The following is a 98,067-nucleotide window of genomic DNA, read 5'->3' as shown; positions in this document are numbered from 1 at the left end:
CGAGTTCTTTTAATCGTTTAACGTCAGAGGCTTCCATGCCACCGTATTTGGCTTTCCACTTGTAAAACGTCGAGCTCGCTATGCCATGCTGACGACATAGTTCTTTTACGGGTACACCAGCATCGGCTTCTTTTAAGATCGCTACGATCTGGCTTTCTGTCATTCGTTTGCTCATGCTAAAACTCCTTATTGTTAGTTTATAAGAAATTCTACGTCTGAGCTGTTTTATTTTAGGGGAGAGTTACACAATCACCGTAAATAAGGCGATAAGCCAACGGTAGCGGTGATTTTTAAAAAGTAGACTTGTGATAAGAAATACCCCAATGCCAACGTAAATATGCAAGGCATCGCGTTCTAGCCCAGTAAAGCTGACGATTTGGGTTTTGACATCTTGAAATATGGAATCATACATGGGGAGTCGCTATCGTTATTGTGATCGGTAAAGATGATGCAGAATAGCGACTTTTAAGGAAGTTGTAAATTTACGTTTTTATGTGAACTTATCACGGGATTGTTTGTCTTAGGTAGGTGTGATAGCCACTTTGTTTATCTTGAAAGTAGTTAGCTTGTATAAGTATATTTGAATTTACATTAACTGCTTTTTTCAAGAACTTCATTTTTAAGTATTTGAGCTCGCTTAACTCTAGCTTGCCTGCTATTTGTACCCGTATACATATAAGTATAATATTCTGCAAAGACATTTTTTTCAGTTGGTAAGTTTTTATTTTGCAAAACATTTTGTTCAAATTTAAGCAAGTTATGTTTTATTTTTAATAGGTCTAAGTTCGAATATTTGTATAACTCAATCAATAGTGTGAAAAAATTAGATTTTCTATACCATATTGAGTCATCTTTTAAACCTAAAGCTTTAATATTTTTTAAAGTTGTAATTATTTTCTCGGTAATTTCTTTTCTCTCAGGAAAGCTATCATTGTATTTAGCAACCATTTTTTCAATTTCACCATCCCTTGCGAAATATCCTTCATTAGTTATTGTTGACATAGCTGATAATATAAAATGTAAATCAGACATTCTTGAAATTTCTGAATCACTGAAAATCGGAATATGTTCTTGTTCAATTGAATCTAGAATTTCTTTAGCAGTAGATATAAACTCCCCATCATAAATTGCATTTTGTATTTCTACTTGTTCAAGATTGAATTTTGTTTGATTAATTCTTCGAAATATTTCTCTTATTAAGTTCGAATCTACATCTAATAAATCTCTAATAACTACATTGTAATTTAGAAAGTCTTTCTTTGCTTCTTCTTCTAAAGCTTTAAATTTAGGCACAAGCTTACCAAATATTTTTGAATCATCTGCTTCCTCAATATACTGAATAATTGTGCTAAGTCTTTGTTGACCGTCTACTACTACTTCCTGAGTCTCTAGCTTTTCAATATCAACCCCTGATTGGGCAATATAAATTTCAGGAAAAGGCATTCCTTTTAAGATTGTATCAATAAAAGCCTCTTTATGTTTATTAGACCAAACTAACTTTCTTTGGAAGTCAGGCTGCAATATAAGAGTTTTATTTTTTACTCTATTGTAAAGTTCACTAATTTTCTTATTACTTGGGTTAGAAGAAAGCTGTTTTGCCATGTCAAAATCCTCTTAGAATATTATAAGTATTTTCAATTCCCTGACTATAATACTTATATAAATAACTGTAATCTTTGAAAAGACCAGCTGCTACCTTATAGTTGCCTACTTCGGATTTTTCATTAGAAATTGATTCAAAAAAGTCAAACCATTCTGTTCTTAATAAATCTATTTGAAAAGAAGTAGGTAACTTATCTGGTCTCATCCAACCTTTTATTAAATAACGCATAAATTCATAGTAAGTAGATTTTTCTAAGTTACTTACTATCCGATGATTTTTATCCATTTTGTATTGGTAATCACAAATTTGGGAATAAAATTTTTCAAAAAGTTTATTGTTAACCATAACAACATCAATATCTGAATCATAATCGAATAGCTTTTCTTTGTGATAGCTAAAGCCAAGTTTTGCAGATCCCACTATGAATACTTCGTGGAAACTAATATCAAATTTAGTTGCAATCCTATTTCTAAACTCAAAATATTCTTCCTCTCTGTTTGAAAAAACGTGAGGAGTACCATGAAATAAATATTTACTCACGAAGTTTATTCTTTTATCTTGAGTATCTAGCCCCTTTATCATGTCAAGGCATTCATCACGATTCATTTTTCAGTCCATTAAAAGTTTTTACACAGCTGTTATAATTGAATTCACTTTTTGAAACCCTTTTGGCAAGAGTGCCCCGCGTCGACCGCGTGTGCCCATAAAATTGGCAATATCCATCGGTTTGAGCGTCAAGGTGCGTTTACCACTGTCCAATGCCAAACTATCCCCTTCGGCAAATGTGGTGATGGCGACCACGCTGTCACCGTCTTTTAAATCAATCAGCTTGTTGCCTTTGCCTTTTTTCATCATCGGTAACTCAGTTAATGGGTATACCAGCAAATGCCCTGCCGAGCTGACCACGCCAACTAGCGTATCTTGCTCACCAATTTGGTGGGTTATTAAACTAAAAGCGTCATCAAAATTAATCACATTTTTGCCCGCTTTTTGGTTGGTATCAAGATCAGCAAAGGTGTTAATAAAGCCATAGCCTTGCGAGCTTGCCATGATGAGTTTACTGTCATCTTGTCCCATCAGTACATTGACAAAACTTGCCCCACCCGTAGGTTTTAGCAGACTTGTGAGCGGCTCGCCTTGCCCCCGCGCAGAGGGTAAGGTATGGGCATCGAGGCGATAGCTGCGACCGGTGTTATCCATGAGATAGACTTTTTCATTGGATTTGCCTTGGGCATGGGCAAGATAGGCATCGCCCGAACGGTAATTCATATTGGCGGCATCGACATCGTGCCCTTTGGCGGAGCGAATCCAGCCTGATTTTGACACGATGACCGTTACAGGCTCGCTTGGGGCTAGGTCAGTTTCTTTAAGCGCGGTGGCTTCCGTGCGTTCTACAATCGGCGATTGGCGTTTGTCGCCATGCTCTTTCATATCGGCAGTGAGCTCTTCAATCATTAAGCCCGTCAATTTGTCTGGGTTGTTCAAGTATGCTTCGATTTGGGCTTTTTCTGTCTCTAAGTCACTTTGTTCACGTTTAAGCTCAATTTCTTCAAGGCGTGCCAGTTGACGCAGACGAATATCCAAAATCGCGTTGGCTTGGATTTCGGTCAAATCATAGCGCGTCATCAATTCTGCTTTTGGGTCGTCTTCCTCACGGATGATACGGATGACTTCATCAATATGAAGATAGGCAATCAGCAAACCTGCCAAGATATGCAGGCGCTGCTCGATTTTATCCAAGCGGTATTGCAAACGGCGCGTGACGGTATCTCGGCGCACAGACAGCCATTCGGTGAGAATGGTAAGCAGTGATTTGACTTGGGGTTTGCCATTGGTGCCAATCATGTTGAGATTAACGCGGTAATTACTCTCAAGGTCAGTACTGGCAAACAAATGGCTCATCATCGGCTCGATATCAACACGGTTAGAGCGCAGCTCAAGCACGATACGGCAAGCGTTTTGGTGGTCGGATTCGTCATGGATATCGGTCACCCAAGGCAGTTTTTTGGCATTTATTAAATTGGCAATTTGCTCAATGATTTTATTGCCGGAGATTTGATAGGGTAGCGCATCGATGATGACTAAGTTTTTTTCTTTGTCATCGACATGATAAGTAGCGCGCATTTTGTAGCTACCACGACCCGTTTTATATAGCTGTAGCAAATCCTCAGGCGAGGTGATGATTTCTGCTTTGGTTGGCAAATCGGGTGCAGGGATATACTTTGCCAGCTCTTTTTCCGTCATTGTGGGTTTTTTAAGCAGTGCGATACAGCCTTTGACCACTTCAGACAAGTTATGTGGCGGAATATCGGTTGCCATACCGACCGCAATGCCCGTTGTGCCGTTGAGCAAGATGTTCGGTAGGCGGGCAGGCAAGGTGACGGGTTCTTGCAAGGTGCCATCAAAGTTGTCTTGCCAATCGACAGTGCCTTGACCGAGCTCGTTTAGCAAGGTATTGGCATAAGCCGATAGCTTGGCTTCGGTATAGCGCATCGCAGCGAAGGATTTTGGGTCATCAGGCGAGCCGAAATTGCCTTGACCGCTAATGAGTGGATAACGGTAGCTAAACGGTTGGCTCATCAGCACCATGGCTTCATAACAGGCTGAGTCGCCATGCGGGTGGTATTTACCAATGACATCACCGATAGTGCGCGCTGATTTTTTGGGTTTGGCGGTATTTTTGAGCCCAAGCTCGCTCATCGCATATACGATACGGCGCTGCACAGGCTTGAGCCCATCCGCAACGTGTGGCAATGCCCGGTCCATGATGACGTACATCGCGTAGTTCAGATACGCGTTTTCGGTAAATTCAGCGACTGAGCGAGTGGGGTTGTTCAAATCGTTTGGTTTGGTAATTTTTGCTACAAGGGTATCGGACATAATGGTTACTTAATCAATGACAAAAAATAAAAGAAAGTGCAAAAGAAAGAAAGTTCAAAACAGAGATAAGAAGTATGAGGAAATATCATAAAGCTTGAGAGTAGAAAAACAAGTATTAATCCATGACATGGCAAATTTGCCCAGTTTCACGCGTCAAACTGTGTCGCAAAAACGCCTTTTAAAGATAACTGGACACTGTAGCCGCTTTAACGCTCAAATAACGGATAACTATTTCGACGCGAAATCATTTTTATCATCCCATAAGTACAGAGAATAGGCTTGAGAATTGAATAAATATTTAGTATGTTAATAACACATTTGGCCGCGATTTTTAATATAATTTTTAGTAGTGGGATGGACCTTTTTATAAAAATTCTTTTAATTATCAATATGCTATCCGCTGATAGACCGCATACCTAAGGAAAACATTTCTCATGAATGAATCAACCACCTCAGCTCAAACCCCTGACAACAATACCCAATACAATGCGCCCATCGATACTCCCATCGATACTATGGAAGCGCAGCCACATGCGCCAAAGCTTACCGATCATCATGAGAAACCTTGGTTAAAGACTTACCAGCATTACGGCATGAACTATAACATGCAAATGCCCGGTGACGAAGTTAACCTAATGAATGTTTTTGAAAAGAATTTCGAACAATTCAATGGTAGTGATGCCTTTGTGTGTATGGGTAGTAGCATGACCTATCGTCAGCTAGATACTTATAGCCGCCAAATCGCGGCGTATTTGCAGGGTTTGGGTCTAAAAAAAGGCGATACCGTTGCGGTGATGATGCCAAATATCTTGCAATACCCAGTGTGTATGATTGGTATCATCCGCGCAGGTTTTATCTTGGTCAATGTCAACCCACTATACACCGCTCATGAATTAGCCCATCAGTTAGAAGACTCGCAAGCCAAAGCGTTATTTATCGTTGAAAACTTTGCCAAAACCTATCAAGATATCGGCAAAAAAATGGTTGATCACGTTATCGTCTGTTCAATCGGTGATTTGATGGGTACCTTCAAAGGTATGCTCGTCAATACCGTGGTCAAATATGTCAAAAAAGCCATTCCAGCTTGGCAAATTGACGGGCATGTGACCTTTAAGAGTGTTATTAAGCAAGCGTCTGCCAGTCGCTATCAGCGCCCAGAGGGTATCAAGGGCAGTGATATTGCGGTACTACAGTACACTGGCGGCACCACAGGGGTTGCTAAAGGTGCGATGCTTACCCACAGTAACTTGGTATCCAATATGCTACAGTGCCAAGAGTTCGCCAGACAAGTGTTCCCCAATCAAATGGTGGGTGAGTACGTCGTCATTGCCTTACCGCTCTATCATATTTTCTCATTTACCGCCTGTGCGCTACTATGTATGAACATGGGCTTTACCGGTGTATTGATTCCAAACCCCCGCGACCTGGACAGTTTTGTCAAAGAATTAGCAAAATATAAGCCAGTGTTCTTCCCTGCGGTGAACACATTATTTAATGGCTTGGCGCACCACGCCGGTTTTCGCGCATTAGACCACAGCAAATTGCGTTTGTCGCTAGGCGGTGGTATGTCGGTATTGCCTTCAACCGCTGAAGAGTGGAAACGTATTACAGGTACCAATATCCTAGAAGGTTATGGCTTGTCCGAAACATCACCCGTTGCCACCCTAAACCCCTTGGCACAAGAGCAATTTAGCGCCAAAATTGGTATCCCGATGCCCAACACCGACATCAAACTGCTCGATGACAACGGCAATGAAGTCGCAGCAGGTGAGCGTGGTGAGATTGCAGTTAAAGGTCCACAAGTGATGAAAGGTTACTGGCAGCGTCCTGAAGCCACTACAGAAGTAATGACAGCAGACGGTTATTTCAAAACCGGTGACATCGCTGTCATTGATGAGAAAGGCTATTTCAAAATCGTTGACCGTAAAAAAGACATGATTTTGGTATCAGGATTTAATGTCTATCCAAACGAAGTTGAAGAAGTGCTAGCGGCGCATCCAAAAGTGTTGGAAGTCGGAGTGATTGGGGTACCGAGCGAAAAAAGCGGTGAAGTACCAAAAGCGTTTGTGGTACGTAAAGACCCAAGCCTCACCGAGGAAGAGTTGCTGCAATATGCGCGAAGCGAGTTAACGGGTTATAAACGTCCCCGTAAAGTTGAGTTTGTGGATGAATTGCCAAAATCAAACGTTGGCAAAATCCTGCGTAAAGAACTGCGTAAACTTGAAGAAAAAAAGTAAGCTAATGCTTTTTGCCAAAACCCAGCTTTTCTGTATCAGATTAGTTGGGTTTTTTATTGCATCGCGCCCAACTAACCTTATAAAATTGGGGATACCAATGGGCTGTTACGAGCAATACTGAGTTTATGGATGACGCTATTTCACCAATCAATGACTGCCCGATGCATGAGATGTATGAATGGGAAGAAAATCAGCAACCGTGGCTGATTAGCTACGAGCGCTATAACATTCGTAGTACCATCGATATGCCAGATGAACAAACGTCGCTGATTAACATGTTAGAAGCGGGGTTTGCCAAACATGCGCGGCAAGTGGCGTATTATTGCGATGATCAGCAGATTACTTACGAGCAGCTAGATAAACTGAGTCTAAAAGTTGCCATTTATTTACAGCAGTTAGGGCTCAAGGTCGGTGACGCCATTGGCGTGATGTTGCCCAATATTTTGCAATATCCCGTGATTACCCTTGGCGTCATTCGTGCTGGCATGGTGTTGGTGAGTATGAACCCTTCCTACACCAGTCGCGAGCTTGAGCACCAAATGGATGATGCCGACATCAAGGCGTTGTTTATATTAGATAAATTTATTTATACCTATAAAGACATTGCCGATAACCTTAACCGCGATTTACATCATTTAATCATCTGTCGTTTGGGCGATTTAAAAAGTAAGCTTAAAGGCGCATTAATCAATTTGGTCTCAGCGACCACCGATTTGCCGCCAAAAGGTAATTGGATTTATTTTAGTCAGTTATTAGCGGGCACTAGCAAGGCTTATGAGCGCCCAAATCTCACGTTATCGAATATCGTATTAATTCAATATACCGGTGGTACCACAGGCACGGCAAAAGGCGCGATGCTCAGTCATGGCAATGTGATTGCCAATTTGCTGCAAATCGATGCGTTGATTCGCAGCGCGTATGATGAAGAAGGGCAGGAAGATATTATTTTGGCGTCATTACCGCTGTATCATGTATTTTCATTCACCATTTGCTGTGTTTTTATTTTGTATCGTGGGTTTGCATCAAGGCTCGTGCCCAATCCACGTGATATCAATGAACTGGTCAATACGCTAAGGCGTACACCGCCGCATTTTATTTTGGGGGTCAATACGCTATTTAGCGCCTTGATACAGCATCCTGAATTTCGAAGGCTAGATTTTTCCCAACTCAAAGCCACCATTGGCGGGGGCATGGCAATCTTACCTAGCGTTGCCAAAAAATGGCATACCATCACAGGGTTGCCGATTATCGAAGGGTATGGGCTTTCAGAAACCGCACCTGTGATTACCTTTAATCCGTTAACTATCGCAGAATTTACCAACAAAGTCGGGCTGCCAACCCCTGCCACTGACATCATCTTATTGGACAACAACGACCAACCTGTGCGCATTGGCGAACGCGGAGAAATCGCTGTCAAAGGTCCGCAAGTGATGGTGGGGTATCGCAATCTACCTGTCGAGACTGCTAATGCGTTTACCGCAACAGGCTATTTGCGCACAGGCGATATTGGCATCATTGATGAGCGCGGTTTTATTAAAATCGTTGACCGTAAAAAAGACATGATTGTGGTGTCAGGGTTTAATGTCTACCCAAATGAGATTGAGTCGGTGATGCTCGAGCATGCCGATGTGCTCGAGTGTGTGGCGATTGGCGTACCAAGCGCGACGCGCGGGGAAGAGCCTAAAATATTCGTGGTCAGAAAACACAACCGCGTCACTGCTGAGCAGCTACTGGCGTTTGGTAAACAGCACTTAAGTGGCTATAAACGCCCACGCTATGTCGAGTTTGTCGATAGTCTGCCCAAGTCCAATGTTGGTAAGATTTTACGTAAAGAGCTACGTAAGCGCGAAGGGCTTGAATAGCAACCTGCCATGTTGCTGACGGAATTATCTTGCTAAAACTGGGTTGGCAAGGTAGCATAAAACCACTGTAATTTTTGCCCATTGCTTAAAAACTATCTACCAAACCGTCAAGGCGGTCTTTTAGGGAATCTTATGCGTATCGATAATCGTGAAAACAACCAACTTCGCCCAATTAGTTTTGTGCGTAACTTTACCAAACATGCCGAAGGTGCCGTGCTGGTTAGCTATGGTGACACCAAAGTGCTATGTACCGCCAGTATCGAAACCCAAGTACCGCGCTGGCTCAAAGGCACAGGTAAAGGCTGGATTACTGCTGAATACGGTATGTTGCCACGTGCGACCCACGAGCGTACCCAACGCGAAGCCGCGAAGGGTAAACAATCAGGTCGTACCCAAGAGATTCAGCGGTTGATTGGTCGTAGCCTACGGGCGATGGTAGATCTTGAAAAGCTTGGGGAAAATACCATCCATATCGACTGTGACGTGCTGCAAGCCGATGGTGGTACCCGTACTGCCAGTATCACCGGTGCGGCTGTGGCATTGGTCGATGCGTTAGAAAAATTGCAAGCCGCCAAAAAACTCAAAGCCGATCCTTTGGTAGGCTTGGTAGCAGCGGTCTCTGTGGGTATCAAAAATGGTGAAGTGCTGTTGGATTTGAACTATAGCGAAGACTCAAGCTGTGACACAGATCTTAACGTCGTGATGACCCAAAAAGGCGAGTTTATCGAGATTCAAGGCACTGCCGAAGAAAAACCTTTTACCCGTGCGCAAGTGGATGAAATGCTAGCGATTGCTGAAGAAGGTATCAAACAGCTGATTGCCGAACAACAAGCAGTGCTAGGTTGGTAAAATAGCCTAACAAAACAAGCTGGGCTAGTAAGGGCGTAGGCGCTACGCCCTTGAAATCGTTATAGAGATGATTATGTTAAAAGTCACCGAGACAGGCGTTACCATTGGTTTGCAAAGTCAAGCGGCGACACCCACCATATTGACCCAAATACTTTGGGTGAGTATCGCTATTGCCGGGGTAGGGCTATTGATGGTATTTAAAATGCTATCAGTTGCCATCGGCTCGCTTATGATTTTACTAGCCATCATCGCAGGTATTGTGTGGCAATCATTCAACCGAAAAAAAGAGGTGGCGACTTTAGCAGGGGGTGAGCTGCGACTGACCCAACAGGGTTTTAGCCATCACCAAGGTGCTAAAGTCACAAGCTATCAATTATTGCCTAGCGATAGCATTGAGCCGACCACTGATGGGATGACCATCTACAATGCTGACGGTCTAACCTTGTATCACATCACAGGTTTTCATGACCCTAAACATATCAAAATCGCCCAAGCCGTCCTACAAGGCAAGCCAATCAAAACCCAAGGCAAAGCAATCAAATTACAAAGCACTTAATCAAAAAACCACACCCTATCTCAAACAGTGGTTAGGCTTAGTTACCAAATCATAATAATTTTTTTGCCAATACTTGTTAAAATCCTTAGAGATGATTAATCCACACTCTGATAATAACATTAATTATTTAATTCATATAAACCAAAAACACGGAAGGAAAGGACGATGTCGACTGCATTAAAATTTGCCACCCCATTAATCGTTGCGATGGCGCTGGTAGGCTGTAATAAAAAAACAGAAACCACAACCACAACGACTGCTTCAGCGCCTGCTACCACAGTTACCGCTAGCGCGAATGGTGCAACTGCAACCGCTACGGTAAGTACCACGACAACCTCGACCACGGCAGTTGACCCTAACATGACGCCAGAAGACCACAAAAAAGCGCGTGAAAGAATCATGAAAGATTGGAAAAAAACCAACCAAACGATTGGTGCGATGGTCAAAGACCCAAGCAAATTTGATGCCGCGCAAGTCAAAGCCGCCGCCGAGAAACTTAACCAAAATCCTTGGGTGCATTATCCAGAGACAGCCAAAGGCGGTGAAGCAAAAGATGAAATTTGGCGCGATGCTGCAGGGTTCCAACAACAAATTGATAAATTTAAAACCGCTGCCAGTGCCCTCAATGCCGCCGCTGCGACTGCAACCAGTGTTGATGGCATCAAAACCCAATTTGGTGATTTGGGCGCTAGCTGTAAATCCTGTCATGAAAAATATAAAGAAGATTAAGTTTTTATACCCAAAAAAAGGCAGTGTTCAATAACTGCCTTTTTTATTGGCCTAATTAACTTTGATAAAAATTAACTTTGATAAAATTGTGAAAGATATCAAACGAGGTCAATGGTAGCGGGCGCAGTTTAGTTAACTGGCTTAGCAAGAATTTGGCATCGGTTGACAGTTTTTGCCCCGTTTGCCAAAACTTCACCGCTTGGGCTTGTACATCAGCTTCAAAAGTGCTTTGACTGGTGTCAAAATCGGCAAACAAATTATCTTTAGACACACTAAAGGGTTTGTTGCAAGCCAGCGTCAATAAACATTCAATCGCTTGCGGCAGGATTTCTACTTGTTCAAACTGTTGTTGCTGCTGCTCATTACGTCCATCGGGCGCATACCAGTAGCCAAAGTCATTGAGCAATCGGCGTTTTTGACCTGCCATACACCAATGGCTAATTTCATGCAAGGAACTGGCAAAAAATCCATGCGCAAACACAATTTTGGCAGGCTCAGTATCGGTCGCGGCAAAATATTCAGGCTCATGCTCGCCTTTGACCAAAATCGTATCACGATGGCAAAACCACCGTTTGAACCAACCCATTAGCCATTGCACTTGTAATGCTTCCACCGATACCCATTGATAGTCAGTCAAAGGGCGATTTTTTGTCTTTGATATACTGGCGAGTACGGGCAAAAAATTAACCCTTAATGCTAAATGCGCACTTTGTTGGTCAATCACAGTTGTGTCAATATCATTGGCTAACACAGGCGCCACCGCGAATTGACTGACAAAAGGCAGCGTCATAAAGGGAAAAATAGCAAGGGTTCGTGGTGATATTTGTGCGGATATTGGCGATAGGTGTGGGGACATAGCAAAAGTAGGGTCGATAAAAATTGCTATTATACAATTTAACCGCCCGCATCGACTAGGAAATCACGCCAACAACATGCTACCATGCAATGGACGTCAGTATGCTTTATACTGTAACGCAACATAAATAACAGGAGCGGTGAAATGACGCTACATTCTTTATCAAACGTGCCATCACAATCATCGCAAGATGTACCAACAACTGCCCCATCCAAAACCGCCAATAACACCACCAGTGAGATTGGCGCCAGTGCCAGCTTGGTTAAGTTTATTGACTTGGCACGTTGGGAGCATAACAACGATAACCATTATCACTGGGAAGGCGAGGTGAGTCTCAAGGATTTGCCACGTATCTATGCCTTGGGTGATGAACATCATGACAACGATCAACCACTGGATGTGATATTAGACATTCAGAAAAAAGGGGACGTGGTATTTTGGCAATTACACACTACGGGCGTGCTTTGGCAAACCTGCCAGCGCTGCCTAGACCCCGTCGCAGTGAGTCTGGATGTCGATAGTGAGCTTGCACTGCTTGAAGATGAAAATCACGTCGCATTGCTTGATGAAGGCACAGAAATTATTCTGATTGATGAGCTAACGGATGACAATAAACTGTGGCTATTACCAATGATTGAAGATGAATTATTGGTTGATTTGCCATTAGCGCCCAAGCATGATGACTGCGAAATGGCAGTGACTGAGGTAGGCGAGTTGCCAGAGGCAGTGGCGGAAAAAGAAAATCCGTTTGCGGTACTGGCAAGCCTAAAAAGTTAATAACAACCACGCCATTATATACGCCGTCACACATGTAGTAACAAAAACTTGCCACTAAATGTCGGTTAAGGCTTTGCTAAATAGGTTTTTTTACGTATAATATGGCGTTTATAAATTTATCTGATTGTCTGTTCCAATAGTTTGCCTTATATCCGTGCCAAATATCGATATCAAGTTGTTTGCATGATGATGTAATGAGGTTAAGGGAACGATGTTTTAATAGCGAGAAGCACAGGAGCTAACCTCATGGCTGTTCAACAAAACCGTAAAAGCCGTTCACGCCGTGATATGCGTCGTTCACACGACCGCATCACAATCAATGCTGTTGCTGTAGATGCAACTACCGGTGAAAAACACATCCGTCACCATGCGACCAAAGACGGTTTTTACCGTGGTCGTCAATTATTCAAAGTAGCAGCCGTTGCTGAATAATTAGCGCAAAATGCAGGGCTTTGACATAGCTTAGTATGCATTGGCTAAGCACCAAAAAGGCTGATGATAATTCATCAGCCTTTTTTTATTTGTTTTTGATGTAAAAATACCCCAAAGAAAAAGCTAGAATTTTTTTTTCAATATGCCATAATAATCAGAGTACAATTGTACACATAAATTTATTGGCTTACTTTTGCCTGCTGGCTCGATAGTAAGTTATATTATTGCCAGCCAAGCTTGATAAGCCTATAACGTCAATCCACGCTAATGACCCATTTTGATTTTGCTGATAACTTTTGGTAAAGTAATCGACCAAAAAATTGCCCAAGCAAATTTTTTTGACCATGTTTTTTAGCGGTCTAGTAGACGCAATACAACATAAGCGGTACAACATAAGCAGTACAAGATAATAAGTTAGGACATTATGGATAACCCAATGCAAAGCCAAACCAGCGCAAATCAACCAGCCACTTCATCCCAAGACAATGCTGCCTCTATGAAATATGCTGTGATTTTCCCAGGACAAGGCTCGCAGAGTGTGGGCATGCTAAACGATTGGGCAGCCCAGTATCCTACTGTCAAAGCAACGTTTGATGAAGCCTCAAAAGCGCTTGGGTTTGACTTGTGGGCGATATGCCAAGGGGCGTCAGGTGCCGCGTCTTTAGATGATACTGCGTATACCCAACCTGCACTATTGACCGCTAGTATGGCAATTTGGCGGGTGCTGCGCGATGAGCTTGATTTACAGCCGGCATATGTTGCCGGGCATTCACTGGGTGAATACAGTGCGCTGTGTGCCGCTGGGGTGTTGAGTTTGGCAGATGCGGTAAAGCTGGTGCATCATCGTGGCCAGTATATGAGCGCCGCCATGCAATCACAAACAGGCAAAATGGCGGCGATTTTAGGTCTGCCTGATGAAGATGTACAACAAATATGTGATGCTGTGGTAGCGGCGCATGCGCAGGCAGTGGTCAGCCCAGCCAATTTTAACGCGCCAGGGCAAGTGGTGATTGCAGGCAATGTGGCAGGCGTGGATTTAGCGTCAGAGAAAATTGCTTCACTCGGTAAAAAAAGCATGCCGCTAAAAGTCAGTGTACCGTCACATTGTCAGCTGATGACGCCTGCCACCGATAAGCTTGCCGCAGAATTAGAAACCGTTACATTTAACCCGCCCAGTATTCCCGTGATACAAAATCGCCATGCGCGGGTAGAAACCGATGTGACCGCAATCAAACAAGCGTTGATTGAGCAGCTCAATATGCCCGTGCTATGGTCGACTATTGAGAATAATTTAGCAGACGCGCAAATCAGCTTACAAATCGAATGTGGTAGCGGTAGTGTGCTGACAGGACTAGCCAAACGCCAAGCGCAGAAAATTACCACACTAGCAACCGATACAGTGGCCAAACTAGATAATATAAAACAACAATTATCAGCCCAATAAAAAAACCAAGGAAGTATATGACTCAACGTATTGCATTAGTGACAGGCGCTAGCCGTGGAATTGGTCAAGCAATCGCCAAACGTCTAGCAAATGAAGGCTATCTTGTCATCGGCACTGCTACCAGTGAAAAAGGCGCAGCGGCAGTCAATGATTACCTACAAGAATTGGGGGGCGCAGGTCGTGTGCTCAATGTGCAAGATGCCGAGCAAATCAACCAGTTATTTGATAGCATTGAAAAAGAATTTGGCAATGTACAGGTACTAGTCAACAATGCCGGTATTACCCAAGATGGTCTGCTCATGCGAATGGATGACAATGCCTGGGAGCGCGTACTCGACGTGAATTTGACCTCGGTGTTTCGCACTAGTAAACGCGCCATAAAAGGCATGATGAAAGCGCGGCAAGGTCGCATTATTAATATCACCTCAGTAGTCGCTGCGATGGGCAATGCCGGACAAACCAACTATACGGCAAGCAAAGCAGGCATTGAAGGGTTTACCCGTTCACTGGCTCGGGAGATTGGGTCACGCCAAATCACGGTCAACTGCGTGGCACCAGGCTTTATCGACACTGATATGACCAGCGAGCTTGATGAAGCATTGATTCAATCCATGCTTAATACCGTTCCGCTAGCCAGATTGGGCAAACCTGAAGACATCGCCGCTGCGGTAAATTTCTTGGCAAGTGAAGAAGCAGGTTATATTACCGGCACTGTGCTTGACGTCAATGGCGGCATGTACATGTAAATGGTTTAGCCTGCCAAACACCAACCTAGCGAGCCTTAGAATGCAGTTTTTGAACTTAAAATACAGTTTTTGAAATAGTAACAGGTTGCATTATTTTATTTTGAAATAGGCAATGAGCATGATAATATGCTCTAATATGTAGTTTACTCGATATATCATATACCCCAATGCAAGGAGAGAAGCATGAGTAACGAAATCGAACAAAAAGTAAAAGCCGCAGTGGCTGAGCAATTAGGCGTGAATGCAGAAGACATCAAAAATGAATCTTCATTTATGGATGACCTCGGCGCAGATTCACTTGACCTTGTTGAATTGGTGATGTCTTTTGAAAACGAATTTGGTATTACCATTCCTGATGAAGACAGCGCACAATTAACCACGGTGCAAAGTGCTATCAGCTATGTACAATCAAAATTGGATAACTAGTTACTAGTTACTTAATTTAGCAGCTTACTTATCACTTAGTTTAGCGGCATTTTACCCCAGTTTTAGCAATAAAATTGGGGTTTTTATTTGCTTAAAATCAGCTCCAACACAAACTTCGTGCCGATAAACGCCAAGCCAAGCAAAATCACACCATATAGCGTCATATTAGCAGCTCGTTGACCTCGCCAGCCAAAGCGCCAGTGTCCAACCAATAACGCCCCAAATACCAACCAAGACAACAGACTAAACACAGTCTTGTGTACCAAATGCTGCGCCAGTAAATTGGTGGTATCGATAAAGCCCAACAACAGCGAAATCGACAATAGCAGAAAACCCACAGTAATCATATCAAACAGCAAGGCTTCCATGCTTTGGAGTGAAGGTAGTTTATCGACCCAGACACGGTGAAAGGTTTGACGTTTTAGTTCGCTGATTTGTAGCCGCAGCATAATCGCGGCAATCGCTGCCATAAATAGTACCGAATAAGCAGCCAAAGACATGATGATATGGGCTTGTAAGATAGGACTGATGGTTGATAGCGGGTGATAGGGTGCATCGCCAAAAAAACCAATCATCATGCCCAAAAATGCCAACGGCGTTGCCAAAATCCCAAGCGGCAAAATTTGGCGATAAAGACAAAATCCCCAATAAAATAACAGCATAAACAATGTCGTCAACGACACGACATTAAAAATATTAAAGTTTAGCCCCCCTTGGGTAATGATATCAGGATATAACACCACCGCATGACCCAATAACCCAATCAGCAATTGCCCAAGCACCATGCCTTTACGGATGGGCTTTTGTTGCGTAACTGCCCACATCAAATAGATGGTAGTTAAGCCATAACAGACTAACGCAAGTACGAAGATTACAAACACCCTAGCCTCATTAAAAATCATCAAATACGTGCAAAATGCGATGGTTATACTAGCATGAGCCATGCACAAATCGCGATTTTATCGGTATTATATTAGCAGTTTTAGCTAATTTAGCATAAAATAGTAAGATTATAAAATTGATAGCAATAGATTAGAGAAATTATATGTTTGAAACCTTAACCGAACGCCTGTCGACGAGTTTACGTAGTATCTCTGGTACAGGGCAGCTAACTGAAGACAATATCAAAGACACCTTGCGTGAAGTGCGTATGGCCCTATTAGAAGCTGATGTCGCCTTGCCAGTGACGCGCGATTTTGTGTCACGGGTAAAAGATAAAGCGCTAGGTCAAGAAGTCCTTAAAGAACTCGCTCCAGGTCAAGCCTTTGTCAAAATCGTCTATGACGAGCTGACCGAGATGATGGGCAGTGCTAACCAATCACTTGAAATGACAGGCAAACCACCTGTTGTCTATCTACTAGCGGGTTTGCAAGGGGCGGGCAAAACCACCACAGCCGGTAAACTTGCCAAATATCTGCAAGAGCGCCATAAGAAAAAAGTCATGCTAGTCTCTGCCGATGTCTATCGCCCCGCAGCAATCAAGCAGCTTGAGCAAGTCGCTGAGCAAGTCAAAGCCAATTTTGTGCCATCGAGAGCTGACCAAAACCCGATTGATATCGCCAAACGCGCCATCGAACAAGCCAAAGTACAGTTTCAAGATATTTTGATTATCGATACCGCAGGTCGTCTACACATCGACGAAGCCATGATGGACGAAATCAAAGCCTTAACCGCAGCGGTCACTCCGTCAGAAACCTTATTTGTCGTTGACTCAATGACCGGTCAAGATGCGGCAAATACTGCAAAAGCCTTTAATGATGCGCTACCTTTGACTGGCGTGATTTTGACCAAGACTGACGGCGATGCGCGCGGTGGTGCGGCGTTGTCGGTACGTGCCATCACTGGCAAACCGATCAAATTCTTGGGTCGTGGTGAAAAACTTGATGCGCTTGAGCCCTTCCACCCTGAGCGTGTGGCACAGCGTATCTTGGGCATGGGTGACGTGCTGTCACTGGTCGAAGAAGTCGAGCAAAAAATTGACCGCGAAAAAGCGGAAAAAATGGCGAAAAAAATCCAAAAAGGCGGTGAGTTTGACCTTGAGGATTTGCTAACCCAATTCCAACAAATGAAGAATTTGGGCGGCATGGCGGGCTTCTTGGATAAAATGCCAGGCATGAGCGGTGCGGATATCCAAAAAGCGGTATCAGATGCCAAGCCAGAAGAAAAGGTCAAAGAAATGGAAGCGCTCATTCATTCCATGACCCCATTTGAACGTAAAAACCCTGATAAAATCAACCCGAGCCGTAAACGCCGTATCGCGGCAGGCGCAGGTAAAGACGTACAGCATGTCAATCAGCTGTTAAAGCAGCACAAGCAAATGGCAAAAATGATGAAAATGCTATCCGACCCATCGGGCATCAGTAAAATGATGAAAGCGGTGCAAGGGTTGACCAAAGGCATGGGCGGTGGCGGTGGTCCATTATTTGGACAAAACAACCAAGCAGGCGCAAATACTACGACAGTCAGCGGTCAAGCCAATCCAGTTGCGCCAAAATTTAAAACCCGTTTTTAAAATTTTAATCGCAGAATTGTACTTTCAAAGCCCGTATGCATTACGGGCTTTTTATTCATCTAAGGAATAATGAAAGTATTAAATATTCCAAGACAGTATAAATAAAAATCCTTACTATATTTTCAATCATTAAGCCATTACATATTTAGCTTGGCACCTTGAAAACTTATGAGGAAAACATGACAAACGCGACCCAAAATCACCCATTCACCACCCGTACGCAATTTAAAGGCAAAGTCTTGGCATTAGCCGGTATTTCAGTGATGGCAGTGGCAAGCTTAACTGCCTGCCAAAAAGCTCCGCCCAAAAACGAGAGTGCAGCCAGCGCTTCAGCCGCTAACGGCAATGGTGTATCTTTGCTAAACGTATCTTACGACGTATCCCGCGAGTTGTATAAAGAATACAACCCGATTTTTACGGGGCAGCAAAAACAAGCCGTCACTATCCAGCAGTCGCATGGCGGCTCAAGTAAACAAGCCTTAAGCGTGGCCAATGGGCTTAAAGCGGATGTGGTGACCATGAACCAAACCTCAGATGTTGACTTGCTGGTGAAAAAAGGCTTGGTGGATAAAAACTGGCAACAAGCGTTTCCCAATAACGCGGTACCTTATACCAGCACCATGGTACTATTGGTCCGTAACAACAACCCCAAACAAATCAAAGACTGGGATGACTTGGCAAAACCCGGTGTCAGTATCGTGATTGCCAATCCAAAAACCAGTGGTACAGCGCGATATGGTTTCTTGGGTGCGTATGGATATGGATTGCACCATTTCAATAATGACGAAGCCAAAACCAAAACGCTGGTGAAGCAAATTTTGAGCAATGTGGCAGTGTATGACAGTGGAGCAAGGGCAGCGACAACAAGCTTTTTACAACGAGAAATCGGTGATGTGCTAATTACCACAGAGAATGAAGCACAAATCACCAAAAAAGAATTTGCCGATAAAAACTTACAGATTATTTATCCCAGTTATTCGGTCAAGATTAATAACCCTGTTGCTGTGGTGAATGCCGTTACCGAGCAAAAAGGTACCACTGAATTGGCAAAAGCCTATTTAAAAGGTTTGTGGGATACGCCTGCCCAAGAGATTATGGCCAAGAATTATTTGCGCCCTGTGGATGCGGCGACTTTGGCAAAATACCAAAGCCAGTTTCCTGCAATTGCCACGTTTGAGCCAAATGAAGTTTTTGGTAGCTGGGATGAGATTATGAGCAAGTTTTTTAAAGATGGCGCAATTTTTGACCAATTGGCGGTAAAAAAATAGCCGTTGCCCTAGCGATTGGCTAGGGTAGTTAAGTCATACTTTAAGGCATCAAAACACACATCGGCAGCAAAGCCCCGATATTGCAAAAATCGCAGTTGACGGGCTTTTTCCTTAGGCTCTGTCGGGATGGCATCACCGTATTTTCGTACCCGTGCTGCCACCGCTTGGGCAAGCCAATCCACTTCATAGGCATCATCTAGCTGCTCATTTGGCTTGTCTGATTCGATATCATTGAGTGATAGATCCTCAAAAAAATCATTGTGCGTCTCAATCCATGTATTAATCGCACTGACCGAACGGACGGTGGTTAAGCCGTGTTTTTTTAACGTTTGCAAAATCCGCTGGGTACCATGCTGCTTGCCGATACCTTCTTTGATTAATGCAGATGTCATACGCTCATCGCTTTGATAGCCTTCTGCTTCAAATTCGCTCAAAAGCGCTTCGATAGCCGCCGCATCACATCCTTTAGCCAGTAGTTTGTCCCGCAGCTCTTTTTTAGACTGCTCACGCCGCCCAAGATAATAAAACGCCAGCCAGCGCATATAGCTCTCAGCTTTAAGCTTGTCATGGTAAGCTTGGCGTTGTTCATCAGTCATTAACTGATTTTCGATAGTTTCTAACAAGGATTTAGGATCTGGCATAGCGGTTTTAACCGTGACTAAAAAAAGCTAACAGGCTTGGGAACAAGTTGAACAGTATAAAAACAAAAACCCCAGTAAAAACTAGGGTTTTGGTTAGCTAGGTAGTTATTGCATACCTTCGACAAACTCAGGGGGTTCAACGTCATGCGCTTCTTCTGGCACAGGTTCGACATTACCAAGCTTAGCAGCGCGCACTTTGGCTTCAATCTCTTGGGCGATTTGTGGGTTTTCTTCCAAGAATCTAATGGCGTTGGCTTTACCTTGACCAATTTTACTGTCATTGTAGCTGTACCAAGCGCCCGATTTTTTGACCGCATCAATATCGACACCCAAGTCAACCACTTCACCTAAATGATTGGTACCTGTCCCATACATGATGTCAAATTCTGCTTGGCGAAACGGCGGCGCCAGTTTATTTTTGATGACTTTAACGCGGGTCTCAGAGCCGACGATGTTTTCACCGTCTTTAACCGCACCAATACGACGAATATCCAAGCGCACCGACGCATAAAATTTAAGGGCGTTACCACCGGTTGTGGTTTCTGGCGAGCCAAACATGACACCGATTTTCATACGAATTTGGTTAATGAATACCACCATACAGTTAGAGCGTTTGGCGTTACCGGTGATTTTACGTAACGCTTGGCTCATCAAACGCGCTTGCAGACCCATGTGGCTGTCGCCCATCTCGCCTTCAATCTCTGCGCGCGGGGTAAGGGCGGCGACCGAGTCAACAACAATCATATCCACCGCACCTGAGCGCACTAGCATATCAGTGATTTCAAGCGCTTGTTCACCGTTGTCAGGCTGCGTGACAAGTAAAGCATCGACATCAACGCCCAATTTTTTAGCATAAATAGGGTCTAGCGCATGCTCAGCATCGATAAAAGCACAGGTACCGCCTTGTTTTTGACATTGGGCGATTGCTTGCAAGGTTAAAGTGGTTTTACCCGAACTTTCAGGACCATAAATTTCGACGATACGACCCTTTGGCAAGCCGCCAATGCCCAGTGCAATATCCAAACCCAATGAGCCTGTGGAGACTACATCCACGTTGATTTTTGCTGACTCATCACCCAGGCGCATGATAGTATTTTTACCGAATTGTTTTTCAATTTGTGATAAAGCGGCAGTTAAAGCTTTGGCTTTATTGTCGTCCATAAGGACTCCTTGTCATAAAAAAGGTTGATAAAAACGGGAACAATTTAAAAGTAGGGATAAGTTAAAAAAGAAGTGAGTTGATAAGGCTATAATAACAAAATATATGAAAAATTATAGGGGTAAATCACTGATATACGACATATATTGTCGCTTATGATTGTTAATAATTAATTAAAAATAACATGAGAAAATCTCTATATAAATGGGTGTTTTTTGGGTGTTTTCAAGGCATATGTTGCAACAAAAATCCCCACTGACAAAGTGAGGATATGCAATACGAGTCGCCAATATTGAGGCTTAGTACGCCGCATCTTCTGATGAATCATCGGGTGGGGTTTGGGTGTTGCTAGCTGTGGCAGAGCTAGGCATGGCAGTGCTCGGATTGGAGTCGGCTGTCGCTGCCAAATAGCTTTGCGGATGATGGTGAGTGATTTTTGCTTCTTCATGCGCCAGTGAGCGTGCCGCTTGACGTAGCTCAAATTTTTGCACTTTACCCGTCGAGGTTTTTGGAATTTGCGCAAAAATAATATGTTTGGGCACTTGAAAACCTGCCAAATATTTACGGCAATGGGCAATGATGTCTTCCCGATCTAGCGTCGAGCCTTCGCGGATTTCGATAAAGGCTACCGGTACTTCACCCCATTTGTCATGTGGCGCAGCAACCACCCCACAGCTTTCTACTTCTGGCATACGATACAGTACGTTTTCTACTTCAATACTTGAGATATTCTCACCGCCCGAGATGATGATGTCTTTGAGCCGATCCATAATTTTGATATAACCATCCGAGTATTTGACGCCCAAGTCACCGGTCTTAAACCAGCCACCGTTAAAGGCTTCTGCGGTGGCCTTACGGTTTTTTAGATAGCCTTTCATCACCATATTGCCGCGGATAGCAAGCTCACCAATTTCGCTACCATCAGCTGCAACTGGGTTGGTGGTGCCTTGTTTGAATACATCAAACCCCGCTAGCAGATGTGAGTTCATGCCTTGGCGGGATTTTTTTTGCGCGCGTTCACTGACAGTCAAATCATCCCATTCTGGGCGCTCGACACACAGGGTGACAGGGCCATACACTTCTGTCAAACCGTATACATGTGTGATTTTAAAGCCCATTTCTTCCATTTTGACAAGCAAAGACTCAGGCGGTGGTGCGCCTGCAACATTACAACGTACTTCATGTTGGATGGCTTTTTTCAGCGCTTCATTACCATTGGCAATCATGTTATGCACGATAGGTGCGGCGCTATAATGGGTAACTTTTTCATCGCCAATCAACCGTAAAATCAAATCAGCATCAATTTTGCGTAAGCACACATTGGTACCCGCACGCTCGCCAATGCTCCAAGGAAAGCTCCAGCCATTACAGTGAAACAAGGGGAGCGTCCATAAATACACAGGATGCTTTGGCATATCCCAATCTAAAATATTAGAGACGGCATTTAAGGTGGCACCACGATGGTGATACACCACACCTTTTGGGATACCTGTGGTACCTGATGTGTAATTGAGCGCGATGGCATCCCATTCATCAGTTGGTTTTTCCCAGTTGTCTAAGTCGGTTCCTGAGGCGATGAATTCTTCATACGTCATGTTGCCAAACTGTTCAGTGGGCGTGACCGCAGGGTCGGTGGCATGAATGATAATTAAGTTAGGAAATGACTCTTGTACCAGCGCAACATGCTGTTCAAACTCAGTATCGACAATCAATACTTTCGCTTCACTGTGCTGTAGGCAAAAGACCAAAGCATTGATGTCCAAACGGGTATTTAAGGTACATAGCACACCACCAGACATCGGTACGCCAAACGCGACTTCAACCATAGCTGGGGTATTGGGCAGTAGCACTGCAACAGTATCGTCTTTATCGATACCTAGTTTTTTTAGGGCATCCGACATTTTGCGGCAGCGATTATAGGTTTCGCCCCAACTTTGACGTAGGTCATTGTGCTCATAATCTTTATACACAATCGCCGTTTGATCGGGATAGATGCTAGCAGTACGCTCAATAAAATCAATGGGAGTAAGCGGGGTATAGTTGGCAGGATTTTTTTCCAGCCCTGTATGGAAGTTTGGCATAACGACATCCCTGTAGTTAACAAATAAACGCCTTTATCATAACAAGGATTTTGACGAAATCCTATATCTCAATCTGCTTTTTCACAAATATAAAAAATGACAAAACAGATAAGCCTTCACTGTGTTTTACAAGCGAGTACAACACAGTCAGGGTTTAGTCTTCGACAAATACGCAGCCAAGGGTGAACACACCGATATTTGCTATAGAGACACTGGCGGCAGGAAGAACTTCGGTTTTAGCATAACCGCGTAACGATAAATAGTTAAGTAGTGACTTGGTATGAGGGTTTAAATTGCCGCTAAGCACATACATTTTACCTTTTTTGCCATTGGCGGCGGTGATGATAGCATCGGCGAGTCGCTCAATACATTTTTCAAAACTACGCACCTTTTCAAAGGCGACTATTTGACCTGAGTATTCGACTTTTACAATCGGTTTAATACCGAATAAATTGGCAAAAAAGCCGACTGGGGCTGAAATACGCTTGGTACGAATCATGCCTTTAAGGTTATCAACTGCCAAATAGATATGGATTTTATCGCGCAGGCGGTTGATTTCGGTGATGATTTGAGGGATTTCTGTGCCTTGTTTGAGTAAGCGTGAGGCTTCTTGTACAAGAATCGCTTCGCCATGTGAAATCGTGCGTGAATCATAGATATAAATTTTCATGCGATGACTAAACATGGAGCTGATATTGAGCAAGTTTTTGTAGGTCTGGCTTAAAGAAGAGGACAAACAGATGAATAAAACTTCTTGCACGTCTTCTTTGATGAGCTGATAAAAGAATTCAATGAGCTGATTTTCAGTGGGGGCAGAGGTACTGATGTCGATATTGGGGGTATCGAGTAGAATACGCGATAAACTGTCTAAGCTTAGGTTTTGTCCATCTAGATAATTGGCACCGCCCATATGGATATTCATTGGCAACATTTTGACATTTTCTGGAATGCCAAGGTCGTCAAGACAAGACGTAGACGTGCTCACAATCATTTTCTTCACAGTAATTTCCCTCCTGTTGTACTTTTATCCTAGCGTGATATTAACATTGTCGCAAAAATAAGCATGATTTTTTTGTAGACTCATCGGGACAAAATTTGCCTTATCCTTTCAAAGATGACTATTTATAATAGGTTGACCTATTTTTGGTTTGATGTATGCTTAAGGTATGTTGATACAGCTACATTGCTTGACCAAATTGACGAATTCCCACATTGAAGAATTGATTATGAAAACGAGCTCTTTGACAAAGTGACAAGATTAGTTCCTTAATGTGACCAAATAGTGAAAGGAAATTACTGCCAAGGATTATTTATGTCAAATAACAGCCAGATATCTACTCATAACACCCATTATCCGCATATTTTTGAACCACTGGATTTAGGATTTACCACGTTAAAAAATCGTATTGTGATGGGCTCGATGCACACAGGGCTTGAAGATCGGTTTTTTAACTATCCAAAGCTAGCCGCTTATTTTGCCGAGCGCGCTAAAGGGGGAGTTGCCATGATGATCACGGGCGGTATCTCGCCCAATCATGAAGGTTGGTTGGTGCCGGCAGGTGGGACGCTCAATCACAAAGGCGATGTGATAAACCATCGTAAAGTCACCAAAGCTGTGCACCAATATGACTGCAAAATCATCTTGCAAATTCTGCACAGCGGTCGCTATGGTTATCATCCATTGGCGGTATCAGCCAGTCCCATCAAGTCGCCTATTTCACCCTTCAAACCCCGTCAAATGAGTGAAAAAAATATTTTGGCGACTATCAAAGACTATGCCAAAACTGCCAAACTTGCAAAAATGGCGGGCTATGATGGTGTCGAAATCATGGGTTCAGAAGGCTATTTACTCAATCAGTTCTTAAGCAATCACGTCAATCAGCGTACCGACCAATGGGGTGGTAGTCTAGAAAACCGTATGCGTTTTGCGCTCGAAGTCATCAAAGCGATACGTGCGGCGGTGGGGGAAGCGTTTATTATCACCTTCCGTTTGTCGATGATTGACTTGGTGCCCGATGGCAACACCATGCATGAAGTCATTACCATCGCCAAAGCCATCGAAAAAGCTGGCGTGACTATAATAAATACGGGCATTGGCTGGCATGAGGCGCGTATCCCGACCATCGTCACGTCAGTGCCACGCGCAGCGTTTGCTGATGTGATTGCTGAAGTCAAACGCCACGTGAGTATTCCTGTGATTGCTGCCAACCGTGTCAATATGCCAGAGACTGCCGAGCAGCTGCTGGCAGAGAACCAAGCTGACTTGGTGCAAATGGCGCGTCCGTTCTTGGCAGACCCAGACTGGGTGGCAAAAGCCAGTTTAGGACAAACTGACTTAATTAATACCTGTATTGGCTGTAACCAAGCATGTCTAGATCATACATTTGACAATAAACGCTCAACCTGTCTGGTCAATCCCCAAGCCTGTTATGAAACAGAACTGGTCTATAAACCTGCCAAAAAAGCCAAAAAAATTGCCGTAGTGGGCGCAGGCATGGCAGGCTTATCAGCAGCGACGGTCGCCGCCAAACGCGGTCATCAGGTCACCTTGTTTGAAGCACAGGATAAAATCGGCGGACAGTTTAACTATGCCAAAGTGATTCCAGGTAAAGAAGAGTTCTTTGAAACCATCCGCTATTTTACCAATTTGGTGGACAGTTTAGATATTGAGCTCAAACTCAATCATAAAGTAAGCAAAGAGGAACTAGAGTCAGGTCAGTTTGATGATGTGATTATTGCCACAGGCGTTGTGCCACGGGCGCTTGACTTTGAAGGGGTAGAGTTGCCGCAAGTGATGAGCTATGCCGAATTGCTATCGGGTCAAAAAGTTGCAGGTAAGCGAGTCGCGGTGATCGGCGCAGGCGGAATTGGCTTTGATGTCAGCGAATATTTAACATCCACCCATGTTAAACCGTTTGAAAAAGATGCCCAAGGCAAGGTGATTTATCAACCCCATCCGCAAAGCGTAGCCTCATGGAAACGTGAGTGGGGGGTAGACACCAACCCACACTATGACAGCGAAGGTGGACTGGTGAAACCAGAGCCCATTACCCCGACCCGTGAAGTGTATTTGATGCAGCGTAAAAAAGGTCGCTTGGGGGCAGGTCTCAATAAAACCTCTGGCTGGGTGCACCGTGCTCATATCAACAAGCATGGCGTCAAACAGGTGAGCGGCATTGGCTATGAGAAAATTACCAATGAAGGCATTTGGATTACTAACCCAGACGGTCATAGCCAATTATTGCGCGTTGATAGTATCGTTATCTGCGCGGGGCAAGAATCGGTCAATGACTTAATGCCTGCGGTGGGTGATGACTTGACAGCGCAATATCACTTAATTGGCGGGGCAAAATTGGCAGGCGAATTGGACGCCAAACGTGCCATTCGCGAAGGTGCGGAAGTCGCTGCCATGTTGTAGCAGCTTTTACTATGTCATAAAAAAGGCGATGAATGAATTTCACCGCCTTTTTTTATGTCGACCGCGTATTATTGAATGGCATCAGATGCCAAGAAAAAATTGCGCGACTGCTGAGAGTCAATCAGCTTGTCTACAGCACCTTGCAAATCGTGCGTAGTGTGCGGCTGCTCAATCATCTCGCGAATGGTGTCATACAGCCGTGAAAACAACGAGAAATTACTCTGTAGCAAATAACTCATAATTAGCTCGCTCACCCCCGTCACCTCTAAATCAAGCGACGTCTTAAAGCGCAGCTCGCCATCCATCACATCCATTTCCAAATTGCCAATCATCAAATCATAATTCAGATAAGCGAGCATGGCGAGCATCTCTGGGCGATTGGCTTCAGCAATCGCAGTAGGATAAACACTGTACACCGCAATCAATTGCTGCTCACTAAAAAAACGAATCATACAACCCCAATGCCGCTCTTTATCTGACACTTGCATCGTATAATGATGAATACTTTGCTCATCTTGCTCGCTGGCCGGGTGATACATAAATTGATAACCCATACTGGCTAAGATATGCTCTATATCATCGGGAGTAATCGGTTGTAGCTCTAATTCGTCATCTGACTCGGGCGACTCACTAGCTAAAAGTGGTTCATCTTGTAAATGGCTATGTTCATCAAACGCCGCATTGATTAGATTTTTGGCAAAAGGCTGATAGTCAGTAGCATCGCTATGCTCGCTTGTCTCAGCATAATAGCCAGAGTCAGTTTTTTTATCGGCTACAGGGAGTGACGCTGGTTTTTCAGCAGTAAACAACAGTTTTAGGCGTTGCCATAAACGCTTCGGATTTTTGGACATTGATTTCACTTACCCAACAAAAAATAGCTAAAAATAGAAAGAAAAACGAAAAGCAGAACAGTTAAAAAACAAAAAAGTTAACAAACGGGTTGGCAAAACTTTGACGCTATCACCAAGCTTTATATGGATACTTTATATTGATAATAGCAAAGACCTGTCGCAAGTTAGTATATAATAAGCTTTCTACACAACTTTAGCCAATTATCTATACAATGGGTATAAGGCTGTGATTTATCAATTTAATCTGTTATCTATTTAATGACTTGCAAATTTTAACCAATGCTATGCCAAATCCAATGCCCACTACTATGCCTATCTCGGCGACCAGTTCGCTGCTAAACTGTCAAAATGTCACCATACAACGTGGCGAATTTCCGCTGTGTGAAGCGGTGAATTTGGTGCTAAACCGTGGCGATATTTGTCATTTGGTGGGTAAAAATGGCACCGGCAAAACCACATTTTTGATGCAGCTTGCAGGGTTGATTCCTGTTTTGACCGGTGATATCAGCTGGCAGGGCAAGGCAGGACTACCTGTGCAGCCATTTTATGTGGCGCACCAATTGGGTATTCATTTGCAACTCACCGTTGAGCAAAATTTGCGATTTTTGTTAGCCTTGTATGGCATCAAACCAAGCGCAGATGCCCTTGAGCAAGCACTCGATTGGGTTGGGTTAGCAGGTTATGAGAAAATCAACTGCTATCAACTCTCGGCAGGGCAGACGCGCCGCGTGGGTCTGGCACGCTTGCTGTTTGCGCTGGAGTATGTAGCACAATTTCCTTGCTGGCTACTTGATGAGCCGCTGACCGCGCTTGATGTCAATATGATTGCCAAAATTGAACACTTGATGCAGGCATTCGTTCAGCGCGGCGGGGCAGTGCTCATGACCAGCCACCAAACTGTCGCCGTCGCCAACAAGCAATTAGATTTAACTTTGTATATGGTTTAGGGGCAACTGCAATGATTGATTTTTCTGCCCTGTGGCAACGTGAATGGCAAATAAAGCAGCAAAATAAAGTGCAGTGGTTATATCCGTTAGTGTTGTTTTTAATTATCATCACCTTATTTCCACTGGCGATGGGCACCGAGCCAAAATTACTGCAGCAACTGGGCGTGCCTGCGGTATGGATTGCAGCGTTATTGTCGCTGATTATGGGTATGGAAAACTTATTTCGCCCAGCCCTCGATAACGGTACACTGGCGCAATTGGTTGTCGCTCGTGCCTCGATTCCCACTTGGGTACTAGTACGGCTCATCGTGCATTGGCTAACCAGTGCGGGTATGGTGTGTCTGCTCGCATTTTTAGCGATGCCGCTTTTTGGCTTGACCAGCCAAGCAGCCATTGCCCTGAGTGCTTCTATTTTGGTGGGCAGTCCGATTTTGTTGTGCTTATCAGCGATTGCCAGTAGCTTGACATTATCGCTAAAAAACGGCGCGGTGTTGGTGCCATTGATTTCGTTACCGATGCAGCTCCCTGTGCTGATTTTTGCTACGGGGGCAGTGGGGCAATTTGCCATGGGGCTGAACGGTTATCCGATTTTAGCACTATTACTGGCGGGCAGTATTTTGGCAGTCATCGTCACGCCTTTTGTGATTGCATTTTCATTAAAACTGGCTTGGTTAAGCTGATGATTTTTAGATGAAAAAATCCCCAAATACCAGTAAAATAAGCGAACAAATATCTTATTGTTGATGGCTTACATTCATTTTAGAAAAAAAAGCAAGGCGCATTCCATGGCAGAAATTACCCCAAACGTTGGCAAAAATGGCTTTTTTTCTCGCCTTTGGCAAGGATTTCTTAAAACTGTTGGAACCAAAGAGTTTTATCGTATTTTTGCCCCTTGCGTGAGATATTTAGCTGTCATTGCTGCGCTGCTATTAGCGGTGGGTGCCGTTTGGGGATTAGCGTTTGCGCCACCCGACTATTTGCAAGGCAATAGCTACCGTATTATCTTTATCCATGTCCCCACTGCCAGTCTGGCCATGTCAATTTATTTGGGTATGGCAATTTTGGGGGTGATTTTTTTGGTCTGGAAAATTAAAACCGCCAATTTGGTTGCCCAAGCGATTGCGCCGATTGGCTTTATTCTTTGTGTGTTAAGTCTACTTACAGGCTCTATCTGGGCAAAACCTACCTGGGGCACATACTGGGTATGGGATGCGCGTCTGACTTCCATGTTGATTTTGGCGTTTTTGTACGCAGGCGTGATGGCACTATTTGCCGCATTTGAGCATACCGCCAGTCGTGGTAAAGCGGCGGCGATTTTATCGATTGTCGGTGCGGTTAATTTGCCGATTATCAAATATTCTGTCAACTGGTGGAACACCCTACACCAAGGCTCGACATTTACCGTAACTGAGCGTCCAAAAATGCCGCCTGATATGTATATGCCGTTGTTGCTGATGATGTTAGGCAGTTATTTTTTGGTGGCTGCGCTTACCATCTATCGTACCAACACTTTGATTTTGCAACGCGAAAGTAGCAAGCAGTGGGTGATTGATGAATGCAAACGGCTATATCGTTAAAGTATTATTGCTAAGCTTATCCTAGCTAAAGTTGTCGCCATTTAACTGGCGATAGCTTTAATTCTATGGCTTTAATCGATTATCTAAACCTAAATCCAAATCTGAGGTCACCAATGAGCCCGTATTTTCATAATGTTGCCGAGTTTATCGCCATGGGTGGGCATGGTAGCTATGTGTGGTCAACTTGGCTACTGACTTTACTAGGCATTGTCGCGCTTGTCTTTTTTAGTCGTAGTCAGCGTAAAGCGACCTACCGAGATATCACTACCCAGCAGGCGCGCCAACAACAGCGTCATCAGCGTACAGCTAAGGGCAGGGGATAATAGTATCTATCGGCCTAATCGGTGTTATAATAGACAAGTAGCCCCGTAGGGTGTGGTTCATCAAAAGTGAGATGAAAAAAAGCGATGAATAAAGTACGACAAAAAAAATTAATGTGGGTGATGGCAACCTTATTTGGCGCAATCATTGCTGTCGTCCTTGTAATTTATGCGGTAGGACAACAAACCGACTATTATTTTGACCCCACAGCCATTAGTCAAGGCAAGGCACCTGAAGATACCCGTATCCGAGCAGGGGGCATGGTCGTGCGTGGTAGTGTCGAGCGAGATAGCACAGACCCGCTCAATGTCAAATTTAAAATCACCGATTTTAAATCCACCGTACCGGTATCTTATAAAGGCATCTTGCCAGATTTATTCGCCGAAGGTTCGGGCGTGGTAGCCACAGGTTCGCTTGAAGGCAATACCTTTGTAGCAAGCGAGGTACTAGCAAAGCATGATGAGAATTATATGCCGCCAGAAGTAGCAAAATCATTAAAAACCCAGCATCAAGCCAATGGCACGGATGTCAACCAAGCGCAGTTTATGCCGGCTACCCCTGTTAAGCAATAAAGTGAATTAACTAAAAAGTCACTTAGCTAAAAAATTAATTAGTTAAAAAATCAGCTGGCTAACAAAGCAAGGTAGCTGAAAAAGTGGGCAATTGACCCACTCTTTTAGTGTCTAGATGATGTTAAAAAATAATGTGAAAAATTTTGTGCCATACAAAATCTTTAACCATAAAAAAAGGAAACCGCTCGGGTTTCCTTTTTGTTCAGTTTAAAAAACTGATTATTTTGCAGCAGATGCAGAAGCGTCAGCAACGGTTGCAGCAGCAGAAGCGGCAGCGTCAGCAACTTGGTTGGCAGCGTCAGCAACAGCAGAAGCTGGTGCAGCAGCAGATGATGCAGTGTCTACAACAACAGTAGAAGCGTTAACAGTTGCAGCAGATGCAGTTACTGCAGGTGCAGAAGCTTCAACAGTGGTAGTAGTAGTTGTTGATGAAGCAACAGTAGTTGAAGCAGTGGTAGAGGCAGCAGCTGGTGCAGCTTCTTCTTTTTTGCTACATGCAGTCATAGCTAAAGATGCAGCAACTAAACTTGATACAGCGATTAATTTAACGTTCATTACGTGTTCTCCTAAAGAAAATAACCCCGTATTCACTCGACGATACTCTAAATAAAGAGTTTATTTAGAATTAAAGACACACGGGACATGAAACTGGCAATATTGTAGCGGAAACTTAGTCAAGATAGAATAACTTTCGCATAAAAAAATATAATAAATCTGATAAAAGGTTGTAACAAAATAACACCGCAATCACAAATACAACTTTTTAGATTTATTGATATCGCACGAAAAAGATATCTTTTTTAGCTTTTCGCGGAAAATGACGTATTATACGCATAAAAATATGGCAAAGATATCTTTATTTTTGTAAATTTACAAAATTTTTTTGTTTTAGCGGTCTATTGGATATAGTTAAAAAATAATTTTTTATGGTGATAATTGCTTAATCTTAATGAGATTTCTAAAGCTTTGATGGGTAGATAAGTTACATTAGTTGCATATTATTAGGGTTTATTTTCAAAAATCTGTATAAAACTACGATTTCACACAGTAATTTTTAGACAAAATGCTACAATGCCAAAATAACCATACGATATATAAAAGCAAGACGAGATTTGAGGAGGTAGTGGTATGAAGTGGGAAGATCGTGGCGGTAGTTCAAATGTATTGGTCAGCGGCGGTAAAGCTGTGGGCGGCGGTATTGGTAGTATTATCATTGGGTTGATTTTGTGGCTAGTGTTTGGTATGAATCCCATGACTGCCATGCAAACAGGTTCTGCAATCACCGGTGGAAATAGTAGCGGGCAACAAACCCTTGACCAGCAAACGGCCGACCGCGACCAAAAATTCGCCTCAGTGGTGTTAAAAGACACGGAAGAAGTGTGGAGTCAAATTTTTAGTGAAAACAATATGCAATACCAACAGCCTAAATTAGTATTATTTAATGGTATGGTACGTTCGGGTTGTGGTAACGCTTCTTCAGCGACAGGGCCTTTTTATTGTCCTGCTGACCAACGCATCTATCTTGATACCAGTTTTTTCCAAGAAATGCGCCAAAAATTGGGTATCACAGGTGACCAAAATGGCTCAGGTGATGCACAAAACCAAGGTAAAGCAGGTGACTTTGCACAAGCTTATGTGATTGCTCACGAGGTGGGTCACCATGTACAAAATCAGTTAGGTATTAGCCAAAAAGTAGATGAAGCCAGTCGCCGTGCCACTGAAGCACAAGCCAACAACTTATCAGTGCGACAAGAACTACAAGCGGACTGTTTTGCGGGTGTTTGGGCAAACCGTAACCAACAACGTGTTCAATTCTTAGAGCAAGGCGATATTGAAGAAGCGATTAATGCGGCGCAGCAAATCGGTGATGACCGTTTGGCCCAAGCCAGTGGTCGTGCCGCTGTCCCTGATAGCTTTACTCATGGTACCAGTCAACAACGTATGACGTGGTTTTCACGCGGTTTAAAATCGGGTGATATCAACCAATGCGATACTTTTAGTGGTGCAATTTAAGTAGCGGTGCGATTTAAGCCCAAAGGACGCCAATAAAAAAGACACCAACAAAAAGCTCAACACCAGGTTGAGCTTTTTTATTTTTATAAGTCAGCTAATTAAAACGATTAGGAGTTAACACAATTAAGATTTATCTTTACGCGTCATTTGCTCAAAGAATTCATCATTGGTTTTTGAGTCTTTAAGTTTTTCTAGCAAAAACTCAGTGGCTTGTAGTTCATCCATGGGGTGTAGCAGTTTGCGCAGAATCCATACTTTGCGTAGCATCGCCTCATCCATCAAACGCTCTTCGCGGCGAGTGCCCGATTTTTTGATATTGATGGCAGGGAATACCCGTTTTTCGGCAATGTCTCGCTCAAGGGTAATTTCTTGGTTACCTGTCCCCTTAAACTCCTCATAAATTACCTTATCCATGGTACTGCCTGTGTCAATCAAAGCGGTTGAAATAATGGTCAAGCTACCGCCTTCTTCGACATTACGCGCGGCACCAAAAAAGCGTTTTGGGCGTTCTAAGGCATTGGCATCCACCCCACCAGTCAATACCTTACCCGATGAAGGCAATACAGTATTGTAAGCGCGGGCAAGGCGTGTGATGGAGTCAAGTAAAATCACCACGTCTTGTTTGTGCTCAACCAAGCGTTTGGCTTTTTCAATCACCATTTCGGCGACTTGCACGTGGCGGGTTGGCGGCTCATCAAACGTCGATGCGACCACTTCACCACGCACCGTACGCTGCATTTCGGTCACTTCTTCAGGACGCTCGTCAATGAGCAGCACGATGAGATAACATTCTGGGTTATTTTTGGTGATGGATTGCGCGATAGATTGTAGCAGTACAGTTTTACCTGCTTTTGGTGGAGCGACGATAATCGAGCGTTGTCCTTTACCAATCGGGGCAATCAAGTCAATGATACGGCCGGTTAGGTCTTCTGTGGTACCGTTACCAAGTTCTAAGCGAAGCTGCTGGGTAGGAAAAAGAGGGGTTAAATTTTCAAAAATCAGTTTGTGGCGAGAGCGGTCTGGGGTGTCGAAGTTGATTTCGTTGACTTTTAATAGGGCAAAATAACGTTCAGAATCCTTGGGTGGGCGAATCGTCCCAGCGATAGAGTCACCCGTCTTGAGATTGAAACGGCGAATTTGGCTCGGACTCACATAGATATCATCGGGGCCTGCTAGATAAGAGCCTTCCGACGATCGTAAAAAACCAAAGCCATCGGGCAAAATCTCAAGCACGCCATCCCCATAGATAGCTTCACCGTTTCGGGCATGGGTTTTTAAAATAGCAAAAATGATATCTTGTTTGCGACTACGGGCCATGTTTTCTAGACCCATTTGCTCGCTAATCAACAACAATTCAGCAATCGATTTTTTTTTGAGTTCAGTCAAATTCATAGGTAAATCATCAATAACTAATTTTGAACCACCTCAAAACGTGAGTCGAGCAAAGGCGCTGCATCGTTTTAAGACAGTAGGGTGTGAAGAGAATATAAAGAGAAAAAAATAGAAACGTTTGAAATGATTAACTGAGCGTTGCAAACAGACAATACCAACTACTAAACCAAATAATAGTAAATGCCTGCTAACGTAACGTTAAGCATATCGATAAGATAGTTATTTTGTGAGACACACTATACGACTTGACATATTCATTTGTCAATGTATGGGCATAAAAAACCGCGATTTTTTTACTCACAAGTATCAAAATCGCGGCGAATCTCACTGGTAATTATCAAAAAAATATACCGTTACCAATATAAAAATTCAATTTAACCTACGCTAGTGATTCTTACCCTAGCGATTATAAGTGTTTGTTGATAAGGGCAGTCAATTGGGCTTTTGGTTGCATGCCCATAGTGGCATCCACTTTTTCACCGTTTTTGAACATAAATAAGGTAGGGATACTACGGATACCATATTGTGCGGCTAGGTTTGGATTTTGGTCAACGTCGATTTTAACGATTCGCGCTTTACCCTCAAATTCTGAGGAAAGCTCGTCTAATACAGGGGCGATGGCTTTACATGGACCACACCAAGTTGCCCAAAAATCAACCAATACTGGGGTATCTGATTGTAATACTGCTTTTTCAAAAGTACCTTCATCGGCATGAATAACTGAAGACATAGTAACTCCTACGTGTTGATGTTGTTAACTGTTAGGTTTTGGATTACGGTTAAGTAATGACCCAAACGCTTGTTTTTGCCCAGTGCTTGTTTTTGCCTAATAAAAAAATCTTAATATTGGATACAATCAAACAGTGATAGAAACAATGATAGGATAATGAAATCTATTAAACAGACACCCAACGGCAAATTAATTTATAGTGATTATTATGATAGGGTCATCTTAGCATAACACAACCCCAAAACAGGGTATGGCTATGGTTAATTGTTTTGATAGTTATGATAAGAAACATTAATGGTATCTAACTAATCGTATCTAAATGATTGTAACGATAGAATTTTTTAGAAAATATTAAAGTCAATTTTTTTCATCAATGGACAGGTATCGCGGGAGGCAAAAGTTGCAGTTGCAATAAAATGGCTTTTACTCAAGGGTGAAAATGCGTAAAATGGTGTTTAATCGAATTATTGACTTTAACCAACATTAAGTGAAATATGCCTGACTTACTTGCTAACAACGAACTTATGGCCGCCATTGATATTGGCTCAAATAGCTTTCATCTAGCCATCGCGCGGTTGGACCATGGGGAAGTACGAAAATTAGCATCAATGTCAGAAAAAGTGCAGCTTGCCGCTGGACTTGATGAAAACAACTATTTGTCGCTTGAGGCACAAAAACGCGGGCTGGATTGTTTGACCCGTTTTGTTGGACGACTAGACGCTGTCTCACCACAGCGGTTACGGATTGTGGCTACCAATGCCCTGCGCCAAGCCAAGAATGCGGATGAATTTATTCGACAAGCCAATTTAATTTTACCCAAACCCTTGGAAGTCATTGCTGGGCGAGAAGAGGCCCGTTTAATTTATTTGGGAGTTTCTCATACCAATGCCAGTACCGATAAACGTTTGGTGATTGATATTGGGGGTGGTTCGACGGAGTTTATTATTGGTAAAGGCTTTGACCCGATTTTGACCGAAAGCCTACAGATGGGCTGTGTTGCCTTTACCAAATCCTATTTTACTGATGGCGCTATCACCGAAAAAGCATTTGAAAAAGCGATTGCTGCGGCGAGAAAAGAAGTGCTTGGTATTAGCCGCTTGTACCAAAAAACGGGCTGGGACAGTGTCACGGGCTCAAGTGGTACGATTAAAGCGGTCAATCAAATTTTGGTGCAACTTGGACTTGCCGATGAAAATGCTCGTGTGACCTACAGCGGTGTCAAAGAAATCCAAAAATTACTGATTAAAGCAAAACATATCGACAATATTGATTTTGCCGACATTAAAGACACCCGTAAAGCAGTGTTGCCGGCTGGTGTCGCGGTGCTGTTGGCGGCGATGAATGTTTTGGGCATTGATACGATTTCTTATTCAGATGGTGCGCTGCGCGAAGGCGTCATGTACGATATGCTCGGGCGTTTTGCCAGTGAAGATGTGCGCGATCGCAGTGTACAAGCCTTGATGACGCGTTATTCGGTGGATAGAAAACAAGCAAAACGTGTGGTAGGTACCGCGCAGCAGCTGTTTGACCAAGTGAAAAACCGCTTGGGGCTTGATGAAGAAGACGCGGATTTACTTCGCCGTGGTGCCTATTTATATGAAATTGGTCTTGCCATCAGCCATAGTAGCTATCACAGGCACAGTGCCTATTTGCTGGAAAATTCGGATATTGATGGGTTCTCACAAGTCGATAAAACACGCTTGTCGCAGCTAGTGATGCATCATCGCCGTAAATTAAAACCTGATAGTTATGATGAAGTCAAAATGGTCGGCGGTGACAATCTGGTGTATTTAACCCTGATTTTACGCCTAGCGGTACTGGTGCATCACAGCCGTAGCAAACATGATACGCTACCGATTCAGCTAGCGGCTAAAGATAACCATACTTGGGAAGTTTCGGTAAATTTAGCCGATGATAACGCAAGTCTTGTGCTATCAGATTTGCAAGATGAAATTGATATTTGGCAAAAGTGGGGCATGAGCTTATCCGTTGCCACTTATGAGCCAGCTATTGGGTAAGTAAATAGTTAGATAAACAGCTAAGTAAATAGCTAAGCAAATTTTTAAATTTTAAATTAAGAGCTTAGGTCTGTCATACGATATTAAGATGACAACAGTCGCAATAAAACAAGGGAATAACGACAATGAGTGTCTGGGAAAAAGTACAGCTTGCACGTCATGCAAAACGACCATTATTTTTGGATTATGCCAACCAGCTGTTCACGGAATTTGATGTGCTGCAAGGGGATCGCGCGTATGCCGATGACAAAGCGATTTTGGGGGGCATGGCGATGTTTAACGACCAGCCTGTCATGCTGATTGGTCAACATCGCGGTCGCAGCACCCGTGAGCGTATTGAATACAATTTTGGTATGGCGAACCCAGAAGGCTACCGCAAAGTAGTTAGACTGGTGCAAATGGCAGAACGGTTTAAATTGCCGGTGCTGACCTTTATCGATACCCAAGGCGCATATCCTGGCGTGGGTGCAGAAGAGCGTGGTCAAGCGCAAGCGATTGCCCAAAGTATTGCGGTATTTTCATCATTGAACGTCCCTGTGATTGCCACGGTAATTGGTGAAGGGGGGTCAGGCGGTGCACTGGCGATTGGCGTCGCTGATCGTATCAATATGCTAGAAAACAGCATTTATTCGGTGATTTCGCCTGAAGGTTGTGCATCGATTTTGTGGAAAACGGCTGAAAAAGCGCCCCAAGCCAGTGAGGCGCTGAAACTCAGTGCAGCAAATTTAAAATCTCTTGGCTTGATTGATGAAGTCATTGGGGAAGGCGAGGGCGCGCATATCAACAGTGATGTCGCTATGACCAACCTTAAAGCCACGCTTGAGCAACAGCTAGCGTTGCTTATAAAGCTGGATGAGCAAACGCGTCTGCAACAACGCTATGAAAAATTGATGAGCTTTAATTCTACGCTGTCCTTACCAAAAGCCTCTGCTTAATTGTCAGTGATTTAACCTATTTTAATGATCCATGGGCGTTTATTGAGGCGCCCATTATTTTATCTCACTGTTTTTCTCTCGCCGCATGAGCTTGAGCACTATGTCGTCTATCCCTATGCCATCTGTCCCTATGTCACCTGTCATTGAAGCGATTAAACAAAGTTATCAAACCCATATCAACCCGCACCCCAAGGCTGCCACTAGAATTTATATTGCGTGCAGTGGCGGGCGAGACTCGATGGCATTACTGTTCGCCTGTCAGCAGCTACAACTACCGATTCATGTGATTCATATCAACCATAAATTGCAAAAAATCAGTGATGACTGGCAACAACTGGTAGAAGGCTATTGCCACAAGCACCACATCGACTATGACAGCGTTTGTATCGATTGGCAATCGCAGCAAGTTTATGGAGCCGATAGCACAATCAGCCAAGAACAACAAGTCAATGAACAGCAAGCCAGAACCGCCCGCTATCGTGCCATCATACAGATTGCAGGCGAAAACGCTATTGTTGCCTTGGCGCATCACGCTAACGATCAGGTGGAAACCTTGTTGATGAACCTATGCCAAGGCACAGGGTTGGCAGGGCTGACAGGTATGACAGCGTTTGCGGTGCAACACGAATTTGGCACACCCATTTGGTTATGGCGTCCGTTGCTCGGGGTAACGCGTGATGAGATTAGCGACTTTGTAGCGGCGCAACATATCCCTCATGTCGATGATCCTACCAATTTTGGCGTAGCTAATCAGCGCGCTTTTTTACGTAATCAGATTTTGCCACTCCTTGATGAGCGCTTTCATAAAGTAGTGCAAAATATCACCCGCACCCAGCAAAACCTGACTGAAGCGCAGCGTATAGTCGAGGAGCAGTATCAACAAGATTTGGCGCTATGCCAGTGGTCAAATGGCTGGACAAGTCATCAGCAATGTTTGCATATCTACAATCTAAAAGCATTGAGCCAAGCAAGACGCTTTAACCTATTGCATCATTGGGTCAAAGGCTCACAAAAATTTGCCCCCACTCGGCAATTGATTGTACAAATTGAGCAGTTACTACAATCAGCGCAAACAGACCAGCAAGCGATTTTGCAGTGGCAGGGGATTGAAATTAGAAAATACCGCGATACGTTATACCGTCTTGATGCCGATTATGTGAAGGCGATTTATGGCAAGTCAGATAACAAGGTATTAGCCAATTTGGCTGCTGATGTGGGATTATCTGTGGGGCTATCTCTAGAATTGGCGCTTGCTAGCAGAGCCGTGTTGCCCAATGAGTCTTTTCAATTATTGTCACAATCTTTTCACCAATCGTTTAAAAAACTTTGTCAACGATTTGATATTCCTAGCTGGGAGCGACAATTTGCCAAAGTGGTCATCATGAATGACGACGAAGAAAAGGTGCTCACGGCATCTCAAACACCGTCACGATTCGCTTTATTATTGCCGAATACCAGTGTTTGGCTGGCAGATGCCCGTGAGCTGAATTTGGCTACCCAAGCAGCTTGTCCGTGGCACTTGGTTTGGAGAGACAGTCTTGATAGTTAATGTCATTGATTAAGACTATCATGGACTGAGACTATCATGGATTAAGGTTATCAAACCGCCATGAATCGCTTGAATTTGCGCTATATACACCAATTTACGCTGTAAATTTGTCATCAAAATTTGCAGTAGGTATGGTAGACTTATTTGCGAATAATAGCGAGGGCGAACCCTTTAACTGCTTTCGTCACCCCACAAAAAATGACTACAAAGGACATCTATGGCAACCACAACTTCTCTTAATATCGCCTTTATTGGAGGCGGTAATATGGCATCGGCGCTCATCGCAGGGCTATTAGCAAAAGGTCAACCAACTAGCCTACTGCATGTGGTTGAAACCGATGCCGAGAAGTTAGCGGATTTTCACGCCCAAGGGTTAAATACTTACAATGCGAGCAATATCGACGATACCAAGCACGCCATCGAAAAAGCTGATGTGGTCGTGCTCGCTGTCAAACCGCAGGTCATTAAAGATGTGCTACTACCAGTCAAAGACAGCTGGGGCGAGCAAGTGGTTATTTCAATTGCCGCAGGGATTGGTACCGATAGTTTAGCCGAATGGTTGGGGCCGCAAGTCAAACTAGTGCGAGCGATGCCAAATACCCCTGCAATGATTCAAATGGGTGCCACAGGCTTGTATGCGACAGCCGGGGTTAGCGAGGCAGAGCAACAACTCACGCAGCAAGTGATGTCTGCAGCAGGACTGGTGTTATGGGTAAATGACGAAGACCTACTGCACGCCGTGACCGCTATCTCAGGGTCAGCGCCTGCGTATTTCTTTTATATGTTAGAAAATATGATTGCCACGGGTGAAAAATTGGGGCTGACCCAAACCCAAGCAACGGCTTTGGCGATGCAAACGGCACTGGGCTCAGCGCAGATGGCATTGACCAGTCATGATACGCCAGCTGAGCTGCGTCGCAAAGTGACCTCGCCCAATGGGACTACCCAAGCGGCAATTGAAGTGATGGATGGGAAAAAAATGCATCAAATTATTGCCGATGCCATGCTAGCATGTGAGCAGCGCTCGCGTGAGCTAAGCCAAGCGTTTGGCAAATAACTCGATTTGGCTATAACATTGGCTACAACAGCAAATTTTAATTAACTATCTTAACGGCTTATCGTTAACAAGTGTGTAAGCAGCAAATAAGGATAAAAACAGGGCATGACTAATCTTTTGGCAGGGTTGTTTGATATCGTCGTCGCGGCGGCGATGATACTGGTTTTCTTTCGATTTATGCTGCAGTTTGCTGGCATTACTGCAAAAGATGCGTTTGCCAAACCCATTTATCGTATGACACGCATTGTCGATGTGTTTGGACGTATTTTCCCAACCATAGGCGATGGCAGAATCAATACCGCAAGTTTGGTGTTGCTGTTTTTGCTGCGGATGATTTTTATTTGGGGCGTGCTTGGCATGATGCGCATTGATAGTCAAAATATTGGGCTGTTTTATATGCCAGAAGTGAACTTAGCCATGGTTGATTATCTATCGCGGCATTTTTCACCTGTCATGATGTTTTTTGTAGCGGCGGTGACCTTGCTGATTGATTTTTTAAGAATGTGTCAGTACATCATTATTGGCTCGTTTATCGGGGGTTGGGTGATGCTTTTTACCCAAAAAATGCCAGCGATTTTTGGACTGCTCACCCTGCTTAGTGAGCCAATTATTCAGCCATTTCGCAAAGTATTACCTGCCACAGGCATGCTTGATTTGGCACCTATGCTGGGTTTTTTCTTGATTATTTTGCTAGAAACCTTGGTGCAAACCGTAGGCGTTTATTTATTAACCCTCTAGTCTTTTCCAAACGACGATTAAATGATTAAGCTTTAAAGCAGTGGGCTAAACAGGCGAATAGCGTTGTCCAAGAATTTTGCCCCAAAGCTACGCTGCTGCCATCCATCGCGCTGTAATGGCTCACTTTGTTGCAGGTATTCATGCTGGCAAGTAAGCATTTGCTGGGTCATGGTACGATTATAAATCGCCATACTCACCTCCATATTCAGATAAAAACTGCGCATATCCATATTGACGGTACCAAACAAGCAATAATCGTCATCCACGCACAAAATCTTGGCATGTAGCAAGCCGGCGTTGAACAAATAAATCTGCACTCCTGCTGACAACAGCGGCTCAAAATAAGCCTGAGAGGCAAACCGTACCAACAGCGAATCTACTTTTTTGGGTACATTTAAAATCACCTTGACCCCACGCTTGGCAGCGGTAGTGATAGCGAGCAGCAGCGCATCATCTGGCACAAAATAAGGCGTAGTAATAACCACTTGTTTTTTGGCGGCAAAAATCGCACATACCAAGGTTTCGTAGATGACATGCCCGGTTAATTCTGGCGCCGATGGAATCAGCTGCAAACTGACTTGACTCACCGACGGGTAAGCTTGTAGGTCGCTTTGCAGCGGCAAAATGTTAAGCGGGGGCGGCTGAGGGACATGCGTGTTAGCGTTTTGACCTACACCGCGCGAGTTAGTCACGTGTTGTAATTTGTGATGATGCAGCTTTGAGGTGCCAATATACAGCGACTTGGTATAGAACGACTTGGTAAAGCGATTAACGATTTTTTTAAGGCCGGAAAAATTGGCGTTGGTTTCTGCGCTGATATCCGTGGTCGTGACAAGTGCCATGGCTTTCACCGAATTGACGTTATCATGACCTTCCACCCGTATCATGACATCAATCCATTTGCCCACATGCTCGTTTTGTTTGAAAAAATCGGGGTCGATTAAATTAAAACTTCCCGTATAGCCATAGCAGTTGTCAAAAATAGCCAGCTTACGATGATTGCGGATATCAATGCGTTTGACAATAGTTTTGAACAAACCTACGGGCAGCGATTCATGCACAAAAACACCAGCGTCTTTGAGTTTGTTTACCCACTGACTGCGAAAAAAAGCATGACTGCCAACGCTATCAGCGAGCAAATGCACGGATACGCCGCGCTGGGTAGCCGCCATCAACGCTTCCAATAACTCAATCACCCGGCCTTGTGGCGACACAATATAAAACTCCAGCAAAATCATCGTGTTTGCCGCACGGATATCGGCTAATAAACTGGCAAAAATAGCATCAGCGTCTGTCATCAGCGTCAGCGTATGATGGTCATACACGCCAAGCCCAGTTTTTAGTAGGGCGATATTGCTCAGTTGCCGTGCTTCAGTGTCTAAGTTTTTGGAAATTTCATTAAAATCAATATGCTGGGCATTGGCAAAGTCACGCAGTAATTTTTGCGCCATCAAACTGCGCTTACGGTACTGGTGCCCAATATTGATTTCACCAAATAACATATAACCGATGATGCCAACAACAGGCAGGGCAAATAACACCGCAATCCAAGCGATTGCCACGCTTTGGTGGCGCTGCTGTTGAATAACCCGCACCACTAGCCAAAGCGTGATGAGAAAATGGGCGATAACACCTAGCTGTAATAGCAACGTCTTGACAATCGACCACTCCAATAATAACCCCATTCTAGCTTGCCTAACCTAGCATTGAGGTGTAATGAAAGCGCTTGGGAATTCTTTGACCATGAGGGTGGACAATGTCAGCGACTTTCAGCACGTGTTGTATCCAAATATCTGCGCATTGTACCGCTGTCACAAGCTCATCACCCAGTGCCAAACGACCTGCGATATAACTTGCCAGACTACAGCCTGAGCCATGATATTCACCCGCCAGTCTTGGCAAAATCGCTTGATAGGCTAGTCGGCAGGTTTGGTTGTCATTAACGTATAAATACTGCTCGATACCAGAGGCTTGGCTATCGTGAGACGTCTTGACTAGCACTGCTTTGGCACCTTGTTGACACAAATCTCTGGCGGCGTCGTGTAGATTGTCGATGCCTGTCAAATCACGTAGTTCAATGCTGTTGGGGGTCATTAGGGTCGCAAAAGGGGTCAACTGGGCAAAGGCAGCCACCAAAGTGTCTTTGTCACCTAAAGCACCGCCACTGTTGGCCACCAGTACCGGGTCAAGCACATACGGCGTATCTTTTGCAATACTGCCATCGCTGAAAAGCTGCGCGAGCATTGCAATATTGTCAGTGGTGCCAAGCATCCCCGACTTGATAGCTTTGACAGGCAAATCATTGAGCACCGCCAGTGCTTGCGCCCTTACCAGCCCACTTGCGCATGCCTCAAACCCAAAAACTTGCTGTGAACTTTCAACGGTCACTGCAGTACAAGCAATCGCTGCATGACTCCCTGCTTGCCCAATCGACTCAATATCCGCTTGCAAGCCTGCGCCGCCTGATGGATCTAACCCCGAAAAACACAATACAGTGGGGCGCAGTGTCATGCTGGGTGCTAAAATAGGGGCAAGGGTAGCAGGGGTTGGCATAAGATTCTCACAGGCTGGTTATCAATCCTTATAAAGGATTAGTTAAATGGTTTTTTAATCATTAGTTTTAAACAGATTATCACATAACGACTGAGCCATAAACAGCGACTGGGTTATAGGTAGGCATGGTGCCATTGCAAAGGTGCTGCAATTATTCTCACATAATTTTTTTAAAAAGTCTTGCAAATTTGGATTGGTTTGTTATAATGCCCACCCACAATACTTGAGGTTAATGGCGACATTGACTAAAATTATTGTACGGTGTTATAGATAAGTAAGAACAATTCGGTGACGTGGGTGAGTGGCTGAAACCACAGCCCTGCTAAGGCTGCATACGGGAAACTGTATCGAGGGTTCGAATCCCTCCGTCACCGCCATTTATTGAAGCAAAATTAGTTTTAAAATTATTTAAAATAAAGTTTGACAAAATAAATATTCTAACTTACAATAGCGCCCACTTCAAACGAAGACATTAGTTAAGCGCTTGTAGCTCAGTTGGATAGAGCATCAGGCTACGAACTTGAGGGTCGGGGGTTCGACTCCCTCCAAGCGCACCACTAATTACTTTGTTAAAATTAATCGCCACTCTTTGAGTAAGGCGATTTTTTTTATGCCTTATTTTTTTATACCTCATATTACTCGGCGGGTTATTTTGCCGTTAGCTCTCCCTTGTTTGCCAAGGTTGCCTGTTGCCTAAGGCATTTTCATCCCATTTATGTTGATCTGAGTTATGTTTATCCCAGTTACGTTTATCTGAGTCATGCGCTGATGGGTCTCGAGTGAGTGTTTGAGTCATAGCCTTTTGGTTGTATTTAGGCTACAATTTCGTTTAATTGCTACCATCATTCGCCCGCTATACCTATGCCTAAGACCAAAATCCCAATGTTAAAAACACCTGAGACCAGCAGCCAGCCGCAATCCATGCAATCAGTGCCATTGCAAGAAGAACCTGTGATGGCAAAAGCGGCTACTCGGCTGATTGCTATGCTGTATGATGGTATGTTGATTTTGGCGATGCTATTTTTTGTGCAGATGCTGCTTATTGTATTGGGGACTAAACTGCTAGGTTTGGCAGGGACGGATATGAAGCAGGCGGCGACATTACCGCTATGGTATCGTAATGTTGTGCAAATCCCTGCTTTTGTGATTATCTTGGTCGGATTTTATGGGGTATTTTGGCGTAAGGCAGGGCAGACGCTTGGCATGCAGACTTGGCGGCTTAAAACCATGAACCGTGATGGCTCATTGCTAAGTTGGCGGCAATCGATGATGCGGATATTAGCCGCGTGTTTATTGCCGGTGGTCTGTGGGATGATAGGCTATCTCATCCACCAGTCAGTGGGTGCGCTGTATTTTAGTATGTTTATTGGGCTATTGTTTAATTATTGGTTCGCATGGGTCAATAAGCAAGGACTGGCGCTGCATGATTTGCTGTCAAACACCGTGACTATGAAAATGCCAAAAATTAACCACGAAGGCTTGTTTGCTGGGTTTAGGAAGAAATAATTACTTGTCTCTCGCCCACAACCAGTCTGCCAAATCGACCAAATAGTTATCATCGCCAAATTCAGCAATCACCGCATTTTTAGCGGTATCAAATAAGCTTTGCGCGTAAGTCTTGGCAGCTTCCACCCCCAGTAATTTGACATAAGTGGATTTATCCAATTTTTCATCACTGCCCGCAGGTTTGCCAAGCTGCTTGGTATCGGCAGTCACATCCAAAATATCATCTTGTACTTGGAAAGCCAAGCCAATCTGCTCGGCAAAGCTATTGAGTGCTTGCCGCTGGCTGTCAGTCGCGTTGGCACAGATGGCACCCATCAATACTGACGCTTCAATGAGCGCGCCTGTTTTGTCACGGTGGATGGCTTCAAGCGCAGTTTGGCTAAGCTGTTGGTGTTCGCCATTTAAATCCAGCATTTGCCCCATGACCATCCGCCGTGCCCGTGGCGCAAACGTGGCAGAAAGCGGAGTAGCAAACTCACTGTTTTCACCAAAATACGTATGGGTCAAGGCTTCAAAAGCCAAGGTCTGTAGCACGTCACCGGCAAGCATGGCAGCGGCTTCACCATAGGCGATATGGGTGGTAGGGCGACCTCGGCGCAGCGCATCATCATCCATACAAGGCAAGTCATCATGCACCAGCGAATAGCCGTGTAGACACTCCACCGCCATCATGGCACGGCGCACGTAATTAGATAATTGATGGGATGGGTGGGCAAGACTGTTGTCGGTTTTTACCGTGGCAAAAGTTGCTGCAACCAGTAAAGGACGTACCCGTTTGCCGCCATTGGTCATCGCGTATAGGCTTGCTTCATGCAGCGGCGAGGGTAACTTGCAGGCTTGGAGGTAGGCGGGAATATCCGATTCTAGTTGGTCAATAACTTGGCGCGAAAAAGCAGTAAATTCCATAATCAATTCTTTTGTATATGTTAAAATTTTGAGCAATAAAAAAGCTGCCCCCATTAAGGTTGAGCAGCCTTTTTGCAAAATGGCGCAACAAGTTTAACCCATTAGTCTAGGAAATTAAAGCTATCTAAATCCATCGCCATTAACTCGCTTGGTGCCAACATGCTCTCTGAGTGACCTGAGGCACGTGGCAATAGTTTTTCAAAATAGAATTCAGCGGTTTTGATTTTGGCTTCATAGAATTCTTTGGTTTCGCTACCGCCATTTTTGAGTTTATCATACGCTACCGCCGCCATGCGTGCCCAGTGATAGCCCATGATGACATAGCCTGAGTACATTAAGTAATCATCGGATGCCGCTGAGACGATTTCACGGTCTTTACGCGCCGTCAACATGATACGTGTGGTAAGCGTATTCCACTCCGCACAATATTTGGTCAATTCCCAAACGAATTTACGCATCCCTTTGTCTAGTGCGTATTCACTACACCATTTCATGATATTGGCGGTGTAATCCAGCAGCACTTTGCCTTTTGATTGGATTAACACTTTACGACCTAGGAGGTCAAGTGCTTGTACGCCTGTGGTACCTTCATACAAGGTTGAGATACGCGCATCACGGGCGATTTGTTCCATGCCCCATTCTTTGATATAGCCATGACCGCCGTAGATTTGCATACCGTGTTTGGCGCATTCAATGCTTAGTTCAGTTAAGAAGCCTTTAAGTATTGGGGTATAAAAGCCCAATTTATCATCCCATTTGTGGAACGCAGCATCGTCACCGAGCATCGCTCCTTCAAACATCTTGTCAGCATAGCGTGATGCGTGATAAATCATTGAGCGCGCGCCTTCTGAGAAGGCTTTTTGGGTGAGTAGCATGCGCGCAACATCGGCATGATGGATAATCGCATCAGCCACTTGGTTTGGCTCTTTGGTACCTGATAGGGTACGCATTGAGCGGCGTTCTTTGGCGTAGGGCAATGAGTTTTGGAAAGCCAATTCCATATGCGCTAAGCCTTGCACACCTGTACCTAAGCGGGCAGTGTTCATAAAGGTAAACATGGCTTTTAAGCCTTTATTCGGCTCACCGATTAAATAGCCTGTCGCATTATCAAAGTTGAGTACCGCAGTTGCTGATGCTTTGATACCCATTTTGTGCTCAATTGAGCCACAGTTAACTGGATTACGCTCACCAATGTCGCCGTTTTCTGTGACCAAGAATTTTGGCACGATAAATAACGAAATACCCTTGGTACCTGCAGGCGCATCGGGTAGGCGTGCTAAAACGATATGCACGATATTTTCCGTTAGGTCATGTTCACCGGCTGAAATAAAGATTTTGGTACCACTAATCTTATAAGTACCATCTTCTTGTGGAATGGCTTTGGTTTTAACTTGACCCAAGTCGGTACCACATTGTGGCTCAGTCAAACACATGGTGCCTGACCAACGACCTTCTACCAAGCCTGGCATATAAGTGGCTTTTTGCTCGGGGGTGCCGTATTGCATGATGGTATTCATACAGCCCACCGACAACCCTGGATACATGGCAAATGCCCAGTTTGCTGTGCCCATCATTTCACTTTTGATGAGGTTGACAGACATTGGCATATTCAAGCCACCAAATTCTTCAGGAAACGGTATGGCTTGATACCCAGCTTCAACGAACATATCATAAGCTTCTTTAAAGCCTTTTGGCGTGGTGACAACACCCTTGTCAAAATGGCAACCTTCAGCATCGCCTGATTGGTACAGTGGCATCAACACATTGCTACAATAATCTGCAAAGCTCTCAAGCATCATATCCACGGTTTCAGGATCGGCATTTTCACCAGATTTTAAGGTTTTATAGTGTTCGGGATAATTAAATACTTCATTGGTTAAAAAGCGAATATCACGCAGGGGGGCTTTATATGATAATGGCATACGCTGAAATCCTTTTAATAGGCTATTAACTAAGATAAAAAGGGAAAGGTAAAAAGAAGTCCGCTCAGTATAAAGGTATTTCCCCCTAAAAGCTTCAAATCATAATAAATATTCATAAATAATACTTATTATCATAAAATTATTTTATGATTGTGTGATGCAAAGCTTCGCATGGACAAGAATGCAACAATTACCAACTACCTTAAACGCACTCGTTTTATTTAAACTTTGCCAAAGATATTAAACAACCAAACGTATTGAAAAATCATTTGTGAGCCACTCTTGCCAAATCTTCCCAATCCATCCCCTAATCCATCGCTCCCTGACACGTCGACACTGCCAGCCAAACCTGCACCGACATCACTCAACAAACGCGAACGCGGCGCCGTGCTGTGGTCAATTATCAAAAAATTATCCGTTTTTGCAAAACCTTATCACTCATTAATCATAGCGACGTTGCTACTTACGGTGATTGGTTCATTTGCCGCACAGGTCAATGCTTTTGTACTGCGTTACACGGTCGATCATTTAACCGAGATTGTCAAGCTCAGCGAGCCGTGGCAGGAAGGTGCCAAACTGCTCACGACTATTAGCATCGTGCTACTGCTCAAAGAACTGTTGTACGCGGCAATCAGCTTTGGACAGCGCTATTTTGGTGAAAAAATCCGTATTAATTTATCCCGGGATTTATCGCAAAAAGTCGTAGAGCGCATTTTAAGTTACCGCATGGGGTTTTATACCCATCCTGATAACGACAGTGGTAAGCTGCAGACGCGCATTGATTTGGGTGTCAGTAGTCTCACGCGCTTGGTGCAAAACTTTTTTATTGATATGTTGCCGTTATTTGCCAATGCGATTGTAGCGTTGGTAGTGATGTTTAGCGCCAATGTGTGGGTGGGGATGGTAGGGCTGGTGATTGTGCCGATTTATTTTTATATCAGTCAAAAACAAGCCACGCGCTTGCAAGGCTTTCGTCGGCAGATGCGCCATTATCGGGAGAGTAAAAGCGAGCAAATCATTTCGCTCATTAACGCTATTACCGTGATCAAATCCTTTGTCCGCGAACCGATTGAAGCGCAAAAACATTTTGCCATTCAAAAAGAGATGACCGATAACCAACTCAAAACGCGCGGTATTGGCTTTGGCTATGATGCACTCAAAAGTTTTATCGAGCAGATTGGTGTGGTGGCGATTATTATTTTAACCGCGTATTTTGTGCTTGATGGGCAGATGACCATTGGCATGATTATGTTTCATGTGTTGTTGTTTCAAAACGTAGCATCGCCGATTCGCCAGTTGCATCGTATCTACGATGAGGTGAATGATGCGCTGACTTATGCAGAAGGGTTTTTTGATATCTTAGAAGATGATAGCCAAATCGAAGCGGTAGGCGGTGTCAATCCTGCGATGGTGCAGGGTGATATCGAACTTCAGCACGTCGATTTTGTTTATCCCAACGGCAACCAAGCCCTGCAGGATGTCAGCTTTCGCATTCGGCGCAACCGAATTACGGCATTGGTCGGGCTGAGTGGCGCAGGTAAAAGCACCATTATCAATCTGTTGGTAAAATTTTATCAGCCCACGCAGGGGCAAATTTTGCTCGATGGCAAGGATTTGCAAGATTATGATACCCATGAGCTACGCCAACACATCGGTTTGGTGTTGCAAAAAAACCATATTTTTGGCGGGACTATTGAAGAAAATATTCGTTATGGCGATTTAACGGCCAGCCAAGCCCAGATTGAGCAGGCAGCAATACAAGCCTCTATTCATGAACAAATCACCCAGCTGCCCAAAGGCTACCAAAGCGAAGCCAAATCCTTGTCAGGTGGACAGCAGCAGCGTATTGCACTGGCACGTATGTTTCTCAAAAATCCGCCAATTGTCTTTTTGGACGAGCCGACTGCAAGCCTAGATGCCATTGCCAGCCAGCAAATCAAGCGCAGTTTGGATTTAATCAAACAAAATCGCACGGTGATTATCGTGTCGCACAATATCGCGCAGATTATTGACGCTGATGATTTGGTGGTCATCGAGCAAGGGCGCGTGGTGGAGACAGGCACGCATGATGAACTGTATCGCAAGCAAGGCAAATACTATGAGATTTTTAATGCCATGTCCGATAGTTTAAATCTTGATAAAATCACCCAAACGTTAGAGAGCCATTAATTTTGGGCTTATGGTGCAGGCTTAGCCTGCGTACTGGTGGCGCTAAGCGAATTAACGCCGTAACCCTGCTGACTTAAATTTATGCTACCATAACTGTTTTGTCATATTTACCCAACTTCACCTAACAAGTTAGTTAATACTCATGGAATCTCAAGTCTTAAAAATATTTTTGGCACTGGTGGTACTGGTCAATCCATTTGCCGCGTTATCGTTATTTATTGATATCACCAAAGACGCCAATCGACAACAAACTCGCAAAGTTGCACTGATTTCAGCCATTACCGTGTTTGTGACCATCGCGATATTTTCGTTGGCAGGCGAGCCTATCTTAAAGGTGCTGGGGATTTCGCTTGGGTCATTTCGTATCGCAGGCGGTATCTTGGTATTGATTATTGCCATTGGCATGATGAATGGCGCTGGCAATGTTGCCAAACCGCATGTCGGCAAGTCAGGGGATTTAAATGGGGTGGCTTTTCAAGGGGCGGCATCTGCCGTGGTGCCATTGACGATTCCAATGGTGATTGGTCCTGGTGGGATTTCTACCGTGATTATTTATGCCGCGAGCGGGCATAGTTATTTTAATATGCTAGCGATTATCACCGCAGGTTTGATTATCAGTATTATCACTTATCTAAGCTTTATGGCAGCGGGGCAGGTAAGTCGTTTTTTAGGTGATACCGGGCTTAATGTGCTCAATCGTATCATGGGGATGCTACTTGCAGCCGTTGCAGTGGAGATTTTTGTTGGCGGCTTAAAAAGCGTATTTCCGCAGTTGTTGTAAGTTCACCGGGTCGCTAAATCGGGTCGCTCAATAATTTATTACAGCAACCCTCAATCATTAAGCATTGTAGTCGCTGTGTTAATATCATAAATTATGCTTGATTTTTACCGTGAAAGTCGCCATTTTAATAATCATGCAAGATGCCAAAACCTGTTAATAAGCTGTCAACAAGCTTCTAAAAAGATGCAAGCGTTAAACCATGCTAAGTTGATTAAAGCGATAAGACAGGTTGACTACCATGGTTACTAATGCAGTTAGCAGTTAATAATTACGAATGTAGTTAAGTAGTTAACAAGATAGTTCCTAACATAGTAACCAAAATAGGCACTGGGGCGGATAAAAGATAGAGGAGCGACGATGCAAAAAGATGCAAAAACAGATTACCAAAGCCTACTGCAAGCGGCAAAAGAGGCCAAAGCAGAAGCGATGATGCTGGAGTTTATTGAGCAAGCTGACGGCAAAATGGTACTACGTACCTCGAATGACGAATCAGAAAACTTGGTAAGTATTGAATTTTCTGACAAAGTGAAAGAACTGTTGGGGGATGATACCCAGTTGATTGGTCAAAGCATGATTCATGCTGCCATTCAAACCTTAATGCAAAAGCAGCTCTCGCAGTGGCATGCCAATGTGTATGACGAAGAACCCGTGCATTACAGTTAAGGTGTATTCGCTGATTTTCTGAGCCCATAAGACTAAAGACTTATGGGTTTTTTTGTGCTTGGATTTTTTATTTGTGGGCAAATCCTTTATAATTAGCCATAATTTTTCTTCTGTGTTTCACTTATCAAAAAGAGCCGCCACCATGCCTATGCAAACCGCCAATTTTTATACCATCAATCATTCCAATTATCCTGTCAAAACCATTGGGATTTTAGGTGGCGGACAGCTAGGTATGATGTTGGCGCAAGCGGCGTTGCCACTGGGCATTCGCTGCGTGTTTTTGGAAGATAGTGCCAATTGCCCTGCACGCTTACTGGGCAAAGTGTTTAGTAGCGAGCAATTTGAAGATTTTGCCAAAAGCTGCGATATTTTTACCTTAGAATTTGAAAACACCCCGCTCAAACCTGCCCAGTTTTTGGAATCGACCAAAACCTTGTACCCATCGTCATTTGCGCTATCAGTGGCACAAGATCGGTTAAATGAAAAAAACTTGTTTAACCAATTAGATATCGCCACCGTGCCTTTTATGGCAGTGCATAACAAAGCCGATATCCAAGACGCCGCCGACAAATTGGGGCTACCCTTGGTACTCAAAACCACACGCGGGGGCTATGATGGTAAAGGGCAGTTTGTGGTCAAATCCGCTAACCAAATTGACACCGCGTGGGCAGAACTTGGTGACGCAACCAAAACAGCGCCGCTCATTGCCGAAGGCTTTATTCACTTTGAGCGCGAAGTATCTATCATTGCAGTGCGCGCCCAAAACGGTGAAATTCGCTATTATCCGCTCGTGCAAAATGAACATAGCGATGGTATTTTAGCCAAATCAACCGCACCTGCACCCAATGTTGATAACCTCACGGAGCAAGCCCAAAGTAATATCAAAAAATTGCTCGAACATTTAAACTATGTGGGCGTGTTGACGTTAGAATTATTTGTGACTTCTGAAGGCGGCGCTGAAAAATTGCTAGCCAATGAAATCGCACCCCGCGTGCACAACTCAGGGCACTGGAGTATTGAAGGTGCGGTAACCAGTCAATTTGAAAATCACATGCGTGCGGTGGCAGGGTTGCCATTGGGAGACACAGCCATCGTCAAACCCTCTGTCATGCTGAACGTCATCGGAGAGTACCCAAAACTGGACGAAGTCCTAGCCATCGCTGGCGTGCACGTGCACAATTATGATAAAGAAGAGCGCGAAGGTCGAAAAATCGCTCATATCACTGTCATGCCGAGCGATAGCAGTCAACTGAATAACACGGTCGCGCAAGTGGTTGCAAAATTACCCAATAAATTGTCTGACTAAAGCCATGTAACTAAAGCTATGTGTCAGCAAACACACCGCAATCATCCGTGAGGTTGCGCATAGTCAAATCAAACGGGGGTTAAAGTTTGATATTACCCAATTTCTCCTCATCAATTTGCAGCTCGTTGGCAACTTCACTCACCGTTTGGCGATTGGTGCGGTCAAGGTAGGTTTGTGCGCGGTCAACTTCTTGGGTAAGTACATGGAGCGTTTGCTGCATATTGCCCAGTGCTTTAACTTTAAAGACATCAATCGCATGCATGGTCTCATAGATGTGGTTAAAGGATTTTTGCAGTTTTTCCAAGTCCACTGAACTGCCACTGGCTTGCTCATGCAATTGCGCGGTTTGGCGTTTGAGCATGACTGACGTTGACTCAATCAAACTACTGGTCGTTGAGTTAAGCGCATTGATTTGGTCGAGTACCAATTTTTGACTGCTCAGCGCTTGTGACACCATCACCGCAGTACGTAGCGCAGCAATCGTTGTCGTCGTGGCACGGTCAACGCCTTTAATAAGCTCTAAGTTATTTTTGCGAATCATATCAAGCGCCAAATACCCTTGGATGTTCACCGCCAGTTGGGTCAAAAAATCCATGTTTTTTTGGCGGAGATAAAACAGCAATTCTTCTTTGACTACGCGTGCTTTTTCAGGGTCAGTGGCTTCAAGCTCACCGATTTTTTGCTCTAGACGTTCATCAATTTTTTGACCGACATAAATATATTGACGGAGCGACTGCATCAGTGCCCACATATTGACCTTTTCTTGCTCAATGCTGGCATTGTCTTTCATCAGTTCATCTTTGCCGTGATACAGGCTTTCGATGATGGCATTGATATGGTTTTGCGAAGATTGGTATTTACGAAAATAATCTTGTACGGATTTGCCCATTGGGATGATGCCCAAAAATTTGCGTGGACTTGACAGCGAACCTTGTCGGCTTGGATCTAGGTCTTCGACCACGCTGCGTAGCTCAGTCAAGGATTTGGCAATCGGGGAGTTGTCAAATAAGGCTTTATCCATGCTTTTGGCAGGACGATCAAGCATGCGATTTGCAATCTGCGCGGAAGCGCGAATTTCGGCACTACCTAGCTGATGAATGGCTTTGACTTTCTCATCGAATACAGACGTGTTGACAGGGGTTTGTAATACATGCATCACAAAATCGTTCACTTTGGCATCAAGTTCAGGCACTTTGGTTAGGTCAAGTTTGACCAGTTGGTCGGCTTCGTCTTGTGGCACAACGGCAACGGGTTGCGGCGCTTCAAGGGTGATGACAGGGCTGGTTTCTGGCGGGGTGAGTTCTGGCATGATATATCCTTGAGTTGTCTATATTGGTATTTGTATATTAACTTGCCTTTTAGTTTGTCTTGGTATTTTAGCGGTTTGAGCTAACGCTAGTTTGATTATCTTGGTGAATTATTTCATTTGTTGTTCTATTTGGGTAATCATTTTTTCCATGCGCGTTTGACGAATGATTTTTTTATGATGCTACGTCAGTGTGACAGCGTAACAAAAAATTTTTCAATCACATGTTAAAAAATAAAAGCCCAACAGTTAGTTGGGCTTTTATTTTTTCAAAATTCTTGGTAATAGAATATATTATTGTACCCGTGATAGGTATTCGCCAGTGCGGGTATCGACTTTGATTTTTTCGCCTTGTTGGACAAATAATGGCACACGTACGACTGCGCCTGTTTCAAGGGTTGCAGGTTTACCGCCGCCACCTGATGTATCGCCTTTTAGACCTGGGTCAGTTTCAGTAATCACTAACTCAACAAAGTTTGGCGCGGCAACGCTTAAAGGCACACCATTGAATAGGGTAATGGTACATTCTTCGTTGCTATTTTCTTTTAACCATTTTGCCGCATCGCCCATCGCATTTTTGTCGGCTTGTAGCTGCTCAAAGCTTTCTGGGTGCATAAAGTGCCAGAATTCGCCATCGTTGTATAGGTAGTTCATTTCAGTATCAACAACGTCAGCGCCTTCAAGGCTATCGCCAGATTTAAAGGTGTTTTCTAATACTTTACCCGTTTTTAGGTTACGCATTTTGACGCGGTTGAATGCTTGACCTTTACCTGGTTTAACGTATTCATTTTCTAAAATTGCAAAGGGGTTGCCTTCGTGCATGACTTTTAAGCCAGCTTTAAATTCATTGGTTGAGTAAGTTGCCATAAAATTTCCTAATAAGGTGTTGCGACTAAAAAATAACCGAGGTAAATCAAATCTTTGTATAATAGCCAATTTGCATAAATGCGCTACCTACGCTGTAACCCTATCCGCAACAGGCGTTATCAGCAAGCGGCATTGACAATTGGATAAACACTATATGATAAACTATTTGGCGACACAAAAAAACTGGCAAAATGCGTTTTCTGATACCATCACGAGCTTTGCTGAATTGGCGCAAGCATTAGATTTGCCGATAGATAGCTTTGATAGTCAGGTCGGTCAATTTCCCCTCAAAGTGCCACGCCGCTTTGTGCAAAAAATGGGGAAAGGCGATATCCATGACCCGCTGCTTAAGCAAGTGTTGCCGACGTTTCAAGAAACGGTACAAGTCACCGGCTTTGTCACCGACCCACTCGATGAACAACACGCCAATCCGGTCAAAGGCATCATTCATAAATACGCATCACGTGTGCTGATTCCTGTCACCGGGGCTTGCGTGGTCAATTGTCGCTATTGTTTTCGCCAGCACTTTGACTACCACGAGAATCTACCGACCCACAATGATTGGCAAGCCATCAGTGCCTACATCACAGCGCACCCCGCGGTTAATGAGGTGATTTTAAGCGGCGGCGACCCGTTATCGCTGAGCAACCGTCGTTTATTGGAGATTTTCACCACCCTTGAAGCACTACCCCAAGTGCAGACCATTCGTATCCATACCCGCGTACCTGTGATGATTCCTGAACGCTTAGATGAGCCGTTACTTGCGCGATTTTCCAACAGCCGCTGTCACATCGTCATGGTCATTCATGCCAATCACCCCAATGAAATCGACCAAGAAACGCAAATATTTTTGGGTAAGGCAAAAAAAGCGGGTGTTACGTTACTTAACCAAACCGTGCTACTCAAGTCGATTAATGACGATGCAAATACGCTTGCAAGCTTGAATGAAAAATTATGGCAAGCGGGCGTATTACCCTATTATTTACATGTGCTTGATAAAGTTGCCGGGGCGAGCCACTTCTATATTTCAGATGAGCAAGCAGTCGCTCTGTACTGGGAATTACTCGCCAAATGTGCCGGCTACTTGGTGCCAAAGTTGGTACGAGAGTTGCCTAATAAGCCATTTAAAACGCCCGTTGACTTGTATAACCACTAACATATTTTGAAACACAACAACTAAAATAAAAGATTATCTGTTACTTATCTGATAAATAGTACAATTATCTTAAATATCTAGCTAAAACCTGGCTTTTGTGTTACTTATTGTTGTTAAATAAGTCGAAAAATGTTGTGCATTTTGGTGCAAAAAAATGGTTACGGATCTCACACTAGACGATTTCTTACAGCGCATAAACGATATACCGACCAGTCCTATTGAACTCAAAGTTACCCAGGATTCGTTGCAGGATACGACCGATTGGCAGATACAATTTAATCGTATGTCGGCGTGTGAGATGTATGACGAATATAAATTCGTGATAAACCAGTTGATGTTTGCCGATATTGACGATGTCAAACGCTTTTCATTATTTGATGAGGTTAATAAAGCCGTCAGCGTATTACTTGGCAAATTGCGGGTGAATTACCAAACCCAGCCGGGGATTTTGGATGAAGAAAAACAGCAAGGCTTAGATACCGTGCTATCAGTGCTTTATCTAGGCATCATGTTTTACCATGTCATCTGGCAACGGGCAGCGGCTCGACCTGAAGTGGCTGAGAAAAAAGGCATCATTAGCCTATTTCGCCAAACACCTCAATCACTTACCTCCACTCAAGTCATTCAGCGCTCCCTCTACAGTACCATGCTATTACTGCGCCAATCGCTGTTTGAAAAATATATCGGCTATCGTAAAGATACAAAGGTGATTTGGCAATATCTGAATGCCTGCTATCGATTTGCGGTCACTAATGATTGGCAGTCTATCTCCTTGCCAATCAAACTGCATTCTGCCAATGAGTATAACAAACAAGGTGCACCGCTATCGATTGAGGAAATATATTTTCATTGCTTGACGGTAGCGGTTACCAATCCGTATGCTTGTCGGCGTGCGGATATTGTAGCCATACAAAAAGTAAGTACCCAGTGGATTGAAGCGCTAATAATTAGCAAAGACTTGCTAGAAAAACCTTACCTGTATATTGATTTAGAAGGTAAGCAGCCCCCCAAACTGCTAGAAATCGATGGTACATTCAATCCCTTTGCAGCAGCCAGCAATTGCCTGTTTGTCATGTTTAGCCGGTTGTTTAAACACTTACATCAAACCATCAGCCAAGGTCAAAACAGTAGCGATGCTGAGATAAAAAACAGCGCGCGTCAGGCCAAATTGGTATTGAATAATATCCAAGATGGGTTAAAACCAGCGGCACACTATCATCAGAACCATTCAAAATGTGAAGTGGTACTTGGATTTAATAATATCCATTACATGCTTGCGAATAAAACCAGTTTGGGCAATCTCATTCATGCCAATGAGTTGCCTGAGCGGTTAAAACCCAAAACTCAACATACTGAGTATCTTAAAAAATCTACCGTTGTGGAGCTGAACAAAGAAAATCCCCAATCCATGTGCCTGTCGCATGTGTTTAGCTATGCCAATCAACTCGTTGACCCATATCCAAGCAGCAGCCGTGGCGATAGCTATCATCCGCTGAGGCAATTGCAAGTCAATTGCTTAATTGCGCTGCGAAAGGTTAATGGCGCAAAAACTTGGCAGCTCGGCTACATCAAAGACAACCGTCAAGGTTTTATCGATACGCCAACCGGTCAACCCACCAACAAGACCTACTTAGAAATTGAGGCACAAGTACAAGTGCATTGTCAAAATGCCATTCCCTGTGGCGTGCGCTTTCAAAATGCGGGTGGCCGTCAGCCACATTTTGTTGCGGCATTTATTATCCCTAGCGATCCAAACAACGCTGATACCCAGCCCCGTTTGCTGATGGCACGCTTTGGCTACCAAGTGGCAGACAAGCTAGTGGTGCGTATTGAGAGCAAGGAAATTAACGTGCGTCTGACTGAGCTACTTGATATGACTGATGATATCGAAGAATACGCTTTTGTAAGAATTCCGTAAACTTCTAACCGCTAAGAAATGGTAACAAAATCTGCCATTTTAACTCTAACCTATTAAAAATAAAAGATTTTCATATCCTTGTAGCCGTTTTGAAAGATTAATCATATAATAAGAAATTGAATCTAATATTATAAATAATTTATCAAACAGTTCGCTTATAATAGCTTGCACATGGCTCTATAAACCAAGCGTTAATGGGCAAGCGTTTAATGGGATAGTGAATCGATGCAAAAACACAACCAACTCAATCTGTTAATCATTGATGATAACCAGCTGTATGCCGAGCAGTTGGTTGGGTTATTAGAAAAACATTATTATAGACAGGTTAATTTAGGATTTTTGGATGCCAAAGACGAGCTGATAAAGTTATTGCGCCAGTCTTGGGACATTATTTTGATGGGGAATGCGTATGATTTATCGTTTAAAGACGTCAAAGAGATTTTAAAAGCTCACGATGCTCACATCCCCGTCATCGCTCTGTTGCCTGATGACGCGACTGATTACCCAGAGGCATTAACTGCCAATGAGCAAGCCCAGACGCAGCTTGTTAGCGACCCTGATAAAACTCATAAGTTATTACCTTTATATACCTATTGGGGTGCAGCGGATGCTTTGCGCAAAAATAAGTTACTGCGCATGGCCATTCGTATCTGCCGTGAACACGAGTATCATAAACTAGGACGCGAGCTTGAGCGCCTAAAAATGGTATTGAGCGATGCCGAACAGCGTGCCAATATTCTTATTAAAAACTCCAAGAGTGCAGTGGCTTACATTGAAGATGGTTTACATATTTATGCCAATGAGCCCTATCTTGAAATGTTTGGGTTTAAAACGCTCGATGAATTGATGGGGATACCCGTTGTTGACTTGATTGCGCGCAACAATATCCAAGATTTTAAAACGTTTTTAAAAGACTTCGAAAAAGGCAACCGTAAAAACGTCGAATTTAAGTTTGAAAGTGTGAGAAAAGATAATACTACCTTCGCGGCTAAGCTGCAGTTAGCGGCTGCTACCTATGACGGTCAGCCGTGTCTACAAGTCATTATCCAGCCCAACGAACAAGCCAATAGTGCTGAGCTTGCCAAAAAACTTGAGGCGATGGAACGCATTGACTCAATCACAGGGCTATTTAATCGCCATGGTTTTGAAAGACTGTTTAACCGACTGCGTGACGTGATTGTTAAGCAAAACCTATCTGTGGGTTTGATGGCGCTACGAGTCGATAATATTGGTAAAATCCATGCCAGTGTGGGGATTGAAGGGATTGATGGGGTGGTAGTTGCCGTTGCCAATATTCTTGAGCAACATCTCACCGAGATTGTTGGGGTAGAGCGGGTGAAAAATGGCTATTTGAGCCGGTTTAATGATAGCATGTTTATGATAATTATCCCTAATATGCGACAACAAGATTTGACAGCGTTAGGACAAAAATTGGTTGCCGATATTAATAGCACCATTATTGAAATTGGTCATCGTACGGTTAAGACCACAGTAACCATTGGTGCAACCTTAGTCAACGCCAGTGCACCTGACACCAATAGTATTATTAACCGTGTCATCCAAGCCGTCGGCATGGCGACCAAAGCCAATAAAGACAGCAACGACGATAAAGATTTATTCTATCTATATGACCCCAGTAGTTTTGCCAGCAGTGATGACAGTGCGCTGTACGAATCGCTACGTGATGGGCTAGAACACAGCAAATTTAAATTATTATATCAGCCGATTTATGACGTTGAAAACGATGTCAGTAACATGTTTGAGGTGTTTCTACGTCTGCCGCTAGCAGATGGTAGCTTAATGGCACCTGATAAATTCTTAGAAGTGGCGACCAGACATCAGTTGATGGATAAAATCGACCGTTGGGTATTGATTCAAGCCTGTAAAGATTTAAAACGTTACCGTCATGAGGTCGATGCCGGCGCCCGATTATTAGTGCATTTAAGCGCGATATCACTAGCAGATGCTACCTTGCCAAGCTTTATGAGTCGATTGATGCAAGCATTAGGTACCAGCGAGCAGGGGATATTGACATTACAGTTCAATGAAACCATGGTAATGGATCATCTAGCGGTGGCAGCCAAACAAAGTAATGAGCTTAACCAAATGGGTTGTCACCTAGGTATCTATAATTTTGGCTCGGCGGTCAATGCAATGGAAGTGTTGGAATTTGTCAAACCACAGCTGGTACGACTCGATCGCAGCTATATCAAAGATTTGAGCAACAATGAAAATGTCAATACCGTGGCAACGGTGGTGCGCGAAATCACTGAACGCGGCTCCAGTTGTTTGATGCCTTTTATTGAAGACCCTGCTGCCATGTCAGCGGCGTGGACAGTCGGTGCGCGTTATTTGCAAGGGGCATATTTGCAAAAAGCGAGTGACACCATGCACATCGAGACTGAACCAAGCTAAATCCAAGCGCTGAATTTATAAGATAAAAACGAGTTAGTCAAAATGCACCAAACAATCATTCATAAATCAAACCGATTGCCTATGCTAGGATTGGGTCTTTGTATCGTCATTGCGACAGGCTGTCAACATCAGCCACCCGCTCAGCGCCCAGCAGTTACCTTGCCCGTTTATAGCCAAGGGGATGCCGATAACGGTAAAAAGCAATACGAAGAAGCCTGTCTCAAATGCCACAAGCTGCAGCCAGGAAATAACGAGAAAGGCCCACAATTACTGCGTATTTATGGGGCAAAATCCGCCTTATTAACCGATTATCAATATACAGACGCACTAAAAAACAGCAATATGACGTGGACAGCGGAAAATTTGGATAAATATATCGCCCATCCAAAACAAACCATCGCAGGAACGCGTATGCGTTCTGACCCGATTACTGATGCCAAAGTCCGCCAAGATATTATTGCTTATATTTCGACGCTTCGTTAAATCGCTTTGTCGTTATGCCTTTAAGCGATATTTTGAGTTAACATGATTGATAAACAAAATTTAAACCTTTAAAGGATAGACCACATGGTGATGGGTAACTTAGACAATCAGCCGTTACAACAACGATTGCAAGCCATGCTGGTGAGTATTAATGATATCGTGTTGGATAAACCTGAGGTGGTGAAGCTAGCGGTTGCTTGTTTGTTAGCCAATGGTCATTTACTGCTTCAAGATTTACCAGGAATGGGTAAAACCACGCTAGCGCACGCGATTGCCAACCATTTGGGGTTATCGTTTAATCGGGTGCAATTTACCAGCGATATGCTACCTGCCGATATTTTAGGGATTTCGCTGTATAAAACCGATACTGGCACGTTTGAATTTAAGCCAGGCCCAATATTTTGTCAGTTGTTACTTGCCGATGAAATTAATCGCTCAAGCCCAAAAACCCAATCTGCCCTGTTAGAGGCGATGGAAGAGCGGCAAGTGTCGCAAGATGGGGTAACGCGAAAACTCCCTGAACCTTTTTTTGTGATTGCCACCCAAAACCCGACGCAGCAATCGGGTGTGTTTATTTTGCCTGAGTCACAGCTGGATCGGTTTTTGATGTGTTTATCGCTGGGTTATCCCTCGGTTAATGCAGAGCGAGAGTTGCTACTCGGTAAAGATAGACGTCAAATGCTGAGCCAAATCACTCCCATGTTAGATACCCAGTCATTGCAGCAGGCACAAGCGCAAGCCAAAGACGTGTATATCGCAGATGTTGTGATTGACTACTTACAGCGATTGGTAGCAAAAACGCGTGAGAGCCGAGACTATCATGGTCTATCTACCCGTGGTGTCCTAGCGCTCAAGCAAGCGGCACAAGCCTTTGCTTATTTGGGTGGCTACAATGAAGTGACGCCAGAAGATATCCAAGCGGTATTTGCTGCCGTTGTCGATCATCGCTTGGGGCAAGCTTTTATCCCATTTAATCATTTGGGCGGTGAGCAGCCCCAATCGATTGCGACCCAGTTGTTACGCCAAGTGCCAGTAATGGTGTAAACCATGATGTAAACGTGTTTTAGCGTTAAAAAATTTCTCATTGCTGTATTTTTATTATTTGATTAAATTATCCCAATTAAGAGCCCACGCCTATCATGTTTGCCATTCGCCAGCGACTTGAAAACTACTTGCAACCATGGTTTAAGCGTCGAGCGCCGATTAGCCGCGACATCACCCTCAACCTGCGCAACGTATATATTTTTTTGAGTAAAGAAGGGATGCTGTACGCTTTTTTACTCATCATTACCTTTGTCGCAGGGATTAATTATGCCAATAATTTGGTGTTGGGTTTGTGCTTTTTGTTAGGTAGTCTACTCGTGGTGACCATCCATTATACCTTTGCGCACTTGGCAGGGTTACAAATCAAACTGGTGGATATCAGCGACACGCAAGTGGGTGACAAAGTGCAAGTGCGACTGCAAATTAGTAGTGAGTCAAGGCAGCCGCATCGGCAAGTTCGGTTAAGTTTTGCCAACAACGCCTTCGATTTTAAACAGCCGATACACCGCAAACCCAATGCACTGTCCGCACCAAATGATTGGCTATTGGTCAGTCAAATACAAGCGCCGCAACAGGTGAGCTTATGGTTAGCAGCCGACAAACGCGGCAAATTTGTGTTACCCAGACTTACGGTGAGCACCGTATATCCCTTAGGGATTTTGCAAGCTTGGTCGTACGTGTTTTTTGAAGGACACGCGTGGGTGTATCCTGCGCCACTGAGCTATGAGATAAAAGCCAGTCAGTTTGTGCCATCTGATGATGAGCAAACCGCTGCCTTACACACCCAAGCAGGGCAGGAAGATTTTGACCAGCTGGATAATTATGTCCCAGGGGAATCATTGGCGCGTATTTCGTGGGCGCATGTCGCGCGCGGGCAAGGACTCATGTCAAAACGTTTTGTGGAGAGTGTGGGGCAGCAGCAATTGCTGGATTACTATCAGATGCCTGCGGTGACGCATGAGGAAAAACTCAGCCAGCTGCGCTACGGGGTGGATAGTTTGAGCCAAAGCCAAATCGCTTTTCAATTGCGACTGCCTGATGGTGAAGGCGCAATAGGTGAAGGACAAGCATTTCGTCAGCAATGTTTGCTAAGATTGGCAAAAACGCCATGAGTCGCCCTAACCCAAATCGCGCCAGCTTAACTTTATCTGCGCGCCTAAACCAAATCTCAGCGTATCAGTGGATATTGCTATCTCAACTGCTGATCGTGGCTTTTCACGTCAAAAATTTACCCATTTGGCTATCGGTGTATGCCTTTTTTATTATCATCTTTCAATTGCAACCGCTGCGACGTTGGTTGCCAAAAGCCTTGTATCGCCCGCGCTCATTACAGTTGATACAGTACACAGGATTCATTGCAAGTTTGGTGGGACTGTATTTGACCTATCGTACTGCCTTTGGATTGGATGTCGGTATCGCGTTTTTGCTATTGTGTGCCGTCAGTAAGCTACTAGAATTGCATACCAGGCGTGATGGCTATGTGGTGCTGAGTTTATCACTGTTTGTATTGGCAGGGCTGTTGTTAATCAACCAAGATTTGATGACAACGCTACAAGTGGCGATTGGCACGATGGTCGTGCTGTTTGCCATGATTGCGCAAAATGATGATGGTACAGGACGCTACCGCACGCTCGGCTTGTTGGTCGGTCAAGCGATTCCTCTGACCATTATTCTGTTTTTATTTTTTCCCCGATTGCCGCCGCTATGGTCGGTGCATTTGAGCGGCGCGCAAGCAAAGACCGGCATGTCAGATAGTATGTCACCGGGCGATTTTGCCAACCTCAGTCAATCGACTGAATTGGCGTTTCGGGTGGAATTTGGCAATCAGCAGCCAAGCCAACAAAATTTATATTGGCGCGGTTTGGTATTTTCTGATTTTGATGGCACCACCTGGCGAGCCAATCCTAACACCTCGCTTTGGACGCCCGATCAGCCGATTGCTGATTGGTTATTGCCAACCTTAAAGCTGAGTAAACGCTTTACCTTGGCTGTCATCCCTGATTATCGGGTGATTTTGGAGCAGACGGGACAAAATTGGTTGTTTGGGCTTGATTATCCGATAACCAACCAAAGAGGCATTGGGCTGACGTCGGATTTTACCCTGCGGTATTGGGACACTGTCAATCAGCGTTTCACTTATCAAGTGCATTGGTTAGATGATGCGCCTATCAATTTAGCCTTATCCACCCAGCAACGTCAGGTCAATTTAGCATTGCCAGCAGGCGGTAATCCGCAAAGTCGCCAATTTGCCCAGCGACTCTATCACCAAGCAGGCGATGACCCAATTGCCTATACCAACGCCATCGCCCAATGGATGCGTAGTCAGCAGTTTCGCTACACCTTATCACCCCCTACCTTGGGTAGTAATCGCATCGATGATTTTTTATTTGCTACCCGTGCAGGGTTTTGTGAGCATTATGCGTCAACTTTTACTTACCTCATGCGAGCGGCAGGTGTACCTGCTCGGGTGGTAGCAGGGTATCAAGGTGGGCAGTTAGGGCGTGATGGCAAAAGCTGGGAAGTACGGCAAATGGATGCCCATGCATGGAGCGAGATTTGGGTGCAAGGGCGCGGCTGGGTGCGTGTAGATCCTACGGGCTTTGTCGCACCCAATCGGGTCGAGCAGGGTATGGACACTGTCACCCAAGACGCTGGGGCAAAAATGTTTGGTGAGGGCGTGGCAGGGCAAATTAGCTATCAGCAGTTTCAAATGCTGCAGCAAGCGCGCCGCTTGTTTGACCAAGCTAGCTACTATTGGCAACGCGATGTGGTCGGCTATGACCAAGACCGCCAGCGGTCATCGCTGTTTAAATGGCTGAATATCCAATCTGTCTATCAGCAAGTGATGGTGATGTTTTTGACCCTTGTGAGCGTCCTTGCGCTATTTGGATTGTGGCTGTGGTGGCGTCGTCGCCGGGTGTGGGATAGACATGATTGGATTATGATACAGTTATCCAATCGCTTGGCAAAAAAAGACAAAACGCTTGCCAGGCAGGATAGTGAAGGGGTGCTGGCTTGGCTTACTCGACTTGAGCTAAAAGTCACCGATAAGGCAGCCATTCAAGCACTTGCCGCGCTATATCGACAAATCCGCTATCAGCAGCCCATGGATAACAAACAGTCCATACGGCAATTAGACAATTTGGCAAAAACCATCGCGCTAAAAAAACATTAATATTCAATATTTGTTTGCTATACTCTATAAGATATAAATAGATATAGGGTTCACGAGAGATGAATAATTTACCTACGCCACCACTACAAACCGATAATAAAAACTCATTACCCTTGATTATCTTTGGCATTATTTTGGCACTCGGTCTCATCGCCGCGGCATTTGTACTCGGCACGCAGTTTAAGAATCTAAAACAGTCCGGTACAATCACTGTCAAAGGCTTGGCAGAAGCCCCGTACAAAGCCAATCTTGCCCAAATCCAAATGGGCGTCAGCGCTTGGGGACAAGACTATGCAGGTGCACTCGCCAATGGTAAAAATGACTTTAAAGCGCTGCAGCAGTTTGTGGCGAGCAAAGGCTTTAGCGTATCTAGTCAAAATGTCACGCCCATAAGCGTTGAGCCGTATAATGAAGACTATGTGGATGAGCAGGGACAAACCCGCACCCGCCAAAATGGCTATAAAGCCACGCAAACGCTGTCAATTAGCAGTCAAGAACTCAATAAAATCACCAATATGCTCGCTCAAGTGCAAAATTATCGTATCAGCCATGAATCCGTGACGTTTGAAAAGCCACAATATCTACTCAATGACCTTGAGAAAATCAAGCATGATTTGATTGCCAAAGCCACCGATGATGCCAACAAACGCGCCGAAGAATTTGCCAAAACGGGTCATGCCAAAGTGGGGGTGATGCGCTCAGCGTCGCAAGGGTCGTTTAATATTTTGGATGCGCATAACCCTGATACCGATGATTCGGATTATGGTGGGACGTATGATAAAGATGGCGTGGATAAATTGGTGCGACTCGTTGTCACCATTGATTATGCGATTGAGCAGTAATTCAAATTTCCATAAAAGCTTATAACCTGCAATCTTGCAGGTTTTTTTAGGTTAATATTATTTTTAATCTTTGGCGCTTTCAAAGCTACTATTTTATCAAATATGTTAAAATCTTGTAACACACGATATTATCGCCAAAATGATGGATTTGAGGGTGATTAGGATTGCACTATTTTAAGAGATTCAAAATACAACCTCATAACCCCGAAAATCTTGTCGAATTGGCGATGCAGCAAGCAAGTAAACACAAGCAAGAGCGTGGTATCAAAAACAATATGACGAATAACCCACTAAAACCCTGCAAACCTTGGAAATCATATCAACAACAAATCCAACTACTCGAAAGTCGTGGTATGTGCTTTGAAGATAAAAAATCAGCGGAGCACATCATTTCCCAAATCAATTATTATCGACTTAGTGGGTATTGGTATCCATTTCGTCAAACAGACAATGCTGGACAAAGACAAGATAAATTTATTAGAGATACAAATTTTCAAGACGTACTAAACCTATATAATTTTGATAAACACTTACGTCTGCTAGTCTTACAAGCATTAGAAAGCATAGAAATGTCTGTTAGAACACAGATTGCTCATCTCATGGGAAGAACTAGCCCCATTGCTCACCTAGACCCAAAGAGCTTTGATAAAAGCTTTACTCAATACAAAGATAAAAAAGGTAAAACTAGTTATGATAGGTGGAAAGAGAAATTTGACCAACAGATTGAAAGAGCAAAAAAGAATCCTGCTATCATACACCATGCCACAAACTATCAAGCCATTCCTATTTGGGTAGCGATTGATCACTTGGACTTTGGAGCAGTGTCGGTACTTTATACAGGATTACCTAATAAGCAAAGAACCCTAATTGCCCAAAGTTATCAAGTGAGAAATGCCGATGTGTTCGCCAGCTGGCTACGTTCACTCAATTACATTCGTAATATCTGTGCCCATCATAGTCGTCTGTGGAATGTAAATATTGATGTTATTGGAAAAAAAGACCATCAAATTAAGGGATTAAACAATCTTGATAATAAAAGACTATTTTTTTATTTGATTGTTATTGACCATCTATCTATTGAATATAATTAGCAAGGATACATTTTGGCGAGAAAATATCAAAGACTTGCTCTTAAGCTTTCCTAAACCAAAGAATAATGCCGTTAAAGTTGAAAATATGGGGTTTATTCAAGGATTTTTTTGATAGGCAATAGAAAACCACTACATATTCTAAACCAATGTTTCCAGAGAGAATAGATAGCGGTAGTGGTGCTGTTACACAGTAGTTTACACAAAATGTTTATATCACTGCAAGCATTTTTACAAAAAGGTAAACATTATAAATTCGGATTTAGCCACTTTTCTGCGGTAGCTTTATCCCAGCCTTTACGCGCTGCATAATCGAGCAGTTGGTCTTCGCTGATTTTGCCCACATTAAAATACTCACTCTCTGGGTGCGAGTAGTAAAATCCACTCACACTAGAGGCAGGGTACATGGCATAGCTTTCCGTCAAATACGTCCCAATCGCGTTGGTGGTATCAAGCCAGTCGAACAGCTTGCCTTTTTCGGTGTGGTCAGGGCAGGCAGGATAACCCGGCGCAGGGCGAATTCCGACATATTTTTCTTTGATGAGTTCATCATTGGTTAGGCTTTCATTTGCTTGATAGCCCCAATACTGTTTACGAATCAACTCATGCAAATGCTCAGCAAATGCCTCAGCAAAGCGGTCGCAAAGCGCCTGTACCATGATGGCACTATAATCATCGCCTTTGGCTTTATAGTCATTGGCAAGGGCTTCTGCGCCAAACAATGACACGGTAAAACCACCGAGATAATCGGTTTTTTCAGGACTGATAAAGTCTGCTAGGCTGTAATTAGGTTTACCACTGGCTTTATCAGATTGCTGGCGTAAATGCTCAAAGGTATGCATGACATTGCCTTGCTCGTCCAGTACCTGTACCGTGTCTGAGCTTGGGCGTTGGGCAGGGCTTAGTCTAAACACCGCTTTAGCTGTGACCAATTTTTCCTTGATTAATTTATCAATCATGGCTTGGGCATTGGCAAATAAGTCTTTGGCTTCTTCCCCGACGATGCTATCATCAAAGATTTTGGGATATTTGCCGACCAATCCCCAAGAGATAAAGAAAGGCGTCCAGTCGATATAAGGCAATAAATTTTGTAACGGATAATCGTCCAAAATGAATTGTCCTAATTGGTTGGGCTTAGGCGGCGTGTAGTTCGCCCAGTCGTATTGGAAACCTTGCTCAATCGATTCCGCATATGATAGCTTGGCGGCTTTGGGTTGGCGATTGGCAAGGCGTTCACGGACTTCGCCATACTCTTGACGCAGCTCACTGATAAAATCGACGCGTTTTTCTTTGGATAGTAAGGTTGTGGCTACGCCCACTGCGCGGCTGGCATCGGCAACATAGACAACCGCATCGTTTTGATAGTTGGGCTCGATTTTTACCGCGGTATGGGCTTTTGAAGTCGTCGCACCGCCAATCAGTAGGGGCAGATTAAAGCCTTGCTCCTGCATTTGTTTGGCGACATACACCATTTCATCAAGGCTTGGGGTAATCAAGCCTGACAAGCCGATGATATCGACGTTTTCATCTTTGGCGACTTGTAGGATTTTTTCACAAGGCACCATCACACCCAAGTCGATGATGTCATAGCCATTACAGCCGAGCACCACGCCGACGATGTTTTTGCCGATGTCATGCACATCGCCTTTCACCGTTGCCATGAGCACTTTGCCTTTGGTTTCGCCGGCAACTTTTTCTTTTTCGATATACGGATTAAGCCATGCCACTGCTTGCTTCATCACACGGGCGGATTTTACCACTTGCGGTAGGAACATTTTGCCTGCCCCAAACAAGTCACCGACCACGTTCATACCGTCCATCAAAGGTCCTTCGATGACGTCTAAGGGACGGGGAAATTTGAGCCGTGCTTCTTCAGTGTCTTCGTTGATATAAGTGGTTACCCCTTTGACTAGCGCATGTTCAATGCGTTTTTCTACGGGCAATTCACGCCATGACAAATCGACGGTGCTGTCTTTTTTCTTACCGCTTAAATAGTTTTCTGCCACTTGCATCAAGTGGTCGGTGGCGTCTTGACCTGACTCGCCTTGGTTGCGGTTCAAAATCACGTCTTCAATAGCGTTTCTAGCGTCTGGCTCGATATCGTCATACAACTCTAGCATGGCGGGGTTGACAATCCCCATGGTCATGCCGTTTTTGATAGCATGGTACAAGAACACGGCGTGAATGGCTTCACGAATGGGATTGCCGCGAAATGAGAACGACACATTCGACACACCGCCTGAGACCATGGCGTTGGGCAAATTATCGGTAATCCATCGGGTGGCATTGATAAAGTCTAAGCCGTAGTTGTTATGCTCTTCAATCCCCGTGGCGACGGCAAAAATATTGGGGTCAAAGATGATGTCTTCACTCGGAAAACCGATTTCATCAACCAAAATATCGTATGAGCGTTTGCAGATTTGGATTTTACGCTCAAAGCTGTCCGCCTGTCCGTCTTCATCAAACGCCATGACGATAATCGCTGCCCCATAACGCTGACATAGCTTGGCTTTTTCCACAAACTCTGTCTTGCCTTCTTTTAACGATATCGAATTGACCACAGATTTGCCTTGCGTGCATTTAAGACCCGCTTCGATGATGTCCCATTTTGACGAATCAATCATCAGCGGTACACGGCTGATATCTGGCTCACTGGCAACCAAATTGACAAAGTGAATCATCGCCGCCTTACTATCTAGCATGGCTTCATCCATGTTGATATCAACGACTTGGGCGCCGCCTTCGACTTGGTCACGAGCCACGTCCAACGCTTCGGTGTATTCTTCGTTTTTGATGAGACGCAAAAATTTCTTTGAGCCTGTGACATTGGTACGTTCACCGACATTGACAAACAGGCTGTCACGGGTGATGTTGAACGCTTCGAGTCCCGACAATCGGCAAGCTGGTTTGTAGTCTGGCAGCTGGCGTGGGGCAAAGGGCGACGTCATCTCGACAATTTTGGCGATATGTTTGGGGGTGGTACCACAGCAGCCGCCCACGATATTGACCAAGCCAGATTTGGCATAGTCGGCAACCATGGTGGCAGTTTGCTCAGGGGTTTCGTCATATTCGCCAAACTCGTTGGGCAAGCCTGCATTGGGGTGAGCGGACACAAAAGTTTCGCACACATCCGACAAGGTTTTGATATGCGGTTTTAACGCATCTGCGCCCAGCGCACAGTTAAACCCAATCGAAATCGGCTTGGCGTGGCGGATTGAATTATAAAAAGCCTCGGCAGTTTGTCCCGACAGCGTACGTCCCGACGCATCGGTAATGGTGCCCGAAATCATAATCGGCAATTCAAACCCAATGGTCTCGAACACGCCCGTCACCGCAAAAATCGCTGCTTTGGCATTTAGGGTATCAAACACGGTTTCTATCAAGATGATATCGGCACCGCCTTCAATCAAAGCATAAGTCGCCTCGGTATAGTTATCAACAAGTTCATCAAAGGTGACGTTACGAAAGGCGGGGTCATTGACATCGGGTGAAATCGAGCAAGTGCGAGAGGTAGGACCAATCACGCCTGCGACAAACCGAGGTTTGTCTGGGTTTGTCGCAGTGACCTCATCACACACTTGACGAGCAAGGGCAGCGGCGGATTTGTTAATCTCATAGACGAGATTTTCCATGCCGTAATCTGCCATCGAAATTTGCGTGCCATTAAAAGTGTTGGTTTCAATGATATCTGCGCCTGCCTCAAGATACGAGCGGTGAATATCACGGATAATATGCGGCTGGGTCAGTACCAATAAGTCATTGTTGCCTTTGACATCACGTCCAAAGCCTGCAAATCGCTCACCACGGTAGTCTGCCTCGATGAGTTTATAGTTTTGGATTTCTGTCCCCATCGCCCCGTCAAGGAACAAAATCCGCTGCTTTAACAGGTCAGCTAAACGGACTTTGTTGGTCGCTTGTATGGCTTTGAACGGAAAGCTGGCAGGGGGCGTAAGTTGAAAATTGGCTGGGTCGTGGGGTTTGTGACTGGTAGGTGCGTTACTGGTGCTAATGCTCATGCTAATACTCACTGAGAGGGCTTGTCCTGATTCAAATTGTCATAGGTATCTGTTAATAAGTCGATTATAACATTTTGTCGCCGCTCAATCGTTAGATTTGTGGAATAAGCGGTTGAAGTGAAAGTTTACAAAAAATTTAACTTGAGCCGGACGGCCTATTGTGGAAGGATAAAGCAAACCCAAATTTAGTTAGTGATATGTCCAATAACTTATACCCAATACTGGTCACGATTGCCAGGCTTTATAATGTCGCAGCCGTCATCATCGCTTTTTATGTTGCGCCCAATTACTTATTGGCCGTGGGTATAATTGCCGTAATCACATTTTCTATGGTGGTTGGCTATGCTGCAAAATCGCCCAAAGACCTGCCAAGCTTAAGGGTGTTTTTCACCAGCCATGCCGTTATTGCCTTGATGGCCATCGCTATTGCCCATTTTTTCTCCATCACTGACACGCCACTTGAACAAAAAGACTGGCAAACCATCACCGCTACACTGCCCAAACAACCGACCGAATTGGTATTTGCCCAGAGCAAATCGGGCAGCAGCCGTGATGAGTTTTTGGTGTTAAATGGCAAGCGCTTTCGCTGTTTGGAAACCGACGGTTATCATTCAAGTTGCCCAAAAGCCTACCCGTTGGCAGGACATACGGCCAGCATTCACTATGCTGAGGACTACCCGTATGGGTTTATCGTCTATGAGATGAGGGTGGCCGAACAAGCGCTTTATAGCATTGCTGATTATGATAAAGGCGTTCAAGCCATCGCGGCCAGGCGTCGCAAAGGTGATCAATGGTTATTGATTCTGTTTGTGTTACCTGCTGTTATAATGTATTTATTAAATAAAATAAATAGATTAATAAAGCATAAATCAAGCGCGGGCTAGTCACCAGTCAAACACTCATTGATACTGGTAGATGCAGCAATCCATAATCAATAAGCGAACTAGCCCTAAAAATACAAAAACCAACGCTAGGCCAAATGTAAAACGGACAACGTATCATCGTTGTCCGCTTTGTGTTGGGCACTTTTTATCTTAACAATTATTTGATGGCAATTTGTTCGTCAGTCGCATCAAGCTGATTGGCGATTGGACGTTTTTTATTAAATAAATTTTCATCAAACTTAAAGCGTAGGCGCAAATAAGGTCCTTGGGTGGTGGTATCACCATCAATTAAGTCTTTGTCTGAATAGCCAGAGAAATTATAGCCAGCTGATAACCACAGGTTTTGCGCTAATAGATACCCCACTTCACCGCCTAATAGCCAGCGTTTACCATCGCTATTATTACCCCATAATACGCCTGCACTTACGCTAGCATCCCAACGATGGTTTATATCATAACTAGCTCTACCGCTTAATAATTGAACAATGCCGCTAGATTCAAGCTCGTTAAAATCGACATTGAGTTTTTTGATGGCGTATTGACCAGAAAAATGCCAGTCTTGATCGGGATGATAGTTGGCTACGGTCGAGACGATATAAGCCTCACGTTTGACAGGGCTATCCAGTTCAGTTTCATCGTTTTCATACCGATACTCAAACTTGCCTAACGCATCAAAGCGATTTTGATCGGCATCACGGTAAGCAGCGCCAAGTTGAAAACGATCCAAAGTACGATCGCCGGTGTCTTTGGTGTTGCTACTAACCTGGCTAAAAATATTTTTGGTGAGCAAAGTCACATCATCATTGATTTTATAGGCAAAGCCAAACGCGCTAACGGTATTATCTGACTGTGTTGCCCACCGCTTTTCTAAGCGTCCAGTCGCCTTCCAGTCTGGGTTGGCAAGATACTCAACACCTAAAGAAGCAGCCGTAGCATCTTGTGAGGTATTATCCTCACCTTCTAGGACCTGCACTTTTTCTAAGCTGGTATTAACAAAAACCCCTTTGTTGATTTCCCAACGATTGCGTAAACCCAACGCCGCTTCAGCTTCACGCGCAGAAATACCATCACGTACCCGATATTCACTAAAGACGCTTGCATCTTTGCCATACTTGCTATCGATACCCACTACCGTACTATTACGCTGCTGGGTGTCATTAAGCTCATAATTGCCGCCTAAACTTGAGATAAGCTCATGTCGCGCGTAAAGTCTTGCTTTATCATTAAGTTGGTAGTTACCACCCAATGCCAAAACTTTGCGGTCACTCTCTTTAATATCTTGCTCATATTCTACAAAGGCATTGGATCCTTTAGGTAACTGGGCGGTAACTTTAGCGCGAGCAGTGGTGCCACTATAAGGTGTGGCTGAAGCACTGGTTACACTGGCTGGTTGGTCGGTTTCACGGTAATAGCGCATTCCCAGCTCAAGTGCTATGATACGGTTCAGTGCGCGTTCAATACTTGCTGATACACCATCACGCACGCCACCATTGTTAGTATCCTCAGTGCGGATCGCCTCAGCCTTAATAAAGCCTAGCTTATCAACGCGACTTTGTAGTTTTAGTCCACTTTCTTTGCGACCCGCGGTAATCACTGCATCGGTGTTGTAAAACCCTGTATCTGCTTGCTGGTGATAAGCACGCAATTGGGTATTGTTGATGCTATGCTCAAGCTCTAAGCGATATGCAGCACCAGAGGTTTCACCCGATGCATTGGCAGTGGTATTATCCTCTGGGTTGGTAGTGCGATCGCTATGCGCGGCTTCAGCCACAAATTTCGAGGTGGGCGATAGTTTGACCACGATATTGGCACTAGCCAGTGATGTCTTATTCAATGGGTCATTACTATTTACGTAGGTACCGCCTACTTTAACTTTGTCATTGAGTTTATGACTACCGGCAATGCCCGCTACTGTGTATTCTTCACCGCCCTGATCGGTCTCTGTAGTCACACGCAGATACACAGGATTAAGGTCACTATCGACACTTGGGATTGCGGTTTTTAAAAAGATGCTGTTACTGTCAGTGTCAACCTCATAGTCACTAAAACGGGAAAGTAGTGTCCGCGAGATAATCAACCCTGGGTTATTACGATCACGGACGATAACTTCAACCTTTTCACTATTACGCAGCACGCTATCGGTATCAACTTTGCCTAAGCTATAAGGCCCTGTGATCCCCAAGCCACGCTGTTCATTGGTTACTTGCGTTGCCGTGGTCTTGGCGGCAAATGCTGTGACTTTATTTTGGTCATTTTCAACATTGACACTGAGTCCTGTTAATGAGCGATTGTATTGACCCAGTGAGATACCTTCATCGTGCTCAATGCGTGTGGCGTAATCCCCGTATAGGGCATACGAACGACCTTTATCTACGCGTACATAGAGTTTACTGGTAGATTGCGCATCAAAACCTTTAGCCGCTGCATCCCCATATACTGGGTAGTATTCATCTGGCCGGATATCACGGAATAGTCGTTGGCCTTTACTTTTATCCGAGTCGTAGCTCAAAGTTAGTAAGTATTCACCTTTAACTTTGCCTTTTAAGAATAGGGCAGCGCGGCCTTGTGCACTGCGCTTGCCATCGCCTGAATCAGCAAACTCATGCAACTCTTCTTCGAACCCATCACGGCTATCAACTTGGCTTAAGTTTTTTGGATCAAAGGTTTTAAAATTAATGCGACCTTCGACAATACCGGCAACTAGTAAAGGACGTAGGTCAGGTAAAAATTGTACGCGCTGATTAGCATGATAACTGCCGCTTTCAACCTCTAACACCCCTTCACCTGGTTGACTTGGGCTTTGAATCGGTACCAACAAGCTACCGCCTTCAATAAAGGTTTGTATGCCCGTTTGGTCAGGGTTGACATCTTTAATTTGAATAGTGCCAATAGTGCTATTAAGCGTGACCGGGGTACGGCTAGAGACGGGTGTGCCAAACTGATCAACAACCTTAACCACTGCTTGATAGACATCGCTACCATTGGCAGGCACATCCTGTTTGGGTGAATCAACGCTGATTTTACTTAAATTATCAGGCGCAATAACAGTGATGGCACGGGTAGCGCGGATATTGCCCATCATATCAAGCTGACGCACTTCAATTTGATTTTTACCAATCGCTAACGGCACGCCGATATAGTCAAAACCTGCAACTTGAGAGTCGGCCAATACGGCTTTTTTACCAATACGACTCTCTGGGACTTCTTGACCATTGACCCATAACTGCAACTGGGCACCTGCCATCCCTTTGATTTGAATGGTGGCTTGGTTGATTGGTAGAATTTGACCATCAGTTAAATTTAAAATTTGCAGCGAGTTATTGGTTGCTTCTTCTAGCGTTTGTTCAAGGTTCAAGGTTTTAATTGCAGCAACGGGTTGAATGCTGATACGGCTTAACGGGTTTTGTGCTGTTTTAGTAAGTTCAACATTACAATTACTGCTAATACCTTCAGCAGTGATACAGCCACTGGCTGGTTGTCCACGTACATCGCTAACACGGTAATTGAGTGGATCAGTTGTTAAGTCAGCACGGATTACTTGCTCAAGACTAATGTTATCTTGTTCGATTTTTTTCTTGCGTTCAGCAATTTGCTCAAGTAGAGATTGGTTGCAGGATTCGCTGTTATTGTCATCTGTATCGACGATGGCAAAATCTGCGCGATGCAGTTCACCACGACGTAAGTCTACAAAGCGGCTGCCTGCATCACCGGCTTGACGATTACTGATAAGGCGCAGTTTACTTTGAGCGGGAAGGGTAGTACGGTCAAGTTTTAATACATGTGTCTTGGCACTAATACCATAAAAATCATATTTACCTTCACGATCGGTGACGATAAAACTGCCGTCTTCCAAATATAAGCGTACACCTGGTACACCTTGCTCACCATTATCTTGGACACCGTTTTTGTTGCAGTCGACGAACACTTTACCAATGATGAAACCGTCTTGAATTAATGCACCGGGACGCACGTCAATTTTGGCTGATGCCTCATTGGATGTTTGTCCACCTTCATCTTTTGCCTGTACGCGGTTGATACCATCGCCATTTAAGGCATTGGGTCCAATCTGTACTCGATATTGGACCTTAATTTCAGTATTAGGCTTTAAGCTACCCACACCTAGTTTGAGGTAAGGTCCTTTACCGCCAGCTGGGTCTGCCACTTTGATACCGTTAACACGCATACTACCAACTGTGTAGATAAATCCACGAGGCAGTGTATCTGTCATCGATACATTATCAGCATTATTATTGCTACGATTGGCTACGGTAATCGTATAATCTGCAAAATCGCCAATTTCTGCACTACTGACACTGGCTGATTTTTTGACAAATAACACACTTTTTTTAGGAATAACCACTCGAACGAGATTGGTCGCTTGAGCGTTAATAGATGAATCAGGTGATTCAATAATATATGCACTAATAGGTAAATTTAGTTGCTGGTTATCTGTTAAATCTAAGGCTGTTGTAGCAACTACCCAGATTCCTACCTTTTGTCCAGGCTGCAATAAAATAGCTTGGTCAACAATTTGATCGTTATTATCAAATTCGCCATTTTGATTGGTATCAAGATAAACCTTGACGTTGTTTAAACCATCTATTTCTGAGGGGTTTATCTTAATATGTACGGGTGCATTACTGCTATTGGTTAACTCATTTGACCACACCACCTGTTTACCTATTTCCACAGTTTGCAGTGGGGCAGAGGTTAAGTTAACGGCATATAACGCAGCGATATTGACATTCACTGTATTAGACTGTACGGATTGGGGATTATGGTCAAAATTATTATAAGTAGCAAAAGCAGTGTTATCAATTTTAACACTTGCTTGAGGCGCAGCAGCATAGCCATACTTAGTAGCCAAAATAGAGGCAGTTAGTGTAGACAACAAAAAAGTTGTTTTGATACAACGGTTCTGTAGAGATGAACTGACCAATGGATGCTACCTACTATACTAAGAAAATAAAATTACATGTTTAATTGACTAAGAATTAATATGGGTCTTGTATGGCTAATTTAAAAAAGAATTTATAGAAAACTGGATAAAATGCTATAGCCATACGACAGTAGGCTATAGCGTTTAGATTAAGACAATAATTTAACTATTAAGACCAATCATCAATTATTGATTGATTTTAACAACAAATTGCAATACAGCGGTTGTGTTAGGCGCCAAAGTCGCTTGGGTAGCAGTAACACTTCCTGTGCCATTATGTGCTGGTGGAGTACCTGCTGTCGCATTGGTAACTGCTGGTGATTTATCGGCAATTGCTTGGAAGGTCGTGTAAGCTGGTGTGGCGTCGCTAATTTGAACGTTAGTCACAGCAACATTACCTTCGTTTTTGGCAGTAATGCGATAAGCAACACAGGTACCTGGCTTGGCTGAAATGGTGTTTTGTGAATAAGCACCCGGTACGCCTGAAGTACAATCAGCAATGGCTTGTTCTTTAGTCAAACGTACTTGACCATCATTCACAGTTGTTAAATCAGTATTAGACACAGGCGAAGTAGTAGTGCCAGAAACAGTTGTTGGGCTTATAGTTAGTACATTACTGTTTTGCACCCCTGCAGTTGCATTGGCCGGTGCCTCTACCTTGATAAATAGCTTGATTGATTGACCAGCTTCTAAGCCTGATGTACTGTCATTATCAGGATTATAAGTAGCAATCAATGCACCCAAATCATTACCAGTAACTAGCTCGTTGTTATCGGCAAGACCATTGTTGTTGAGATCTACATATAAGGTTGTAGTCCAACCAGATTGAGTATTGGTCAGCGTATATGGCAGAGATCCTGCTGTAGCACCCTCAGTGATAGTACCATTATTGGTTAAGGTATGAGTGTAGGTTACAGTGCCGCCTGGTGCTAATTGACCCACGTTATCTGCAGTCAAAGACAGTGAACGTTTTGTTGATACCACAACTTGGTCAGTCATGCTATCAGTCAGACCCGTCGCTGGCGAGCTAACCGTAAACACCACATTTTGAGTAATTGGTGCTTGATTGGCAGACGGTGTCACTACCGCAATCAAATTAACTGTTTTACCTGCAGGAATATTACCGGTATTAGTGATTGGCGCACCAGTAGTTACAAGTTTACCATTTTCCTTGACAAAAGTTCCATCTGGATTAGTTTTAGCAACGTAGTATTGAACCGTCCAACCATTTGGTAATCCAGTACTGCTTAGATTGAAGTTATCCGGTATGGTTGAATTATTGGTAACACTCAATGGGAAAGTAACCGCATTACCTGGCGCGGTAGTTTCAGTATCCACCGGTACACCGGTATCTTGACCTGATGAACCTGCTGTTGGGCCACCCGTAGTTGTGTCAGTGTTGTCGCCGTTGGTCAAGTCAACAGTCGCCTTAACAACATCAGTAATCACAAGCTTGATAGTATCAGTTGCTGATGGGTTAGATACAGGTGTTAGTGTCAATGTTGTTACGTTAGTAATACTGGCATCGTTTTCTGAATAAGTGCTTGGTAATGTTACTTTAGCGACGATTTTATAATTTGTACCGGCGGCTATTGGACCGGTATCAACAATACCGTCGCCATTAGTATCGGTCAGTGGCGTTACCCCATCAGACTTGAATAGTTGAACAAAGCTACCATTTTCTAATGCTGACTTATCAATCGACACATTAAAAGTTTCCGTAGCGGTACCTATGTTATGGACAACGATTAGATCAGGACCACCATCAGTAGAGCCATTATCATCACCAAAGACTACAGGTACACCTTGTGAGGTCACAGATAAAATTTGGTCGTCTTTATTTGGATCAGTCGTTACTTTAGCCGCATCAGCATACACATCTGTTTCTGAGTCGTTAATGGTACCTATGTAGGTGCGTGTTGGCGTTACAGTTGTTTGGTTAGACTGGGTCGGGGTGGTGCCTGATGGGGTATTGGTTGGGTCATTATTATCATCAATGAATATCGATGCGGTGTTGTTAATGATGCTATTGTTGCCAGCATTTGCTTTAACAGTGAATCTTACCGTACCTGTTGAGTTAGCTGGTACATTGGTTAAAGATACAAGAACCGTCTTGCTAGTACTATCATAACGATAGTCAATACCTGCAGGGTCACCACCCGCCTCATCAGTCAATTTAGTTGATGAACTATTCCATATACCAGAGCCCGCAGTATAGGTAACTGTATTTGGTAAAGTATCTTTAATGGTAACAAATGCGGCCGCGCCATTACCAGTATTTTTATAAGTCAGTGTATAAGTGATATCACCGTTTGGTGCCACGCTAGCCACACTCGCGCTCTTTTGGATCTGCATTGAAGCACCGGCACTCACGGTTACGGTATCGGTATTAAAGCCTGTGACAGATGTATCAAAACCAGCAGTCGCGTTTAAGGTATACTTGGCTTTTTTACCATCAGCTTGGTCCACAGGCACCGTTGAAACCACAATGATACCCACTGACTGATTCGCAGTTAAGGTTACTCTATTGCTGACATTATTGATGTCAATATTGTCGTCAGGTAAGCCATCTTGATTGCTGTCCAAATAAATATGGACGTTGTTTAAATTAAAGTCGTCGCCGCCCAATTGTGACACATTTAAAGTAAAGGTGTCTGTACCATTACCGGTATTGGTCAATGTATGTGATAACGTCGCTGTGCCATTTGGATTGATAGTGGCATTACGGTCAGCCACTAGCGTGAAGCTAGATACTTGTAATACTATGGTTTTGACTTCATTTGAAGTAACGGTTTTGCTAGCACCATTACCATCAGTATAGCTTGCAGTCGCGATGTTGCTAATGTTAGAACCTGCAGTTGGTGCAGCTGCTTGTGCGGTTGGCATCAACGCAACGCCACCTGCTGCTAGCGCAATCGAAGCAGCTAATTGATTAAGACGTGGTAAAAATTTTTGCATTAATATAGACCTCTAAAATGATGGATGTTTATGTGGCTTAAGGAGTGACGCTATTAACACGAGTTTGTGCTGAAACGCTCACTGATTTACCAGCAGGTACTTCAGCAATTGTCCATCGCAATGCACGATAGTCTTGTAAAGGTACATTAACGATTTGGTTGCCTACCTTGCGTTTTAGTGGCATAGCAGCAAAGTTCACGCCGTCGGTGCTAGCTAACGTTGCGCTTGGGGTAGATTTGGCTAAGAATTGAGTAGCTGGCGGTATAGGTAAGGTAGCCGTTAAGTTTTTTATGGCTTTACCTGTATTATTGGTATAGACCGCGCGATATTCGATAACGTCATTGGGTTTTACCTTGGTGACTGGCTGTGCCACGGTTATCCCTTGAGCATTCTGGGTCAGTTTATTGGCAGTAAGCGCCACACTAACAGGCTCTTTTTGGGGTGTAACTGCGACTGATACCCCTGTAATGCCAACGATGGCTACTGTAATTAACAATATATTAAATGCACGCACTAGACTAACTCCTTTTTTCGATAATACAAGTCATCAAAACTGTACTGATATTGAGTATATCGATATAGTATTTATTAGATAATGGGAGAGAGCTATGGGCAGTAATTATAAATTGCGGTCATTTCAGACTTAGCTTACCCAGTTATTACCTAACAAAATAATGTTGACCTATTTATATACTAGTATCATAAATGATGTCTAATGCTAAATCCATAATTACAAGAATTAACATTAAACAAAATGACTAAATGATTATTTTATCGAATAAGCGGTAAATTGTTATTTAAATAAGCCTAATTTTTGACTGTTTTGCAATCATGAAACACCGTCTGTTCGTATGAATGGTAATAAGCAACAACCAAATATCATCCATAAAAAATACAAGACTTTAATTCTTTTCATAAAATAATTTTAAAAATCAATATTTATATTATTGTTCTATTTTTTTTAAAAAACAAATGTAAAAATCTAAAGAAACTGTATGTAATATTCGTTATTGAATCATAGAGCATAGCACCAGCTTTACTATTTTTGCCTAAAATTTGTGATTAAGTGCATATTACTCATAAGTAGTAAAGGTTGAAAGGCATCTATCCAAAGACGCCCTTCGTGGTTTCATTAATAATACTTGATAACCCTAGCCACTGGCTTAAAATTTCATAAGCCTTAAAATCCATTTTTTAGGGTATTGCCACACAATATCTAACAGTACCACTAGTCGCAGGTGGTAACTTACCAGCCATTGACCATCTCAGTGAATTATCTAGTTGCGTAGGGGTACAGGTTATTCCTGTCGGCGTAGTGTTACAATTTTGACTTTTAAATACCATACCTGTTGGTACGCTATCTTTTATAATGACATCAACCAAATTTTTAGTGCTGTTATTGCGATAAGTAATTTCATACTCCAAAAAGTTACCATTGCGAGCTTGGTTGGCAGTGACAAAAGCATTGGTATCGTTAACAGTTGATGGACAACTCGACACAACACGCACGCCTTTTTTCATATCCAACCCTGCACTACCTACCAGCGTGGTATCTGTCACAGTGTTGCTAGTTACAGGTTTATTACCTGAGGTTGCAGTGCCATTAGCTTGCAAGCTTACGACCTGTTGTGCACCAGCGCTGGCATTAATGGGTACGTTGACACGATTAACCACACAAATCGACTGAACCGGGTTAAAAGTTCGTGTGCCTGCTAATACGGTTTCACCCACGTCGACTTTACCATTGCAGTTACTGTCTAGATATATAACAGATTGCCAGGGTTGGTCAGCACTATTGGCAGGCGACTGGGCGGCGATGCTATTAACCGAATTCATAGTAATCACTGCAAGGCTACTAATTTTATGTGGATAATCAACCACGCCGCCAGCGATTGTGGTTTGTTGGTTATTCGGTGTAATCACCAATGCCAACTTAGCATCGCCAAAATTGTTATTTGGGTAATTAAAATTATTGCTGGTTTTAGTTAGCGTGATGGTGTCAGTTGATAAATTATAACTACCCCCTGAGCCCGAAGTGCCACTGACTGAGGTATAGCCTGCGGCATTTGTAGCTACAATAGTAAAAGTACTGGTCAATTTTTCTGGGGATACATTAAACGTATAATCACCTGTGGCATTGGTTAAAACTTCGGCAATAACTGTACCTGCGTTATCCTTTAATTGAACTTTACTACCCGCTATGCCCGTTTCACCGGCATCTTGTACACTATTGTAGGCATTGCTATTGACAGCTGTGGTGCCACTATTGTCTTCAAATACTCGACCGCTAACAGTAATTTGTTTAAGCGCATTGGTAAAACTACAAACAAAATTTGCCCCAGGTTTTAAATAAGTAGGGTCAATGGTCAAAGTTGAATTAGAAAGACTACCAATGGGATTGGTAGTGTTACCAGAGATACTGGCATTGTTGTCTATACAACTAGCACTTGAAAGTGTAAAACCCGTGGTGCTCAACTCATTGATAACCAGGCTATTAGTGATGGTTTCTACATGATGGATAACGTTACTGGTCACAGCGGTACCTGCTGTCGTTGTTGTCACGCTATCAGAACTTGTTGAGGCGTTAGTCACATTAAAGTTAAATGTACCGACATTGCCAATCGAGGTTTTAGAAATTTGAACCCGTGGCTGTACTTTATCCGTATCTGATGTCGCACACGTTTGTGATGCGGCATCAAAGGTACGCGTAATATTGCTCGATGCATCGCTCACACAGGCAGTATCCAATGCGGTAACATTCGTTGGAGTCTTAACACTGGCGGTGTTGGTCACTGAGCTTGTAGTAAGGGCATTTAAGGTGGCTGGTACACTAAGAATGTATTTTTGCCCGCTAGCTAGCACAGGTAAAGCATAGCCAGCTTCGAGTTGATTGACAGTTGGGGTGGTCGCTGCGGTACATTGGTTGTTATCAATGGTGCTACAAACGGGCGTACCTTTAGTCATATTAGTAGCCACTGGGTCTTTTAGTATAGCGCCTGTGACATTACTGGGTCCTTGGTTTTCCACAGTTAAAGTATAAGTGGTTTGACCGATTGCATTGACCGAATCGGTGTAATTAGTTTTGGTGATGACCAATTCTGCTGCATCAATAATATTGACGCGAGCGTTTTCACCGACATTGGTAATATTATTTATACCATCTGGCAAGCAACTGCCATTGGTAAGCAAACCCAAGGTGCCAAAGCCACCCGCATTAATCTCCCCACCATCATTTTTACCCTTACCATTTCGGTTGGCAATACGATAAGTCAAAACGTTATAACCCGGTTGTAGGGTGATAGGCACTGTAAGTACATACGAGGAACTTTGCCATCCATCGATTCCCCCCAAAATTGTATTGGAAGTATTTGTTTTATTTTTTAGCATTATATAGGCACTGTCATCGATACTTTGCGAGCTAGTTCCGATACAAGCAGTAACGGGAAGATTGGCTTGGCTATCTGGCACAAGAATCCCTGTTTTGACCTCCCAACCGCGCCGATTATCAATCAAAGAATTATTACCACCAATATTCAGCTTGACACTAATGTTGCCCAAAGTGGGTAGTAACCGCTGTATAGTCGCTGGTTGGCTGGTCGTAGCAGCGTAGTAAGTGGAGTTGTCACCGCCAGCGGATGAGGATTTTAAATATCCCCCTGTTGGACTAGACTGATTAGCAGGCCAGGCTGATGCCAACGCGGAGCCTTCCCACATTGGTCCATAAGTATTGGTATTTGAGTCACCACCCACCGTGGTATCCGTTGTACGGTTAAAACCCACAGCAAATGCACTATTTGCAGGCGCATTGGTTAATTGTGTTTCTGCACCCCAGATGCGATAGGCGCTTTCACCGACCCCGCTACCTGGATTGAGCTCATCACTACCAGCACGTACCACGCCTTCAATCTGTGAATTGTCTAAATTTGCAGTAGTGGTAGTGCTATAATTCACCAGAAAGTTAGCACTACTGCCATTAGCGAGATAGCCTAATGGGCACTTCCAAATTTTTGGCGAAGTCTGGGTCACGTTACACACTGTACCATTGGATAAAGTCACACTGGTAATGGTGACACCTGCAGTTGGCTGCTCGGTATAGGTAGCGAACGTATTGTTGGCGCCATCAGGACCATTGTTAGTGATAGTAATAGTCTGCTGTCCGCCTGCACCGCGCCGAATCGTCGGAATATTCGGACTGATGGCTAAAGCTGCCTCCCTAATATTCGAATCGAAATTTATCGAATTTGAAGTAAGTACCGTATCGGTATCGGTCGACGTACATATCCCTGTTGCACTATCGAATATACGCACATATCCATTATTGCTGACACAGCTAGCGCCACTATTGATATAATTATTGCCTACATTGACTGAAGCGGTGTTTGTGACTGAGCCACTAGTAGCTGTCACAGTTGCCTGTACAGTCAACTCATAAAAACCACCATTACCCGGAATGCTAGGTAATGCATAGCCGTTTGAGGATTCAAGCTGTGCAATGCTAGGTACTGCGCCGTTAACACAGCTATTGCCTGACGTACTGGTAGTACAAGTGGGCGTGCCAGCTTTAGTGAGACCAGTGGCAACTGGATCCTTTAAAATTGCACCCACTACTGGGTTGGGTCCATCATTGCGTACGCGTAATGTGTAAGTCGTTGTTGCCCCAGAAGCAACTTGGTCGAGCCCATCGATTTTGCTGATGCGCACATCAGTAGCAGGTGAGCCGCTACCGAGGAGTGTCTCAACCGATGCGCTGTTGTTTGTAGTGACTGGATCTGTGATACCATTTGGTGGTGATATAGTTGCTGTATTAGTAATATCAGCATTGGATGTGGCAGTGGCTTGGATGGTCACGACACAACTTGCACCTGATGCACCAGTAAAGGTACCGTTTAATGTATTACCACTAAAGGTTGCACTTGCACAAGTGCTACTGGAAACCGTTGGGTTACTCAACCCTGCCGGTAACACGTCAGTAAAGGGTGCGCCGGTGACATAACTGCCATTATTATTAATGGTTAGTTGATATTGCACCACACTGTTTAATGGTACTGTAACTTTAGTGGTACCAAATGTGCCGCTGGTGCCGACTCGTTGAGTTTTAGTAATGCTCAAATCGGTAGCTGCATCGAGGGATAATGGCGATATGACAAAAGCATCGCCTGACTGAGAGTTATTATCATCCCAATAGCTACTACTACAAAATACTAAAAGCGTACATCCGCCTCCATTACCATCCCCCCGAAGATAAACATTAAAGGTAAGCGTAGTTACTGGTCCGCCTTTCACCTGTATACTACCACTGGCAGCGCCTGAGCCGGTGGTACCAGATATCGTGCTAGCGTTATTTAAGATTTTGTTAGATTGAACCGTCAACTCACCACTACCAGAGAGTTGGCTTAAGGTATACCCTGATGTGGTTAAATCAAATTCGGTTGAAAACCCCAATCCACTACGAGAAGTGCCACCTAAAGCAGAGAGATGAATGACTGGGTTGATGATTGGACTGCTATAGTTAATCGTCATAGTACCCATCAAGTGCCGCCCGTTGGTGGGTTTATTGGCAGCTTGTAATCCTTGAGTTGCGATAAATACTTGAGTGCCATAGTTATTGGTGGCGCTTATACCTTTGCCAACAGTCGTAGTTGCCGTTGAGGTAAATACACTGCTGCTTGGATTGCCGAAAGCATTGAGCGGTACCCATGAAGAATATCCTGTAATAGTATCTCCACTCCCGCTATTGGCACCAAACATCATGGCATTGCCGTTTGGTGCGCCGCCTGTAACATTGGTATATTGTTGATTGCTAAATGCTACAGTTGCAGTAATCAATGGTGAAAACGCTGTGCTAGTATCATCATCGGGGTTGTTGGCATTAAGAAGTACGGTTGAGGTCTGCGCAGCAACAGTTGGACCGCTACTACTGGTCGCACTGCCACTGAACATTTCAAGCGATGAGGGGGCAGCATATACGAAGACACTTACAATGAGCATAAAAAATAAACTCATCATTGTGAATATATGACGTAGGATAGTAGGTCTTTGGTTGTTTATAGTGCTCATCATAATTTTATTCCTATCATTTACCCACATAACGCACCCCAAATTCAAAGTTGTAACTGCTGTTTGGTGCAACGCTGGGCAGCTGACCACTTAGTGTACCGGATGCCCCTTTAGCAGGAGCAACAATGCTGCCACTAGTACAGCTAGCACAAGTTGGCGCAAATTCCATGACGGTTGCTGCCGGTGTTGCATCGCGAAAATTAAATTGTCCGATCGCTGATGCGCCTTCGTTTTTAACCGTGACACGATACAGTACGCATTGCGCCGTGCCATTGGTGTTTCGACCGATGGTTAAGCCATTTGTGGTATAACTACTGTCAGCTTGACCATTACAGTCATCATCTTTGGCTTGTAATTTATACAAACGTAGTTGAGTGGTGGTGACGCGTGTAATGTCAGTGGCAATATCTAGTACAGTGCCCGTGCTGGTTTTAAACTGTATGCTGGCGGTGTCAATCATGCCAACTGGCGCATTGGTCGGGCTTTGTACCTTGGCAAATATACGCACCTGACTCGTTGCAGGAAATAAGCTACCGCTTATATTGGTTGGGTCAAGCAAAGTGTCTGTGCTATCAAACTGACCATTGGCATTACTATCGAGATAATAGGTGCTAGTAAAACCGGGTTGGTCATGCTGAGTTACTAACTGATAACTCCCTGTTAAAGCGGTCTTGGTGTAGTTATACAGCGTATGGGTGTAGACGATGGTACCCCCAGGGGTAATTTGTCCTCGTAAATCTGGATCAAAACTTACCGTACCAACGGCATTTAGCGTATTGATATTAATCGCGTTTTTTAAGGTGTCAAAGCCAGCCGTATTGGCATCTTGATAAGTTGCTGAGCTGACTTTGAAATAGATAGGTACATTGGTCAGTGTAACCGTGTCATTCTTTAGTTTGACTACCGCACAATAAGCTTGGCTTTCACCGTTTTTAAGTAGCCGAGTCTGGCCAATTTCATTGCCCAGTGTGCTACAGTCAGCTGCTGTGCTGTCAAAATAGCGTACACTAGCGATGCCAGTAGGTAACTCGAGCTTGCTAAAATCACCATCGCCATCAGCAGCGAACTGATAAGTAGTAGCAGCGCCCGTATGTTTGACGGTTAGAGGGAAAACCACTTGACCATTTGACTGACCCGTTAGTGTCTTCCAAGCATTACCATTGTTGGTCGTTGCGCCATTGCCTGTACCATTGTTGCTAGTCTCTGGGCTATTGGTAAGATCCACTGAGATATTGGTAGCAGCAATGCTGGTGTTATTAGTAACGGTGTCTGACTGGGTGCTATCCCCCAATGACTGGGCTTTTGGCACCACTGTATAAACGGTGCCGGTGGCTCCCTCATTGGTGGTTGGCAAACGAACCTTAACCACAATAGGCAACATGCCTCCAGCAGGCAAATTGCCTGTATCAGGAATACCATCACCATTGCTATCAAGCAGCGGTGTCACACCATCAGCACGGTAGAACTCGACTTGATGCGGGGTAGGGAAGTTGTCGCTATTGATAGTCAGGTTAAAGCGATCGTCTGTGTTACCTGTATTCCAAACATAGTTGGTAAAGCTTACCTCATCACCCGCGGTGATACTCGCGGCTGTAACCTGATCATCGCTGCCGCTGTTATTGGCATTTTTGGCATTGGCATTGAGCACCACCTGATAAATAGGCGCAATGTTCCAACGAGCATTGTTGGAAGTAGTAGAAATATTAGCGGTGCTAGTATTATTATCATGATCGTAGTTGACATTGACAGTATTGAAAATAGCACCTGCCGTGGTCTGTACAACATTGACAGCAAATTGGATATTGCCTGTACTGTTGGCAGGGATACTGGTTAAAGTAGCCTTGACAGTGCGACCATCTGTATCAAGATAATAGTCAATACCGCTGGGGTCATTACTACCAGACGCGGGGTTGAGCGCTGTACCGAGCCAAGTTTCTTTGCCCGACTGATAAGACAGACTGGCAGGTAACGTATCTGTGAGTATCACTTGACCACTATCCATTGAGCTTTGATTAGCGTAATCAAGACGCACGTAGGTAGTACCATTTTGGACAAAAAACGATTTGGTAACTATAACATTGGCGCTATTGGACAAAGTCACAGTGTCAGTGTTATTAAGTGATAGGGTATTATTGTTGGCCGAGTTAGCGACTAAGCTTAATTTAGCACTGTTGCCCAGCACCACGCCTGTCGTGCCTGTTATGGGAACTTGGGCTTCAACGATAAGGCCTGTAGATTGACCGGGTGCCAGTGTGATACTGCTTAAATTATTGATATTATCAGCTACGCCGTCTTGGTTAGTATCCGCATAGATTTTAATATTATTGACGTCAAAGCTATCACTCGTCAGGTTTTGGGTTGATAAATTATAGGTATCAGTGATATTACCAGTATTGGTGAGCACGTGCGGGAATTGAATGGTTTGGCCGTTTTGAGCATTTTGGCTACGATCCGCCACTAACGTTGCTGCATAGACAGGTAAAATCGCGGTTTCTACCAGATTAGAGCGGCTGGTTTGGACAACGTTTGAGCCTTCTTCCTTGTATTCCCCAACTGCCATATTACTAATAATATCTCCCGCCAGCACACCGGCGCTGGCTTGATGAGTCCACAAAATAGCCACTGTCAAACCAGCCAATTTTAGCCATTTACGGCAAGCTGTCCCCCCACTTGGTTGGACAAAAGAGGAAAGCTTGTGACGAAAATCAGTCATAGTATTGTCCTATTAGGTTAGGGGTTTACTAAAATTAAAAAATATAAATCCGCTTTCTGACTGGCATCGAGTGTGCCAATATCTGCTTTGATGCTACTTTGATTTACTGTGACCGTGCCCTGTGTCACGCTTGGTGCTGGTGAGGTTTTTAATGTGGTAAATGCCGGAGCACTGTCAGCGATCGTCACGCTTTTAGCTTGAGTTGCGCTGTCATTGTTGACCGTTAAGCGATAGGCTACACACTGGTTTGGTTTAACCTGTACGGCTGATACGCTATAATTTAACGTGGTTAAATCACTGATACCACAAGGTGTGCTGGCTTGCGATTTTACCAAGCGCAGCTGGTTGATACCCACGGTAGTGACATCGGTATTTTGCACTGAAGTGGCACTCAAGCCTTGTAACGTACCGACTGGTTCAACCACGAGGGTCACTTGACTGGTCATACCTTGCTTGGCAGTAGGTGGCGCTTGCACTTTAAGTAATAACTGAATGGTTTGATTAGAGGCAAGACCTGCATTGTTAGTGATGGTTGCTAAATCATTGGCAATAGGGTCTGTGCTATCTAACAAACCGTTATTATTAGCATCATAGTATAAGGTATAGTTAAAATTATCTTGGTTATTCATCGGCGTCACCTTTAGTAGCACTTGACCCGTGCTTGTGCCTTCGGTCAGGCTGCCGATGTTTCTTAGGCTGTGTAAATATACCACGGTGCCTGCGACATCTACTTGTCCTTGTTGGTCATTTTGCAGGGTAAAGCCGCGATAGGGTTGGACGTTTACTTGATTTTTTATAACATCGCCCTGTCCATTAATGGCAGATTTGACCGCAAACCAAATCGCTAAGCTGGTATTAGTGATGGTATTGCTAGCTTGTACCACGGCGCAGTAATTCTTACTTGTCCCTGCTGCTACACTGCCTGTTTGCGTAATCTGCTTGCCTAACGTGGTACAGCTGGCATCACCTTCATAAAAATTTACTTGCCAACCATCGGGTAAGCCATTAACTGGGTTGTTCAAATTAATAGCTTGATTGGATGCATACAAGGTGTAGTTATTGGCGATAGGCGCGCTATTATTAACGATTAACGGAAAGATTGCCTTGCCTTGCTGAAGAACTTTGTTAACAAATGCCGCGCCATTATTATCAATGTTGCCTACGCCATATCCTGAGTTATCGCTATTGTATAAATCAGTAGTACCAATGATTATAGCGCTAATTTCATTACGAACGGCATTGGATTTTGTGGTGTCAGTGACCGAAGTCGCTGTTAAATCGGCATAAATAGCTTGACTGGCGCTACAGTTGGCAGTGGTGCTGATACCTAACTTAATAGCGCGACTAGCCCCAGCTGCCAAGATGCCGGTATCGACAATCCCATCATTATTGCTATCGACTAGCGGTGTGCGTCCATCACTGGCGTATAGTTTTACACTTGCACATGCGGGCAATCCTGCTGAGCTAACCGTTAAATTAAAGCTGTCCGTCGTGCTGCCAGTGTTCCAAATATAATCATCAAACAACACCTCTTGTCCAGCGTTGATAGCAGGTTTAGTAGTTAAATTGTCGGGTGCTTGATTGGGGTTGCCATTATCACTACTACCGGTTGACGTGACATTTGCAATGACGCCATAAGTATACTGATTGCGATAAATCACTGTGTTAGTCTTAGTGGTTCTGATGGCTGTGGTGCCATTGACCGCATATTGACTATAATCTGCGGTATTTGCAATGGTCGCCAGTTTGATATCATTCACTGTTGCTTTAAAGCTGACGGCGCCTGTAGTTAAAGCGGGAATGTTGGCCAATTCAAACTGTACCTGATTACCGACGACCTTGTATTTGATACCCGTATTGGCAGCGCTTTCGTTATCATCAGCCTCGGTTAATGTGCCACTACCATTGCTCCAGCTAGCGCTGTTATTTATATACCGTAAGCCCGAATCTAACATATCTGTCACAATAAGCTTACCCGGCGCACTGCCATTATTGGTGTAGCTTAATGTGTATGTCACATCTTGAATACTATTGCCACTGCTCACACTTTGTGATTTAGTCACTAAAATTACCGCATCATCAATAACTTGTGCGATATCGTTGACGCTTTGGGTGACACTACTTGAGGTTTTACTCGTTGCTGTTAAAGTAAAGTTTGCTTGATTAGTCTTGCTAGCTGTCGTGGGTATCGTACCAGCAACGACAATCGATATTGATTCGCCAGCATCTAAAGATAAAGTAGAACCGGTGTTTAGTAAGTTAATATTATCATCAGGGATACCATTTTGGTCACGGTCAGCATACACAGCAACATTAGTTAAATCAAAGTTGTCGTTTGATGCTTGCACCAGGTTAAGCGAGTAGCTATCAGTCACATTACCAGTATTGGTAAGAACGTGGGGAAAGTTTAACTTAGCACCAATGAGCCCTACTTGGTTTTGATTATTGGTAAGGCTTAGTGCGCGGACTTCCTGAATCGTTAACGATACTGGGTTAGAATCAATGACTAAGGTATTGCCTTGTTCATCAATATAATCGCCGCTGGCAATATTGATAATCTGACTACCGGGCAACGGCAGCCCTGCCCAAGCTGACGAGAAAGTAGTAAATAGCACTACTAATAGTAAATATTTACTGAACACACGACAAAATTTATCTTGCGCAGATGGGCAATAAAGCTGCATATGTCATTTTACCTTGTAGCAATATTTGTCAAAAAAATCGACTGTTTTTATCGCAAAAATAATCAATCATTGATATGTAACAGATACTTGATGTATTAAACTAAGTTTGTAAACTAAAGTATATATCTTTACGATAAATTGCTTTATTTTAACAGTCAAGTGGTAATGAATTAAAATCAACATGTTATAAACTATTCATGGCTATCATCATACCTTCATAATTTTGTCATATTATCAGCATTTTTAATGCTCATTAGAGAACGTCAATATGCCAAATAATCAGCCCACTGCTAATAGCAACCTCACTATCAGCAATCATATTACCGATATGCTCGATGACTTACCCCAATCACATTTTTTAAATGATGAAACCCTCAAAAATAATGATAGACTGCGTCAACAAATGCATGAAGACTTGATTGACAGCTATGATGAAGAGATTGAGTCCGAAATGGACGACTACATCCAAGATTTGCGGTATGACGGGCAGCCGTTAACCGACAGCCAAAAAATCGCTCGCCATATTTATTTCAATGAATTGATTCGTCTGCAAAAAGAATTGATCAAATTGCAAGATTGGGTAGTAGCAACGGGTGAGCGCATCGTTGTCATCTTTGAAGGTCGCGACTCAGCGGGTAAAGGCGGCGCTATCAAACGTATCACCCAACGGCTCAATCCGCGTGTCTGCCGTGTGGCCGCCCTGCCTGCCCCCAATGACCGCGAAAAGACCCAATGGTATTTTCAGCGCTATGTCGCGCACCTGCCAGCGGCGGGCGAGATTGTGTTATTTGACCGCAGTTGGTACAACCGTGCAGGGGTTGAGCGAGTGATGGGATTTTGTACGGACGCGCAATACGAAGAGTTTTTTGAGTCAGTGCCAGAATTTGAGCGTATGTTGGTGCGCTCGGGGATTCGCTTAATCAAATATTGGTTTTCTATTTCAGATGACGAGCAAGAGTCACGCTTTATGAGCCGTATTTATGACCCGCTCAAACAGTGGAAACTCTCACCGATGGATTTAGAATCGCGTCGCCGCTGGGAGGATTATACCAAAGCCAAGGAAGTGATGTTTGAACGCACCCATATTCCAGAAGCTCGTTGGTGGGTGGTTGAGGGGGATGATAAGAAAAAAGCGCGGCTAAACTGCATCAACCATCTGCTCTCACAAATTCCCTACCAAGAAATACAACGGGATAATGTGGTATTGCCAGAACGCGAGCATCACGACAATTACCAACGTGAGCCAATCGCTGAAGATATGTATGTGCCCAACGTGTACTAATTTTTTTTAGTTTACTCGCACAAAAAGGATACGCTATGTATCCTTTTTTAAATGCCCGCTGTTGTTGGTCAGTTAAGCTTAAGTGGTGGTGAATTCAGCGCTTAAAGAGACTGACTTGAAAACCGCAAATCTCACCATTGTGTTCTAGGTTCTGTAGGGTAATTTGCAAACCATGCAGCTCAGCGATACGGCGCACAATCGACAGACCCAAGCCGCTACCAATCTCAGCTTGACCTGCGGGACGAAAAAACCGCTCTGATAGCCGAGCAAGGTCGATAGGTGCAACCCCGTTGCCATTGTCGATGACTGTAATCACCTCGCTATCTAATACTAACCGAATCGTGGTATGGTCAGGGCTATAGCGAATGGCATTGTCCAATAAGTTGCGCAGCAAAATACCGATTAAAGTGGCGTTACCTGTCAAAGGCAAGATAGCTTTGGCATCCACTAACACATCACGGCGTAATTGGCTGTTTTTTTCGCGGGCACGGCGGTTGACTTCTGAGAGAATGTCATTGGATAGGGCTATCCAATCAATCGGTGCAAAGGTCTGCGGGTCGAGCCCTTGCTGTGGCGCCAGTTTTGCCAAAATCAGCAATTGTTCGACCAGTCGATTGGCGCGCTCATTACTATGACTGATTTGTCGGCAGTGACTCAGGAGTGCATCGGTTTGACTATCGGTTAAATTGGCTTGCAAAATGGTTTGTTGTAGTACATCGGTCTGTAGTTTGATGGCAGTGAGCGGGCTGCGTAATTCATGAGAGGCATCTGCGGTAAAGCGTTTTTCACGCTCAAGGGTATCCGCGACTTTATCAAATAACTCATTAAGCGCGTTTAGCAAGGGTTGAATTTCTAATGGTGTATCGACCGATAATGGGGTTTTATCTTCAGGGCTGCGAGTGCTCAACAAGTCACTAATCCGTTTAAGTGGAACAAACCCTCGTCGCACTGACAGCCATGTCAGCATAATCAATAGCAGCACCCCAATCAGCGAGGGAACGAGTTGAATGGTTAATGATTTATAGATAATCTCTTGACGCGAATTAAGGTTTTGCCCGATAGCGATGAGATGGTTGGTGGCGTCGTCATGCGCATAAAACAGGCGCCACGAGTGACTAAAGGGATTGAGCTCTTGATAGGCACTGTTGTTTTCTAAAAACCCATGTTGTTTGGGTAAAAAAGTAAAATGCTGACCGTCTTTATCAGCCATCAGTAATTTACCGTTTTGATCCCAAATCGCAAAACCCATGTAATCTTCTTCAGCATCCCCTAAATCGCCTGATAGCAAGCCATTTTCAAGATTTAAAATTTTAGGCTCATTGGCAGGGTTGGCGAGATGAAGTTTAACGTCTTGTGAGATACCAATCAGATAGCGGGCTAATTGGGTGATTTGGGTGTCATTGATTTCGTTGATTTCGTGCGAAAGCCGCCATACCGATATGAGGGTAATCGATAGCCAAATAATCGGTAGTCCGATGAGCAGGGAATTGAGCAGCTGCCTTTGGATACTATAAGCTTTTTGGGTGGGAGCGGTCATTGTGGTAACAGCTTAAAGCGTGATATGGGGCGAATCATTCAGGGCGCTGCAAGGCAGGATTGAGATAATAGCCAATACCACGCCGAGTGAGGATAAAATCATTGCCGAGTTTTTTTCGCAGGTTATGAATATGTACTTCAATCGCGTTGCTTTCGATATCTTGCTGCCAACCGTATAGCTTATCCTCAAGGCTGGCACGGCTATGCACCAAATTGGGATAGCTGATAAACTGCTCAAGAATGGTGATTTCTTTGGCAGTCAAATCCACCCATTTTCCTTGATAAAAAACTTGCTGCTGCTGTGGCAAATAGCTGACATCCCCATAACGGATTTCAGTCTGACTGCGACCTTGGCTACGGCGAATCAAAGCCTGCAAACGGGCAACCACTTCATCTAAGGCAAACGGTTTGACCAAATAATCGTCTGCCCCAGCATTAAGGCCTGCCACGCGGTTGGCAATGGCATCGCGCGCCGTAATAATCAAAACAGGCGTGTCAATCTTTTGCTGTCGCCAATTGGCTAAAATGGTCATCCCATCGCCACGCGGCAAGGTCAAATCCAATAACACGGCATCAAACACCCCTTCATGAATTGCCATTTCACCGAGTTTGGCATCAGCAAACCAATCCACCATCATGTTTTGTTGGCTCAAGCCTTTGACAATGCCATCGGCAATGGTGGCATCATCTTCAATCAGTAAAATTCGGGTCATGAGGGTTTTCCGTGGGTTTTGTCTTAGTTTTTAGCAAAGGTATTTATTGAACGGTTTTTTCACCCGTTATCATCGATTTTACCAAGTTTTGCTGTTGTAGTCTTCCCATTATAATCGCAGCTGCCACATGTAAAGGGACTAGCACCCAAAGACTATTGGCTAAAAATTCGTGAATCGCTTGGATGGTATCGTCTCCCCAAAATTGGTCGGTGGTTTGCAGATAGCCTGTGACACCCAGCGCGATAATGACGCCCCACAGCGCAAACATCATCAGCGCACCCAACGGATTGTGACCCAGATGACCTTGAAACTTATGCTGCTTGATGTCGATCATATGCTCACGAATGCGGGTTGGGGTAGGGAAAAAATTACTAAATCTGGCGTATTGGCTACCCACCAATCCCCAAATCAAACGAGACACTACCAGCGCCACGACGGCATAACCCATATACTCATGCACATCGCTACCGCCTTCAGTGACGATAAGGTTGGCAAAAATACCCGCAGCGACTGCCCAGTGAGTGATACGCACCCAAATATCCCAGACTTTGACGGTTTGTGCAGATTGTGGTTGTGGTAACATTGCTATTTTCCATTGTCTAAAATATCAACACGGCTAAGTTAGCCGTGTCAAGGCATAACATTGGCAAACCTACCTCAAATTGCGTTGGTTGGACGGTTTGCTTAACCCATCATTAGTCGATTTCTGATTTAACGATTTTGCCATCTTTGGTGTCAAAGTACATTTCGACTTTTTTACCACCTTTGCTTTTGCCATACATTTCGTAGCAGTTGCCATCAGTTTTGAATTTTTTGATAGTAAAACCATGTTTTTCTAACGCTTTTTGAAAATCGGCTTGCGGGATTTGTTCGTTTTTTGGGTGCGCTTGGCAGTTGGCTTCGGCAAATGCACTGCTGGCTGATAACATAGCGAGTGCCAATAAGCCTGAGGTGATTAATGATTTCTTCATAATGCCATCCTAAGTTTTTGATAAGGTTGTCAGGTCACGGGATAAGATTGATACTGAGGTATATCCGAGTGGCTGAGTGTATTAAAGCAAGCTAACCTTAACGAAAACTTAGCTGAAGATGGCGCAATAAAAATTGAAGCGAAAAATTAAAACCACTTGCAAAAGCAAAATTTTTTGGTAAAATGGCACTCCTACTTACGCAAGTAGATTGTTAGACCCTTTTAGGCATATAGCTCAGTTGGTTAGAGCACCACCTTGACATGGTGGGGGTCGTCTGTTCGAGTCAGATTATGCCTACCATATTCCAAAAGTCCCAGTCGATTGATTGGGGCTTTTTTATTGCAGTGATATCAAGTGTTTACTTGGTTTTTCGAGAGTTGAAATTTTGACCACTTTTGTGATTTTGGTCACAGAAAAATCGCTTAAAAATCTTGTGTGCCCATTTTGTGCCCAAATTGTGCCTTGGTTAATTTTTGAGCAAGTAGGTTTTCACCCCCACTCAAATTTAAAAGAGATGAAACTGAATTTATTTCTTTTAGCTTTTATCACTCATTTTAAAAAACCTTCATGTCCTAAAAAAATCCTTTCAAAGTTATTCCCTCCAAATTAAAAACATGGCTATTAGAAACTTCAAGACATTGACACACTAGTTTAGTTAACCGTCTTGAGATTGGAAAAATAGATACAAAAGTTGTTATACGGACTATATAAAGTTTTGAGTTTTCACGGTACGACTCTAAATCCACATACTAATAAAATAATACATAAGCAAAAATTCAATATATTAAATTGCTTACCTTAACTTTAGATTAGGACTATCTCGTATAAAAATGAGAAATATTGACGAAAAAAATGCAAAGTAGATATATACTAGAAAAATTTGATAGGGTGCATGAACAATATCAATCAAGCTCATGTTTCTAAACCATCTATGCGATGGCGAACATAAATCTAAAACTGCATCCTATTCGGTTAATTTTCTAAACCATCTATGCGATGGCGAACGCCCTGAAGTCATCAATCATGTGCTCACTGAATTTCTAAACCATCTATGCGATGGCGAACAATTGGTTGACGTCATTGGCAAGCCAGAGATTTTTCTAAACCATCTATGCGATGGCGAACGTTGGGCTTTTTCGGGTTTTGATGCTGTTGCTTTTCTAAACCATCTATGCGATGGCGAACCCCATACGGTCTAGCGAGGTGATAATGTTCTTTTTCTAAACCATCTATGCGATGGCGAACACAACAAAGGCGGCTTGCTTGCAGGTCGCTAATTTCTAAACCATCTATGCGATGGCGAACTGGATGCGCCGCGTAGCAGGTAACTTGCGCTGTTTCTAAACCATCTATGCGATGGCGAACACACTGTTCAAACACAGCTTGCAACTGCTTAGTTTCTAAACCATCTATGCGATGGCGAACGTGGTTAAGTGTTGGTGGTGATGTGCGTGTTTTTTCTAAACCATCTATGCGATGGCGAACAGATAGGCTATTGATATGGTCTTTGGTCGCCTTTTCTAAACCATCTATGCGATGGCGAACGCTGACAGAAAAGCTAGACAAATTCTAACAATTTTCTAAACCATCTATGCGATGGCGAACGCTTACTTGACGCAGACAACAAGCCTGTTTTGTTTCTAAACCATCTATGCGATGGCGAACACCCAAGAGCATGAGAACTAACTCACGCCCTGTTTCTAAACCATCTATGCGATGGCGAACGTCGGTCGGTCGCTTATCGGCAGGGCATCATATTTCTAAACCATCTATGCGATGGCGAACCGCTTTATCTCGCGGCTCATATTGGTATGTTTTTTCTAAACCATCTATGCGATGGCGAACTTGTATGGCTCGACAATATTGCAAACATTAGTTTTCTAAACCATCTATGCGATGGCGAACCTTACTAACCGCTTGCCACAGGTGCAACTTCTTTTCTAAACCATCTATGCGATGGCGAACTAGATACCACAAACGCGGTTTTTTTTGCGCCCTTTCTAAACCATCTATGCGATGGCGAACATACTATCTTAAT

The 98,067-nt window shown here is 43.9% G+C and carries 72 protein-coding genes, 3 tRNA genes, 1 pseudogene and 1 CRISPR repeat array (1 of these 77 cut by a window edge); of the genes and pseudogenes, 43 read left to right on the top strand and 33 right to left on the bottom strand.

Annotated features, from left to right (window positions below; all coding sequences use genetic code 11):
- From RT422_RS07675 to parC, 5 genes are all read right to left on the bottom strand, one after another.
- On the bottom strand, positions 1–175 hold a 175-nt coding region (locus tag RT422_RS07675), incomplete at its 3' end, for a transposase (RefSeq protein WP_313421875.1).
- Positions 176–241: 66 nt separating this feature from the next.
- Positions 242–412, bottom strand: a complete 171-nt coding sequence (locus tag RT422_RS07670) for a hypothetical protein (RefSeq protein WP_313421869.1) — start codon at positions 410–412, stop codon at positions 242–244.
- 179 nt (positions 413–591) lie between these two features.
- A complete protein-coding gene (locus tag RT422_RS07665) occupies positions 592–1,602 on the bottom strand; it encodes a DUF262 domain-containing protein (RefSeq protein WP_313421867.1) in 1,011 nt (336 codons plus the stop codon).
- A gap of 1 nt (position 1,603) precedes the next feature.
- Entirely contained in the window at positions 1,604–2,209 is a 606-nt protein-coding gene (locus RT422_RS07660) for a hypothetical protein (protein ID WP_313421865.1), read from the bottom strand.
- A 21-nt stretch (positions 2,210–2,230) separates the two neighbouring features.
- Positions 2,231–4,483, bottom strand: a complete 2,253-nt coding sequence (gene parC, locus RT422_RS07655) for a DNA topoisomerase IV subunit A (protein ID WP_313421863.1) — start codon at positions 4,481–4,483, stop codon at positions 2,231–2,233.
- Between the two features lie 515 nt (positions 4,484–4,998).
- Between parC and RT422_RS07650 the strand changes: the two genes are divergently transcribed.
- The 5 genes from RT422_RS07650 (at position 4,999) to RT422_RS07630 (ending at position 10,716) form a co-directional block, all read left to right on the top strand.
- Complete coding sequence (locus RT422_RS07650; RefSeq protein WP_313421874.1) at positions 4,999–6,720, top strand: AMP-binding protein; 1,722 nt, start codon at positions 4,999–5,001, stop codon at positions 6,718–6,720.
- A gap of 125 nt (positions 6,721–6,845) precedes the next feature.
- Complete coding sequence (locus RT422_RS07645) at positions 6,846–8,582, top strand: AMP-binding protein (protein WP_313421861.1); 1,737 nt, start codon at positions 6,846–6,848, stop codon at positions 8,580–8,582.
- Positions 8,583–8,714: 132 nt separating this feature from the next.
- Positions 8,715–9,431: a ribonuclease PH gene (gene rph, locus RT422_RS07640; RefSeq protein WP_060994509.1), complete on the top strand. Its 717-nt coding sequence runs from the start codon at positions 8,715–8,717 to the stop codon at positions 9,429–9,431.
- Positions 9,432–9,504: 73 nt separating this feature from the next.
- Positions 9,505–9,987: a hypothetical protein gene (locus tag RT422_RS07635; protein WP_313421860.1), complete on the top strand. Its 483-nt coding sequence runs from the start codon at positions 9,505–9,507 to the stop codon at positions 9,985–9,987.
- A gap of 165 nt (positions 9,988–10,152) precedes the next feature.
- The gene (locus tag RT422_RS07630; protein ID WP_239743300.1) at positions 10,153–10,716 is read left to right on the top strand and encodes a c-type cytochrome; all 564 of its coding nucleotides are present in this window, start codon (positions 10,153–10,155) and stop codon (positions 10,714–10,716) included.
- A gap of 55 nt (positions 10,717–10,771) precedes the next feature.
- On the opposite strand, the gene RT422_RS07625 is transcribed toward RT422_RS07630, so the two are convergent.
- Positions 10,772–11,572 (bottom strand): elongation factor P hydroxylase, encoded by an 801-nt coding sequence (locus tag RT422_RS07625; protein ID WP_313421858.1) that lies wholly within the window; start codon positions 11,570–11,572, stop codon positions 10,772–10,774.
- Positions 11,573–11,716: 144 nt separating this feature from the next.
- Between RT422_RS07625 and RT422_RS07620 the strand changes: the two genes are divergently transcribed.
- From RT422_RS07620 to acpP, 5 genes are all read left to right on the top strand, one after another.
- Entirely contained in the window at positions 11,717–12,349 is a 633-nt protein-coding gene (locus RT422_RS07620; RefSeq protein WP_313421857.1) for a YceD family protein, read from the top strand.
- A gap of 246 nt (positions 12,350–12,595) precedes the next feature.
- Positions 12,596–12,781: a 50S ribosomal protein L32 gene (gene rpmF, locus RT422_RS07615; RefSeq protein WP_007115626.1), complete on the top strand. Its 186-nt coding sequence runs from the start codon at positions 12,596–12,598 to the stop codon at positions 12,779–12,781.
- Between the two features lie 496 nt (positions 12,782–13,277).
- Positions 13,278–14,225, top strand: a complete 948-nt coding sequence (fabD, locus tag RT422_RS07610) for an ACP S-malonyltransferase (protein ID WP_313421873.1) — start codon at positions 13,278–13,280, stop codon at positions 14,223–14,225.
- Between the two features lie 17 nt (positions 14,226–14,242).
- Complete coding sequence (gene fabG / locus RT422_RS07605) at positions 14,243–14,971, top strand: 3-oxoacyl-ACP reductase FabG (protein WP_313421855.1); 729 nt, start codon at positions 14,243–14,245, stop codon at positions 14,969–14,971.
- Between the two features lie 183 nt (positions 14,972–15,154).
- Complete coding sequence (acpP, locus tag RT422_RS07600) at positions 15,155–15,397, top strand: acyl carrier protein (RefSeq protein ID WP_060994515.1); 243 nt, start codon at positions 15,155–15,157, stop codon at positions 15,395–15,397.
- Between the two features lie 83 nt (positions 15,398–15,480).
- On the opposite strand, the gene RT422_RS07595 is transcribed toward acpP, so the two are convergent.
- Positions 15,481–16,278 (bottom strand): cytochrome c biogenesis protein CcsA, encoded by a 798-nt coding sequence (locus RT422_RS07595; RefSeq protein WP_313421854.1) that lies wholly within the window; start codon positions 16,276–16,278, stop codon positions 15,481–15,483.
- Positions 16,279–16,442: 164 nt separating this feature from the next.
- Between RT422_RS07595 and ffh the strand changes: the two genes are divergently transcribed.
- Both ffh and RT422_RS07585 read left to right on the top strand, forming a co-directional pair.
- The gene (ffh, locus tag RT422_RS07590) at positions 16,443–17,909 is read left to right on the top strand and encodes a signal recognition particle protein (RefSeq protein ID WP_284034803.1); all 1,467 of its coding nucleotides are present in this window, start codon (positions 16,443–16,445) and stop codon (positions 17,907–17,909) included.
- 179 nt (positions 17,910–18,088) lie between these two features.
- The gene (locus RT422_RS07585) at positions 18,089–19,177 is read left to right on the top strand and encodes a sulfate ABC transporter substrate-binding protein (RefSeq protein ID WP_313421853.1); all 1,089 of its coding nucleotides are present in this window, start codon (positions 18,089–18,091) and stop codon (positions 19,175–19,177) included.
- 8 nt (positions 19,178–19,185) lie between these two features.
- Here RT422_RS07585 and RT422_RS07580 read toward each other — a convergent pair whose 3' ends face one another.
- The 4 genes and pseudogenes from RT422_RS07580 to RT422_RS07565 all read right to left on the bottom strand — a co-directional run bounded on the left by RT422_RS07580 (position 19,186) and on the right by RT422_RS07565 (position 24,043).
- Positions 19,186–19,818, bottom strand: a complete 633-nt coding sequence (locus RT422_RS07580; protein ID WP_313421852.1) for a regulatory protein RecX — start codon at positions 19,816–19,818, stop codon at positions 19,186–19,188.
- A gap of 105 nt (positions 19,819–19,923) precedes the next feature.
- Complete coding sequence (gene recA / locus RT422_RS07575; RefSeq protein WP_007115617.1) at positions 19,924–20,979, bottom strand: recombinase RecA; 1,056 nt, start codon at positions 20,977–20,979, stop codon at positions 19,924–19,926.
- 447 nt (positions 20,980–21,426) lie between these two features.
- Positions 21,427–23,058: pseudogene (locus tag RT422_RS07570) on the bottom strand (AMP-binding protein); the annotation flags it as partial.
- A gap of 154 nt (positions 23,059–23,212) precedes the next feature.
- On the bottom strand, positions 23,213–24,043 hold the full coding sequence (locus RT422_RS07565; RefSeq protein ID WP_309596490.1) for a DegV family protein: 831 nt from the start codon (positions 24,041–24,043) through the stop codon (positions 23,213–23,215).
- A gap of 327 nt (positions 24,044–24,370) precedes the next feature.
- Between RT422_RS07565 and RT422_RS07560 the strand changes: the two genes are divergently transcribed.
- Entirely contained in the window at positions 24,371–26,476 is a 2,106-nt protein-coding gene (locus tag RT422_RS07560; protein ID WP_313421851.1) for an FAD-dependent oxidoreductase, read from the top strand.
- A 68-nt stretch (positions 26,477–26,544) separates the two neighbouring features.
- Here the strand turns inward: RT422_RS07560 and RT422_RS07555 are convergent, their stop codons facing one another.
- On the bottom strand, positions 26,545–27,327 hold the full coding sequence (locus RT422_RS07555) for a YbjN domain-containing protein (RefSeq protein WP_313421850.1): 783 nt from the start codon (positions 27,325–27,327) through the stop codon (positions 26,545–26,547).
- Positions 27,328–27,611: 284 nt separating this feature from the next.
- Between RT422_RS07555 and ccmA the strand changes: the two genes are divergently transcribed.
- The 5 genes from ccmA (at position 27,612) to ccmE (ending at position 30,744) form a co-directional block, all read left to right on the top strand.
- Positions 27,612–28,274, top strand: coding sequence for a heme ABC exporter ATP-binding protein CcmA (gene ccmA / locus RT422_RS07550; protein ID WP_313421848.1), 663 nt, complete (start codon positions 27,612–27,614; stop codon positions 28,272–28,274).
- 11 nt (positions 28,275–28,285) lie between these two features.
- The gene (locus RT422_RS07545) at positions 28,286–28,954 is read left to right on the top strand and encodes a heme exporter protein CcmB (protein WP_007117161.1); all 669 of its coding nucleotides are present in this window, start codon (positions 28,286–28,288) and stop codon (positions 28,952–28,954) included.
- A 105-nt stretch (positions 28,955–29,059) separates the two neighbouring features.
- Positions 29,060–29,851, top strand: a complete 792-nt coding sequence (gene ccmC, locus RT422_RS07540; RefSeq protein WP_313421847.1) for a heme ABC transporter permease CcmC — start codon at positions 29,060–29,062, stop codon at positions 29,849–29,851.
- 113 nt (positions 29,852–29,964) lie between these two features.
- Entirely contained in the window at positions 29,965–30,174 is a 210-nt protein-coding gene (gene ccmD, locus RT422_RS07535) for a heme exporter protein CcmD (RefSeq protein WP_007117159.1), read from the top strand.
- Between the two features lie 84 nt (positions 30,175–30,258).
- On the top strand, positions 30,259–30,744 hold the full coding sequence (gene ccmE, locus RT422_RS07530; RefSeq protein WP_040404183.1) for a cytochrome c maturation protein CcmE: 486 nt from the start codon (positions 30,259–30,261) through the stop codon (positions 30,742–30,744).
- A 219-nt stretch (positions 30,745–30,963) separates the two neighbouring features.
- On the opposite strand, the gene RT422_RS07525 is transcribed toward ccmE, so the two are convergent.
- Positions 30,964–31,299 carry a hypothetical protein gene (locus tag RT422_RS07525; RefSeq protein ID WP_313421846.1) on the bottom strand — a complete coding sequence of 112 codons (336 nt, stop codon included), beginning with the start codon at positions 31,297–31,299 and terminating at the stop codon, positions 30,964–30,966.
- 573 nt (positions 31,300–31,872) lie between these two features.
- Here RT422_RS07525 and RT422_RS07520 point away from each other — a divergent pair.
- Positions 31,873–32,757 carry a neutral zinc metallopeptidase gene (locus tag RT422_RS07520; RefSeq protein ID WP_313421845.1) on the top strand — a complete coding sequence of 295 codons (885 nt, stop codon included), beginning with the start codon at positions 31,873–31,875 and terminating at the stop codon, positions 32,755–32,757.
- 123 nt (positions 32,758–32,880) lie between these two features.
- Here the strand turns inward: RT422_RS07520 and rho are convergent, their stop codons facing one another.
- Complete coding sequence (gene rho, locus RT422_RS07515) at positions 32,881–34,149, bottom strand: transcription termination factor Rho (protein WP_060994528.1); 1,269 nt, start codon at positions 34,147–34,149, stop codon at positions 32,881–32,883.
- A 406-nt stretch (positions 34,150–34,555) separates the two neighbouring features.
- Complete coding sequence (gene trxA / locus RT422_RS07510) at positions 34,556–34,879, bottom strand: thioredoxin (RefSeq protein WP_007117153.1); 324 nt, start codon at positions 34,877–34,879, stop codon at positions 34,556–34,558.
- 494 nt (positions 34,880–35,373) lie between these two features.
- Here trxA and RT422_RS07505 point away from each other — a divergent pair, with 494 nt between their 5' ends.
- The 5 genes from RT422_RS07505 (at position 35,374) to RT422_RS07485 (ending at position 41,176) form a co-directional block, all read left to right on the top strand.
- Positions 35,374–36,897, top strand: coding sequence for a Ppx/GppA phosphatase family protein (locus RT422_RS07505; protein ID WP_239743272.1), 1,524 nt, complete (start codon positions 35,374–35,376; stop codon positions 36,895–36,897).
- 125 nt (positions 36,898–37,022) lie between these two features.
- Positions 37,023–37,832, top strand: coding sequence for an acetyl-CoA carboxylase carboxyltransferase subunit alpha (locus RT422_RS07500; protein WP_096489378.1), 810 nt, complete (start codon positions 37,023–37,025; stop codon positions 37,830–37,832).
- A gap of 100 nt (positions 37,833–37,932) precedes the next feature.
- A complete protein-coding gene (gene tilS / locus RT422_RS07495) occupies positions 37,933–39,381 on the top strand; it encodes a tRNA lysidine(34) synthetase TilS (RefSeq protein ID WP_313421844.1) in 1,449 nt (482 codons plus the stop codon).
- A 217-nt stretch (positions 39,382–39,598) separates the two neighbouring features.
- Positions 39,599–40,438, top strand: coding sequence for a pyrroline-5-carboxylate reductase (proC, locus tag RT422_RS07490; protein WP_284034795.1), 840 nt, complete (start codon positions 39,599–39,601; stop codon positions 40,436–40,438).
- A 105-nt stretch (positions 40,439–40,543) separates the two neighbouring features.
- The gene (locus tag RT422_RS07485; RefSeq protein ID WP_284034794.1) at positions 40,544–41,176 is read left to right on the top strand and encodes a YggT family protein; all 633 of its coding nucleotides are present in this window, start codon (positions 40,544–40,546) and stop codon (positions 41,174–41,176) included.
- Between the two features lie 32 nt (positions 41,177–41,208).
- Here RT422_RS07485 and RT422_RS07480 read toward each other — a convergent pair whose 3' ends face one another.
- Together RT422_RS07480 and RT422_RS07475 are read right to left on the bottom strand one after the other, a co-directional pair.
- The gene (locus RT422_RS07480; RefSeq protein WP_284034793.1) at positions 41,209–42,861 is read right to left on the bottom strand and encodes a phospholipase D-like domain-containing protein; all 1,653 of its coding nucleotides are present in this window, start codon (positions 42,859–42,861) and stop codon (positions 41,209–41,211) included.
- A 10-nt stretch (positions 42,862–42,871) separates the two neighbouring features.
- Positions 42,872–43,681 (bottom strand): hydroxymethylpyrimidine/phosphomethylpyrimidine kinase, encoded by an 810-nt coding sequence (locus RT422_RS07475; protein ID WP_239743755.1) that lies wholly within the window; start codon positions 43,679–43,681, stop codon positions 42,872–42,874.
- 335 nt (positions 43,682–44,016) lie between these two features.
- On the opposite strand from RT422_RS07475, the gene RT422_RS07470 reads away from it, so the two are divergent.
- A tRNA-Ser gene (locus tag RT422_RS07470) sits at positions 44,017–44,106 on the top strand.
- A 103-nt stretch (positions 44,107–44,209) separates the two neighbouring features.
- Positions 44,210–44,286, top strand: a tRNA-Arg gene (locus tag RT422_RS07465).
- Positions 44,287–44,387: 101 nt separating this feature from the next.
- Here the strand turns inward: RT422_RS07465 and RT422_RS07460 are convergent.
- Positions 44,388–44,525 carry a hypothetical protein gene (locus RT422_RS07460; RefSeq protein WP_180949412.1) on the bottom strand — a complete coding sequence of 46 codons (138 nt, stop codon included), beginning with the start codon at positions 44,523–44,525 and terminating at the stop codon, positions 44,388–44,390.
- A gap of 86 nt (positions 44,526–44,611) precedes the next feature.
- Between RT422_RS07460 and RT422_RS07455 the strand changes: the two genes are divergently transcribed.
- Positions 44,612–45,235: an RDD family protein gene (locus RT422_RS07455; protein WP_282842342.1), complete on the top strand. Its 624-nt coding sequence runs from the start codon at positions 44,612–44,614 to the stop codon at positions 45,233–45,235.
- Here RT422_RS07455 and RT422_RS07450 read toward each other — a convergent pair whose 3' ends face one another.
- The gene (locus RT422_RS07450; RefSeq protein ID WP_313421843.1) at positions 45,236–46,141 is read right to left on the bottom strand and encodes a farnesyl diphosphate synthase; all 906 of its coding nucleotides are present in this window, start codon (positions 46,139–46,141) and stop codon (positions 45,236–45,238) included. It abuts the gene before it with no gap.
- A 101-nt stretch (positions 46,142–46,242) separates the two neighbouring features.
- Positions 46,243–48,063 (bottom strand): acyl-CoA dehydrogenase C-terminal domain-containing protein, encoded by a 1,821-nt coding sequence (locus RT422_RS07445; RefSeq protein WP_313421841.1) that lies wholly within the window; start codon positions 48,061–48,063, stop codon positions 46,243–46,245.
- A gap of 387 nt (positions 48,064–48,450) precedes the next feature.
- Here RT422_RS07445 and RT422_RS07440 point away from each other — a divergent pair, with 387 nt between their 5' ends.
- From RT422_RS07440 to RT422_RS07425, 4 genes are all read left to right on the top strand, one after another.
- On the top strand, positions 48,451–50,232 hold the full coding sequence (locus RT422_RS07440) for an ABC transporter ATP-binding protein (protein ID WP_284034821.1): 1,782 nt from the start codon (positions 48,451–48,453) through the stop codon (positions 50,230–50,232).
- 142 nt (positions 50,233–50,374) lie between these two features.
- A complete protein-coding gene (locus RT422_RS07435; RefSeq protein ID WP_007117140.1) occupies positions 50,375–51,013 on the top strand; it encodes a MarC family protein in 639 nt (212 codons plus the stop codon).
- Positions 51,014–51,370: 357 nt separating this feature from the next.
- On the top strand, positions 51,371–51,676 hold the full coding sequence (locus RT422_RS07430; protein ID WP_050324585.1) for a hypothetical protein: 306 nt from the start codon (positions 51,371–51,373) through the stop codon (positions 51,674–51,676).
- A 148-nt stretch (positions 51,677–51,824) separates the two neighbouring features.
- Positions 51,825–52,982 carry a 5-(carboxyamino)imidazole ribonucleotide synthase gene (locus tag RT422_RS07425; RefSeq protein WP_313421871.1) on the top strand — a complete coding sequence of 386 codons (1,158 nt, stop codon included), beginning with the start codon at positions 51,825–51,827 and terminating at the stop codon, positions 52,980–52,982.
- A 79-nt stretch (positions 52,983–53,061) separates the two neighbouring features.
- On the opposite strand, the gene RT422_RS07420 is transcribed toward RT422_RS07425, so the two are convergent.
- Positions 53,062–54,291, bottom strand: coding sequence for a toxic anion resistance protein (locus RT422_RS07420; RefSeq protein WP_007117136.1), 1,230 nt, complete (start codon positions 54,289–54,291; stop codon positions 53,062–53,064).
- Between the two features lie 291 nt (positions 54,292–54,582).
- Entirely contained in the window at positions 54,583–55,155 is a 573-nt protein-coding gene (efp, locus tag RT422_RS07415; RefSeq protein ID WP_007117135.1) for an elongation factor P, read from the bottom strand.
- 154 nt (positions 55,156–55,309) lie between these two features.
- Between efp and epmB the strand changes: the two genes are divergently transcribed.
- The 9 genes from epmB (at position 55,310) to RT422_RS07370 (ending at position 67,279) form a co-directional block, all read left to right on the top strand.
- Positions 55,310–56,311, top strand: coding sequence for an EF-P beta-lysylation protein EpmB (gene epmB / locus RT422_RS07410; RefSeq protein WP_201665639.1), 1,002 nt, complete (start codon positions 55,310–55,312; stop codon positions 56,309–56,311).
- Between the two features lie 154 nt (positions 56,312–56,465).
- Positions 56,466–58,229 (top strand): hypothetical protein, encoded by a 1,764-nt coding sequence (locus tag RT422_RS07405; RefSeq protein WP_313421837.1) that lies wholly within the window; start codon positions 56,466–56,468, stop codon positions 58,227–58,229.
- A gap of 225 nt (positions 58,230–58,454) precedes the next feature.
- Entirely contained in the window at positions 58,455–60,644 is a 2,190-nt protein-coding gene (locus tag RT422_RS07400) for an EAL domain-containing protein (RefSeq protein ID WP_313421835.1), read from the top strand.
- 42 nt (positions 60,645–60,686) lie between these two features.
- Positions 60,687–61,127 carry a c-type cytochrome gene (locus RT422_RS07395; RefSeq protein WP_096489366.1) on the top strand — a complete coding sequence of 147 codons (441 nt, stop codon included), beginning with the start codon at positions 60,687–60,689 and terminating at the stop codon, positions 61,125–61,127.
- 84 nt (positions 61,128–61,211) lie between these two features.
- Entirely contained in the window at positions 61,212–62,171 is a 960-nt protein-coding gene (locus RT422_RS07390) for an AAA family ATPase (protein ID WP_313421832.1), read from the top strand.
- Between the two features lie 95 nt (positions 62,172–62,266).
- Positions 62,267–63,283: a DUF58 domain-containing protein gene (locus RT422_RS07385; protein ID WP_313421830.1), complete on the top strand. Its 1,017-nt coding sequence runs from the start codon at positions 62,267–62,269 to the stop codon at positions 63,281–63,283.
- Positions 63,253–65,346 (top strand): DUF3488 and transglutaminase-like domain-containing protein, encoded by a 2,094-nt coding sequence (locus RT422_RS07380; RefSeq protein ID WP_313421828.1) that lies wholly within the window; start codon positions 63,253–63,255, stop codon positions 65,344–65,346. Before RT422_RS07385 ends, RT422_RS07380 begins: the two co-directional genes overlap by 31 nt.
- A gap of 59 nt (positions 65,347–65,405) precedes the next feature.
- Positions 65,406–66,188, top strand: a complete 783-nt coding sequence (locus RT422_RS07375; protein WP_239743236.1) for an SIMPL domain-containing protein — start codon at positions 65,406–65,408, stop codon at positions 66,186–66,188.
- Positions 66,189–66,415: 227 nt separating this feature from the next.
- A complete protein-coding gene (locus tag RT422_RS07370; RefSeq protein ID WP_284034782.1) occupies positions 66,416–67,279 on the top strand; it encodes an Abi family protein in 864 nt (287 codons plus the stop codon).
- A gap of 245 nt (positions 67,280–67,524) precedes the next feature.
- On the opposite strand, the gene metH is transcribed toward RT422_RS07370, so the two are convergent.
- Positions 67,525–71,292 (bottom strand): methionine synthase, encoded by a 3,768-nt coding sequence (gene metH / locus RT422_RS07365; protein WP_313421826.1) that lies wholly within the window; start codon positions 71,290–71,292, stop codon positions 67,525–67,527.
- 197 nt (positions 71,293–71,489) lie between these two features.
- Between metH and RT422_RS07360 the strand changes: the two genes are divergently transcribed.
- Positions 71,490–72,176 carry a hypothetical protein gene (locus RT422_RS07360; RefSeq protein WP_076776415.1) on the top strand — a complete coding sequence of 229 codons (687 nt, stop codon included), beginning with the start codon at positions 71,490–71,492 and terminating at the stop codon, positions 72,174–72,176.
- A gap of 157 nt (positions 72,177–72,333) precedes the next feature.
- Here RT422_RS07360 and RT422_RS07355 read toward each other — a convergent pair whose 3' ends face one another.
- The 6 genes from RT422_RS07355 to RT422_RS07330 form a co-directional block, all read right to left on the bottom strand.
- Positions 72,334–77,070 (bottom strand): SdrD B-like domain-containing protein, encoded by a 4,737-nt coding sequence (locus tag RT422_RS07355; protein ID WP_313421824.1) that lies wholly within the window; start codon positions 77,068–77,070, stop codon positions 72,334–72,336.
- A gap of 231 nt (positions 77,071–77,301) precedes the next feature.
- Positions 77,302–80,073: a hypothetical protein gene (locus RT422_RS07350; protein ID WP_313421823.1), complete on the bottom strand. Its 2,772-nt coding sequence runs from the start codon at positions 80,071–80,073 to the stop codon at positions 77,302–77,304.
- Positions 80,074–80,110: 37 nt separating this feature from the next.
- Entirely contained in the window at positions 80,111–80,569 is a 459-nt protein-coding gene (locus RT422_RS07345; RefSeq protein WP_050324782.1) for a hypothetical protein, read from the bottom strand.
- A gap of 698 nt (positions 80,570–81,267) precedes the next feature.
- Positions 81,268–86,133 carry an SdrD B-like domain-containing protein gene (locus RT422_RS07340; RefSeq protein WP_313421821.1) on the bottom strand — a complete coding sequence of 1,622 codons (4,866 nt, stop codon included), beginning with the start codon at positions 86,131–86,133 and terminating at the stop codon, positions 81,268–81,270.
- 13 nt (positions 86,134–86,146) lie between these two features.
- Positions 86,147–88,843: a hypothetical protein gene (locus RT422_RS07335; RefSeq protein ID WP_313421819.1), complete on the bottom strand. Its 2,697-nt coding sequence runs from the start codon at positions 88,841–88,843 to the stop codon at positions 86,147–86,149.
- A 17-nt stretch (positions 88,844–88,860) separates the two neighbouring features.
- Positions 88,861–91,527: a hypothetical protein gene (locus tag RT422_RS07330; RefSeq protein WP_313421818.1), complete on the bottom strand. Its 2,667-nt coding sequence runs from the start codon at positions 91,525–91,527 to the stop codon at positions 88,861–88,863.
- 268 nt (positions 91,528–91,795) lie between these two features.
- On the opposite strand from RT422_RS07330, the gene ppk2 reads away from it, so the two are divergent.
- Complete coding sequence (ppk2, locus tag RT422_RS07325) at positions 91,796–92,809, top strand: polyphosphate kinase 2 (protein WP_313421817.1); 1,014 nt, start codon at positions 91,796–91,798, stop codon at positions 92,807–92,809.
- 94 nt (positions 92,810–92,903) lie between these two features.
- Here ppk2 and RT422_RS07320 read toward each other — a convergent pair whose 3' ends face one another.
- From RT422_RS07320 to RT422_RS07305, 4 genes are all read right to left on the bottom strand, one after another.
- Entirely contained in the window at positions 92,904–94,346 is a 1,443-nt protein-coding gene (locus tag RT422_RS07320) for an ATP-binding protein (RefSeq protein WP_313421816.1), read from the bottom strand.
- A 34-nt stretch (positions 94,347–94,380) separates the two neighbouring features.
- Positions 94,381–95,058 carry a response regulator gene (locus RT422_RS07315; RefSeq protein WP_284034773.1) on the bottom strand — a complete coding sequence of 226 codons (678 nt, stop codon included), beginning with the start codon at positions 95,056–95,058 and terminating at the stop codon, positions 94,381–94,383.
- 43 nt (positions 95,059–95,101) lie between these two features.
- On the bottom strand, positions 95,102–95,641 hold the full coding sequence (locus RT422_RS07310) for a cytochrome b/b6 domain-containing protein (protein WP_282850006.1): 540 nt from the start codon (positions 95,639–95,641) through the stop codon (positions 95,102–95,104).
- 112 nt (positions 95,642–95,753) lie between these two features.
- On the bottom strand, positions 95,754–96,029 hold the full coding sequence (locus RT422_RS07305) for a PepSY domain-containing protein (protein WP_076776395.1): 276 nt from the start codon (positions 96,027–96,029) through the stop codon (positions 95,754–95,756).
- Between the two features lie 223 nt (positions 96,030–96,252).
- On the opposite strand from RT422_RS07305, the gene RT422_RS07300 reads away from it, so the two are divergent.
- Positions 96,253–96,329: transfer RNA gene (locus tag RT422_RS07300), tRNA-Val, on the top strand.
- A 617-nt stretch (positions 96,330–96,946) separates the two neighbouring features.
- Positions 96,947–98,067: a CRISPR direct-repeat array (repeat unit 28 nt; unit sequence TTTCTAAACCATCTATGCGATGGCGAAC) (it continues 3,111 nt past the right edge of the window).

This window comes from Moraxella sp. CTOTU49803 (assembly GCF_032097965.1).
Taxonomy (GTDB): domain Bacteria; phylum Pseudomonadota; class Gammaproteobacteria; order Pseudomonadales; family Moraxellaceae; genus Faucicola; species Faucicola tetraodonis.
This window is presented reverse-complemented; position numbering and strand designations above follow the sequence as displayed.

Excerpts from the sequence above, each read along its gene's own strand:
- RT422_RS07670 (WP_313421869.1), bottom strand. The coding sequence starts at position 412 with ATGTATGATTCCATATTTCAAGATGTCAAAACCCAAATCGTCAGCTTT.
- RT422_RS07665 (WP_313421867.1), bottom strand. The coding sequence starts at position 1,602 with ATGGCAAAACAGCTTTCTTCTAACCCAAGTAATAAGAAAATTAGTGAA.
- RT422_RS07660 (WP_313421865.1), bottom strand. The coding sequence starts at position 2,209 with ATGAATCGTGATGAATGCCTTGACATGATAAAGGGGCTAGATACTCAA.
- parC (WP_313421863.1), bottom strand. The coding sequence starts at position 4,483 with ATGTCCGATACCCTTGTAGCAAAAATTACCAAACCAAACGATTTGAAC.
- RT422_RS07650 (WP_313421874.1), top strand. The coding sequence starts at position 4,999 with ATGGAAGCGCAGCCACATGCGCCAAAGCTTACCGATCATCATGAGAAA.
- RT422_RS07645 (WP_313421861.1), top strand. The coding sequence starts at position 6,846 with ATGGATGACGCTATTTCACCAATCAATGACTGCCCGATGCATGAGATG.
- rph (WP_060994509.1), top strand. The coding sequence starts at position 8,715 with ATGCGTATCGATAATCGTGAAAACAACCAACTTCGCCCAATTAGTTTT.
- RT422_RS07635 (WP_313421860.1), top strand. The coding sequence starts at position 9,505 with ATGTTAAAAGTCACCGAGACAGGCGTTACCATTGGTTTGCAAAGTCAA.
- RT422_RS07630 (WP_239743300.1), top strand. The coding sequence starts at position 10,153 with ATGTCGACTGCATTAAAATTTGCCACCCCATTAATCGTTGCGATGGCG.
- RT422_RS07625 (WP_313421858.1), bottom strand. The coding sequence starts at position 11,572 with ATGTCCCCACACCTATCGCCAATATCCGCACAAATATCACCACGAACC.
- RT422_RS07620 (WP_313421857.1), top strand. The coding sequence starts at position 11,717 with ATGACGCTACATTCTTTATCAAACGTGCCATCACAATCATCGCAAGAT.
- rpmF (WP_007115626.1), top strand. The coding sequence starts at position 12,596 with ATGGCTGTTCAACAAAACCGTAAAAGCCGTTCACGCCGTGATATGCGT.
- fabD (WP_313421873.1), top strand. The coding sequence starts at position 13,278 with ATGAAATATGCTGTGATTTTCCCAGGACAAGGCTCGCAGAGTGTGGGC.
- fabG (WP_313421855.1), top strand. The coding sequence starts at position 14,243 with ATGACTCAACGTATTGCATTAGTGACAGGCGCTAGCCGTGGAATTGGT.
- acpP (WP_060994515.1), top strand. The coding sequence starts at position 15,155 with ATGAGTAACGAAATCGAACAAAAAGTAAAAGCCGCAGTGGCTGAGCAA.
- ffh (WP_284034803.1), top strand. The coding sequence starts at position 16,443 with ATGTTTGAAACCTTAACCGAACGCCTGTCGACGAGTTTACGTAGTATC.
- RT422_RS07585 (WP_313421853.1), top strand. The coding sequence starts at position 18,089 with ATGACAAACGCGACCCAAAATCACCCATTCACCACCCGTACGCAATTT.
- RT422_RS07580 (WP_313421852.1), bottom strand. The coding sequence starts at position 19,818 with ATGCCAGATCCTAAATCCTTGTTAGAAACTATCGAAAATCAGTTAATG.
- recA (WP_007115617.1), bottom strand. The coding sequence starts at position 20,979 with ATGGACGACAATAAAGCCAAAGCTTTAACTGCCGCTTTATCACAAATT.
- RT422_RS07560 (WP_313421851.1), top strand. The coding sequence starts at position 24,371 with ATGTCAAATAACAGCCAGATATCTACTCATAACACCCATTATCCGCAT.
- RT422_RS07555 (WP_313421850.1), bottom strand. The coding sequence starts at position 27,327 with ATGTCCAAAAATCCGAAGCGTTTATGGCAACGCCTAAAACTGTTGTTT.
- ccmA (WP_313421848.1), top strand. The coding sequence starts at position 27,612 with ATGCCAAATCCAATGCCCACTACTATGCCTATCTCGGCGACCAGTTCG.
- RT422_RS07545 (WP_007117161.1), top strand. The coding sequence starts at position 28,286 with ATGATTGATTTTTCTGCCCTGTGGCAACGTGAATGGCAAATAAAGCAG.
- ccmC (WP_313421847.1), top strand. The coding sequence starts at position 29,060 with ATGGCAGAAATTACCCCAAACGTTGGCAAAAATGGCTTTTTTTCTCGC.
- ccmD (WP_007117159.1), top strand. The coding sequence starts at position 29,965 with ATGAGCCCGTATTTTCATAATGTTGCCGAGTTTATCGCCATGGGTGGG.
- ccmE (WP_040404183.1), top strand. The coding sequence starts at position 30,259 with ATGAATAAAGTACGACAAAAAAAATTAATGTGGGTGATGGCAACCTTA.
- RT422_RS07525 (WP_313421846.1), bottom strand. The coding sequence starts at position 31,299 with ATGAACGTTAAATTAATCGCTGTATCAAGTTTAGTTGCTGCATCTTTA.
- RT422_RS07520 (WP_313421845.1), top strand. The coding sequence starts at position 31,873 with ATGAAGTGGGAAGATCGTGGCGGTAGTTCAAATGTATTGGTCAGCGGC.
- rho (WP_060994528.1), bottom strand. The coding sequence starts at position 34,149 with ATGAATTTGACTGAACTCAAAAAAAAATCGATTGCTGAATTGTTGTTG.
- trxA (WP_007117153.1), bottom strand. The coding sequence starts at position 34,879 with ATGTCTTCAGTTATTCATGCCGATGAAGGTACTTTTGAAAAAGCAGTA.
- RT422_RS07505 (WP_239743272.1), top strand. The coding sequence starts at position 35,374 with ATGCCTGACTTACTTGCTAACAACGAACTTATGGCCGCCATTGATATT.
- RT422_RS07500 (WP_096489378.1), top strand. The coding sequence starts at position 37,023 with ATGAGTGTCTGGGAAAAAGTACAGCTTGCACGTCATGCAAAACGACCA.
- tilS (WP_313421844.1), top strand. The coding sequence starts at position 37,933 with ATGTCGTCTATCCCTATGCCATCTGTCCCTATGTCACCTGTCATTGAA.
- proC (WP_284034795.1), top strand. The coding sequence starts at position 39,599 with ATGGCAACCACAACTTCTCTTAATATCGCCTTTATTGGAGGCGGTAAT.
- RT422_RS07485 (WP_284034794.1), top strand. The coding sequence starts at position 40,544 with ATGACTAATCTTTTGGCAGGGTTGTTTGATATCGTCGTCGCGGCGGCG.
- RT422_RS07480 (WP_284034793.1), bottom strand. The coding sequence starts at position 42,861 with ATGGGGTTATTATTGGAGTGGTCGATTGTCAAGACGTTGCTATTACAG.
- RT422_RS07460 (WP_180949412.1), bottom strand. The coding sequence starts at position 44,525 with ATGACTCAAACACTCACTCGAGACCCATCAGCGCATGACTCAGATAAA.
- RT422_RS07455 (WP_282842342.1), top strand. The coding sequence starts at position 44,612 with ATGTTAAAAACACCTGAGACCAGCAGCCAGCCGCAATCCATGCAATCA.
- RT422_RS07450 (WP_313421843.1), bottom strand. The coding sequence starts at position 46,141 with ATGGAATTTACTGCTTTTTCGCGCCAAGTTATTGACCAACTAGAATCG.
- RT422_RS07445 (WP_313421841.1), bottom strand. The coding sequence starts at position 48,063 with ATGCCATTATCATATAAAGCCCCCCTGCGTGATATTCGCTTTTTAACC.
- RT422_RS07435 (WP_007117140.1), top strand. The coding sequence starts at position 50,375 with ATGGAATCTCAAGTCTTAAAAATATTTTTGGCACTGGTGGTACTGGTC.
- RT422_RS07430 (WP_050324585.1), top strand. The coding sequence starts at position 51,371 with ATGCAAAAAGATGCAAAAACAGATTACCAAAGCCTACTGCAAGCGGCA.
- RT422_RS07425 (WP_313421871.1), top strand. The coding sequence starts at position 51,825 with ATGCAAACCGCCAATTTTTATACCATCAATCATTCCAATTATCCTGTC.
- RT422_RS07420 (WP_007117136.1), bottom strand. The coding sequence starts at position 54,291 with ATGCCAGAACTCACCCCGCCAGAAACCAGCCCTGTCATCACCCTTGAA.
- efp (WP_007117135.1), bottom strand. The coding sequence starts at position 55,155 with ATGGCAACTTACTCAACCAATGAATTTAAAGCTGGCTTAAAAGTCATG.
- epmB (WP_201665639.1), top strand. The coding sequence starts at position 55,310 with ATGATAAACTATTTGGCGACACAAAAAAACTGGCAAAATGCGTTTTCT.
- RT422_RS07405 (WP_313421837.1), top strand. The coding sequence starts at position 56,466 with ATGGTTACGGATCTCACACTAGACGATTTCTTACAGCGCATAAACGAT.
- RT422_RS07400 (WP_313421835.1), top strand. The coding sequence starts at position 58,455 with ATGCAAAAACACAACCAACTCAATCTGTTAATCATTGATGATAACCAG.
- RT422_RS07395 (WP_096489366.1), top strand. The coding sequence starts at position 60,687 with ATGCACCAAACAATCATTCATAAATCAAACCGATTGCCTATGCTAGGA.
- RT422_RS07390 (WP_313421832.1), top strand. The coding sequence starts at position 61,212 with ATGGTGATGGGTAACTTAGACAATCAGCCGTTACAACAACGATTGCAA.
- RT422_RS07385 (WP_313421830.1), top strand. The coding sequence starts at position 62,267 with ATGTTTGCCATTCGCCAGCGACTTGAAAACTACTTGCAACCATGGTTT.
- RT422_RS07380 (WP_313421828.1), top strand. The coding sequence starts at position 63,253 with ATGTTTGCTAAGATTGGCAAAAACGCCATGAGTCGCCCTAACCCAAAT.
- RT422_RS07375 (WP_239743236.1), top strand. The coding sequence starts at position 65,406 with ATGAATAATTTACCTACGCCACCACTACAAACCGATAATAAAAACTCA.
- RT422_RS07370 (WP_284034782.1), top strand. The coding sequence starts at position 66,416 with ATGCAGCAAGCAAGTAAACACAAGCAAGAGCGTGGTATCAAAAACAAT.
- metH (WP_313421826.1), bottom strand. The coding sequence starts at position 71,292 with ATGAGCATTAGCACCAGTAACGCACCTACCAGTCACAAACCCCACGAC.
- RT422_RS07360 (WP_076776415.1), top strand. The coding sequence starts at position 71,490 with ATGTCCAATAACTTATACCCAATACTGGTCACGATTGCCAGGCTTTAT.
- RT422_RS07350 (WP_313421823.1), bottom strand. The coding sequence starts at position 80,073 with ATGCAAAAATTTTTACCACGTCTTAATCAATTAGCTGCTTCGATTGCG.
- RT422_RS07340 (WP_313421821.1), bottom strand. The coding sequence starts at position 86,133 with ATGATGAGCACTATAAACAACCAAAGACCTACTATCCTACGTCATATA.
- RT422_RS07335 (WP_313421819.1), bottom strand. The coding sequence starts at position 88,843 with ATGACTGATTTTCGTCACAAGCTTTCCTCTTTTGTCCAACCAAGTGGG.
- RT422_RS07330 (WP_313421818.1), bottom strand. The coding sequence starts at position 91,527 with ATGCAGCTTTATTGCCCATCTGCGCAAGATAAATTTTGTCGTGTGTTC.
- ppk2 (WP_313421817.1), top strand. The coding sequence starts at position 91,796 with ATGCCAAATAATCAGCCCACTGCTAATAGCAACCTCACTATCAGCAAT.
- RT422_RS07320 (WP_313421816.1), bottom strand. The coding sequence starts at position 94,346 with ATGACCGCTCCCACCCAAAAAGCTTATAGTATCCAAAGGCAGCTGCTC.
- RT422_RS07315 (WP_284034773.1), bottom strand. The coding sequence starts at position 95,058 with ATGACCCGAATTTTACTGATTGAAGATGATGCCACCATTGCCGATGGC.
- RT422_RS07310 (WP_282850006.1), bottom strand. The coding sequence starts at position 95,641 with ATGTTACCACAACCACAATCTGCACAAACCGTCAAAGTCTGGGATATT.
- RT422_RS07305 (WP_076776395.1), bottom strand. The coding sequence starts at position 96,029 with ATGAAGAAATCATTAATCACCTCAGGCTTATTGGCACTCGCTATGTTA.